This is a genomic window from Achromobacter sp. Marseille-Q4954, from assembly GCF_943737025.1.
GTDB classification, from domain to species: Bacteria; Pseudomonadota; Gammaproteobacteria; order Burkholderiales; family Burkholderiaceae_B; genus Achromobacter; species Achromobacter bronchisepticus_A.
Genome location: NZ_CALSFQ010000002.1, coordinates 789,247 through 901,675, shown reverse-complemented (window position 1 = coordinate 901,675; position 112,429 = coordinate 789,247). Strand labels below are relative to the sequence as shown.

Genomic DNA, 112,429 nt, shown 5'->3' with positions numbered 1-112,429 from the left:
CTGGGCAGCGCGCATGACCTGGTGCAGGTGCAAGTCAGCGATACAGGCGAGGGCATACCGCAGGCATTGCGCGCGGGGCTTTTCACGCGGGCCAGCGCCTTGAATCGCGGCCCTGGCGACGGCGGCGGCCTGGGGCTGGTGATCGTGCAGCGCATCCTGCAGCTGCATCACAGCGAGATCAGGCTGGTGGACCGCGCCGGATCGGGCGCGGTGTTCCAGTTCGATCTGGCCGCGGCGCGCTAGCAGGCTTCTACGGGCCGGATGGACCCGGGCTGGAAGCGGATGCCAGCCGCCGCACCGTGCCGCGCGACGCGTCCACGTCCAGCATGTCGCCGGTGGCGACGTGCCGCATGATGCCCTGCACATTGACGATTGCCGGTATGCCGAACTCGCGCGCCACGATGGCGCCATGCGACAGGTAGCCGCCTGCCTCCATGACCAGGGCGCCCGCGCGCAGGAACAGCGGCGTCCAGGCCGGGTCGGTGGACGCCGCCACCAGGACGCCGCCTGCGGGCATGGCCAGGCCCTCGGATGGCGTGCGGGCCACGAACGCGCTTGCCTGCGCGCGGCCTCCGGCCGCGGGCGTGCCGCGCCAGGTACCGGTGGCGCCGGTATTGTCAGACGCGAGCGGCGATAGCGTTGTGGAAGCGCCCTTGCCGTATTCGGCGATGACGTCCTGATCCGGCGTAGCCGCCCAGGATTCCAGCTGCGTCCGGCGCAGGGCGGCGCGGCGGCCTGCCGCGGCGGGCGCGAGCCTGGCTTCGGCCAAGGCGACGAGTTCGGCGGCGGTCAGATGGAAGATGTCGTCCGCGGCGGCCAGGCCGTCGGGACGGACGTAGCGCCGGCCCAGCGCCAGCGCGTTCCTGCGAGCGGCCGCAAGATAGGCTACCAGGACGCTGCGCGCGGCCTCGCGTTGCCTGCCCTCGATGCGTGCCGCGGCCAGCAGCCGGGCGACCAGCGGCCGCTGCCAGAAAGGCAATGCCGCGCGCAGGCGCTGCCGGGCCTGGCTTGCCGCGCTGTCCTGCCGGGCGCGTAGCGTGGCAGGGTCGGCGTCGGTCAGCTGCAGCACGCTGTCCAGCAGATAGGCGGGATCTTCGCGCCAGCGCGGGTTGCGCAGATAGGTTTCATAAACGGCGCGGTGGCCATACTGGCGCAGGAAATCCGCGAAGGCCGGCTTGAAGGGAGCCCCATCCGGCAAGGCGTGCTGCCAGCCGGCGCTGTCGCGCCGGGGATCGCGCAGCCAGTCCATCACCCGTGCATCGCCAGCGGCCAGCTTGGCCAGCGCCATCAGGGCATAGCTTTGCGCGGCGGTCACGCTGGGTTCGCCGCCAGCCATCAACGCGGCCGTGAGCGCATGGCCTTCGCCCGGGCAGGCCTTTTCCACCAGTTCCAGCAGCTTGTGCAGCGCGCCGCCGCCCGATCCTTGCAGGAAGAACAGTTGGTCCGCCGCCAGCACGGTGAGGAACTGGTCCCACAAGCGGGCGCCCAACGCGGCGTTGGATGCGGGCGCGGGCTCGTCCAGCCAGGCCTGGGCGCGGGCGAACAGGCGCGGCAGGTCCAGTTCCGCCTGCTTGCGCAAGGGCGCTGCGCGGCGCAGGTAGCGCAGGATGCGCGCGCCGTGCCGCAAGCGTTGGCCCAGCGTCAGAGGCGCTACCTCGATCTCGGGCTGGGGGCCGCCCAAGAGGGCGTTCATGGCTTTAGGCTGCACGCCCAGCGCGTCATAACCCACCCACTGGATAAGCGAGGCGTCCAGATAGACCCGGCCCTGGAATAGCGCCGCCAGCCGCAAGCCCGGCAGGGGGGTATAGCCGCTCAATTCAAAGCCCGTGATCAGCATGCGTTGCGCCATGACGCGCCCCGTATCCCATTCCAGCGCCGACATGGCCAGCGGCAGCACTTCGCGGGTGTTGCCGCGCGACCAATAGGCGGGCTGTGCGCGCAGCGCCGGATAGGTGTGGCGCGCCGCCACGGTGACGGGACGGGCCTGCACGATCCAGAAGCGCCGCCCGTCCCAGACCCATTCGATGTCGTAGCCGCCGCCGGCATAGTCCAGCGCGCGCGCCGCGTCGCGCACGATGTCGCCCAGGGCTACGGCCTGCGCGTCGCTCAGCACGGCCTGGGCCGCGAGCGCGGCGGGCGTGGAAGCAAGCAAGGTGCCGGAGCCTTCCGCGGCCTGGCTGGCGTGGCGTTTGGCGCCGATGCGCCGGTCGGCCAGCGGCCAAGCCTGGCGCAGATAGTCTTCGCGCAGGCGGTATTCGTCGCCTTGCGCCGCGCCGTCGACCAGCGACTCGCCCAAGCCCCAGTTGGCGTGGATGACCATCTCGTCGTGCCGCCCCGACACGGGATCGATGGTGAAGGCGATGCCCGAGGCGACCGCGTCGATCAGCGGCATGACGACCACGGCCATGCCGGCAGGGTCCAGCCCCAGCTTCTGCCGGTAGGCGCGCGCCTGCGGCGTCCATTGCGAATCCCAAACCTGCCGGACCGCGTCGCTCGCCGCATCCGCACCGCGCACGTTCAGGCAGGAAAGATGGATCCCCGCGAATGAGGCGCCCGCGGAATCTTCCTGTGGTGCAGACGAGCGCAAGGCCAGCGGCCGCTCGAGCCAGCCGCGCGCGGCCAGTTCATCGCGCAGCGCCTGGGTGACGGCGGGCGGCAGCGCCTGGCCCGGTTCGTGGTCAAGGCTCAGCGCGGCCGGCAGCACGAAGCCGTCGGGCACCGGCACACCCAGTTGCGCCATGCGGCCCAGCTGCCAGCCCTTGCCGCCGACGGCGTGCGGGCCGGCCAGGGCGGCGGCAGCCCAGTCCAGCGCGGCGGCAGTCATGCTCCGGCCTCGGGGTGTACGCCGCGCACGAAGAGACTGATGGCGGCATCGAATTCTGCCTTCAGGCTGCTGCGAGGTTGATCCAACCAGCGCAGCATCGCGCCCAGATACAGGAATTGCAGCTGATGGGCCAGTTGCCCGGCGGCAAGATCGGTACGCGCCTGGCCGGCGGCCTGCGCTTCTTCGATCAGCGCGGTGTACAGCGCCTGCATGCCGCTGCGCGGGTAGCGGCCGTCGTCGTGCGCGCCGGGCTGCAGCGTGGACAGCCGGTAGCGCAGGTACGGCCCCAGATAGGCGCGATGCGATTCGGACCAATGGGCCGACGCATGCAGTAGCCGCGTCAGGCGCTGCGCGAGGGTGGGCAGGGCGCGCAGCGCGGGCTGGAGGCCGCGGACGCTGGCCGCCAGCTCGCCATGGAAGCGGTGCGCGAGCAGGGCTTCCTTGACGGGGAAATGGTTGTACAGCGTGCCCTTGGATACGTCCGCCTGCGCGGCGATCTGTTCCATGGTGACCGCGTCATAGCCCAGGGTTTCGAACAGGCGCCAGGCGGTCTGCGCCAGGTGGTCCAGGGTCTGCAGGCGCTTGCGTTCGCGACGCCCGGCTTCGGGCGCGGCGGATTCGGATGAAGGGAGGGCAGAGGAATCCATGACGCGAAAATAATTGAACGACGAATAATATTGTACGTCGTTCAATTATTTTTGGAAATCCCGACCAAGACGGTCTTGCGCGACTCAGGCCGCGGCGGGCATCTCGCCGTGCAGCAGATAGTCCATCAATTCACGCACTGAACGTACGGCGTTGCCGAAGGGCAGCTTGGACGCGCCGCGGAAGAACAGGCCGCGGCTGACTTCGCCGCGCATCGCGGCCGCCAGCTTCAGGTCGATGCAGAATTGCCCGAAGCGCGCCAGGCCGTCGCGCAATCCGCATTGCGTCAGGCAGTCCATGCGCTGGCTGCAGCGGCGCGCATCGCAGCGGGTGTTGGCCTGCAGCGTCTTTTCCTGGCGCAGGTAGCGCGTCAGCCAGGGCGTTTCCACGGCGCGGGCAGGCAGGCCCGCGACGCTGGTGAATTCGGCCAGCTTGTCCGGATCGGCGTCGATCAGCACGCGCTTGAAGTTCTCGTGCGCGTCGCCTTCGCTGGTGACGGCAAACGCCGTGCCGACCTGCACGCCGTCCGCGCCATTGGCCAGCCAATGGCGCACTTGCTCATGGCTGCCCACGCCGCCCGCCACGATCAAGCGGGGGGCGTCGGAACCCAGCGCCAGTTCCTGGAACAGCTTATGGCAATCGGCCAGCACATGCTGGAAGTCGAAGCGCTCGCTGTGCACGTCATCCAGCCGGGCCGCGCCCAGATGGCCGCCGGCGTACCCAGGGTGTTCGATCACCACGGCGTCGGCCATGCGGCCCTTTTTCATCCATTTCTTCAGCACCACGGCCACGCCGCGCGCCTCGGACAGGATGGGCACCAGCGCTACCTTGGGGTAGTCGGCCGTCATCTCGGGCAGGTCCAGCGGCAGGCCGGCGCCCATCACGATGGCGTGGGCGCCGCTTTCGCAGGCCTGGCGCACCAGGGCGGGGTGGTCGCGCACCGCCTTCATGACGTTCACCGCCACCAGGCCGCGGCCCTGAGCGGTGTCCAGCGCGGCGCGCACCTCGCGGTCGAGCGCTTCCTGGTTGGCGCTGTCGATGATGTCGCGGTCATGGCAACGCTCGGTTTTCTCCAGCAGATCGGGGTGGTGGTGGCGCAAATCCACACTGGCGATGGTGCCCATGGCGTTCTGGCTGGCGACCGCGCCGGCCAGGCGATGGGCGGATACGCCGACGCCCATGCCGCCCTGGACGATGGGCAGCAATTCGCGTCCGGCGAGGGTGAGTGATTTGAACCACGTCATGATGAGTCTTTCCTCTTTTCAAGTGGACAGAGGCTAGAGCAAGGGGAGTTGGGTCGCCTTGCGCAGAATCAAGTGCGGCAGCACCTGGCTCAGCGATAGGCGAACTCCTCGAACCATTGCATCAGCAGCGCCAGGGCCGGGGCGCTTAGCGCGCGCACCGGGGGCGCGTCGGGCGAGCGGCGCACGCCCTGCACCGCGAAGCGGCGCACTCCGCGGCGCGCCAGCTCGCGCGCCAGGGTCAGCAGCCGCGTCTCGTCCAGCCAATCCGGATGCCAGGTGATGCGGCACTCGAAATCGATGCCGGCAGCCAGCAGTTGCGTCAGGCAGGCCAGCGCGGGGCGCTGCGAATCGCGGCGGCCGGTGACGTCGTCATAGCCCTGGGCGTCGGCCTTGATGTCCAGGCCGACCCAATCCAGATGGCGCAGCACGTCGGCCAGGCGCAGGGGATAGATGCCGGCGGTATGCAGGCCGACGCGGTAGCCCATGCGCCGGACGTCGCGGATCATCTGCGGCAGGCGCGGTTCGCTCAAGGGCTCGCCGCCGGAGAACACGATGGCGTCCAGCAGGCCTTTGCGCGTTTCCAGGAAGGCGCGGATCTCGCGCCAGTCGTAGCGGGCGGCGCGGGTCTGGAGTTCGACGTTGTGGCAGTAGTGGCAGCGCCAGGGGCAGCCCGCGATGAATACGACCGCCGCCAGTTGTCCGGGCCAGTCCACGGTGGAAAATGGCACCAGCCCGCCGACGGCGTGTGAATGCCGCGGCAAGGGCTGGGCCACCGGTTGCGGCGCAGCCGGGTAGGCCGGGCGCGCCGTCAGCCGCCGCGTGCCCGGGCCGCAGCCCGGGGTCGACGCGGCGGCTCGCGTGGCGCCCTCAGGCGCGGCGTTCGACGAAGAAGCGGCGTTCATTGAATTCGCCCTGTTTGCCGGTGTTGAAGGAAGTGACAGGGCGGTGGTAGCCCATGACGCGGGTCCAGATCTCGCAGCGCACGCGCTGGCTGTCGTCCAATTGCGCGGCGGGAGCGGTGGCGACTTCGGGAGCGATCAAGGTTTGCATGGCGGTTCCTTATGGAGTGGATGCCGGGCGGGCTGCCCGGCGGTCCGGCCTGGGGGCTGGCCTTTACAGCCCTAGGCCGGGGTGCAGCATGCCGCTTGCTTGGCCAGCAGTTCGGCATCGCATTTCGGGCAGAACTCGTGGTGCCCCGCCAGATAGCCATGGTTGGGGCAGATGGAGAAGGTCGGCGTGACCGTGATGTAGGGCAGCCGGAAATTCGACAGCGCGCGGCGCACCAGCTGCTTGCATGCGGCGGAAGAAGAAACGGCTTCGTTCATGTACAGATGCAGCACGGTGCCGCCGGTGTACTTGCCCTGCAGCGTTTCCTGCAGCTCCAGCGCATGGAAAGGATCGTCGGTGTGGCCCACCGGCAGCTGGCTGGAGTTGGTGTAGTAGGGCTGCGTCTCGCTGCCCGCTTGCAGGATGGCGGGATAGCGCTTCCTGTCTTCGCGCGCGAAGCGGTAGGTGGTGCCTTCGGCGGGCGTGGCTTCCAGGTTGTACAGGTGGCCGGTCTGTTCCTGGAACTCGGTCATGCGGTCGCGCACGCGGTCCAGGAGGCGCACGGCCAGGGCGTGGCCCGCGGCCGTGGTGATGTCCTCGGCGTCGGCCGTGAAGTTGCGGACCATCTCGTTGATGCCGTTCACGCCCAGCGTGCTGAAGTGATTGCGCAGGGTGCCCAGATAGCGGCGGGTATAGGGGTAGAGGCCCTGATCGATGTAGCGCTGCACCACCTTGCGCTTGGTTTCCAGCACGTCGCGGCCCAGTTCCAGCAGGTGGTCCAGTTGCTGCATCAGCCGCGCTTCGTCGCCGCGGCAGGTGTAGCCCAGGCGCGCGCAGTTGACCGTCACCACGCCGACCGACCCCGTTTGCTCGGCCGAGCCGAACAGGCCGTTGCCGCGCTTGAGCAGTTCGCGCAGGTCCAGCTGCAGGCGGCAGCACATGGAGCGCACCATGTGCGGCTCCAGGTCCGAATTCAGGAAGTTCTGGAAATAGGGCAGGCCATAGCGCGCCGTCATTTCAAACAGGCGCTCGGTGTTGGGGTGGTCCCAGTCGAAGTCGGGGGTGATGTTGTAGGTGGGGATGGGGAAGGTGAACACGCGGCCCTTGGCGTCGCCAGCCATCATGACTTCGATGTAGGCGCGGTTGATCATGTCCATCTCGGTCTGCAGGTCGCCGTAGGAAAAAGGCATTTCCTCGCCGCCGATGTACGGGATCTGGTCCTTCAGGTCCGGCGGGCAGGTCCAGTCGAACGTGAGGTTGGTGAAGGGCGTCTGCGTGCCCCAGCGGCTGGGTACGTTCAGGTTGTAGATGAGTTCCTGCATGGACTGCTTCACGTCGGCGTACGTCATGGCGTCGCGGCGGATGAAGGGCGCCATGTAGGTATCGAAGGAGCTGAACGCCTGCGCGCCGGCCCACTCATTCTGCAGCGTGCCCAGGAAGTTGACGATCTGGCCGATGGCCGCGGACATGTGGCGCGGCGGCGTGGCTTCGACCTTGCCGGGGATGCCGTTGAAGCCTTCGGTCAGTAGCTGGCGCAGCGACCAGCCGGCGCAATAGCCGCTCAGCATGTCCAGGTCGTGGATGTGGATGTCGCCTTCGCGGTGGGCGCGGCCCGCCTCGGGCGCGAACACGTTGGACAGCCAGTAATTGGCGGTGACTTTGCCCGCCACGTTCAGGATCAGGCCGCCCAGGCTGTAGCCCTGGTTGGCGTTGGCGTTGACGCGCCAGTCGCGCTGGTCCAGGTATTCCTCCATCGCGCTTTCCACGTCCACCAGCGTGTGGCGCAGCGCGCGCAGCCGGGCGTGCTGTTCGCGGTGCACGATGTAGGCCCGCGCGGTGCGCCAATGGCCTGCCTGGACCAGGGCTTCCTCGACGCGGTTCTGGATGGTCTCGACGCCAGGGCAGGGGTTGCCTTCCAGCGCGGCGATGACGGTGTCGGTCAGGACTTGCGCGCCCGCCAGATCCAGTTCTCCCGTGCTGCTGCCGGCGGCCGCCATGGCTTGGGCGATCTTGTCGCGGTCGAACGCCGCGACCCGGCCGTCGCGCTTGAGGATGTGCTGGATATGCATGACTGACACCATATGTAGTAGGGTGTGGAAACTCTACCACCACATATGGTGCAGGAATTGCCCCGCACCGCCGGGATATCAGGCTTGCTTGATGCGCGTCAAACCTGCGCTTCAGAAGCCGATGCCGACCCCGGCCAGGGATATTGCCACCGCCAGCGCCGCGGTACGGGCCGCCGGACGCGGCGCCCATGACAGCATGCCGACCCAGAGCAGCGCGCCCGCCGACAGCCAGCCCAGCCATGCCACCACGCCCACGGTATTGCCCCACAGGCCCACGCAGGGCAGCAGGGCCAACGCCAGCAGCAGCACGCCGGCGCCGCGCAGCACGCGGGTATGGCCGGCGGAGGGATCGCGTCCCCAGACCTGGTCGTAGTGGCGCGGCATGGCCAGGCTCAGGCAGGCCATGCCCGAATAGGTCAGCAGCAGCGCCATGGAAATTGCGTACAGGTCGTTGGTGTTCATGCGGCCGCCTCTGCGTCACTGCGGGGATTGCGCCGGACGGGCGCGGATGCGGGCCGTCGCCACAACAGCAGGGCCGCCCAGCCCGATAGTACGCCGAATGCGACGGACGTCAGTTCGACGCCGGCGCTCTCCCAATCGCCGCGCGCGATCTGCGCTGCCGGATGGTCGCCCAATGTGATGAACGACAGCGCCGGCAGCAGCAGGCACAGCGCCGACAGCAGCACCAATTGCGAGATCCAGGCGCGGCGCGGGCTGCACAGCCAGGCATGCGCCAGGGTCAGCGCCCACGCCAGGAAGAAGCAGCGCAGTTCCCAAAGCGCGCGGTTCTCCAGCGCCACGGGCAGCAGGCGGTTGGCCCAGAGGTAGCTGATGCAGGCGATCGCCAATCCGGCCAGCGCGGCCACGTTCAATCCTTCTATCAGCCGGTACATGCGCGCCGTGGCGCTGCCGAACTCGCCGCCATGCTTGGCGCGGCGCTTGACCATGAACAGCAAGGCGCCCGTGCCCATCATGGCCGCGCCCGCCAGGCCGCAGATGAAGTACAGCCAGCTGACGCCCAGCCCGCCGAACTTGGACATGTGCAGGTCGCTCATCACCTGGAACGTCAGCGCCGGCGCGCCGCCGTGCACGCCGCCCGCGGGCCGCAGGCGCAGCAGCTCGCCGCTGGCGGAGAACTCCGCCATGCCCGTGGTGGCGCTCAGATTGCGGAAGGTGTCGGCGTCTTCGTTCCAGCCATAGACGCCGATGCGCATGGAGCTGTCTTCGGGATTGTTGATGACGATGGCGCGCGCGGTCTGCCCGATCAGTCGTTCGCCGCGGGCCACGATGGGCTCGAGCGCCGGCATGGCCAGCGCCACGCCGCTGCGGGCGGGCCGTTCTTCGCCCGTCAGCTCGGCCAGGTACAGGCGGCTGGCCTGCGGGCCGGCGCCATAGGTCACCGTGACCGGGGCCGGCATGAGCTGGGCGCTGGAAATCACGATTCCTGTGTAGGCAATCATGAACTGGAAGGGCAGGGTCAGCACCGCCACCGCGTTGTGCGCGTCCAGCCAGGACCGTTGGCCCTTCTTGGCGCGGAAGGTGAAGAAGTCCTTGAAGATGCGCTTGTGCGTGACCACGCCGGAAATCAGCGCGACCAGCATGGCCATGCTGGCGAAGGCGACGATCCACAGCCCCAGGCCGGCGTCGTGCAGCGTGTAGTGGAAGTCCACGAAATGCGCGCCGCCCATCGTCGCGCGGCCTTCGGCATCGTGGTGGTCATCCAGTTCGGCGCCTGTCTCGGGGTCGAGCTCGGCATCCGCATATAGGCCGTTCTGGTCGAACCAATAGGCCGTCAGGCCGTTTTCGTGAAAGCGGTCCACCGGCCAGATTTCCCACATGCCGGCGCCGGCATGGTTGCGCGCCATGTAGTCCACCGCCAGTTCCAGCCGGCGGGCGCGGTCCACCGGCACGCTTTCCTTTTGCGCGGCCAGGGCTTCCGCCTCGCGGTGCTCGGGCGTCATCCAGTGGGTAATGGGCTCGGAGAAGACGGCCAGCGATCCCGTCAGGAAGACGGCGAACAGCAGCCAGGAAAACCACAGGCCGACCCAGGTATGGAGCCAGGCCATGGATAGGCGGAAACCGGATTTCAGGACGAGCCTCTTTCTTGTTGGCGCCGCCGCGAGCCTGGCGGTCTGATTTTATTGAGAATGGTTCCAATTCTAGTCTAAATGGGGACGAGGTTGTCCTTGCCCACAGTCTTGTATTTTTTGCCGCGGAGGCGGCATCCGCTCCGAGCTGCCGCAGGGCAATTGCCATCGCGCGGACCGGGCATGGCGATTGCTGGGTAGGCGCTCCATCCGCATATCCGCCGCAGGCATGCGCGGATGCCCATCCAGAAGAGGAGCGCCCAATGAAACGCAAAGCCGGAAATGTCTCGCAAATCGAGGAACTGCTGTACCAGGCCCTGGAAACCGAAATTGGTGGCCTGGCCGTGTACGAAACCGCCGTGTCCTGCGCGGTGAACGAAGATCTGAAAAAGGAATGGCTCGGCTATCTGGAAGAAACCCGCACGCATCGCCGGGTGCTGTTGACGGTGTTCGAGCAGCTGGGCCTGGACCCGCAGGCGCAACCGCCGGGCCGCCAGGTCGTGCGCCACATCGGCGAGGCGCTGGTGAAGGCCATGAAGATGGCGATCAGCGCTGGCGATCCGGACGCCGCCCAATTGGTCGCCACCGAATGCGTGGTGCTGGCCGAAACCAAGGATCACGCGAACTGGTCCCTGATCGGCGTGATTGCCGAACAGCACAGCGGCGACGAGGCCAAGGTGTTGAAGCAGGCTCACGACGCCGTGGCAACGGACGAGGACCATCATCTCTATCACACGCAGGGCTGGTCGCGCGAGCTGTGGATCGAATCGCTCGGATTCCCCGCCGTGCTGCCGCCTCCCGAAGAGGTCAAGCAGGTCGAGACCGCCATCGGCGCCTCGCGGGCCGAGCAGGCGCGCGGCAAGATGCTGAGCCACTAGGAGATTGCGATGCCAGCCAAGAAAGCAGCAGGCAAGGGCGGCGCGGGCGCGGCCGTGGACACTGCCTATCTGAACACGGACAGCGGCCCGGCGTCCGGACCCGCGGGCAAGCCCAGCCACCCGGCGCTCAAGCGCGCCGCGGCCGTGGGCGAAACGGCCGCCGCGATTCCCCACAATGCCGGCAAGGCGGCGGAGTACGGCGAAGAAGGGGCGCGCTGCCCCTATGCCGGCGCGCACGTCGCGGCAGCGGATCCTTCCGCGACGGCCAGTTCGCTGTCCGAAACCGAGACCTCGGCCAAGACCGGGGGCGCGGCCGCGGCCGGCGTCAATGCGGCCGACGGACGGCTGGAGCGCGTGCGCGCCGATGCTGGCGGGCAGATGCTGACCACCAACCAGGGCGTGCGCGTCAGCGATAACCAGCACTCGCTCAAGGCGGGCCTGCGCGGGCCGGCTTTGCTCAAGGACTTCATCCTGCGCGAGAAGATCACGCATTTCGACCACGAGCGGATTCCCGAACGCATCGTGCATGCGCGCGGTTCGGCGGCGCACGGCTACTTCGAATGCTACAAGCCGCTGACCGGCCTGACCGCCGCGTCCCTGTTCGCCGAAGCCGGCAAGCTCACGCCGGTGTTCGTGCGCTTTTCGACGGTGGCGGGCGAACGCGGCTCCAAGGACACTGCGCGGGACGTCCGCGGTTTCGCCGTGAAGTTTTATACCGACGAAGGCAACTGGGATCTGGTCGGGAACAACATGCCGGTCTTCTTCATCCAGGACGCGATGAAATTCCCGGACCTGGTGCACGCCGTCAAGCCCGAGCCGCATCATGGCATGCCCCAGGCCGCGTCCGCGCACGATACCTTCTGGGACTTCGTGTCGCTGATGCCGGAATCCACTCACATGCTGATGTGGCTGATGTCGGACCGCGCCATTCCGCGCAGCTACCGGATGATGCAGGGCTTTGGCGTGCATACGTTCCGCTTCGTCAACGCCGCGGGCGAGTCGCGGCTGGTGAAGTTCCATTGGAATCCCATTCTCGGCACGCATTCGCAGGTGTGGAATGAAGCCGTCAAGGTGTCTGGCGCGGATCCCGACTTCCACCGCCGCGATCTTTGGGAGGCGATCGACGCCGGCAATGGCCCGCAGTGGGAGCTGGGCGTGCAGGTGTTCACCGAGGAGCAGGCCGAAGGCTTCAGCTTCGACGTGCTGGACGCGACCAAGATCGTGCCCGAGGAGCTGGTGCCCGTGGTGCCGGTGGGGCGGATGGTGCTGGACCGCAACCCCGACAACTTCTACGCCGAGACGGAGCAGGTCGCCTTTTGCGCCGCCCACATCGTGCCGGGCCTGGACTTCACCAATGACCCGCTATTGGCAGGGCGCATCCACTCCTACGTGGACACGCAGATTTCGCGGCTGGGCGGCCCCAACTTCCATGAAATCCCGATCAATGCGCCGCTTGCGCCCGTGCACAACAACCAGCGCGACGGCATGCATCGCCAGGCCATCCACCGCGGCCGCGTGGCCTACGAGCCCAACTCGCTTGCAGGCGGCTGTCCCTTCCAGGCCGGCATGGAAGGCTTCGTGTCGTTTCCGGAGCCGGAGACGGGCGACGAACTGCGAGGGCATCCTGAAAAATTCGCCGAGCATTACAACCAGGCGACGCTGTTCTATGAAAGCCAGGCGGACTGGGAAAAGCGCCACATCGTCGACGCCTATGCCTTTGAGTTGAGCAAGGTCACGGTGCCGGCGGTGCGCCAGCGCATGGTCGCGTCGCTGCGCAATGTGTCCGAAGAACTGGCGCGGGGCGTAGCCGACCAACTGGGCATGGGCTTGCCTGCGCCCTTGCCGCGGGCGATCGAGCTTCCGCCCAAGCCGGAGGTCGAGGTGTCGCCGGCATTGTCGTTGGCCGCGCGCCCTGGCGACGGCGGCATAGCCACGCGCAAGGTCGCAATCCTGGTGGCGGAGGGCGCGGATGGCAAGAGCGTGTCAGCCGTGGCCCAGGGCCTGATCGCGGCGGGCGCCATTGTGCGGCTGGTCGGGCAGCGCATCGGACCCGTCCCGGCGGCCGGGGGCGGCACGCTGGATGCCGACGCCTCCCTGGACAACCATCCTTCGGCGCTGTTCGATGGCGTGGTGGCGGCGGGCGGCGAGGCCGCCGTGGCCCGCCTGGAATCGGACGGACGCGCGCTGGAATTCCTGCGCGACGCCTACCGCCATGGCAAGACCTTGATGGGCATGGGCGAGGGCGTGCAGTTGCTTGCCGCGGCGGGCCTGTCCGCCGATCCGGCGGATGGCGGACTGCTGACGATGGACGCGACGGCCCCCGCCAAGAGCGTGTCGTTCTTCATCGAAGCCCTGGGCCGGCATCGCCACCCGCAACGGGAGACTTCGCCGCCCAGGTTTTGACGTGGCCTCGGTGGCCGGGTGCGCATGCATCTTGACAAGGCATCGGCGCCTGCCAATACTCATTCAGCAAGTCGGGGCGAGCGCGTCGGCGCTTGCCGTCCTTTTCCTTTCGAGATCAGGGGGCTGTATGCGTCGCGCATCCGTTTTGCCTATGAGTATCCGCGGCTGGCTTTGGGCCAGCCTTTTTTTGTGGGTTGCCTGTTTCTTCCTCGCGCCGCAGGCCAGGGCGGAGTCCGCGGCAGAGCTCAGCCGGGAAGCGCAGGGTGCGCTGGATCGCCTCTACCAGCAGGAACCCAAGACGCGTTTACTGGGCGACAAGGCGGTGGGCGTACTGGTGTTCCCCCGCATCCTGAAGGGGGGGCTGCTGGTCGGCGCGGAAACCGGCGACGGCGCGCTCATGCGCGGCGGCAAGGTCCAGGCCTACTACAACATATCGGCCGTATCGTTCGGTCTTCAGGCCGGCGCGCAGGAGTTCAGCTATGCGCTGTTCTTCATGAATGAGCCGGCGCTGCGGTACCTGGACCAGAGCGACGGCTGGTCGCTCGGCGCCGGCCCCAGCCTGGTCGTGGTGGACGACAGCTATGCCTCCAGCATTACCACCACCACCCTTAGCCAGGACGTATATGCCGTGCCATTCGGCGGACAGGGACTGATGGCGGGCATGGGCCTGGAAGGGTCCAAGATCACCCGCACCCAACCGGACTGAGGCCAGGCGTCAGCCCGCCGCGGCTAGTCCAGGGTGATGCCGGCGCGGGCCGCCACTTCAGAAAAGGTGCGCAGTTCCTTCGTGATCTGCGCCTTGAAGGCCGGGGCGGGCAGATACACGGGATCGAGCGCCAGGTCGGCCACCGATTTGCGCACCTGCGGGTCTTCCATGATTTCCGCCACGGCGCGGCTCAGGGTGTCCACCACGGGGGCCGGCGTGCGCGCCGGCGCCACCAGCGCGTACCAGCCCACGAAGGAAACATCCGCCATGCCGGCCTCCGCGAAAGTCGGCACATCGGGCAGTTGCGGCATGCGGCGTTCGCCCGTCACGGCCAGCGCGCGGACCTTGCCGGCGCGGACCTGCGGCGCGGCGGAGGACACGGTGTCCACGCCCAGGTCGACCTCGCCGCCTATCATGGCCGTGACCAACTGCGCGCTGCCCTTGTAGGGCACCGGCAACATCTTGGCGCCCGCGGCCTCGGCGTACATCTCGCCGGCCAGGTGCGGCGCGGACCCGGGACCGAAGGTGCCGTACATCAGGCCGCCCTTGGCGCTTTGCTGCCGGGCCAGCGCCGCCGCTTCCTGCACGGTGCCGGCCGCCAGGCCGTTCTTGGCCAGCAGCACCACGGGCGCCATGGCGACGATGGCGATGTGTTCGTAGCTCTTTTGCGGATCGTAGGGCAGGCCGGGCTTGAGCGCCGGCAGCACGGTATAGGTGGTGCTGCCCGACAGCATCAGGGTGTAGCCGTCAGGCTGCGCGCGCGCAGCCGCTTCCGCGCCGATCACGGTGGATGCGCCCGGGCGGTTCTCCACGATGACCGGCTGGCCGAACTTGCCGGACAGCTTGTTGGCCAGCAGCCGCGCCACGGCGTCGGTCGCGCCGCCCGGCGTGAAGGGCACGACGATCTTGATCGCCTGTTCGGGATAGGCGGCATGGGCGCCGCCCGCATGCGCGGCGGCGGCAAGGCTTGCGGCCACGAGGGCGGCGCGGAGTTTGACGTTCATGTCGGAGATCCCGGTCACTTGGTGTTGGAAGACGGAGTTGCGGCCGCCAGGCGCAGGGCGCTGCCCTGGTCGCCCAGGTCCCAGAACAGGCCGGCCATGATGGCCAACCCCTCGCGGGCGACGCTGCCCAGCAGGTGTTCGCTGGGTGCGTGCTGGGCGCAGGCGGGATAGGAATGCGGCACCCACAAGGTGGGCAGGCCCAGCTGGTCGGCGAAGATGTCGTTGGGCAGGGAACCGCCCAGGTTCGGCAACAGCGCCGGCCGCTTGCCGGTGCTGCGTTCCAGCGAGGCCGCGGCCCAACGCACCCAGGGATTGTCGGGCGACAGACGGGTGGCGCCGGCCTGCATGCCGATGCGCACTTGCACGTCCTCGAAGCCCGCCGCGCGCAGATGCTCCTTTACATGCGTTTCCAGCGCCCGCCAGTCCGTGCCCACCACGAATCGCAGCTGGCACCAGGCCACGGCTTCGGGCGGGATGGCGTTGACCGGCTTGGCCGGATCGCCGGCGCCAAAGGTCAGGACGTCCAGGCTGTTCCAGCCGAACACTTTTTCGGGGGCGCTCAGCCCGGGTTCGCCCCACCAGGCGTTGATGTCGGGGTCGTCCTCGCCGCCGCCGACTTCCAGGTCGGCCAGCGCCTCGGCCACCGCGTCCGGGATGGGGGGCGGACGCAGGCCGGGCACCGTGATGCGGCCGCGCGCGTCCACCAGCGTGGCGATGGCATGCGCCAGCACGATGGCGGGGTTGGCCAGCAGGCCGCCCCAGTTGCCCGAGTGATAGCCGCGTTCGCGCGCATGCAGCTTCAATTCGAAGTTCACCGCGCCGCGCGAGCCCATGAACAGGGTGGGACGCCGGGCGCTCAGGCGCGGGCCGTCGCTGGCGATGAACACGTCCGCCGCCAGGGCCTCGCGCTGCGCCTCGCAGAAGGCGGCCAGTCCGGGCGAACCCGCTTCCTCGCCGGTTTCGATCAGCCAGATCGCGTTGAAGCCCAGCGCGCCGCCGCGCGCGGCGATGACCTGGCGCAAGGCTTCCAGGTTGATGCTGTGCTGGCCCTTGTTGTCGGCGGTGCCGCGCCCGTACCAGCGGTCACCCTCGACCTGCAGGCGCCAGGGATCGCGGCCGGCTTCCCAACGGGCGGCATTGCCGCGCACCACGTCGCCATGGCCGTACATCAGCACCGTGGGCAGGCCGGCCTGCTCGATGCGCCGCGCCACCAGGATGGGCAGGTCGGCGCCCGAGGGATTGGGATGCACCTCGCAGGCGAAGCCCAGCTCCTTGAGCAAGGGCAGCAGTTCTTCATTGAGGTAGGCATGCTGGGCCGGCGCCTGGTCGGGCACTTCGCTTTCCGTCGCGTAGGCGACGCGACGGGCCAGCGCGGCATGCAGGTCGCCATTGTCGTAGGCTTGAACGGCTTGGAGCAGGGCTTGTTCGCGTGTCACTTGGGCGGCTGGGATGCTGAGGGAGGCACAAAGTTATTACGCTTCATAACATGCCACAATTAGATAATTAGCATTATTTGGTTGCCATAAAGGCATGGGTAAGAGGGGCCGTCATGATTTCGCTGGGCTTGAGGTACTTCCTGGAGGTCGCGCGCTGCGGCTCCATCGCGGGCGCCGCGGCGGCGCAGCACGTGGCGGCCTCGGCCGTCAGCCGGCAGATCGCCAAGCTGGAGGACGGGCTGGGCATCGCGCTGTTCGAGCGGCAGGCGCGCGGCATGGAACTGAGCGAGGCCGGCCGCCAACTGGCGGCGTACGCCAATGCCGCCGCGCTGGAAGCCGAGCGCGTCACCACCGAGATCCGCCAGCGCAGCCACCTGGGCGACGTGACCATACGCCTGGCCTGCACCGAGGGTTTCGCCCACCGATTCCTGCCCATGTGCATGGCCGAGTTCAAGCGGGTGCGGCCCGAGGCCCGCTTCCATCTGCATGTGGAGCGCCCCGAGGAGGTCAGCCGCCAGATCCTGGAAGGCCTGTCGCAGCTGGCGCTGCGCTACACCACCGCGCAGGACGACCGGCTCAAGACCGAATTGCTGGTGCGCGCGCCGGTCTATGCGGTCATGTGCCGCAACCATCCGCTGGCCAGCCGCCGCAGCCTGAGCGTGCGCGACCTGACCAAGGTGCCGCTGTCGCTGGGCGACCATGGCACCACCGTGCGGCAGCTGTTCGACGCGGCCTGCGCCAATGCCGGGCTGCATATCGAGCCGGCCTATGTGTCCAATCATTCCGCGGCCTTCCTGCCCATGCTGCCGGGCAGCGACATCGTGGCGCTGTCGGGCTACCTGACGATGCTGGGACAGCGCGACGGCGAGGGCTTGGCGGCGGTGCCGTTCAGCAATCCGGAAATGCGGCAGCGGAGCATCCAGGTCCTGACCTTGCAGGGCCGGACCTTGCCGGCGCTGGCGCGCGAATTCCTGGAGTTCATGGCGCAGCGGCTGACGGCCACGCCCAAGGCGCCGGAAGGGTAGCGGGGCCGCCGCGGGCAGCCCCGGGGCCGTGCCTCAGTCCAGCGAGATATTGGCCTCTTTGACCACGGCCGCAAAGCGCGCCGAATCGGCGTCGCGGGCCTGGGCCAGCGCGGCGGCGTCCTGCGGCCAGGCGTCGAAGCCATAGGTTTCGAAGCGTTTGCGCACGGCGGGCGTGACCACGGCCTGGGCGATGGCGGCGTTGATGCGCTTGACCACGGCATCCGGCGTGCCCTTGGGCGCGAAGGCCGCGACCCAGGTCTTCAACTCGAAGTCCTTGGGGCCGCCGGCCTCGCTGACCGTGGGCACGTCCGCGTAGGAACCCAGGCGGGACGGCGCCGCCAGCGCCAGCAGTTTGACGCGCTTGGCCTGGTACAGGTTCTGCACCGTGGCCGCCGTGCCGAAAGCCCAATCGACTTCGCCATTGGCCACCGCCGTGTAGAGCTGGGCCAGGTCCTTGAAGGGCACGTGCGTCATGCTGGTCTGCGTGGCGGTCTGGAACATGGAGGTGCCCACGTGCGCCACGCTGCCCATGCCCCAGGTGCCGTAGGTCAGCTTGCCGGGCTGGGCCTTGGCCGCCGCGATCAGGTCGGTGACGTTGTTCCAGGGGGACGAGGCCGACACCACCATGAAGAAATGCGTGGTGTAGATCGGCGCCACCGGGACGAAATCCTTGACCGGATCGAAGGGCAGGCTGCGGTAGAGCTGTGGTTGCAGCGTCATGTGGGTGTTGTCCACCACCGCCAGCGAGTAGCCGTCGGGCGTGGCGCGCTTGACCTCGCCGATCGCCAGCCAGCCGTTGGCGCCAGGCTTGTTCTCGACGATGAGCGGCTGCTTCCAGGCCGCCGTGAGCTGTTCGCCCAGCATGCGGGCGACGGCGTCGGGGCCGCTGCCCACCGAATAGGGCAGCACGATGCGCACCGGCCGTTCGGGGTACTTGTCGGATTGGGCCTGTGCCGAGGCGCAGGCCAGGGCGCCAGTCAGCGCCAGGCACCAAAGAGTATTTTTCATGTCTCCTCCACTTTCCATGGATGGTTTTTGCGGCGCTTCCCCGCGCCGCTTATCGTTGAGGCCGCAAGCGCGGGTGCGCCGCGGCCGGGTACTCACAACAAAACAGTGCGCAGCTCAGGACACGGCCGCCGCCTCCGGGTGCAGCGCCTCGTAGGCCGCGGCGAAGCCCGGATCGCGCTGGCGCAGGTCGTCGTGGCTGACCTGGCCCGTGCGGCGCATGTAGTCGTAGGCGAAGGACACCGGGTCCAGGTGCATCTTGTCGGCCACGTTCTCGTACCAGTCCAGGCTGCGCGCGGCGGCGCTCTGGAAGTTGGACGAAGCCGGGCGGCGCTGCGTCTCGAAGTGCGCGAACGCGGCCTGCGTGTCGTCGGGATGCTGCGTGAGGCCTTGATGCAGCGCGATCGCGTCCTGCATCGCCATGCGGGTGCCGGAGCCGAGCGAGAAATGCACGGTGCGCAACGCGTCGCCAAGCAGGACGATGTTGCGGTGCGACCAGCGCTCATTGCGCACGATGTTGGCCTCGAACCAGAGCGAACGGTTGCCCAGCAGTTCGTTGGCGCCCAGGTCGGCGCGGAATACTTCTGCGCAATAGCGGCGGCTTGCGTCCTCGCTGGCCGCGTCCAGGCCGGCGCGTTGCCAGGTGTCCGGGTCCACTTCCACCAGGAAGGTGCTGAGGTCCTTGCTGTACTGGTAGCTGTGCGCGATGAAGATGCCGTGGTCCGTTTCGCGGAAGATCAGCGACACCGGATGAAAGCGCTGGCGCGTGCCGTACCAGGCGAACTTGTTGCGGCGGCGTTCGAAGCTCGGCCGGAAGTGTTCGGCGTACTGCTTGCGCACGGCGCTGTTGCTGCCGTCGGCGGCCACCACCATGTCCACTTCCGCGGCCAGCCGCTCCACGTCGTCGATCCGCTGTTCATGCAGGATCTTGACGCCCGCGTCCAGGCAGGCGCGCTCCAGGACTTCCAGCATGTCGATGCGGGCCGTGCGCGAGAAATGGTTGCCCTGGACCTGCACGCGGGCGCCCTGATGGATGATTTCCATGTAGTCGCAGCGTTCGTGGTGCGCGACAAAGGCCTTGAAGAATTCCGGGTCGGCTTCGCGCAGGAAGGACAGGCCGATGTCCGAGAACACCACGCCCCAGCCGTAGGTGGCGCCGCGCGGGTTCCGTTCGTACACGGTGATTTCATGCTGCGGCGCATGCTTCTTGGCGAGCAGCGAAAAGTACAGGCCGGCGGGGCCGGCTCCGATGACGGCGATCTTCATTTGGCTTCACTCCTGTTTGCTTCGGCCTGCGCGCAGGCTTGCTGATATGACTGCAGCGCGCCGCGCAGCGCGGCGGGCACTTCGATGGCGCGCCGTTCGCCGCGCGCCACGCAGATCGGGGTCAGCCTGGCGTCGAACGCCGGCTGGCCGCGCACGCTGCCGGCCACGTGCAGGGTGTAGGTGCGGGTGCGGATTTCCTCGACCCTGACGCACATGTCGAATTCCTCGTCGGGCCACAGCGAGGCCTGGAAGTCGAAGGACAGCGCGCGCGTCGGCGTGCCGAAGCCGTGCTCATCCTTGATGCGCTGCGGCGTGCCGTTGAACAGGTGGCCGTAGAACAGTTCGGCCGCTGACAGCACGTATTCGCCAAAAGTGACGGTGTAGACCACGCCGGCGGGATCGCAGTCGCCCCATTTGACGCGGCGGCGCACGATGAAAGGCGTTTCGCTCAAGACGTATTCAGTGCTGGTCATTGCCGTTCTCCCGGGCCTTTGCGGCTTCCTGATTGAGCATTTCCGCGACGCTATGGCGCAGGGCGGCCTTGTCGAGCTTGCCGACCTTGGTGACGGGGAAGGCTTCGATCTGCTCGATGCGTTCGGGGCATTTGTATTTGGCGAGCCCCTGGCCCGTGAGGAAGTCCGCCAGTTCCGTCAGGCCGGGCGCCGCGTGGCCAGGCCGGACGATGATGAAGATGCAGCCTTTCTCGCCGTAGAAGGGGTCGGGCATGGCCACCAGGCGCGCTTCGGAAATCGCGGGATGCGCGCCGACCAGCGCCTCGACTTCCTCGCAGCCGATCTTCTCGCCGCCGCGGTTGATGTTGTCGCGTAGGCGGCCTTCGAAGGCGTAGCAGGTTGCGCCATCGACCAGGCGCGCCGTCATCATGTCGCCGGTGCGGTAATAGCCGTCCGAGGTATAGGCCGAGGCGTTCGCCGCCGGGGCATCGAAGAATCCGGGCAGCGTGGCGGGGCCGCGGAAGCAGAGTTCGCCCATCTGGCCTTCGGCCACCGGTTCCTCGGTGCCGGGCGCCAGCAGGCGGATGTCGTCCTCGGGGCAGCCCGAGCGGCCTTGCGTATGGTGCCGCTCGTACTCGGACGCGTCGGCGGGCGAGCCCAGCAGCAATCCTTCCGTGATGCCGAAGAGGTTGGAGCAGGGCACGTTCAGATGCGCTTCGAGGCGGTCCGCGGCGCTCATGGTGATGAACAGGCGCAAGGAGGACAGGTCGTAGTTCGCCAGGTCGGGAAAGGCCATGATCTGCGGCGCTATCGGCCCGATGGACATGGCGCGGGTGACGCGGTGGCGTTCGATCAGCTCCAGCATGCGCGGCACGTCGACCCGCGGCATCAGCACCGCGGACACGCCCATGGCGATGACGGGGATCAGCACATAGACCTGGGCCGCGTTGTGCAGCAGGGGCAGCGCCCAGATGATGCGGTCGTCGTCCTGCATCTTGTAGCGCCGGGCGCAGGCCAGCGAATGGCCCAGATACTCGGCGTGGAAGCGCGGGATGATCTTGGGCATGCCGGTCGTGCCGCCCGACAGCTGGAAGCTCAGCACGTCCTCGCAGCCGGGTCCCTGGTCCGCCAGGATGAGGCGGGCCTCGGCCAGCGGCATCGCATCGAGCAGCGCATGCAGGGACTCGCCATGCGGCGAGTCGCCGCGCGCCACGACCAGGTGTTCCAGCGTGTCGCTGGCGGCCAGCATGCCGGCGGCAAAGGCCGGCAGATCGAACTTGCCGAAGTCGGCCTGCACGAAATAGCCGCGGGCGCGGGTCTGGCGCGAGAGCTGGCCGATCTCCAGTTCGCGGTGCTGCGGCAACGAACAGACCGGGACGATCCCTGCCTTGTAGCAGGCCAGCAAGGCCAGCGCGGTTTCCAGCGTGGTGCCCATCTGGAAGATGGCGCGGTCCGCGGGCGCCAGGCCCAGCTTCAGCAAGGCGGCGGCCAGCCGGTCGGTCTGTTCGTCCAGTTCGCGAAAGCTCAGGCTGCCTTCGTCGATGATCAGCGCGGTGCGTTCGGGGCAGCGCCGGGCCGTGGCGTGCAGCGCCGCGCCCACGGTCGAATGCTCCCAGGCGCCGCTGGCGAAATACTGGCGGGCGCGCTCGGGGTGGTGGTAGATCACGCCCTCTATGGGGCGGCGTATATCTCGCATGATGGTCTCCTCCTGGCCCGTGTCTCAGTGGCGCGCGGCCGAGATCCGGACGCGGTCCCGATCCAATACGTCGATCGTGCCGCTGACGCCGCCGGTGAACAAGCCATACCAGACGGCGGGCTTGAGCCCCAGGGCCTTGCGCTGGAACTCCACCGGGCCGTCGGAAACGATGCAGTCGAAATGCTCGCCCGGTACCACGGTGCAGTTTTCGCGTCCCGAGGCGTCCTCGACCAAGGACGAAAACTCCTCGACGCGCGGCACGAAGATCCGCACGGGCGGCTCGGCGCCGCCATCGGCCAGCTCCAGCCTGTCTTGCAGCAGCGCCGCCTTGCGCGCCCAGACGTCGTCGATGTGCTGGATGCGTCCGCCAGCCGATTCCGCATCGGCTTCGGCCTGCATGGCCGCCTGCAGCGTCAAGGCGGCGTCGATCGCGTCGACTTCGCCCAGGGGCCGCAGCTTGCGTGTGAATTCGATGAAATAGCCGTTGGGATCGCGTACGTAGATGGATTCGATCACTTCATGGCGGGTTTCGACCGAGACTTCCAGCCCGGCATCCTGCAGCTTCTGCTTCCAGGCCTTGAGCTCGTCCTCGCTTTCCACCAGCCAGGCGGTATGCGTGGCGTCGAACACATGGTCTTCGGGCAGCGGCCGCATGCGGCTGCGTCCGCGCAGCGCTTCGGGTTCGTCCGAGCCCAGGTAATAGAAGAACGCGATGGTGCTGCCCTGGCCGCTGTCGAAGAAGAAATGCAGGAAGTCCGGGTGCGTGGCGGGACCCCAGCCGCGCGCCGAGATCACATGCACCAGCGGCAGGCCGAGGATGTCGCGGTAGAAGGCGACCGTTTGGCGCAGGCGCCAGGTGGGCCGCGCCGTATGGTCCACCCCGTGCAGGCGCAGGGGGGCGGGGGTCTTGGGAGTTGCAGTCATGACTTGCTCCGTCGGCATTCGGATTACAGGAAACGTTGGCGCAGCCAGGCGGCCAGTTCGCGGCCGGCCGCGTAGCGCCCGGGTTCTTCGCCTTCGACCAGCGCGCGGCCGTGGTGGTCGCCGCGGATGCGCAGGTGGGTCTTGTCCGGCGCGGGGATGGCGTCGTGGATGGCGCGCACGTCGGAAGGGAAACAGGCCTGGTCGCCGGTGTATTCGACGATCAGGGTGGGCTGATTGATGCCGCCGGCGGTGCGCGCCATGCTGGCGTTGGAAGACAGGCCGGACCAGGTCGACAGCCAGCTCTCGGGCGTGCAGAAGCGGGCGAAGCCGACGGCGCCATAGTTCGACGCGTAGGGATCCTTGCCCCACAGCGAGCCCGGGTGGCGGTCGGAAGGATCCAGGCTGAGGTCCAGGCAGCGCAGGTCGGCGTCGGTGCGCCAGACCACCAGCACCGGCGTGTGCGCGGCCTGGCGGCGGCGTGCGGCGGATGTGTCGGCGCCGCTCTTGAGGTCGGCGCGGGCCGCCAGGCGGTCGGCGATCATCTGCCGCGCCTGCGCGTCCAGGCGCGCCACGCGGTCGCGCTGCGCCTGGCGGTAGCGGGCGACGAACTCCGGCGAATAGCGCGCCTGGCCCTTGGGCCGGTAGCCGTTCTCGGGCGCCAGCGGATCCAGGTCCGGCGCTGCCGATAGCGCGTCGTTCTCGTCGGCGACAGAGGGGTCGATGCAATTCAGCAGCAGCGAACCCTGGCCCGGATGCGGACCCACCAGCACCAGGCCATGCACCTCGGGCATGTCCAGTTCATCCAGCCCGCTGGGCTTGCCGCCCGGGGTGCGGGCGACGCGCTCGCCGGCGGGCAGGCCGGCCTGCTGCGCATAGAACGCGTACAGGCCGGCGCCGCCGGAATTGCCCAGTAGCACGATCTTCTTGAAACCCTGCTCGCGCAGGAAGCGCAGGCCGGCGGCCACGTCCTGCAGCGCCTGTTCGTGTTCCAGCCTGAGATCGTTGCCGACCGAGCGCGCGCCTTGCGACCACGCCGCAAGACCGGCGCCGACGATGTCGGGGATCAGGTAGTGGCAGGCCATGAACTCGCGCGGATGCATCACGCAGACCACGGTGTCGGGACGGGGGCCGGCCGGCTGGTACAGCGATCCGGAGGTGGCGGCGCCGTCCGCGGTGCGCAGCACGACGTTGCGGGTCGAGGCGCCGGCGGGCAGGTCGCGCGGATTCCAATCGGTGTTGAGAAAGCCGGCGGTGATCTGGCTGGAGGGGGCGGCGGTAGTCACATTCGTCTCCTGTGGCGATGGTCCTGAGACCTCGGTTTGACGTATTAGACGAATATTTGACTTTAGTGTCAATTAAATTTAAAAAACTGACAGTAGCGTCAAAAATTAGGGACTCAGCCGCGGGAGAACGCCGGCGGGCGCGGGTTGGGGACGTAAACGCGCATGCCATAATTTCGGGACGGGGCCGTCCCGGACGGTCCATTCGAGGAACATCGCAACGTGAACGACGCAAGCACCAAGGGAGCGCTGAAGGGCGAAGCGCTGCGCACCGCCATACTCGACGCCGCCGCCACGCTATTCATCAAGCGCGGCAGCGGCGGCACCAGCATCCAGGACATCGCCGAATCCCTGGGCCTGAGCCGCACCGCGGTCTACTACTACTTCAAGAGCAAGGACGAGATCCTGCGCTCGTTGACCGAGGACGTGCTGAGCGCGGCCAAGAAAATGGCCGGCGAGACCGCCACCCGCGAGGACCTGGATCCAGTCGAGGCGCTGCGCGCGCTGGTCACGCGGCATGCCGACCTGATCCTGTCGCGCACCGCCGAGTTCCGCGTGGCCGACCGGACCGAGGCCGACATGACGCCCAAGCAGCGCGCCGCGGTGCAGGCGTCGCGCCGCAACGTGCTGGAGAACTTCAGCCGCGTCATCGAAAACGGCATCCGCGACGGCCAATTCCGCATGGTCGATCCGCACGTCGCCGCCTTCAGCCTCATCGGCATGTGCAACTGGTCGGCGTGGTGGTACAAGCCCGACGGCCGCCTGAGCCGCGCCGAAGTCGCGGCCATCATGGCCGACATGGCGGTGCAGTCATTGCTGCGCGACGCCTCCCGGCGTCCCAGGTCGCCGGACGTAAGCGAGTCCTTGCGGCTGGTGCGCGAGGATCTGGATTATCTGGAGAAGCTGGTGCTGCCGGGCGGGCAGCTGCCCTGATTGCCGTGGGCGGCTTGCGTCAGAGAAAGACCCTGCGCTTGCCCTCATGGATCAAGGGCAGTCCGTGCGCGGCCTGGGCCTGGGAGAGTCGCGCGGTGACTTCATCGAAGTCCATTTCCCGATGCTGCAGCAAGGCCCGGATGCAGGTCTCGTCCGAGGTCCAGGACTGGATCAGTCCCAAGGCCGCCATTGCGTTCACATGGCTTCCTTCTTCGTCCAGGATCTGCCAGAGTCCGTCGGTGCGCAACGTTTTCAGGCAGGCGTCCAGATGGGCGTCGACCACGAAGCGCATCGCATGGTTGAAGTAGAAGTGTTCGGCCAGGCGCGCGACCGCGCCCGGCCGCAGCAGCGGTTCGTCGCGCAAGCCGGCGTGCATGCGCAGATAGGAGCCCAGGATTTCCCGCCGGTCGTGGTCGCCGAGGACGATGCGGATCGCCTGCGTGAGCGTTTCCTGTTGCGTGGCGGAAACGCGGTCCCCGAAGAGCGCGAACAGGGCGCCCTTGTCGTCCACGCACACCAGCGCGATCTCGTACTCGTCGGGCAGGTAGTAGAGCGCCAGCGAGGCCGGGTTGCGGCCGTCGGGTTTGCGCTTGGGCCGGGCGGTTGCGGAGAAGACGGGAGCGCCGTTCGCATAGACCGTGCATCTGCCGTCGGCGCCTGTTTCGCATTCCACCTGATCTACCCGCAAGCACACGATGGCGCGGTGCAACAGGTGCGCCCAGATCCTGAGCAGGCGCTGCAGGTCAGCCGGATCCACCTTGTCGATACCCGTTGTCGCCCGGTCCAGCGCCGCGCCGAACTCGCGGATCGCATGTAGTTTTTCCGCCCGCGTCATGCCTTTGAGGTCGGGCCCCTTCAGATCCTTCAAGCCGGGTGCGATGGCGCGCAAACGCTGGTAAAGGCGCCAGTTGACGTCCTCGACCAACTGATCGTCCAGGTAGATGCAGCGGCCGTGGCCCTCCAGGTCGGAGTACTTCTCCAGCGCTTCCTCCATTTCCGCGACGCGCTGCTCCAGATCCGGCGCCGACAACAGCTTGAGGCGCTCGTTCAGATGGCTGGCAAGGCCGTCGAAGGCTTGCGTGCCGTGCAGCGCCTGCGCGCCGGCGTCGAGCAGCTTGTCCACGAATCCCGCGTCGTCGAAGACCAGATTGCGCAGGTACAGCAGAAACAGGTCGGCGTCGGCCAGGCGGGGGGAGGCCTTGCGCGCTTGCATCCACAGGTTCTTCACGCTGAGATAGCCCAGCAGATAGCCGCCGTTGCGGCTGCTCATGGCCTGCACCAGCAATCCGCTCTTGCTGCGCAGGGCTTGGTCGGACAGGCGGTATTCGATCAGCCGGTGGCGCAGCGCGTCGATGACGTCCGCCGCCGTCTCGTCATCTTCAGGGGGAAACAGACGTCCCAGCATGGCCAGCGTGCCGGACAGGACCGGAGAGGGTCCGGGATAGACGTCGAACTGCGCGAACATGGCCATGCCTTCCAGCAGCGGCTCCAGCAGCGCGCGCGCGAACTCCACCGTGTCCCACTGCGCCAGCACGATGTCATCGGCATAGAGCGGAAACAGAGGGGAGGCCGCCAGATGTTCTTGCGACTCCAGGCTGAGTTCGGCCAGCGCGCGGCCGACGCAACCAGACAGGCACCAATGGTGCGTCAGTTCATGCAGGACCGTGGGCAGGAGCGCGCGCGGCAGCTTGCCATGCATGGCCCATTTCACGTACTCGCGCACCGGGCTGTCGCAGACGAACACCGTGTTGGTGTCCGGGTCCATCTGGCCGGCGGCCGGCCGCATTCATTGCTCCTTGGCGGGCGTAGACACGTTGGAAAATGCGGCCTGGAGTTCCTTGAGGACCTCTGCCTTGATTTCGTCCTCGGATCGGCCGGTCAGTTCCAACTTGCGTACCAGGCGGTTGCCTTCGGCAGTCTCGATCACAAGGTGGTCGCGCAGCGTCACCTTCCTTCCGCCCTTGGCCAGCCAGATGGCCAGCACAACGCCGGCGGCGTTGATGGTGGCCAGCGAAATGCTGACGATGGCGGTGAGCGTATCGAGTTCGCCCAGGCGTCCATCCGCCGGCCGCGTCTCCACGAAACGCACGGCATCGGCCCCCATCAATTTGGCAAGTTCACGCCGGTCCAGCTCCGTCAAGTGGTCGATCCGCAGTTGCAGGGCTTCGGGTGCCATGGAGGGACTCCGGCCGTGGAGGGAAATGCATTGTTTATCCGCCGGTTCGGGCTTGTCCATCGTGCGGAAGGACCGGTTTTTTTACACTGCCCGGCGGTATTCGCGGCCTTCGCGTCCGCTAGCCCACTTTTCCGGTCAGGCGCCGCGCCGCCTCCTGCACCGCTGCCAGATGGGCGGCGACATAACGATGGACGGGGGCGGTCAGCGTCACCGCCGCTGCGATCTCGCCATTGAGCAGAAAGACGGGAGCGGAAATGCCCGCCACTTCCGCCAGGCGGTCGCCCATGGCCGCGAAATAGCCGTCGGCGCGGATGCGCGCATGCAGTTCCTGATCCGGTCCCGGCGCCCGCCCCAACACGGGGTCGTAGGCCGTCAGGACGCGCCCGCCGCTGCCGCGGTCCAGCGGCAGCAAATCGCCCGCACGGATGTGGTCGCGCACCGGATGCGGCGAATCCACGCGGTAAAGGCACAGGCGCGCATCGCCCTGGCGCACGTGATAGGCCGCGCTTTCGCCGGTCGCGGCGACCAGGTCGCGCAACACCGGCATGACCACCTCTTCCAACGAAAACGAGGCGGCGTAGAGACCGTGCAGACGGGCGATTTCTCCACCCAGGGCATAGCGGCCGTCGTCCAGGCGCTGGATCCATCCGGCGTGCTCCAGCGACGCCAGCAGTCGCAGGACCGTGCTCTTGTACAGGCGCGTGCGCTCGGCCAGTTCTCCCAGTGACAGGGCCTTGTCGCCCGGCGCGTAAACCGACATCAGGCTGAGCGCGCGGTCCACCGCGGCCACGCCGCCCTGGGCGGCATCGCTATCGGCCAGGGATTCCGTGGCGGCTTTACGGGGCATGCGCGGCTCCGCAGGGTTGATTCCAGGGCTGGGCCATATTCCATCCTTTAGAACGAGTGACGGCATTGTAGGCGCTGCCTGGCGCGTGGCTCGTGGTTTTCCCGGGCGAGCCGGCGCTTGACAGTTGCGGCGGGTGAATTCCATAATTCTATCGAAAGAAACAGCGTTCTATAAGATAGAATTTTTGGAGACATCAAGCCATGGCCCATCCCAGCGACCGGAACCCCGACGTCTTGATCAGCGAAGTGGGCCCGCGCGATGGCTTGCAGTCGGTCAAGGCGACCATGCCCACCGCCGACAAGCTGCGCTGGATCGATGCGCTGGTCGCGGCCGGCGTGCGTGAAATCGAAGTGGCTTCCTTCGTGCCGGCGCGCCTGCTGCCGCAGATGGCGGACGCTGCCGAGGTGGTGCGGCATGCGGCGCGCCATCCGGCGCTTACCGTCATGGCGCTGGTGCCCAACCTGCGTGGCGCAGAGGCGGCGCTGAAGGCAGGCGTCCACAAGCTGACGATGCCGGTCTCCGCCAGCCGCGAGCATTCGCTGGCCAATGTGCGCAAGACGCCAGAAGAAATGGTGGAGGAGGTTGGGGCGATCGCGAGGCTGCGCGACGAGCTGGCTCCCGCGGTCAAGCTGGAGGCCGGCATTTCAACGGCCTTCGGCTGCACCTTGCAAGGCGCGGTGCCCGAAGACGAGGTCATCCGCCTGGCGGCGCTGTGCGTGGCTGCGGGCGCTGACGAATCGGGGCTGTCGGACACCGTGGGCTATGCCAATCCCGCGCAAGTGCGCCGGCTGTTCCGCCGCCTGCGCGCAGAAATCGGCGATAAGGCGGGCGCCGCCCACATGCACAACACGCGCGGCCTGGGCCTGGCCAACTGCCTGGCTGCCTGGGAGGAAGGCGTGCGCACCTTCGACAGTTCGCTGGGCGGCCTGGGCGGCTGCCCCTATGCGCCGGGCGCGTCCGGCAACGTCGTGACCGAAGACCTGGTCTTCATGTTCGAGGCCATGGGCGTGCGCACCGGCATCGACCTGGAAGGCATCGTTGCCGCGCGCGCGCCGCTTGCCGCCGGACTTCCGGGCGAGCCCCTCTACGGCATGACGCCGGACGCAGGATTGCCCAAGGGATTCGGCCAGGCTTGAGCGCCGGGGATCCCGACATCAGAAACATGCGGCCGCGCCGGTCCTGAGGCAGCCGCCCACACTTGCAGAAGATCCACGCACATGTCCAGTCCGCGCCTTCCTTACGAGCACATCCGCGTCGTCGAATTCACCCACATGGTCATGGGCCCCACCTGCGGCATGCTGCTGGCCGACCTGGGCGCCGAGGTCATCAAGGTTGAACCGGTAGGCGGCGACAGCACGCGCCGCTTGCTGGGCTCGGGGGCGGGCTTCTTCCCGATGTTCAACCGCAACAAGAAGAGCATCGCCCTGGACCTGAAGCAGCCCGAGGGCATAGAGGCCGCGTTGCGCCTGATCGACTCGGCCGACATCGTGAGCGAGAACTTCAAGGCCGGCGTCATGCAGAAGCTGGGCCTGGACTACGCCACCCTCAAGCAACGCAATCCCCGCCTCATCTATGTCAGCCACAAGGGCTTCCTGCCCGGACCCTACGAACACCGCACCGCGCTGGACGAAGTCGTGCAGATGATGGGCGGCCTGGCCTACATGACCGGGCGTCCTGGCGATCCCCTGCGCGCGGGCGCCAGCGTCAATGACATCATGGGCGGCATGTTCGGCGCCATTGGCGCCATGGCGGCCCTGGCGCAGCGCGAGCAGACGGGAGAGGGCACGGAAGTGCAGGCCTCGCTGTTCGAGAACAACGTCTTCCTGGTCGGCCAGCACATGATGCAGTACGCCGTCACCGGGCGCGCGGCCGCGCCCATGCCCAGCCGCATCTCGGCCTGGGCCATCTACGACGTGTTCACCGTCAAGGGCGGCGAACAGATCTTCCTGGCCGTGGTCAGCGACAAGCAATGGGGCATCTTCTGCCGCGCCTTCGGCCTGGCGGAGCTGCTGGCCGATCCGCGCCTGGCCAGCAACAACGACCGCGTGCAGGCGCGCGACTGGCTGATGCCGCAGCTGCGTTCGCACCTGGCGGACCGCAGCGCGGCCGAGTTGGCGGCGGTATTCGAGCGCGAAGGTTTGCCCTTCGCGCCGATCACGCGGCCTGAGCAACTGTTCGACGATCCGCATTTGGCGGCTACCGGCGGCCTCGCGCCCATCACCCTGGAGGACGGGCGCGAGTCCCTGGCGCCGCTGGCGCCCTTCACGCTGGGCGGCGCCCAGCCCGGAATACGCCTGCAGCCGCCTGCGGTGGGCGAACACACCGACGCGCTGCTGCGCGGCGTCGGCTATCGCGACGACGAAATCGCGGCCTTGAAAGCAAGGCAAATCACACAAGGAGACTAACCATGATCACGCTATCCCGCCGCGCTTTCCTGGGCGCCGCGATGTGCGCCGCGGCCTTGCCGCTGCGCGCCCAGACTGCGGCCGCCTACCCGAACGGGCGGCCGGTGCGCCTCATCGTTCCCTATACGCCGGGCGGAGGCACGGACTCCGTGGCGCGCGCCATCGCGGCCAAGGTCACTGCCATGGCAGGCTGGTCGGTGGTGGTGGAAAACCGTCCCGGCGCGGGCGGCAACATCGGCATGGACTTCGTCGCCAAGGCCAAGCCGGATGGCTACATGCTGGGCCTGGGCCAGACCGCCAACCTGGCCATCAATCCCGCCCTGATGCCGCAGATTCCCTTCGACGCGGAAAAAGACTTCGCGGCGGTCTCCCTGATCGCGTCGCTGCCGGTGGTGCTGGTGGTCAAGGCCAACGCGCGCTGGCAGACCTTGGCCGACCTGATCAAGGATGCGCGGGCCGAGCCTGGCGCCATCAAGCAGGCCCTGGCGGGTTCCGGCACGGTAGGCCATCTGGCGGGCGAACTGCTCGCCTATCAGGGCAAGTTCCAGGTGCTGAACGTGCCATATCGCGGCGCGGCGCCGGCGCTCAACGATTTGCTGGGCGGCAGTACGGACTACATGTTCGCCACGCCGCAGGCCGCCCAGGAAATGCTCAAGGGCAAGGTGCTGCGGTCCTTGGCCGTCAGCTCGCGCGCGCGGCTGGCGATCCTGCCCGATGTGCCCACCGTGGCCGAGTCCGGCTACGAGGGTTTCGAGGCGCTGGACTGGAAGGCCCTGGTGGCGCCGGCGGGCACGCCGCCCGAGGTCGTGCGGGCCGTCAATGCGGTGGTGGAAAAGGTGCTGGCGGATCCGGCCACCGTGGCCATGTTCACCGCCGAGGGCAGCACGGCCATGGGCGGATCTCCAGAGGTGGCGCAGCGCTACATCCAGGAAGAACAGAAGAAGTGGGCGCGCCTGATACGCGAAGCCGGCATCCAGACGGCGGCGTGACGCATTCTCGTTCGCTGCGCGCAACCGCGGGCGGACGGGAGCGGCCGATCATGGCGGCGGATAGCTTGCGCGGCCGCGCTTGGCAGCCTTCCACTTCAACCGCAACCGTTCCAGCGCCAGATACACGATGGGCGTGGTGTACAGCGTCAAAAACTGGCTGATCATCAGCCCGCCGACGATGGCGATGCCCAGCGGCCGGCGCAGCTCCGAGCCTTCGCCCATGCCCAGCACCAAGGGCAGGGCGCCCAGCAGCCCCGCGAGGTTGGTCATGACGATGGGCCGCAGCCGCAGCATGGCGGCGCGGTGGATGGCCTGCTCGGGCGTCAGCCCTTCGCGCCGTTCCAGGCTGAGGGCGAAGTCGATCATCAGGATGGCGTTCTTCATGACGATGCCCACCAGCAGGAACAGCCCCAGCAACGCGATCAGCGTGAATTCGATGCCGGCCAGGCGCAGCGCCAGCAGCGCACCCACGCCGGCGGACGGCAAGGTCGACAGGATGGTGAGCGGATGCAGGGGGCTTTCGTACAGGATGCCCAGCACCAGGTAGATCGCCACCAGCACCGCCAGGATCAGCCAGGGCTGGTCCTGCAGGCTTTGCTGGAAGTTGCGCGCGTCGCCGCCCAGGCGGGTCTGGATGGATGAGGGCACCATCAGCTCGGCCATGGTTCTGTCGATGGCGGCCAGGGCCTGTTGCAACGACACGCCTTCGGCCAACGAAAAGCCCACCCCCACGGCGGCGAACAGGCCGTCATGGAACACGCGGTCGTTCACCAGCCCGTAGTCGTAGGTGGCGAAGGCCGTCAGCGGCACGCGGGTGCCGTCCGCCGCGACCACTTGCACCTGTTCCAGCACCTCGGGGTCCTCGGTGTAGCGCGGGTCCAGTTCCAGCACCACGCGGTACTGGTTCATGGCGTCGTAGAGCGTCGCGACCTGACGCTGGCTGAAGGAGTTGCTGAGCACGCTGCTGATGGTGCCCATGTCCACGCCCAGGCGTTGCGCGGCGGCGCGGTCTATGTCGATCACGACTTGCTGGGTGGCGCCGTCGCCTTCCGCATCGACGTCGCGCAGCTCGGGGATCTCCTGCATGGCCTTGGAGATCTTGCGCGACCATTGCCGCAGCGCCGGCACGTCGCTGGCCATGATGGCCAGTTCATGGTCGCCGGAGTTGCCAAAGCCGCCGGGCATGCGCAGGTCCTGGTCCACGTTCAGGAAGAACATGCCGCCCGGCACGGCCGGGGCGTTGGTGCGCAGCCAGTTGATGACCTCGGTCGACGATTCCTTGCGTTCGGCGGCGGGCTTCAGGCGGATCAGGAACAGGGAGTTGCTGATGCCCAGGCTGCCGCCGTTGTAGCCGATGACGTCCTGCACCGCCGGATGCTTGAGCACCAGTTGGCGGTATTGGTCGATCTTGGGTTGCATGACCTGGAACGAGAAGCCATCGTCGCCGCGCACGAAGCCCACCAGTTGGCCGGTATCCTGCACCGGCAGGAAGCCTTTGGGCGCCTGCACGTACAGGTAGACGTTCAGCCCCACCACGGCGGCCAGCAGCAACAGCGTCAGGCGGGCATGGCCCAGCACCCGCCACAGGGTGCTGCCGTACCAGGCATGGAGGCGCTCGAAGATCGCGCGCATGCGCGATGGACGCGCGTTCGCCGTAGGCGCGGCCGGGCCGGCGGGCTTGAGCCAGCGGGCGCACAGGCTGGGGATGATGGCCACCGAGACCACCAGCGAAATGACGGTGGCGGCGACCAGGGTGATGGAGAACTCGCGAAACAGCCGCTCGACCAGGCCGCCCATGAACAGGATGGACACGAAGACCACGCTCAGCGCCACGGTCATGGCCACCAGCGTGAAGCCCACTTCGCGTACGCCTCGCAGCGCGGCCTTGCGCGGCGAGAGGCCGCGCTCGATATGGCGCGAGATGTTCTCCAGCACCACGATGGCGTCGTCGACCACCAGGCCGGCCGCGACGATCAGCGCCATCAGCGAAAGATTGTTCAGCGAGAAGCCCCACAGGTACATGACGGCGAAGGTGGCGATCAGGCACACCGGAATCGCCACGCTGGGAATGGCCGCCGCCCGCGCATTGCCCAGGAACGCCCACACCACCAGGATCACCAGCGCGGTGGCCAGCCCCAGCGTGATGTGCGCTTCGCGCAAGGTGGCGTTGATGCCCGGCGAGCGGTCCAGCGCCACGGTCAGGTCCACGTCGGCCGGCATCAGCGCGCGCAGGCCGGGCAGGGCCTGGTTGATGGCGCCTATGGTTTCGATGATGTTCGAACCCGGCTGGCGGCTGATGGTCAGGACCACCGCCGGGTTGCGGTTGTGAAAGCCGCTGCTGTAGCGGTTTTCCACCGAGTCGCTCACGCGCGCGATCTGCGACAGCCGGATCACCGCGCCGTCCTGGTGGCGCACGATCAGGCTTTCGTAGTCGCGCGCGGCGCGGGGCTGCTCGGGCGTGCCGACTTCCCAGCGCTGGCTGGCGGAATCCAGCTGGCCTTGCGGGCGCATGGGCGCGGCGTCGGCGATGGCCTGGCGCACTTCGTCCAGCGCCACGCCGTAGTGGGCCAAGGCGTTGGAATTGACTTGCACGCGCACCGCGGGCAGGGAGCTGCCGCCCATGGTCACTTCGCCCACGCCGTTGATCTGCGAGATCTTCTGCGCCAGCACGGTCGAACCCAGGTCGTAGAGTTCGCCCGCGGGGCGCGTGGGCGAACTGAGCGCCAGCGCCATGATGGGGGCCTGGGACGGGTTGACCTTGCGATAGCTGGGATTGCCCGGCATGCCGGCGGGCAGCTCGGCGCGGGCCGCGTTGATGGCTGCCTGCACGTCGCGCGCGGCCTCGTTGATGTCGCGGTCCAGGTCGAACTGCAGTTGCACTCGGGTCGCGCCCTGGTTGCTGGACGAAGTCATGGCGCTGACGCCGGCGATGCTGCCCAACGCACGCTCCAGCGGCGCGGCCACCGTGCTGGCCATGCTTTCGGGACTGGCGCCCGGCAGCTCGGCGCGCACCTCGATGGTGGGAAAGTCGACCTGGGGCAGCGGCGCCACGGGCAGCAGCCGCCATGCGACCGCGCCCAGCAAGGTCAGCGCGATCGCCAGGAAGATGCAGGCGGTCGGGCGGTGCAGCAAGGCGCGGATCATGGCGCCGGGCCTTCCATCCCGGGTTTGGCGGCCGCGGCGCCGCGGCGCTGGCCCAGGCGGTGGAAGAACAGGTACACGGCAGGCGTGGTGAACAGGGTCAGCACCTGGCTGACCAGCAGCCCGCCCACCATGACCCAGCCCAGCGGCTGGCGCAGTTCCGCGCCCGAGCCCGTGGCCAGCATCAGCGGCAGCGCGCCGAACAGCGCGGCCAGCGTGGTCATCAGAATCGGACGCAGGCGCAGCAGCGCGGCTTCGCGGATGGCGGCCTGCGGCGTCAGGCCGCGAGAGCGTTCGGCCTCCAGCGCAAAGTCCACCATCATGATGCCGTTCTTCTTCACCAGCCCGATCAACAGGATGATGCCGATGACGGCGATCAGGTCCAGCGGACGCCCGGTGAGCAGCAGCGCCAGAAAGGCGCCCACCGCGGCCGAGGGCAGGGTGGACAGGATGGTCACCGGATGGATGGCGCTTTCATACAGCATGCCCAGCACCAGGTACATGGTGACCACGGCGGCCAGCATCAGCCACAGCGTGTTCGACAGCGAGGCCTGGAAGGCCGCCGCCGCGCCCTGCAAGCGCAGCTCCACGCTGACCGGCATGCCGATCTCCTGCCGCGCCGACTCGATGGCCGCGATGGCCGCGCCCAGCGAGCCGCCCGCGGGCAGGTTGAAGGACAGGTTCACCGCGGGGAATTGCGACAGGTGGTTCACGGCCAGCGGCGCCGCGCGCTCGCTGACGGTGGCCAGCGCCGACAGCGGAATCGCCTGCCCGTCTTCGGATTGCAGATGGATGCGTTCCAGCGCGTCCGGGTTCAGCGCCAGCTTGCGGTCCACTTCCAGCACCACCCGGTACTGGTTGGACTGCGTGAACAGGGTGGCCACCTGGCGCTGGCCGAAGGCGTTGTAGAGGGTCTGCGCCACGTCGTCCATCGTCACCCCCAGGCGGGCCGCGGCGTCGCGCGAGACCTGCAGGTAAGCCTGGCGGCCGTCGCCTTGCAGGTCGGTGGAAACGTCGGCCAGCTCGGGCGCCTGCGCCAGGCGTTCAGCCAGCGCGCGGGTCCAGCGCGCCAGCAGCGCGCTGTCCGGCGAGGTCAGCGTGAACTGGTACTGGCCGCGGCTCACGCGGTCCTCGATATTGAGTTCCTGCACCGGCTGCAGGTAGAGCGAAATGCCCTGGACCTCGCGGGCGCGGCCATCCAGCCGCGCCATGATGTCCGCCAGCGGCGCGCTGCGCTCTGACCAGGGCTTCAGGTTGATCAGCAGCCGGCCGGTGTTCAAGGTGGCGTTCATGCCGTCGATGCCGATGAAGGACGACAGGCTGGCGACGTCCGGGTCTGCCAGCAAGGCCTCGGCCACCGCTTGCTGGCGCCGCGACATGGCATCGAACGAGGTGCTCTGGGACGATTGCGTCACCCCTTGCAGCGTGCCGCCGTCCTGGGTCGGGAAGAAGCCCTTGGGCACGGCCAGGTACAGCAGTCCGGTCAGCGCCACCGTCGCCAGCATTACCGTCAGCGTCAGCCGTTGATGGTGCAAGGTCAGGTCCAGCCAGCCGGCGTAGCGCGCCTGGATGCGGTCCAGCAGCCCGGGGCGCGTCGCTTCGTGCGCAGGCAGAAGGCGCGCGCACATCATGGGTGTCAGGGTCAGCGACACCGCCAGCGATATCAGGATGGCGACGGCCAGCGTCACCGCGAACTCGCGGAACAACCGGCCCACCACGTCCTCCATGAACAGCAGCGGGATCAATACCGCGATCAGCGACAGCGTCAGGGACACCAGCGTGAAGCCGATCTGCCCGGCGCCCTTGAGCGCGGCCGACATGGGGCTGTGGCCCTGCTCGCGGTAGCGGGCGATGTTCTCCAGCATCACGATGGCATCGTCCACCACGAAGCCCGCGCCGATGGTCAACGCCATCAGCGTGAGGTTGTTGGTGGAGAAGCCCGCCAGGTGCATGAAGCCGAAGGTGCCGATCAGGGACAGCGGCACGGCCAGGCTGGGGATCAGCGTGGCGGGCAGGTTGCGCAGGAACAGGAACGTCACCAGCACCACCAGGCCCACGGCGAAGGCCAGCTCCCATTGCACGCCGCGCACCGATGCGCGGATGCTCTCGGTGCGGTCGGTCAGCACGCGGACCTGCGCGGCGGCGGGCAAGCTGGACGTCAGTTGCGGCAGCAGCGCCTTGACCTGGTCGGCCACGGCGATGACGTTGGCGCCCGGCTGGCGCTGGATGTTGACCAGCACGGCGGGCTGCTGATCGACCCAGGCGGCCAGATAGCGGTCTTCGGCGCCGTCCTCTACCGTGGCGACCTGACCCAGCCGCACTGGCGCGCCGTTGCGCCAGGCGACGATCAGTTCGCGGTACTCCTCGGCGCTTTGCAACTGGTCGTTGGCGTCCATGATGACCGAACGCACCGGCCCGTCGAAGCTGCCCTTGGGCTGGTTCGAATTGGCCTTGCCGATGGCTTCCTGCACGTCGGCCAGCTGCAGGCCGCGCGCGGCCAGCGCCATGGGATTGACCTGCACCCGCACCGCCGGCCGCTGGCCGCCCGCCAGGCTGACCATGCCCACGCCGGACAACTGCGACAGGCGTTGCGTCATGCGGGTGTCGACCAGGTCGTAGACCTGCGGCAGCGGCAGGGAATCGGACGTGACCGCCAGTGTCAGGATAGGCACGTCGGCGGGATTGACCTTGCGGTACACGGGCGGCGTCGGCAGGTCGTTGGGCAGCAGCGCGCCGCTGGCGCTGATGGCCGCCTGGACTTCCTGCTCGGCCACCCCCAGCGATACGTCCAGCGAGAATTGCAGCGTGATCACCGAGATGCCGCTGCCGCTGGTGGACGACATCTGTTTCAGGCCCGGTATCTGCCCGAAGCGCCGCTCCAGCGGCGCGGTGACGGTGCGGGCCGTCACGTTCGGACTGGCGCCGGGATACTGCGTGGTCACCTGGATGATGGGGTAGTCCACCTGCGGCAGCGCCGCCACGGGCAGCATGCGCCACGCCAGGATGCCCGACAGCAGCAGGGCGATCATCAGGAAGGACGTGGCGACGGGGCGCAGGATGAAGGGGCGCGACAGGCTCATGATCTCGGCGGTTCGACAATCTGTACGTCACGGCCGTCGTGCAGGCGGTCCACGCCTTCGACCACGACGCGTTCGCCTGCGGCCAGGCCGGCCTGCACCACGATGCGGCCGGCGTTGGCGGGGCCCAGCTCCAGCACGCGGCGGGTGGCGCGCGTGTCCTCGCCGATCACGAACACGAAGGCGCCTTCGGCGCCGTACTGCACCGCGGCCGTGGGTATGGAAATGACGTTGTCCTGCTGCACCACCGCCAGCCGGATGTTGACGAACTGATTCGGGAACAGCGATTCGTCGGCATTGGCAAAGCGCGCACGCAGGCGGACGGTGCCGCTGGCGGCCTGGATGCGGTTGTCCAGCGCCTCCAAAGTGCCTTCGGCCAGCAGGCGGCGGTCGTCCGCGTCCCAGGCCTGGACCCGCAGCGCGGCGTCGCGCGCCTGGGCCTGGCGCAAGATGTCCAGGCGCGTTTCGGAAATGCTGAAGAGCGCCGAGATCGGCCGGGTCTGCACCAGGGTGGTCAGGCCGTCGGCGTCGGCGGCGCGCACGTGGTTGCCGGCGTCGATGCGGCGCAGCCCGATACGGCCGTCATGGGGCGCGACGATGCGCGTGTGGTCCAGCAGGCGCCGGGCATCGGCCACCTGGGCCTGGTTGCGCAGCCGCAGGGCCGCATAGGCGCGCACCTGGGCTTCGGCGGTATCCAGTTGCTGGCCCGACACCGCTTCCTGGCGCGCCAGCTTGCGGTAGCGCTGCAGATCGGCCTCGGCGTTCTCCAGCAGCGCCTGGGTGCGCGCCAGTTCGCCTTCGGCCGCGGCCAGCGCCGCAAGATAGGGGCGCGCATCGATCTCGGCCAGCAGCTGGCCGCGCGCGACGGCCTGGCCTTCGGTGAAATGCAGCTTCAGCAGTTCCCCATCGACCTGGCTGCGCAGGGTGACCTGCGCCAGCGGCGTAATGGTGCCGAGCGCATGCAGGTCGCGCTGCAGCGGACCGGCGCTGGCGGCTGCAACCGCGACGGCTACCGGAATCTGCCCATATTCGGGCGGGCGCGCGGCGGGGGACCCCTTGGATCCGGCATACCAGAACGCCAAAGCGATCAAGGCCGCCAAGGCCAGCGCGGCGGTCAGGATCAGGCGTTTGCGTGGGAAATCAGGGCCCGTGGAAGGGGGCAGGGACATCGGGACTGCCAGGCTAGGGGGTTGCGGACAGTCCGGATTCTATATGAATAATAACTATTCGCGTCTTTGCGTCAGTGAAATGTCAGCTTCGCGCGGATTCGAGATCACGGTCCGCAGCAGTTCCCCGCGTAATCGGCCCGCGGCGCGCCGGCATAGGCGGCAAACACCAGCGGATTCCGTTGTGCCACCGCAGTATGGGACAGCACCAGATTCTCCAGCTTGGACCAGGGAAAATTGGTTCCGGGGTCCGACCGGCGATTCGGGTCCAGCTTGGCATGCGAAATGACATGCTTCAGGTTCGGATACTTGCTCCAGGCATAGGTAATGATCTGTGCCGTCGCTTCAACTTGCCAATCCGAATAGGGGTCCTTGTAATTCTGGACATCCTGGGTGTTGACGATCTCGATTCCCAGGCTGCGGTTATTGACGTTCGGACCCTGGCCCAGATGCGGCGCGTAGTTGACGTCCCCGACATGGAATGCCGCCTTGGCTTCAGCGACCACGGACCAGACGAAGTGGCCGTGCTGGGGCTCGTCTTCATCCGGGACGATCCAGTGGGCGCTTGCCTTTCTATCCTTCCATGTGTCAATCGCGTGCTGGGTGGCATAACCCGCCGTGGCGTGAATCACGATCGTATCGATCACCGCGAAGACGTCGGCGCCGCGCGACCGTGCGCGATTCGCGGTCAGCCAACCGAAGTCGGGGTGTACCTCCTCGTTCAGCGGGCTGAACGAAGGGCGCTTGTCCGCTGGAAGGAGGAAATGAAAACTCTTGGGGTCCATGGCGACATCTCCTGATTCCTCGTGCTCATAAGTACTTGGGGGAGGGCGCCTGCGGCAACATGATCGACAACACGGTGGCCCGGGAACCGCTGCCAGCGACTTTTGCAGTTCTGGCGTGGCGGGGCAATACTCCAAATCGAGTATCCGCGATCGTCGGATTTGGACTAGGGCATGGCAGCAAGAGGCGCGCCTGACGCCTCATTGGACGGCCTGCGCCCGGGTTCAAGGACGGCTGGAGGGCGTCCGCGCAGCCGGTTCGCAGGAATCGCGATAGGCAACCGCATACATCGCCGCCACCACAAACACGAGCGGGACGCAAAGCAGGGCGCTCATCGCAGCCCGCGCCAACCCAACATCCGGGTAGCCGTACGCGAGCATGCCCAGGATGTAGCCAGCGTGGCCGGCCGCCGCGATCAACATGAGCAACGCCAGCATCAGCGGCCAGGGCTTGTACGGCATGGCGGTGCGCGCGGCTTGGAAACCGTACTTGCCGGTTACCGCAACGCGCGGCAGGCTCAGGCCGTACATCGCCAGCGCGTACAGCGTTGGCACCCAGATCAGCGCCAGCGCGGCGCACAAGGCGCTCCAGAACACAGCGTCATTCGATCCGGCCAGCACCATGTAGATCACATAGGGCAGGTCTCCGGTGGCTCGAGCCATCGCAGTGGCTGTGATGACGAGCGCGCCAAGCAACGCCAGGTGGCGGGCCTGCGCCGCGTTGCCGCGGTGGGCGCCGACGCCCGTCAGGTCGCCCGGCTTGACGACGCGATGCCAGGCGCAGGTCATGCGCGCCAACGCGATCAGGTTGATCAGCGCCAGCGCCATGAACAGCCCATTCCCGTACGGAAACAGGTTGCTGATCAGCAAGGCGAAAGGCAGCGACAGGATGAACAGCGCCAGGGACCAGGGCGCCGCGGCCAGCATGGCCCGGCCCCGCTGGCGTATGGCGTCAGCCGTCGCGGCGACGAAATGGCGGGCTCCGAGTTTGTTCGACAAGATGGGGCGCCGCCTTAATTGCTGCGGTAGTTGTTGGCTTCGCGTTCGCCGGCCCACTTGCGCAGCGCGGCGATGAATTCAGGGCATACGTTGCCGTCCACCTGGCTGTCGATAATGACGCTGTTCTGCATGCGCATCACCACGGTGCATTCGTAAACCCTGGTGCGGTTGTTGTAATAGCCATGGTTGGTGTTCTGGAACACGGGGGTCGCGGCGCTGGTGGAGGTAGCCGGAATCATGCCCACGACCTGCTGCGAGGTGCCGGTCGAGACCCATTCGGTATAGGGGGCGGTCTGGTAGTCGGACCAGATGAGCTCCATCGTGTTGCCCACGCCGCGCTTCTTCGACGGTTCGCCCAGCGCCGTGATGGCGTCGGAAACCGGACGGCCCTTCATGTTCTTGGCCACGTTCACGCTGGGCGAGAGCGATAGCCCGGACGAGAAGATATTGGTCAGCGACGGCAGCGTGGAACTGCCGCCCGTGGGCATCGGCGCGCAGCCGGCCAAGGCGGCCAGGGCCAAGGCCGCCGGCAGGGCGCGGCCCAGCAACCAGGTCGAACGGAGTCGCGATTTATTCATGCTGGGCCCTAGCTCCCTCAAAGATCCGGCGTGCCGCAACATAATTCAGCAACCGCAAGATTTTGTCTTGTTTTGGTTTCGTTTCGTGACGAGTCGTATCGCGACGCCGAAGCGTCCGCAGGGCGGCGGATACCCGCAAGCGGCCGCTCGGCGCTGCGCCATGAGGGCAGAATGTTAACGAAAAAATAGTGGCGCATCAGCTTTCAGCCGTCGCAAAATTGGTTACGTAATGCCTGGAAACGTGGAAAAGCAGGGCATGGAAGACAAACTGTAACGTGTTACGATCCGCGCGTTCTGCGCCCCGGGGCGCCCTGGCGATGACAGATCGCAGGGGTGCGCGGCGCCACAACCACTGGATATTGCACACCCATGATGCTCGCGCGATTGCTCGTTCAGTTCCGTTCCACCGTGGCCGCATTGGCCGGCGCAGGCGCGCTGGCGCTGGGCCTGGCCGCTGCGCCCGCGGCGCATGCCGACACGCTGTACGGCGCCGTGGCCACCGACGAAGCGCACGCCAAGCTGTATTGGGTCATGCCCGAAACTTCCACCAAGGAAGCGCAGGACGCCGCGCTGGCCAAGTGCAACAAGGCCGGCGGCAAGGGCTGCAAGAGCGTGACCTCATTCTCCGACAGCTGCGTGGCGTTCTCGCGCAATTCGCGCGACGACCTGTTCTGGGGTGCCAGCGTGTCTTCCGAGGTCGCCGCGAAGAAGGCTATCCGCACCTGCACCAACGACAGCGCCGACGGCAAGTGCAAGCTTGCCGTCATGCCCCTGTGCGTTGGCCCCGGCTACAGCGAAGCCGACCTGAAGGCGCCCGACAGCGCCACGCCAGCCCAGCTCGAAGCCCTGTCGGCCAAGCTGGATTCGCGCGGCTACTGGGGCTCCGTGGCCGAGAAGGACTCGGGCCAGCTGACCTATGCCGACGGCTACCCGAGCGAGAAGGAAGCGGTCGACGCCTTGCTCAAGTGGGAAGACTGCGTGGGCTGCCGCACGGTGCTCACCTATACCGACACCTGCGTCGGCATGGCCTGGGGCAAGGGCAGCAAGGGCCGCGGCACCAGCTTTACCGCGAAGAATCCAGATCCGGTGGCCGCGCGCAACGAGGCGCGCGCCACCTGCGACGCCAAGAGCGGCGGCCTGACCTGCGTGGCCTTCGTGCGCTGCTCGGGGCGCGCCTATATCAGCGGTTACAAGGGCGAGGACGAAAAGGCGAATTGATCGCGGCTCTCAGGCCACGATCCGCACAGCGGTGTCGGATGGTGTCAGCGCACGGGTCAGCTTGACCCAATCCGCGCGAGTCAGATGCGGCCGCACCGCGTCGAGCACGGCGGCGTAGACAGGCGCGGGCGCGGCAGCCCGTACGCCTGCCAGCAGTTCGGCGCGCTCGGCGGGCGTCATGGCCGGAACCATCCAGCGCATGATGCAAAGGTTCTCGGCCGGCGGCAGCGATGCCACGATGGCGCCTTCCAGCGCGCGCAGCTCCTCGTCGCTGTAGCAAGACCACAATACCTGGTTGTGCTGCGTTTCCTCCACGTGCATATGGGCGAAGTTCTCGCCGACGAACAGCGCCAGTTGCCGGTACAGCAGCAGCGCGGCTTCTGCTTGCGTTGCGCCACAGCCGGCTGCAAGCAGGGCGGAGGCCGCGGCGCGCAAGCGGGCAATCGCCGCAAGGTGTTCGACATGCTCCGCGGCGATGCGCCCGCTGGATCCGGGGCGGCGCGCTTCCATCGCCGCATGCAAAAAATCGTTTTCATGTCCCAGGTGGCTGGCGCAGATGTCGGCCAGCGCCTGCACGCGTTCGCATACCGCGCGCGTTTCGGCCGGGTCGGCCGCGTCGACGCGGCCCACGGCCTGCAGCGTGTCCAGCATCATGGCGCGCAAGGCCTTGTGGATGCCGACATAGATGTCCATGCGCGGGGGCATGCCGGCGCTGGATGTAGGGAAATACTGGGCTTCGGTATTGCAGTTCATGGTGCTGGCCTTGAAAAGAGGACGGGCGAGGCGGTTGCCGGTTGCCCGGAAATGGCCGGATTCGGTCCGGAAACCGGGCAAGGAAAGTGTAGGAACGCCGCGCTGCTCGCGTTGCTAAGAGTTTGTTAAGCAAGCGCTAAAAAAACGCTAATTGCCATGCGATCCGGGCAGGGGCCTTGGGCTATGATTTCTGGCACCGTCGAGCTTCAACAGCCCAGGGGTTTCCCGCCGTGCCCATACTGCCCGCCGAATGGATCCTGTGCCTGCCCATGCTGCCTTCGCTGCGGCTGGGCAGTTGCGATCGAGACGGCAATCCCCATGTCTGCAGAGCCCTGGCCGCCGATACGCTGCCGGACGGCCGCATGCTGGTGCTGGTGGCGGAAAATGCCGCGCCCCGGGTCGTGGCCGCCATCCGCGAAACCGCGCAGGTCGCCATGCTGGCCACCTCGCCCCGCACGAACCGCACGCTGCATCTCAAAGGCCGCGACGCCCGCGTCGAAGCCGCCTTGCCCGCGCATGCCGAATTGCTGGCATTGCGGCGCAACACGCTGACCCGGGAGCTCGCCGAAGTCGACGGTTTCGCGGGGGCGCCTTTCCTGGACCACTGGTACGGCGTAGCCGTGCACGAATTGGTGGCGTTGCGCTTTACCGTGGCGGGAGCCTGGAACCAGACGCCGGGTCCGCATGCCGGGCAGGCAGTGGAACTGGAGCCTGGCCCATGAGCGCATTGACCCTGCTGGCGGTCCGACGTGTCCTGGATGGCGGCATTCCGCCCACCTTGTGCAGCGTCTCGGCCGATGGCATCCCCCATGTCAATCTGCTGTCGCACGTGGAGTACGTGGATGGCTGCCACGTGGCCTTGACCTTCCAGTTCTTCAACCGCAGCCGCGAGAACATTCTCGCCACCGGGCGTGCCAGCCTGATGGTGGAGGACCCTTGCACCGGGGCCAGCCTGGCTTTGCAATTGCGTTATCTGCGCACCGAAACCGAAGGCCCGGTGTTCGAGCGCCTGCGCGCCAAGCTGGCCGGCATTGCCGCGCATACCGGCATGGAACACGTGTTCCGGCTGCGCGGCGCCGACATCTACGAGGTGCTGGACATCCAGCCCATGCACGCCGGCGCGTCGCTGCCGACGCTGCAGCCGCGCTGCGATCTGGCCGCCGGCGCGCGGGCCGTGTCGGCACGGCTTGCCGAGTGCGACGAGCTTAGCCTGTTGCCCCAGGTCGCCATGGATGGCTTGCGCCGCGACCTGGCGGTGAGCCATGCCATCCTCTGGTTGCTGGATGAGCGGCGCCAGACCCTGTATGCCTTGGCCAGCATGGGTTATGCGCAGCAGGGCGTGGGCGCCGAAGTGCCGCTGGCCGAAGCCGGCCTGGCGGGCGTAGCCGCGCGCGAAGGCGTGGCGCTGCGCATCGGCCATATGGCGCGCATGTACCGGTACGGCCGCACCCTGCACGAGATGGCCAGCGGCTTGGGCCCGATCGAAGGCCTGCCCATCGCGCTGCCCGGCCTGGCCACCCCTTGCAGCCAGTTGGCCGTCCCGCTGCGCGCGCGGGGGCGCACAGTGGGCGCGCTGCTGGTCGAAAGCGAGAGCGACCAGTTCTTCGGGTATGACGACGAGGATGCCTTGGCGGTATTGTGCGCGCAGCTGGCGCAAGCCCTGGTAACGCTGCAAGGCGCCGAGCTGGATGCAGGCGCTCCGCTGCCGCAGGAGACGCCGATCGGGCTGGCGGCGCACCCGGGCGCGCCTCTCAGCCTGCGCTACTTTCCGCGCGACGGCACGGTCTTCATCGACGGGCAATACCTGATCAAGGGCGTGGCGGGAGCGATTCTGTGGAAGCTGGCCTGCGATGCGCAGCGCCACGGCCGCTGGGGCTTTTCCACGCGCGAACTGCGGCTGGCCGGAAGCGCCCTGGGACTGCCCGATGTGCAGGACAACCTGGGCGTGCGCCTGTTGCTATTGCAGCGCCGCCTGGCGGATTGGGGCGGACCCTTGCAGATCCGCAAGTTGCGCCGCGGCTGCTATGAATTGGTGCCGGGCAGGGCGCTGTCGCTGGAATCCGCGGGCGGGGTTCCGGCCTGATTTCCGCAGGAAGTAACGGTGCCTGGCAGGCGATCGCGGCCAGCCATGCGGCGCTAAACTGAAACGTCCAGGGTCCCTCACCATCAATGGAGTTTTTCATGAAAAAGTCCATACGCCCCTGTACCGCGACGCTGCTTTCCCTGTTCTGCCTGTGCGCCGGCGCACAGACGGTAACGCCGCTCAAAGGGCAGTCGCCCCAAACCACCCAGCAGGACATCAGCGCATGCCAGGCTTTGTCAGGCAGCGGCGCCAGCGCCAGCACGAACGATCCTAAATCCGGCGGACGGGTCCGTGGCGCCGCCGCGGGCGCGGCAGCAGGTGCGGCAGTAGCCGGCGTGCGCGGCAATCAGCACGAGGAGGTCTACGACCGGATGAGCGACGACGCCAAGCAGCAGTACCGGCAGAACCAGGCGAAAGACGCGGCGGCGGCAGGGATGGTCGTGGGTGGTTCGCGGCAACGCCAGGACCGCCGCCAGGATCGCGCCGAAGCGTCGCAGCAGAATGCGGCAGCGGCCTCCGCGTACAGCAATTGCATGCAGCAGCGCGGGTATCAAGTGGCGCCGTGAGTCGCGAGGCTTGCAGGGATGGGTGAACGGCACGGGGCCGGGCTGCATTGCGATTGAGAATAAATCTCAGTACAATCCGCCCACTTTCAAATGACTCGCGCCGCATGAGCCGCAACCCTTTGCTGGCGTCCGACACGACACCCGCATCCGCCGACGACAAGAACGGAGATTCCAGCGCGATCGCCAAAGCCTACGCGCGCTGGCGCTTGCCGCTCATGCGCGGCCTGGCGCGGTTCAAGGGCAGCATAGGCAGCGCCGAAGACGCGTTGCACGATGGCGTCGTCAAATGGGTGGCGGCGAATCCCGCGCTGGACTCTTCCGATGAACAGGGCGCCTACCTGCGCAGGACGGTGTTGAACGGCGTGGCGGACGAATTCCGCGAACGCAAGGCAGGCCGGCGCTTGCAGACGGTGTCGCTCGATGAAGCGGAAGAGGGCGTGCAGGCCATGGCGGCGGGCGATGCGGCGTGTCCCATGCGCGCGGCCGCGCATCAGCAACGGCTTGCGCGCCTGGGCGAAGCCTTGCAGGAACTCCCCGAACGCCAGCGTGAAGCCTTTGTGCTGTGCCGTTTCGATGGATTGACTCAGGACGAAGTCGCTGCCCGCATGCAGATATCGCGGCGCATGGTCGTCAAGCATCTGGCGCGGGCCATCGCGTACTGCGAGGTCCGCGTGCACTATGCTACGGTTGCGCAGATGCAGCAATTGCATCGGCCTGCTGGCGGCGATGCCGGCCTGGACAATAACAACAACAGCGACGCTGCCTCGTCATGACCGACCCGTCTTCCTCTGCCTCGCCGGACACGCTTGCCCTGCACGAAGCGGCGGCCGAGTGGCTGGTGCGCCGCCAGGATGCCAGCTGGTCGGACGCCGATGAAGAGGAGCTGCATGCCTGGCTGGCCGCGCGGCCCGCGCATCGGCAGGCCTATTCGCGGGTATCGCGAACCTGGGAGGACCTGTCGCAGGCGCCGCGGCCCGCCTTGGCCTCCGACGCGCAGGCCGCCAGCCGTTCATCCCCGCGCTTGCCGCGCCGCGCTTCGCGGAAGGCCTCCGTCCGGCCGGGCTTCTGGGGCGCGCTGTTGGGGCAACCGGGTTTCTCCAAGACCTTCGCCGCCGCCTGTGCGGCGCTGGTGGTGGGCGGCGGCTACGGTTGGTATCGCTGGGACAACACGCCCGGCTATGTACTGAGCGTGAGCACCGCCGCGGGAGAGGTGCGCCAGCTGGACCTGCCCGACGGCTCGCATGTCGCGTTGAATTTCGGCAGCACGCTGGAGGTCCGCTACTACCCGCGGCGCCGCGAGCTGGTGTTGAACCAGGGCGAAGGGTTTTTTGACGTGGCGCCGGACGCCGGCCGGCCATTTACCGTCGATGCCCGCCGCAGCAGGATCACCGTGGTGGGCACGGCCTTCAATGTGCGCAACACGCCAGAGGAAGTCATCGTCAAGGTGTCGCACGGCCGCGTGCGCGTGCAACCCGACCGCGACCAGGCCAGGCCGGAGCTGTCGCTGGGCGCGGAACAAGGCGTGACCGTGGATGCGCGCAACGCCACCCATCAGGCGGTGACGGCGGTGCCGGACGGGGTGGGCGGATGGCGCACTGGCCGTCTGGCGTACCGGCGCACGCCGCTGGGCGAAGTGGCCCAGGAAGTCGCGCAGTACTTGGGCAAGCCGGTGGCGCTGGACAACCCGGGCCTGAAGTCCCTGCCGGTCTCGGGCTTTGCCGCGACCAATGCGCCCGCCGCATTCCTGGAAGCCCTGCCGGATCTGCTGCCGGTGCAGGTCAAGCGCGCGCCCGACGGCGGCTACCTGATCCTGGATCGCTGAGCGTGCAGGCGCCTGCCTGAAAATTATTTTTGTTTGCAGGCGGTATGCGGGTTCCCAATCCCGTGCCGCAATCCGTTTACTCCCGCAAGGCCGGTAGCGGCCAACAACGATGGAGCGGGAATGGGACGGGGATTGTTGAAGGACGCGCTGGCTGGCGGCGCGTTGACGGCGGGCATGCAACTCAGGGCCATGCCGGTGATGGTGGCGTGCGCGCTGGCCGCCCTGGCGTCGCCCGCTGCGGTGCACGCGCAGCAGCAGGCGCAGGTGGATTTCAGCATTCCGGCTCAACCGCTGGAACATGCCTTGAGGCTGTTTTCGGAACAGTCCCGGCATCAGGTGCTGTTCGATGAGGCCGTGGTGGCGGGCAAGCGCGCGCCAGCGGTCAATGGCCGCCTTACGCCGCGGGAGGCGCTGGATCAGTTGCTGGCCGGCGCCAACGTGCGCGTGAACAGCGCCAGACCGAACGTGTACACCTTGACGGCCATCGGGCAATCGTCGGGCGATGCGGTGACGCTGCAGTCGGTGACGGTGAGCGGCAGCGGCGTGGGCAATCCGACCACCGAAGGAACCGGCTCGTACACGAGCGACGCCATCACGATCAGCAAGATGACGCAGTCGGTCAGGGAAACGCCGCAGTCGGTCAGCGTGCTCACGCGCCAGTTGCTGGACGACAAGAACCTGACCACCCTGGACGAAGCGCTGGCGCAGACCACCGGCGTGACGAAGACGGCAAGAAACTTCGGCAACCACAAGTTCTCGATACGCGGCTTCACCGTCGACGACAACAACTATCTGGTCGATGGCGTGGCCGGGGTGGTCTATGCCCCGGTAGGCTGGCTGCCCATCGACACCGCGGTATTCGACCGGGTCGAAGTGCTGCGCGGCGCGGCCGGCTTGATGCTGGGCTCGGCGGACCCCAGCGGCGCGATCAACATGGTGCGCAAGCGCCCGCGCGGCGAAGGCCATTTCGAGGGCTCCACCACGGTCGGATCCTGGAACAACTACCGCATGGAACTTGATGGCGGCGGCCCGCTCAACGAGTCCGGCACGGTGCGCGGCCGCCTGGTGACCGCTTATCAGGACCGCCATTACTTCTACGATGGCACGAAGTCGAAGTCGCCCCTGGTCTACGGCGTGATCGACGCCGATCTCGGGCGCGACACCACGTTGACGTTCGGGGCGCGCCACCAGGCCACCGACACGGACGGCTATTGGCTGTTCGGCCTGCCGCGCTATACCGATGGCGGCGCGTTGGACGTTTCACGCTCGACCTCGCTGATCCAGGACTGGAACCGGCAGAAGGGCCAGGTGAACGAAGTGTTCGCCGAAGCCGAGCACCGGTTCGACAAGGACTGGAAGCTGCGCCTGTCTCTCAACCACACCGAGGTGGACCTGGACCAGCGCGTGGCTATTCCGATCGGCGGCGTGGATCGGGCGACTGGCGTCGGTTCGAGCTTCTACACCATCTACTTCAACAATGCGCGGGTGAAGAGCGATGGCGTCGATCTGAACACGACGGGCAGTTTCCAGGCGCTGGGCGGCACGCACCAGATTCTGCTTGGCACCAGCTGGTCGCGCCAGCGCGTCAATCAGAAGTCGGCGAATCTGGACAGCGACTCGCCCATCAATGTGTACCACCCGGACCATTCCTCCATCCCTGAGCCGGCGCGTCCAGCGTGGGACAGCAAGGAGACCTCGCAGTTGGAGCAGACCAGCCTGTACGGCAGCATGCGCCTGCAACTGGCGGAGCCACTGCATTTGCTGCTGGGCGGCAAGTTCAGCTGGCTGAAGTACCGGTCCGACGACGGGCTGACGGGCGCGAGAACCCGGGACTATGAGCAGAAGCATGAATTCACGCCCTATGCCGGACTGGTCTACGACCTGGACCAGCAATGGTCGGTCTACACCAGCTACGCCGACACCTACCAGCCGCAGAGCACCTACGTAACGTCTTCGGGCAAGCCGCTGGACCCGTCCATCGGCGCCAATTACGAGGCGGGGGTGAAGGGCGAACTCTACGACGGACGCCTGAACGTATCCGCCGCGGTATTCGCGGTGAAGAAGTCCGGCATCGCCGTGGAGGACATGTCTGCCCTTGGCAACTGCCCGGGTTCGCTGGCCTCGCCCAATTGCTATCGCAACGGCGGCACCCTGCGCAGCAAGGGCTTTGAACTGGAAGCCAGCGGGGAATTGTCGCCGGGCTGGCAGGTGATGGCCGGCTACACCTACGTCACCAGCCGCGACGACGAAGGCGAAACGATCAGCGCGGAAACGCCGCGCCATCTGTTCCGCCTGTCCACCACCTACCAGTTGCCGGGCCGTTGGAATGCCTTCAGCGTCGGCGGCGGCGTGTCGGCGCAAAGCGGCTACTCGTACAAGGCCTACGACGACATGTCGGTGCGGATGGGCGCGCCCGGCCGCGCGGTGTGGGATTTGCGCGCGGGCTATCGCATCAACAAGCACTGGTCCGCCAGCCTGAACGTGGCGAACGTGTTCGACAAGGACTACTACGGCATGGTCAGCCAGATCCGGCGCGGCAACCATTACGGCGAGCCCCGCAACGTGATGCTGACCTTGCGGGGCACGTTGTGACCGGCCGGTTGTCGGTCGGTGATCGCCGCGGCCTGCGGACCCGATTGTGAAAGGGGGATTCCGTCAAAGCATGTCCTGGCTGCACACCTGGTGCGGCCTGACTTGCGGCTGGCTGCTGTGCGCGATCTTCCTGACCGGCACGCTCAGCGTGTTCCGGGAACCCATCACGCGCTGGATGGAAGCGGGGCCGCCGGCCAGCTCCGCCTCTGATGCTGCTGCGGATGCCAAGCAGTGGCTGCCGCGGGCAACGCAGGAGTTGTCGTCCCGCGCCGCGGCGGCCTCCGCCTGGGATATCGCCCTGCCGGCCAGACCCGGCTGGCCCGTGCAGCTGTCCTGGCGCACGGACGATGGCGCGCGCCACGAGGTCTGGCTGGACTCCCGGACTGGCGCGGTGCAGCCGCCGCCCCAGATACGCGAGACCGAGGGCGGCCGGCATTTCATGTCCTTTCACTACACCTTGCACGGCGGCTTGCCGGGTTACTGGCTGGTGGGTTGGATATCCATGTGCATGCTGGTCGCGCTGGTCTCGGGCGTGGTGGTGCACAAGCGCATCTTCAAGGATTTCTTCACTTTTCGCCCGGGCAAGGGGCTGCGCAGCTGGCTGGATGCCCATAACGCCACGGCGGTGCTGACGCTGCCGTTCCTGTTCATGATCGGGTACACGGGACTGGCGTTCTTCTACACCAGCTACATGCCGTGGCCGCTGCATGCGGTGTATGGCGGGGACGCCGGCGCCTATCGCCGTTACCAGGCCGAACTTGCGCCTGCGCTGCCTGCGCCTGGCCTCGCAGGGCCGGGTTTGGGCGGGGTGCCGGATCTGTATCCCTTGCTATCGCGCGCGCGCGAGCTGACCGGGCAGGATGCTGCGCGCATCACGATAGACCGTCCGGGCGACGCCCGCAGCATGGTCCTGGTGTCCGGCCGCAAGCCCTTGGCCAGCGCGGCCCCGCAGCTGCTCACCGATGCCAGCCGCGTCGCGTTCGATGCGGCAAGCGCAGCGGTATTGCAGGTCGTGCCCGCTCAGCACGACGGGTTTGAAGCCAGGCAGGTCCACGAGACGATCGAAGCCCTGCACAAGGCGGATTTCGGCGGATGGACCATCAAGTGGCTGTACTTCTTCAGCGGTCTGATGGGCACCGCCATGATCGCCATCGGTACGCTGTTGTTCTCCATCAAGCGGCGCAGGAAGAGCGAGCATGAGTTCGGCGGGGCCACGGCAGGGGTCTATCGTTGCGTCGAAGCCCTGAACGTGGCGGCGCTGGCGGGCATTGCGCTCGCAAGCATTGCCTTCTTTTATGGCAACAGGCTGATTCCCGCTTCCTGGCCTGAACGCAGCGTGTGGGAGATTCGATTCTTCTTTGCCGTGTGGGCTGCCTCATTGGCCCACGCCTTGTGGCGCCCGCCGCGGTGCGCCTGGATCGAGCAATTGGCCGCAGCGGCATTGCTGTGCCTGGGCTTGCCGCTCTTGAATGGAGCGACGACGCATAGGCATGTATGGACGTATATGGAGAGCGGGGAAGGGTTGCTCGCGGCGGTGGAGCTCATGGTGTTCGCATTCGGCTTGGTGCTGGCATACGCGGCCTGCGCGCTGCGGCAGCATTGGGGAGAGGTCATGCCTACAGCCATGGCGCAGCGGCCAAGGAAGATGAAGGCCGATTGCTCCGATGCCGTAGTCGACCGATGGCGAATGGGGAGCCGCGTGGTTGCGGCGGCTATGGGTGGGTATCTGGTGTCCGCACTGGTAATGTCGGCATTGGCTTCGACGGTGTCAGCTGTGGCAGACACATCGCGGGCGGTGGGAGTGATGGTCGGAACGCTTCTGAGTTTTCTCTTGTACACCGGGACCGTGGTGAGTGTGTTTGGCGCGCGTAGCTCGCGACGGGCATGGGGGGGCATCGCCGCGGCTTGCGTGGCATCTGCCGCGGTGTTGCTATGGTTGGGAATGTAAGGGGGGACGCCATACTACGATTGCCGTGGCAAAATGCCGGCGTGTGTATCACCGCTAGCGTCAGCCACCGAGATTGGGCGAGGAGTTCTTGTGGCGGCTATATGTACTATCTCATTTGGGACACTGCATGAGCATCGAGGAAGTCATCCGGCGTGAACAAAATCGGTATGTGAGTTTTTTTGCTGGCGCAAGGGCGGCACTTCAGAAAGAGAATCCCAACATTCAAAGTGAAGTGCTTATCACCCTGAAGAACGAAGAGGCGCCTTATCCATATCGCTATATGCGGCCTGATGCCATGTCGAGAAACGACGAAGGGAAAATGGCTTTCAGCATGCTGCATCAGGGGGCCGATCCGGACTTCGAGACGAGCCGCTATGACTGCGGAACGTTTCGGTTGGATATTCACCCATTCGCGTGGTCTGACGTTCAGCTTATTTTCGATAAGCCGTTGACAGACCTGAGAGAGCTCGACGACTGGATCACACGCTGGCTTGACGTCAATGACTCCGGTGCTCATGAGCACAACGGCTTAAGCGGCGCCGTGCATGGTTTTTCCCCCGTCGAACAACAAGGTCCGTTATGGATTTTGATGGGTGATATGGGGACTGCGCCCGCAGAAGCGTTGATCGAACTCCTGTCGCTGCTCGGAAAGCACGGCATGTCGCACGTTGTGCTTGCTGGAGATTGAACTGCGTGCTTACGATGATGCCGTACGCGCGCAGATCGCGCGGTGCTCGTACCGGTGTTTCGGCCTGCATTCTTCCCAATTGGCATGTACATAGGCTCGCCATGCGCCGCGAAGCTGGCCGCGTTGGGCGCCGCTGCAAAAGAGCATGCGCTCGATTTGTTCTCCTTGGAGCAGGCGATCGGGACGGCGGCTATTCTCCAGGTCGCGCAACGCGTCAACCTCTGCGCAAAACGCTTCAAAGTTCTCGGGCTGGTTGTCGGGCGTCGCGCTTTTCCCTTGGATTCGTACGATGTGTTCGCGCGTCAATAGATTGATGGATTTTCCGGTCCATGTGTCCATAATGTACCGATCAACGCCATACAGCCCGTCCGGGGCATAGAAATGAATAAGCTTGGTGAAGTATGACGGGCCAAGTTGGGCAATGGGATTGATGTTCGAAAACAATTCGAATGCTTCGGCGCGGGTCAGTTTGCCGTCACGCAACATGCATAGATTCTTGACGATGTGGGCTTGTCCATCGCGCCACGCGACGACGGCTTTGCTTTTCGTCTTTCCCACGCCTTGCATGCCCCATGCCATTACCGTGAGATAGCCATCGAGGACGTCGTCGCTGGTTCGGCACACAGCCCTGACTTGCTGTCGATCGAGCGGCATCGCTTTCAGGCTCGGGCGCTCCAGGCCTAGCGTGGATCGAGCCCACTGCGCGGGAGATTGTGGATTGAACGGCGCCTGCGGGACATAGGGCGTGCGTTGAAACTCCGCAAGATGGCGCTCATCGAATCGATTGGTGGCCGGGATCATTTTCTATGGCTCCTGCAGAGTGGAAGGCCGCAGAGTCTAACTTGTCATCCCCCAAACAAGGCAAGAGGTATTTTCATATCTGTGTGATTGCTGCTTTGCTTGCTTCCTCCAGCCTAGCTTGCATCAACTCCAGCAGCGCCCGCACCCGCGCAGTCACCGAATGGCGATGGCTGTATGCCCCCAGCAGTTGCAGCGGCGCCGGCCGCAAATCCAGCGGCACCTCCACCAGGCGGCCCGCGGCAAGGTCTTCCTGGCAGCCAAAGGCCGTCAGTATCGCGAAGCCTATGCCTTGGCGCGCGCCCGCGCCCGCCAGTTCGCCGCTGTTGACGCGGTAGCGGCTGCGGACCGGCACCTTGACGATCTCGCCGGCGGCGTCGACGAATTGCCAGGGCTGGCCTTTCAGCGCGCTCAGGGTGGTGATGCAGGGCAGGGACTTGAGTTCCCGCACGTGGCGAGGCGTTCCGGTCTGCGCAAGCAGGCTGGGCGCCGCGACCACGATGCTGGGCAGGGTGGCCAGTTCACGCGTGATGAAGGCGCTGTCGTCCTGCCGGCCGCGATGGAAGACGATGGCCAGGTCCACGTCTTCGTCCCGCAGTGACTCCAGCCCGCTCATGCGCGTATCGCATTCGAGTTCCACGCCGGGGTGCAGGCTGCAGAACTCGGCAAGGATGGGGGCCAACAATCTGGGCGCTTCGCCCGGCATGCACATTTTCAGGGACCCGCGCAGCTCGCGTTGCACCGCGCCCAGCTCTTCTTCGGTGGCGAGCAAGGCGTCGAGCAGGGGCTTGGCGCGTTCGTACAACAGCCTGCCGGCTTCCGTCATGCGCAGATGGCGGGTGCTGCGCTCCAGCAGGCGCACGCCCAGCCGGCGTTCCAGCGACGCGACGTGACGGCTGACATTGGATGACGGCAGCGCCAGCAGGCGGGCCGCGCCGGCGAAGCTCTGTTCGTCGACGACCGCCGCATAGACGCGGACGGTGTTCAGGTCGAGGGCGTCGCGCATGATTATCCCGGTTGAGGTAATGAATAGGCCCATTTTGGCATGCTAGTTATCGGAAATGGCGGACTCTAAGATGCCCCCATCGCCCGATGTAGCGCCGCCGGCGGCGCGTCGAGGCGGGCATTGAAGGAGAGCAAAAGCGTGGAAATCGGAATACTGGGCGGCGGCATTGCGGGCTTGAGCGTGGCGTTGGCGTTGCGCCAGCAGGGGCACAGGCCGCGCGTGTACGAACGCAGGTCGCAGCCCGCGACCATGGGGGCTGGCGTGACGTTGTGGCCCAATGCGGGCTTTGTGCTCAAGGAGTTGGGGCTGTTGCAGGACATCGCAGCGGTAAGCGGCCGGCCGGCCGCGATGCGCCGGCTGGACGCGGCAGGCAATCCGCTGGGAGGCCTGGATATCGCGCTGCTGGACCGTTTGATGGGACACCCGACCCATACGGTATTGCGCAGGGATCTGCAGACGGTGCTGCTGGACGCTGCCGCGGCGGCCGGCATCCCGGTGGCGTACGGGCATCGGGCGGTGACGATCGAGCCGGACGGAGACGGCCGGGCGGTGGCGCGGTTCGAAAACGGGCTGAGTATCCGCCCGGACCTGCTCATCGGCGCCGACGGTCGCATGGATTCGGTGGCGCGTCGCTATGTCGCGGGCGATAACGCGCCGGTCTACCAGGGCTTCGTGAACTGGATAGGCGTGGCGCAGGCGGATGACGCGCTGGTCGATGAAATCGCCATCCGGGACTATTGGGGCGCGGGTGAGCGCTTTGGCGCCGTGGCGGTGCGGCCAGGGCTGGTCTATTGGGCGGGGGCGCAGGCGCGGCCCTTGCGCGCGACGGCGCCTGCCACGGACCCGCGCCAGGAGGTAGAGACCTTGTTCGGCGGGTGGCCTGAGCCTGTCGCCCGCATCATCCGCGCAACGCCGGCGCATGCGGTCCATCTGATCTTCGTGCATGATCATGAACCCTTGAAAATCTGGAGCCGGGACAACGTGCTGCTGGTGGGCGATGCCGCGCACGCGCCCTTGCCTACCTCGGGGCAGGGCGCGTGCCAGGCCCTGGAGGACGCCTGGCACCTGGCCCGATGCCTGGACGGCGGACACGATGCGCTGGAGGCGGCCTTGCTGCGCTTTGCGCAGCTACGCGCTCCCAAGACCGCGCAGCTGATCGAGCAGGCCAGGGTACACGCGCGCGGCCTGTTCGCCGCCGATCCCGAAACCTGCCGCATGCGCGATGAACGCGCCAAGGCCTCCGACCCCGTACGCGACGCGCAGGCCTTGGCGGCAGGGTGGGCACAGGGCTTGCCGATGACGGGCGGGGCACCGGACGCCTTGGGGCGCGATGCGGGCTTCGGCAGCCGGTATCGGGACTGAACCAGCCCCGGGCACGCGGCTTGCTGAGCGGACTGTCCGCTAGGACTGGACGCAACACCATGCCGAGCACCAGTATTCCCCGACGTCAGCAAGCCCGGGAGGGCGCGCGCCTGAGCCGGCCACTCCTTAGCCGGCCGCACCGCGCGGCACGCACCGGCCGAGCCTCAGGCGGTGGCGCCTCAGCCGGCCGCGCCAACCCCATCTCCCGGTTCTTCGACCATTTCGCCGCGCACGTGACCAGATGGGTGGGTTCGCCAATCGCCTTCGGGCTGGCGCTGATCGCCGTGATCATCTGGGCCGCGACCGGCCCGGCCTTCAGGTATTCCGAAATCTGGCAGTTGGTGATCAATACCGGGACGACCATCGTGACGTTCCTGATGGTGTTCCTGATCCAGCAGAGCCAGAACAAGGACAGCGAGGCGCTGCACCTGAAACTGGACGAATTGCTGATCGCGCTCAAGGGCGCGGACGAAGGGCTGGTCGACGCCGAGCGCCTGGACGAAGACAAGTTGCTGGCGCTGGCCGCGGCCTGTACCGCGCGCGCCCGGCAAGAGCGGCGCCGCAAACGCGCCAGGAGAGAACCATGACCGAAATCGGACCGTCGGTGCGCAAGGGACAGTATGGCGGCCCCCTTGCGCGGGAAGAATTCCGCCTGCGCTTCATGCGGCGCTTCTACGATCCAGCCTTCCAGACCGAGCGCGCCGCCCTCGAGCGCCTGGAGGCGATCGCATGGGATGCCTACGAAAACGGCCGCAAGGCGCCCCTCACGGCCAAGGCCGGCCCGGATTACGCGGACCCTGATTACGACCTGTCCGTGGAGTGGCAGGAAACCCGTGACCGGCTGGCGCGCGCCGCAGCAGTGCAGCGCGATCCGGCCACGCCGTCTCGTGTCCTGGTGATCGTCGGGGCCGCGCGCAATGACGGCACCTGTCCGGGGGAGGCTTCCAAGAGCTGGAGGCTGGCGCGCATTGTCCTGGATGAACTGCAAACAGCGGGACTGCAGACGGATCTGCTGGATCTCAGCCGCCTGGTTTCCGAGTACGAGTACCGCATCCATCCCTGCAAGGGCTGCGTGTCGACCGCGATGCCCTTGTGCCATTGGCCATGCAGCTGCTACCCGAATCACTCGCTGGGACAGTCCAATGACGCCATGGCCGGCATCTACGAGCAATGGGTCGCGGCTCATGGCGTGATCCTGCTGGCGCCCACGTATTGGTACCAATCGCCCAGCCCTTTGAAGCTGATGATAGACAGGCTGGTGTGCGCCGACGGCGGCAATCCCGATCCCACGCTGACACGCGGCAAGGATCCGCTCAAGGCCAAGCAGGTAGAGCTTGCCGGTTGGCCATACCCCAAGCATCTGGCCGGCCGCGCCTACGGCCTGGTGGTGCATGGAGACGTGGCCGGCATCGAGGCGCAGCGGCGCGGCCTCGGCGATTGGCTGGACTGGATGGGGCTGATGGATGCCGGCGCGGCCTCGCGGCTGGACCGCTACATCAGCTATTACCGCCCGTATGCCACCAGCCACGACGACCTGGACCGGGACCTGGCGGTGCAGCAGGAAGTGCGCAATGTGGCGCGCGCCATGGCCAATTTCCTGCCGCGCCTGCGGCGCGGCGAATTCGAGGGACTAGACCAGGGCATCCGCGACCCTCGTCCCAAGTAAACCGCAGTAGCATGAAAGCAGGATTCGACAGGAGGCCCTATGGAACACGCCAGATGGGATTTCGAGCTCGAGCGTCCGGTTGAGCAACAGGGCAGCTGGAGCATTGCTTACGTACTGGTTCCGCCGGCGGCGGGCGCGCCGCAAGAGCGTATTGCCGTCGAAGAGCGCTTCGCGTCGGCCCAGGTTGCGATCGACGAAGCGACGCGGCTGGCCCAGATCCACGTCGCGGACCTGAACGGCGATACGGCGTCTTTCGAGAAACCGACGGACACGGAAGTGCCGTTCGGCAAGAATCCGCGCTTCTGATGCCTCTTGCGCTGGCTTGGTGGCATGGCGCTTGCTGATACCGGGCTGCGGCGGATTTCGCCGCATTTCCTGATAGGTGCCGCGATGCCCCAGATCCAATTCGAGTTGGCCTTGCATCCGATAACGATGGCGTCCGTGCCGCCGCCCGGGACTGCCGTCCACCGGCCGCCGCCGGTGAACCCGGACGACGCCAGTGACAGCGCTCAGGGCGACGAGGTGCCCGACGAGGACATCGAACCCGCCGACACGACGGCCAAGGACAACGCCGCCGAGGGTTCGGCCGACAGGTAACCTAAAATGGCGCTCCGATCATTTCAAGGCGCTCCAGGCGCCGCCTGCCCAGGTTCTCTCCATGCAAGAAAACACGTCCGCCGCGCTGCCGGCATCCGGAACGCCGCAGCGCCAGCGATTCGAGTCGCTCGCGCGCACGCTAGAAGAGCAGCGCGCCCGCCTGCGGGGGTGGCAGGCCGTGCTGCCCGAATACCAGAAGAAATACGAGGACGTGCTGGCGCCGCTGGAGACGGTCGAGGTCGAACTGAAGGCCAAGCTGGTGGCCTGCTTCGACCACGCCTGCAAGCAGAAGGAGCTGACCAAGGCGGAACGCGCCCTGGCATCCGAAATTGCCGCGCAGCTGGCGCAGGAGACGCTGGACGCCATCGTGCTGGACGGCACGCCGGCCGAGTGCGACACGGACAGGCTGAAGGCCTTGTATCTCAAGCATGCCGGCTCGGATTACGACGCCAGCGCGGAAGACGTACAGGACGAGGGCGGGGTCGAAGTCGAAGCGCCGCCGGCCCAGGCGGCGGCCGGCCGGGCTGCGCCGGCGCCCGAGACGCTGGCGGAAATCGACGCCTTGGCCGCTGCCGGTCCGGATGGGCTGGCTGGCGTCGATGAGGAACGCTACGCGCAGTACAACCAGGCGCTGGACGCGCAGCTCGCCGTGTTGGCCGGCGACATCGCGGCCGCGGAAGACGGCTTCAAGGCCAAATACCATTTCGATCCCGCGCAGTCCATAGATCCTGCCGACCTGATGGAAGACCTGGACGCGGAGATCGCCGATGCCGAGGAATACATAGGCGAACTCGAGTTCGAGTTGTCCCAGTTCGTGGACATGCAGCAGGTCAAGGCCTGGCTCAAGGCCATGAAGCAGCAGCTCGCGGCCACGCGCCGGCGCGAAGGGCGCGGCTGAGGCTCAGGCGGCCGGACGCCGCCCGACCGCCACCACCTTCATCACTGGCGCTGCGGTCTTGCCCGCATCGGCCCGCGGCCGGATCATCATGGGGAAGAAGCGCCACAGGTACAGCGCGAAGGCCAGCGCCCAGGCGGTGGCCGAGGCGTGCAGGAAGCCGATGGCGGCGGCGGTCGGGAGCAGGGCGGCCAGGCGCAGCAGGGCCGCCAGGATCATCAGCGCATAGCTCAGCACCATGCTGCGGTCAGTCTGCAACGGCCGGCCCAGGTGGCCGAGCGCGGTGCGCGTGACCATGCCCAGGATCAGCACCGAGAATCCGGCCACGCCGATCACGTGGGCGGGCCAGGCGGGCCGCAGCACGTAGCCGGCCAGTTGCGCCGCGCCCACCAGAAGGCCGACGCCCAGGCCGCCGTACCCCGCGTACAGAATCCATAGCAGCGGCACCTTGCGTACCGCCCAGGGCTTCCACGATACCCATTGCGCCAGGGCGATCAGCCCGGTCGCGGCCAATGCCAGCGCGGCGACCTGCGGCTGGCCGGCAAGCAGGCAGGCGATGGCGACGATGCCCGTGCCCAGCTGCCAGTGGCCGCTGCGGGTGTGCGGCGGGATGTCCAGCCCCGCAACGGCGCGTTTGGCGAAGAAGGGGATGACGCGGCGCGCGATCAGCAGCGTCAGCACCGCCATGCACAGCAGGCCGGCGTTGAAGTAGCGCATCAGTGCGAAGTAGTCGCCCTGGACCGAGGCCCAGAGGTAGAGCGCGTTGGTGGCGGCCAGGCCCAGCAGCAGGAAGGGAATGCCGTAATTGCGCTGATTGCGCGTGACGGCGACGGCTCGGCCCAGCGCGCCCGCGGCCCACAGGAAGAACAGCAGATCCGCCGACGCGGCCACCACGAAGGCCGGGCGTCCTGGCACGAGATAGCCCGCGCGCGCCACGATCCACACCGCGCACAGGACCGCCAGAGGCGTGCCGCGCAAGGGGTTCTTGCCGGTCCAGTTGGCTCCTGCCGTCAGCAGGAAGCCGACCGCGATGGTGGCGACGAAGCCCCACAGCATTTCGTGCGCATGCCAGAACATGCCGTTCAACACGCCCGTCAAGCGGGCAGGGGCATGCACCCACAGCAGCACGGACGCCAGCGCCCAGAAGCAGCCGGCCAGGTATAGCGGCCGGAAGCCCATTTCCGTGAAGGCGCTCCATTGGGGCTTTGCGCGGCGGGGGGCCGCCGCCGGCTCTTCGATGCTAAGCAGCGTGCTCATGTGGGTAGTCGCGGCGCCGTTTCGGCTTCGCTTTTAAAGGTGTATTTGAAATGCATATTAATGCGTCCGGCGCTTTGCCGCCAGCGCGGCCGCTTGATCCAGCGCAAGCCGGGCCGGCAAGAAAGGGGTGACTAGTCACATCGGCACGGGGCTTCTGGTCGGCTGGCGAATGGTCCGCAAGGCCCGCCATGCCTAGGCTAGCCACATGTCTTCGTGAGTAAAGCGAGAGTAACCATGGCAGCAAGTCAACCTTCCGCCGGCGCGCCGATGCGGGTCCTGATTTCAAGCACATTCGCCTTCACCATCTGTTTCGCGGTGTGGATGATCTTTGCGGTGCTGGGCATTCCCATCAAGCAGCAACTGGGCCTGTCTGAAACCGAGTTCGGCCTGCTGGCCGCCATGCCGGTGCTGACCGGTTCGCTGGTGCGGGTGCCGCTGGGCATCTGGACCGACCGCTACGGCGGGCGGCCGGTGTTCTTCATCCTGATGCTGCTGGCGGTGGTGCCGATCTGGCTGCTGTCCTACGCCACCGAATACTGGCAGTTCCTGGTGCTGGCGCTGTTTGTCGGCCTGACGGGCGGCTCGTTCTCGGTGGGTACGCCCTACGTGGCGCGCTGGTTCCCGCGCAACAAGCAGGGCCTGGCGATGGGCGTGTTCGGCGCCGGCAACTCGGGCTCGGCCATCACCAAGTTCGTGGCCCCCGCGCTGATCGCGGCGGCGGGCGGGGCCTGGGTCATCGTGCCCCAGGTCTATGCCGTGGCGTTGCTGGTCACCGCCATCCTGTTCTGGCTGTTCTCTTCTTCCGACCCCTCGCACCGCGTCAAGAGCGGCGCCAGCCTGTCGGCGCAGATGGCCATGCTGAAGGACCCGCGCGTCTGGCGCTATTGCCAGTACTACTCGGTGGTGTTCGGCGGCTACGTGGCGCTGGCGCTGTGGATGACCAAGTACTACATCGGCGAATACGGCTTCGACATGAAGCTGGCGGCGTTGCTGGCGGCCTGCTTCTCCCTGCCCGGCGGCGTGCTGCGCGCAGTGGGCGGCTGGATCTCCGATCGCTACGGCGCCTACAAGACCACCTGGTGGGTGATGTGGGTGTGCTGGGTCGCGTTCTTCCTGCTGAGCTATCCGCAAACGGAATTCACCATCGCAACGGCCAACGGCCCGCGCAGCTTTGGCATTGCGCTGGGACCGGTCACCTTCACCGTGCTGCTGTTCGTGGTCGGCATCGCCATGGCCATCGGCAAGGCCTCGGTCTTCAAGTTCATCTCGGACGAGTTCGGCGAAAACATCGGCGCCGTGTCCGGCATCGTCGGCCTGGCCGGCGGCCTGGGCGGCTTCGTGCTGCCGATCATGTTCGGGGTTCTGCTCGACCTGACGGGCGTCCGCTCCAGCGCCTTCATGCTGCTGTACGGCACCGTCTGCGTCTCCCTCATCTTCATGCATTTCAGTTTCCGGCCGGAAAGCGCGGCCATCGCCCGGCAACACGCCGTCTCTCCTTCCACCACCTCCTGAGAGTATCCCTATGTCTTCCACTCAAGTCCTTGCGCGCTGGGAGCCGGATAATCCCGGCTTCTGGAAGCAGACCGGCGCCCGCGTCGCCAACCGCAATCTCTGGATCTCCATTCCGGCGCTGATGCTGGCGTTCAGCATCTGGATGCTGTGGAGCGTGGTGGTGGTCAACCTGGACCGCGCTGGCTTCATGCTGTCCAAGAACCAGATGTTCTGGCTGACGGCGTTGCCCGCGCTGTCGGGCGCGACCCTGCGCATCTTCTATTCCTTTCTGGTGCCGGTGTTCGGCGGGCGCAAGTGGACGGCCATCTCCACGGCCTCGCTGCTGATCCCGGCGCTCGGCATGGGCTTCGCCCTGCGCGACCCGACCACCTCGTTCCCGACCCTGCTGATCCTGGCGCTGCTGTGCGGCCTGGGGGGCGGCAACTTCAGCTCCAGCATGGCCAACATCAGCTTCTTCTTCCCCAAGGAGAAGAAGGGCCTGGCCACCGGGCTGAATGCCGGCATCGGCAACCTGGGCGTGTCCCTGGTGCAGTTCGTGGTGCCGGTGGTGATTTCCATCGGCGTGTTCGGCGTGGCGGGCGGCGAGCCCCAGGTCATCAACGCCAATGGCGCGCAGCAGAATCTGTGGCTGCAGAACGCCGGCTTCATCTGGGTGATCCCGATTGCGCTGGCCTCGATCGCGGCGTGGTTCGGCATGAACGACATCGCCGACGCCCGCGCCTCGTTCGCGGACCAGGCCGTCATTTTCAAGCGCAAGCACAACTGGCTGATGTGCTGGCTGTACGTGGGCACCTTCGGCTCCTTCATCGGCTTCTCGGCGGGCTTCGCCATGCTGACCAAGACGCTGTTCCCGCAGGTCGACCCCATGGCCTATGCCTTCCTGGGCCCGCTGGTGGGATCGCTGACGCGGCCGTTTGGCGGCTGGGTGTCGGACAAGCTGGGCGGCGCGCGCGTCACGCTGTTCACCTTCGCGGCCATGATCGCGGCGGTGCTGGGCGTGGTGACGTTCCTGCCGGTCGCCGGGCAGGCCGGAAATTTCAACGGCTTCCTGGCCATGTTCATCGTGCTGTTCGCGCTGACCGGCGTGGGCAACGGCTCGACCTTCCGCATGATTCCCGTGATCTTCCTGCGCGAACGCACGCAGGCGGCCGAAGGCAAGGGTGCCGCCGCTCAGAAGCAGGCCCAGGCGGACGCCGCCAAGGAATCGGCCGCGGTGCTGGGCTTCTCGGGCGCGATCGGCGCATACGGCGGCTTCTTCATCCCGCGCAGCTTCGGCACCTCGCTCGAGATGACCGGCAGCGTGCAGGCCGCCCTGTATTGCTTCATCGGGTTCTACGCCACTTGCATGGTCATCACCTGGTGGTACTACGCCCGCCGCAATGCGCCGGTGCCTTGCTAGCGCGTAGCGGACGCGGCCGGAGTGACTAGTCATTCTGCCGCGCCCGGCCTGTGCCACCGGCGAATGGTCCGGCAGGCGGGCCGCGCCCACAATGGATTCAACAGCATCGATCGCAGTACGCGCCGGCGGGGCCGGCGCTCTTGGAGAATAGAGAATGAGCCATTTTCTGGACCGCTTGAAGTTCATGTCGCGGGTGAAATCCACCTTCGCGGACGGTCACGGCGAAACGGTCAACGAGGACCGCAAGTGGGAGAACGCCTACCGCGCCCGCTGGCAGCATGACAAGGTGGTGCGTTCGACGCACGGCGTGAACTGCACCGGCTCCTGCTCCTGGAAGGTCTACGTCAAGAACGGCCTGATCACCTGGGAAACCCAGCAGACCGACTACCCGCGCACGCGGCCGGACCTGCCCAACCATGAACCCCGCGGCTGTCCGCGAGGCGCCTCCTACAGCTGGTACGTCTACTCGGCGCAGCGCGTGAAGTATCCGATGATCCGCGGCCGCCTCATGGAAATGTGGCGCGAGGCGCGCAAGACCATGGACCCGATCGCGGCCTGGGAATGGATCAGCCAAGATCCCAAGCGCGCCAAGCGCTACAAGGCCGTGCGCGGACTGGGCGGCTTCGTGCGTGCGGACTGGGACACGGCGATGGAGATCGTGGCCGCCGCCAACGCGCTCACGATCAAGAAGTTCGGCCCTGACCGCGTGATCGGCTTTTCGCCGATCCCGGCCATGTCCATGGTCAGCTATGCGGCAGGCGCGCGCTATCTCAGCCTGCTGGGCGGCGCCTGCCTGAGCTTTTACGACTGGTACTGCGACCTGCCGCCCGCCAGCCCGCAGATCTGGGGCGAACAGACCGACGTGCCGGAATCGGCCGACTGGTACAACTCGACCTACCTGATGGTGTGGGGCTCCAACGTGCCCCAGACCCGCACGCCCGACGCGCACTTCTACACCGAGGTCCGCTACAAGGGCACCAAGACGGTGGCCGTGTCCAGCGACTTCGGCGAAATGGTCAAGTTCGGCGACATCTGGCTGGCGCCCAAGCAGGGCACGGATGCCGCGCTCGCCATGGCCATGGGCCATGTGATCCTGAAGGAATTCCATCTGTCCGGCGCGTCGGAATACTTCCGCGACTACGTGCGCCGCTACACCGACATGCCCATGCTGGTGCTGCTGAAGGAGCGCGACGGCTTCCACGCGCCGGACCACTTCCTGCGCGCCTCGCATCTGGACGGCGCCCTGGGCGAACAGAACAACCCCGACTGGAAGACGCTGGTGCTGGACGCCAAGACCGGCGACCTGGTCGCGCCCAATGGCAGCATCGGTTTTCGCTGGGGCGAGGGCGCGGTCAACGGCGGCGAGAAGGTCGGCCGTTGGAACCTGGAGTCCAAGGACGGCGGCAGCGGCCGCGAGATCGAACCCGCGCTGAGCCTGTTGGATCAGTCCGACGCCGTGGTCGGCGTGGGTTTCCCGTACTTCGGCAGCGAGCATGGCGAGCTGCAGGTGCGCAATGTGCCTGCGCGCCGCATCCGCCTGGCCGACGGCAGCGAGGCCCTGGTGGCCACGGTGTACGACCTGCAGATGGCCAACTACGGCCTGGACCGCGGCCTGGGCGGCGGCAACGTCGCCAGCTCCTATGACGATGACGTGCCTTACACGCCCGCCTGGCAGGAAAAGCACACCGGCGTGCCGCGCGCGCAGGTCATCCAGGTGGCGCGCGAGTTCGCGCAGAACGCCCACGATACCGAAGGCAAGTCCATGGTGATCGTCGGCGCCGGCCTGAACCACTGGTACCACATGGACATGATCTACCGCGGCATCATCAACATGCTGATGATGTGCGGCTGCGTCGGCAAGAGCGGCGGCGGCTGGGCGCACTACGTGGGCCAGGAAAAACTGCGCCCGCAGTTCGGCTGGGCGCCGCTGGCCTTCGCCGCCGACTGGGTCCGCCCGCCGCGCCAGATGAACGGCACGTCGTTCTTCTATGCGCACACCAGCCAGTGGCGCCATGAAAAGCTGAACGTCCAGGAGATCCTGGGCCCGACGGCGGACCGTGGCCGCTATGGCGACCTCAGCATGATCGACCTGAACGCCCGCGCCGAGCGCATGGGCTGGCTGCCGTCGGCGCCGCAATTGCGCACCAATCCGCTGGACGTGGTGGCGCAGGCCGAAAGCCAGGGCAAGGACCCGGTGGCTTACGTGGCCGAACAGCTGAAGTCGGGCGAACTGCGCATGTCCTGCGAGAACCCCGACGACCCGGCCAACTTCCCGCGCAACATGTTCGTGTGGCGCTCCAACATCCTGGGCTCCAGCGGCAAGGGCCACGAGTACTTCCTGAAATACCTGCTGGGCACGCAGAACGCGGTGTTCGGCGACGAAGCCGAAGCGATCAAGCCCGCCGAGGTGACCTACCAGGAAGACGCCGCCGAAGGCAAGCTGGACCTGCTGACGGTGCTGGACTTCCGCATGAGCACCACCTGCCTGTATGGCGACATCGTGCTGCCCACGGCCACCTGGTATGAAAAGGACGACCTCAATACGTCGGACATGCACCCCTTCATCCACCCGCTGAGCGAAGCCGTGCAGCCGCTGTGGGAAAGCAAGACCGACTGGGAGATCTACAAGCTGCTGGCCAAGAAGTTCAGCGAGATCGGCGGCCCCTACCTGGGCAAGCGCCGTGACGTGGTGCTGACCCCGCTGATGCACGACACCCCGGGAGAACTGGGCCAGGCTTTCGAACCCAAGGACTGGAAGCTGGGCGAATGCGACCTGGTTCCCGGCAAGACCGCGCCCAACATGACGGTGGTCGAACGCGACTACAACGACATCTACCGCAAGTTCACCTCGGTGGGGCCGCTGTTGGACAAGCTGGGCAACGGCGGCAAGGGCATCAACTGGAACACCGAGCACGAGGTGCATGAGCTGGCCGGCATCAACGAGGCCGTGACCGAGCCGGGCGTGAGCCAGGGCCGGCCCAAGCTCGACACCGCCATCGATGCGGCCGAGATGATCCTGACTTTCGCGCCCGAGACCAATGGCCACGTGTCGGTCAAGGCCTGGGAAGCGTTGGGCAAGATCACCGGACGCGACCACGCGCACCTGGCCATCGGCCGCGAGCACGACAAGATCCGCTTCCGCGACATCCAGGCGCAGCCGCGCAAGATCATCTCCGCACCCACCTGGTCGGGTCTGGAAAGCGAAGAGGTCAGCTACAACGCCGGCTACACCAACGTGCACGAGCTGATTCCATGGCGCACGCTGACCGGCCGCCAGCAGTTCTACCAGGACCACCGCTGGATGCTGGACTTCGGCGAAGGCTCCTGCGTGTACAAGCCGGCCATCGACACCAAGACGGTTGCGCCCATGCTGGGCCGCTACCCGAACGGCGAGAAGGAACTGGTCCTGAACTGGCTGACTCCGCACCAGAAATGGGGCATCCACAGCACGTACTCGGACAACCTGCGCATGCTGACGCTGAGCCGCGGCGGTCCCCACGTGTGGATCTCGGAAGCCGAGGCCAAGCAGGCCGGGCTGGTCGACAACGACTGGGTCGAAGTCTTCAACGTGAACGGCACCCTGACGGCGCGGGTGGTGGTCAGCCAGCGCGTGCCGGTGGGCATGTGCCTGATGTACCACGCGCAGGAAAAGATCGTGAACGTGCCTGGGGCGGAAACCAGCGGCAAGCGCGGCGGCATCCATAACTCGGTCACGCGCACGGTGCTCAAGCCCACGCACATGATCGGCGGCTACGCCCAGCAGGCCTACGGCTTCAACTACTACGGCACGGTGGGCGCCAACCGCGATGAATTCGTGGTGCTGCGCAAGATGAAGAAGGTGGACTGGCTCGAAGGTCCGCTGGTTGAAGCAACGCAACAAGAAGAGAAGCAATCATGAGGATACGCGCCCAAATCGGCATGGTGCTGAACCTGGACAAGTGCATCGGCTGCCACACTTGCTCGGTCACCTGCAAGAACGTCTGGACCAGCCGCGACGGCGTCGAGTACGCCTGGTTCAACAACGTGGAAACCAAGCCCGGCATCGGCTATCCCAAGGAATGGGAGAATCAGGACAAGTGGAAGGGCGGCTGGAAGCGTACCGCCGCCGGCAAGCTGGAACCGCGCCAGGGCGGCAAGCTGCGCATCCTGGCCAACCTCTTCGCCAACCCGAACCTGCCGCAGATCGACGACTACTACGAGCCGTTCACCTTCGACTACGAGCACCTGCAAAAGGCGCCGCTGTCGCAGACGCCGCCCACCGCGCGTCCGGTGTCGGTGCTGACCGGCAAGAAAATGGACAAGATCCATTGGGGCCCGAACTGGGAAGACGACCTGGGCGGCGAATTCAGCGCGCGCAGCCGCGACGCCTTGTTCGAGGGCGTGCAGAAGGAGATGTACTCGACCTTCGAGAACACCTTCATGATGTACCTGCCGCGCCTGTGCGAACACTGCCTGAACCCGGCCTGTGTCGCCAGCTGCCCGTCCGGTTCCATCTACAAGCGTGAAGACGACGGCATCGTGCTGGTCGACCAGGACAAGTGCCGCGGCTGGCGCATGTGCATCTCGGGCTGCCCGTACAAGAAGATCTACTACAACTGGAGTAGCGGCAAGGCCGAGAAGTGCACCTTCTGCTATCCGCGCATCGAGGCCGGCCAGCCGACCGTGTGTTCGGAAACCTGCGTGGGCCGCATCCGCTACCTGGGCGTGATGCTGTATGACGCCGACCAGATCGAGCACGCTGCGTCCACCGCCAGCGAACAGGACCTGTACCAGTCGCAGCTCGACCTGTTCCTGGACCCGCATTCGCCCGAGGTGATTGCCGCGGCGCGCGAGCAGGGCATCCCGGAATCGTGGCTGGAGGCCGCGCGTAAATCGCCGGTCTACAAGATGGCGGTGGAGTGGCGCGTCGCCTTCCCGCTGCATCCCGAATACCGCACCTTGCCCATGGTCTGGTACATCCCGCCGCTGTCGCCCATCCAGACGGCCGCCGAGTCCGGCCAGATGCCGCGCCGCACGGTGGGCAAGAGCGGCATGATTCCCGACGTCTCCAGCCTGCGCATCCCGGTACGCTACCTGGCCAACCTGCTCACGGCCGGCAAGGAAGCGCCGGTGGTGCAGGCGCTGGAACGCATGCTGGCCATGCGCGCCTACAAGCGCTCCGAGACCGTGCATGGCGAACGCGACACGGCCTTGCTGGACCAGGTGGGGCTGACGGAGGCCACGGTGCAGGACATGTACAAGATCATGGCCATCGCCGACTACGAGGACCGCTTCGTGGTACCCAGCAGCCACAAGGAAGTCGTCGAGGACAGCTTCAACGAGAAGGGCAGCTGCGGCTTCACCTTCGGCAACGGCTGCTCCGGCGGGGTGTCGGAAGGCACCTTGTTCGGACGCAAGCCCCAGGGCAGCGAGATCTTCATCGAGATGCCGAAATCCCGCAAGAAGGCCGCTTCGGCCTAGGAAAGGAGAAAACCATGAGTCTTTACCGCCTGCTTTCCGCCTTGCTGTGCTACCCGGAACCCGAGCTGCTGGACGCGCTGGGTGAAGTCGAAACCGCCTTGGCCGACTATCCCGACGCAGAGGAAACCCTGCAGCCGCTGGTCGGCTACCTGGCCACCAACGACCTGATCGCGCTGCAGGAGAACTACGTCGCCACCTTTGACCGCAACCGCTCGCATTCGCTGCACTTGTTCGAACACGTGCACGGCGAAAGCCGCGACCGCGGCCAGGCCATGGTGGACCTGCTGGACACCTACCGCGAGCACGGATTCGAGCCGGTGGTGTCCGAGCTGCCTGACCATGTGCCGCTGTTCCTGGAGTTCCTGGGCGTCATCGACCCGGCCCAGGCGCAGGACCTGCTGGACGACGCCATCCACGTGCTGGCCGCCATCGGCGCGCGCCTGGCCAAGGGCGAAAGCCCCTACGCCTGCATCTTCGCGGTGCTGCGCGCCCAGTCCCGCGTGATTCCGCGCGAACAGACCGAGGCGCCCGTGCGCGACATGGACGAGGCGATGGAAACGTTCGGCATAGGCGCGGACGGCGTGGAACCGCTGCTGCGGCCGTTCTCGGGCGATGGCGCGCAGACCGTGCGCTTCTATCCCCGCGCGCCCGCGGCTCATTAATCTTCAGGACGACGCATCATGAACTCCCTGAATCAGTTCTTCTTCGGCATCTATCCCTACATCGCGCTGACGATCTTCCTGTTGGGCAGCCTCGTGCGCTTCGAGCGCGAGCAATACACCTGGAAGACGGACAGCTCGCAGCTGCTGCACCGCGGGCAATTGCGGCTGGGCAACATCCTGTTCCACGTCGGCATCCTGGGCCTGTTCTTCGGGCATCTGGCCGGATTGCTGACGCCGGTGGTGGTGTGGGACACGCTGGGCGTGTCGCACAGCCTGAAGCAGACCGTGGCCATGGTGGCCGGCGGCGTCATGGGCGGGCTGTGCCTGATCGGCCTCCTGATCCTGATCCATCGCCGCCTGAGCGACCCGCGCATCCGCGCCACCACGCGGCCCGGCGACAAGCTGCTGCTGTTGTGGATCCTGGTCACGCTGTTGCTGGGCCTGTCCACCATCGCGCTGTCGGCCGGCCACATGGACGGTGAAATGATGGTGCGCCTGATGACCTGGGCGCAGCACATCGTCACCTTCCAGGGCGACGCGGCCAGCCATATTGCCGACGTGCCGCTGTTGTTCAAGGCGCACCTCTTCATGGGCCTCACGCTGTTCGTGATCTTTCCGTTCACGCGCCTGGTCCACGTCTGGAGCGGCTTCGCCTCGGTGGGCTATCTGGGCCGCGCCTGGCAGCTGGTCCGTCCGCGCTGATTCCCTGTCCCAGGAGCCGACCATGCCTGTCATCGTCAATGGCGTCGAACTGAACGACGCGGATCTGGAACGCGAACTGCCGCTGCATGCGGAGGCCGGCAATCCCATGCGCGAGGCGATCACCGCCCTGGTGCTGCGCCGCGTGCTGCTGGACGAGGCCAGCCGGCTGGGCCTGGACCCCGCGGACGAGGAGGGCGCCATCGGCGCCTTGCTGGCCCGCGAGGCGCCGGCGCCCGAGGCCGACGAGGCCGCCTGCCGCCGCTTCTACCAGATGCACCCGCAACGCTTCATGGCGGGCGAGCTGATCGAGGCGGACCACATCCTGTTCCAGGTCACGCCGGGCGTGAACCTGGACATGCTGCGGGCCCATGGCAACGCCGTGCTGGCGGAGTTGATGGAAGATCCGTCGCGCTTCGCCGAGGTGGCGCGCGAACAATCGAACTGCCCGTCCGCCGCGGTGGGCGGCAGCCTGGGCCAACTGGGCCGCGGCGACACGGTACCGGAATTCGAGCGGGCGGTGTTCGCGCTGCCCGCGGGAGGCCTGTTGCCGCAGTTGCTGGAAACCCGCCACGGCCTGCATATCGTGCGCGTCACGCGGCGTATCGAAGGCCGCATGCAACCCTACGAGCATGTGGCCGGACAGATCGCCGCCGCGCTGTCGTCCATGAGCCGCGATACGGCCTGGCGCCAGTACGCCAAGCTGCTGGTCGAACGCGCCGACATCCAGGGCATAGACCTGCAGGGCGAAGAGCCCGAGCGCGTCTACAGCGGGAGCGCCGCATGATGGACGAGCCGGCTGCGGGACCTCTGGTGGACGGCCATGGCCGCCGCATCGACTATCTGAGGGTGTCGGTCACGGACCGCTGCGACCTGCGTTGCAGCTATTGCCTGCCCAAGGATTTCAAAGGATTCGAAACCCCCGCGAATTGGCTGCGCCACGACGAGATGGCGCGGCTGGTGGGGTTGTTCGCCGGGTTGGGCGTGAGCAAGGTCCGGCTGACCGGCGGCGAGCCGCTGCTGCGCCGCGGCGTTGCAGGTCTGGCTGGCGTCATCGCCGCCATGCCCGGCTTGAAGGATCTGTCCGTGTCCACCAACGGCACGCAGCTCGCGCGCCACGCGCACGACCTGCGCGCCGCGGGCGTGGACCGGCTGAACATCAGCCTGGACACGCTGGATGCCGCCGCCTTCAGCCAGATCACCGGCCGGGATTGCCTGGAGTCGGTGCTGGCCGGGCTGGCGGCGGCCAAACAGGCGGGCTTTGCGCCCATCAAGCTCAACAGCGTGGTGCATGCGGCCACGCCCGAGGCCGAAGTGCGCAGGCTGCTGGATTACGCGGTGGCGCAGGGCTTCGTGCTGCGCCTGATCGAGCCCATGCCCATGGGCAGCTGCGGCCAGGGCTACGCCCACACCGACTTGAATGCCCTGGGAGCCCGGCTGGCCGCCGAAACCGGCCTGGTTCCCGCCCTGGGCGGGGCGGGCGCGGGACCGGCGCGCTACTGGACCACGGGCCATGGGACGCCTGTGCTGGGCGTGATCACCCCCATGTCGCGCCATTTCTGCGCGAGCTGCAACCGCGTCCGGCTGGGCGTGGACGGCACCCTGTACTTGTGCCTGGGGCAGGAAGACCAGGTGCCGCTGGGCCGCCTGCTGCGCGCGGGCGCCAGCGACGCCGAATTGATCCAGGCGATCCGGGCCGGCATCGCCGCCAAGCCGGAACGCCACGATTTTGTGGCCCGTCCGGAACGCATCGTGCGCTTCATGGCGCAGACGGGAGGCTGACATGCGCGACATCGAACGGCTGGTCGACGGCTTCCAGCGCTTTCAGCAGCAGTACTACGAGGACGCGCCATCGCTATACCGCAATCTCTGCGAAGGCCAGCACCCCAGCACCTTGCTGGTGGGCTGCTGCGATTCGCGGGTGGATCCGGCCATGCTGCTGGGCTGCGACCCCGGCGACATCTTCACGGTGCGCAATGTCGCCAATCTGGTGCCGCCGGCCAGCACCGACCGCGGCCTGCAGGGCGTGCTGGCCGCGATACAGTTCGCGGTGGAGCAGTTGCAGGTCAGCCGCATCATCGTGCTGGGCCACGCCCACTGCGGCGGCATACGGGCGCTGATGGACCGGCGCACCCGGGGCGACGGCGAGACCGACTACCTGGAGCGCTGGATGGACATCGCGGAACCGGCCCGCAGGCAGGTGCTGCAGCAGATGCCGCAGGCGACCGCGGCCGAACGCCGTCGCGCCTGCGAGCAGGCCTCGATCCTGATTTCGCTGCGCAATCTGGAAGACCTGCCCTTTGTGCGGCGCGCGGTGGAGGCGGGCAGCCTGACCCTGCATGGCTGGTACTTCGACCTGGTGGCGGGCGCTTTGCTGGCATACTCGGCGCGGGCGGATGGATTCCTGCCCATCGTATGCCCATTGTTCACGGAGCTTGCATGACCCCAGTTTTCGGCATCGCCGGCCGTTCCGGCAGCGGCAAGACCACCCTGATCGAGGCCATGTTGCCGCTGTTGGCCGCGCGCGGCCTGCGGGTCAGCGTCATCAAGCATAGCCACCACGATTTCCAGATGGAGCCGCCCGGCAAGGATAGCGCGCGCTTCCGCCAGGCGGGCGCCCTGGAGGTGATGGTGGCCTCGCCGTTCCGCTACGCCATCGTCCACGAGCTGCGCGACGCGCCGGAACCCACGCTGGACGAGCAGCTGGCGCGCCTGTCGCCGGCCGACCTGGTGCTGGTCGAAGGCTTCAAGCAGGCCGCGATCCCGCGCATCGAAGTGTACCGGCCGGCCCTGGGCAAGCCGCCCCTGCATGCGCAAGACAGCAGCTTCCTGGCGGTGGCCACCGACGCGCCGCTGGATACCGATTTGCCCTGCCTGCCGGTCAACGAGCCGGCGCAAGTCGCGGATTTCATTTGCCGCACCCTGGGGCTGGCTTGAGGGCGTGGCTCCGGAACAAGAGGCGCTGCGGCTACACTGGAAGCCGCAGCATTCCTCCAGCAAGACCGCGTTGAAAGCCATGAAGCCCACCGATACCGCCGCCCCAGCCGACGGCCTGCCTTCGCCCTGGCATCGCCTGTCCACGCGCATCGTCATCAGCTCCCTGGTGGCGCTGGTGGTGGTGCTGTCCATGGTCAGCTGGACGCTATGGCTGTCCTGGCAGCTGGAAGGCGCGGGCGCGGCCATCAACGACACGGGCAGCCTGCGCATGCGGGCCAACCGCGTGGCGGTGGAACTGATGCGGCCGCAGGCCGGACGCGAGTTCCGCACCAACGAGCAGGTCCTGCTCATGGACGACACCATCGCGCGGCTGGCGCGCGGCAACCCCGCGCGCCCGCTGTTCATTCCCAACGACGAGGCCATCCGCAAGCAATGGCATGACGTGGCCGCCTACTGGTACGACATCATGAAGCCGGCCGCCGCGCGCGCCCTGGCCCAGCCGGATGCCGCCACCTATCTGGAGACCCTGCCGGAATTCGTGGCCCGGGCCGACACGCTGGTGCGCATGATCGAACAGGACAACGCCGGCAAGACCACCTCGCTGCGGTTGTCGCAGGGCGTGCTGGCGGCTATCGCCAGCGCCGGCACGCTGGCAATGATCTACCTGCTTTACCTCTGGATCATTTCGCCGGTACTGCGCCTGCGCGATGGCCTGCAACGCATGGCGGCCAGGGAATTCAGCACCCGGCTGCCGGTGGAAAGCCAGGACGAGTTCGGCGTGCTGGCGCGCGGCTACAACCGCATGGCCGATGAATTGCAGGATTTGTACACCGGCCTGGAGCGGCGGGTGGAAGAAAAGACCGCGCAACTGGCCGCGCAGAACCGCGACATCGGCGCGCTCTACGACATGGCCGCCTTCCTGAACCAGCCCAACGAGATCGAGGCGCTGTGCGACGGCTTCTTGCGGCGCGTGATGCTGCAGTTCGACGCCGAGGGCGGCAGCATCCGGGCGCTGGATCCCAACAACGAGAAGCTCAACCTGATGGTGTCGGTGGGGCTGTCGGACGAACTGGTCGAGTCCGAGCATTGCATGCGTGTGAACGACTGCTATTGCGGCGTCGCCACGCGGCAGGCTGGGGTCATCGTCATCCAGGATTTCCGCGAGTCGCCGCCGGCCATGGAACTGAATTGCCAGCGCGACGGCTTTGCCAGCGTGGCCGTGTTCCGCATCGTCACGCGCGACGAGGTGCTGGGTTCATATTCCCTGCATTTCCGCCAGCAGCGCCGCTTGTCACCGGCCGAATCGCAGTTGCTGGAAACACTGGGCCAGCATCTGGGCGTGGCCCTGGACAACCGCCGCCTCAGCGCGCAGGCGCGCCAACTGGCGGTGGTGCGCGAACGCGGGCTGGTGGCGCAGGGACTGCACGACAGTTTGGCCCAGGGCCTGAACTTCCTGAACCTGCAATTGCAGATGCTGGACGCCGCCGTCAAGCGCGGCGACCAGGCGGAGATCGACGAGATCCTGCCGCTGTTGCGCACCGGCGTGGACGAAAGCTACCAGGACGTGCGCGAACTGCTGACCAACTTCCGCACCAAGCTGTCGCAGGGCGACCTGCAGGCCGGTATCGAAGACACCGTGGCGCGGTTCCGGCGGCAGACCGGGATCGAAACCGAGCTGCGCTTCGGCCCTGGCGTGGGCGCACCGCTGGCACCCGACGAGCAGTTGCAGGTGCTCTTCATCCTGCAGGAAGCGCTGTCCAACGTGCGCAAGCATTCCGAAGCCAGCCACGTGCGCATTGACGTCGCCAACGACCGCGACTTCAGCCTGGTCATTGCCGACGACGGCCAAGGGTACGACCCCGCCGAGGTGGCCGAACGCGGCGAATCGCACGTGGGCCTGCACATCATGCGCGAACGCGCCGCGCGCATGCGCGCCGTGATAAAACTTGAATCGCAGCCCGGCGCCGGCACGCGCGTCGCGCTGACCTTGCCCGGCAGCGAACGCCAGGCCGCTTGAATATTCCGACCATGCCCATCCGTATACTCCTCGTCGACGACCACACCCTGTTCCGCTCGGGCGTGCGCCTGCTGCTGCAACGCCAGCCCGACTTCGAGGTCGTGGCCGAGGCCGGCGACGGCGTCGAAGGCCTGAAACGCGCCAAGGAACTCAAGCCGGACGTGGTGCTGCTGGACCTCAACCTGCCGGGCCTGTCGGGGCTGGAAACGCTGCAACTGCTGACGCAGGAATTGCCATCGTGCGCGGTCATCATCCTGACGGTGTCGGAAGAGGCCGACGAACTGGGGCAGGCGCTGCGCGACGGCGCCCGCGGCTATCTGGTCAAGAACATCGACGCCGAGGCGCTGACCGCCGCGATCCGCCGCGCGGCGGGCGGCGAGCCGGTCATCGCCGAAAGCATGACGGCCAAGCTGGTCGAGCAATTCCGCGGCCAGGCCAGCCTGGCCGCGCAAGCGCCGCAGCTAGGGGGCAGCGCCGAGCGCCATCGCCTCACCGCGCGCGAAACCCAAATCGTGCAATGGCTGGCGCGCGGCGCCAGCAACAAGGTGATTGCGCGCGAACTGGACGTCAGCGAAAGCACGGTCAAGATCCACGTGCAGAACGTGTTGAAGAAACTGAACCTCACCAGCCGGGTGCAGGTCGCGGTGTACGCGGTCGAACACGGCCTGTACACGGAAGAATAGGGCGGCATGCGGCATTCGGCACGGGCCGTTTGATCTGCGACAAGGCCAGGGGCGTGGCGGCCCCATAGACTGGCCGGCATGGAAACTCGAACCTCTCCCATGGAGCTCGTGGCCCCCGCCGGCAGCCTGGCCGCGCTGAAGGCCGCAATCGATGCCGGCGCCGACACCGTCTACCTCGGGCTCAAGAACGCCACCAATGCCCGCAACTTCGCCGGGCTCAATTTCACCGAAAGCGATATCCGCGCCGGCGTCGAGCTGGCCCACAGCCGCGGACGGCAAGTGCTGTTCGCCATCAACACGTTTGTGCAGGCCGGCCGGGCGCCCGAATGGCGCGCCGCCGTCGACGCTGCCTATGGATTGGGCGCCGATGCGGTCATCATGGCCGACGCCGGGCTGCTGGCCTACGCCAGCGACCGCTATCCGGACCTGCGCCTGCACCTGTCGGTGCAGGGTTCCGCCACGCATGCTGACGCCATCGAGCTGATGAAGGAACAGTTCGGCATACGCCGCGTGGTGCTGCCGCGCGTGCTGACGCTGGCGGAGATCGCGCGCATCTGCGCCAATGTCAGCGTCGAGGTCGAAGTGTTCGGCTTCGGCAGCCTGTGCGTCATGGCCGAAGGCCGCTGTCTGTTGTCGTCCTACGCCACCGGCGATTCTCCCAACAACAAGGGCGTCTGTTCGCCCGCGCATGCCGTGCGCTGGTCGGAAGAGAACGGCCGCATGGATGCGCGCTTGAACGGCATCCTGATCGACCGCTACGAACCGGGCGAACCCGCCGCCTATCCCACCCTGTGCAAGGGCCGCTTCGATGTGGACGGCCAGGCGGATCACGCGCTGGAGGAACCCACCAGCCTGAACGCCATCGGCCTGTTGCCGCGGTTGGCGGAGATGGGCGTGTCCGCCGTCAAGATCGAAGGGCGGCAGCGCAGCCCGGCCTATGTCACCCAGGTGGTGTCGACCTTGCGCGCCGCGTTGGACAGCGCGCATGCGGACGCTTCCCGCTTTTCGCCCCGTCCCGAATGGAACGCCATGCTGGCGCGCCATTCCGAGGGTTCCCAAGTCACGCAAGGCGCATTCGAACGTCCATGGAAATGAAACCTAGCGCGTACCGGATATCGGTCGCACCGTTGCAGTACTACTGGCCGCGCCAGCACACGCTGGATTTCTACGCGTCGCTGGCCGATAGCCCCGCCGACATCATCTACGTGGGCGAAACCGTCTGTAGCCGCAGGCACGAGCTGCGCGCCGAGGACTGGATGGAGCTGGCGCGCGACCTGCGCGCCGCGGGCAAGACGGTGGTGCTGTCGGGCCGCACGCTGATCGAGACCGGCGCCGAGGCCAGCGCGTTGAAGAAGCTCTGCGGGCAGGACGACTTCATGGTTGAAGCCGGCGAGCTGGGCGCGGTGCGGCACCTGAACGGCCGCGCCTTCGTGGCGGGGCCCCATGTCAATGCCTATCACGGCGGCACCCTCGAATGGCTGGCCGCGCGCGGCGCCGCGCGCTTCGTCGCGCCGCTGGAAATGGACGGCCGGACGCTGGCTCTTCTCATGGCGGAAAGGCCTGCCGGCCTGGAGGCGGAAGTCATGGTCTGGGGCCGCATGGCGTTGGCGTTCTCGGCGCGCTGCTTCACCGCACGGCATTTCCGTTTGAAGAAGGACGACTGCGGCTTTCGCTGCATCGAGCATCCGGACGGCCTGGACATGCGCACGCGGGAATCGAGGGATTTCCTGGCGATCAACGGTATCCAGGTGCAGTCCGGAGCCTGCCTGGACCTGCTGTCGCAGGCGCCGGCGCTGGCCGCCATGGGCGTGGAGGTGCTGCGGGTGAGTCCGCAATCGGCCGGCACGCTGGACGCGATCGCCGCGTTGGATGCGATGCGGCGCGGCCTGGCGCCGATGGAGGCGCAACCGCCCGCGGGCATGGTCCGCTGCAACGGCTACTTCCATGGCCAGCCGGGCATCGATCTGTTGGAGGCCGTGGCATGAGCGCGGCGATTCAAGTGCCGGGCGTGCTCGCCAGGCTGGGCCGGCGTCTACCCGCGCCGTTCGTCTCGCTGCACTTCACCGCCGGACTGGAACTGGCGCGGCGGCTGAAATGGCTCACACCGCCGTCCGAACTGGAAGGCCGCAGCTTCGCCATCACGGTCGAGGACCTGGGCCTGCGCAGCAGCTTCGCGGTGCGCCAGGGCGCCTTCCGGCCGGTATGGAACGGCGCTCCCGCCGAACTGGAGCTGGGCGCGAAGTTGGCCGATCTGCTGGCCTTGATGCGTTCGGAAACGGACGCCGATACCTTGTTTTTCCAGCGCCGGCTGCGGATCTCGGGCGATACCGAGCTGGGGCTGATCGTCAAGAACTGGCTGGACGCGGCGCCGCGGCCGGCATGGCTGCAGGGCGCGGTCCGCTAGCCGCGCAATGCCCGCCAGCGCTTGCGGGCATTGCGGGAATCCGGCGCTGATCGTGCTATACCCGGCGTCATTGCCGCGGGCAGCATTGCCGTTTGCCCAGGCGCGATCGAACGGAGGCAGCAATGCGGGTCATGGTAGTAGGCGCCAGCAAGGGACTGGGCAGGGCATTCGTGGAGGGATTGGGCCAGGATGCCTCGTTGATCGTGGGCGTGGCTCGGCGCGCGCCGGCGGACATTACTGTGCCGCCCGGTTGCGAACTGCGCTGGATAGCAGCCGACCTGTCACGCCCCGAGGCCGCCGTCGAGCAGATTGCCGCGCAGGCCCCGGATGGACTGGATGCCATCCTCTACAACCTGGGCGTCTGGGAAGAGCACGCCTTCAGCGAGGATTACGATTTCCTGGCTGACTCGCCGGCGGAGATCGCGCGCATGGTGAACATCAACGTCACCGCGACCATCCTCTTGCTTCAGCGCTTGATTCCGCGCGTCCTGGGCGCACGCAAGCCGCAAGTCATCCTGACCGGCTCGACTTCCGCGCTGGCCGGCAGCGGCCGTCCCGAAGTCACGTTCGGCGCGTCCAAGCACGCGTTGCGCGGCATCGCCGACGCCTTGCGCGAGAGCTTCAGGGCGCGGCGGCTGGCGGTGACCTGCCTGCAATTGGGCTACCTGAACACGGAAGACGGCCTGGACGTGCCGCGCGACGCCGCCAGCCTGCGGGGAGAGGGCAGTTTGATACCGGTGCACGACGTGGTGGCGATGACACGCGCGCTGCTGAATCTGTCGGACGCGTCGTTCGTGCGGGAAATCGTCATGCCGGCGCTGATGGACGAGCGTTTCTGAAGCGGGTCCTCCGCGCCCACGGCGTCATGCTGGCCTCAAGCGCGACCGGTCTTGCCTTCCATGGCGCGGGCCGCGCGCGACAGGGCCAGGCTGGCCGCAAAGTACAAGGCGGCCACGGCCAGGTAGACCTCGACGTGATAGGGCCGCCAATCGGTGCCGGCCACCACCGCCTTTGCCGCACCGAGCACATCGAACACGCCGATGATGCTGACCAGCGATGTGTCCTTGACCGCACCCACGAATACGCCCAGGGCGGCAGGCGCGGCAATGCGGCGGGCCTGCGGCCAGATCACCGAACCATAGGCCATGGCCGCAGGCATGCCCAAGGCGCGCGCCGCCATCATCTGGCCGGGCGGTATGGCTTGCAGCGCGCCGCGCAGCACCTCCGCCAGCAGGCAGGCGGTGTGCAGCGTCAGCGCGGCCAGCGCCATGGCGAACTTGGACACGCCGCCGCCCAGCAACATGGGCAGCACGAAGGATGCGAACAGCAACTGCGTCACCAGCGGCACGCCGCGCACGGCCTCGATCAGCCCGGCGGCGGCCAGCGAGGCGGCGCGGTTGTGGCTACGGCGCAATAGCGCGAGCGCGAAAGCCAGCGGCACGGCGGCGAGCAAGGCGGAGATGGCCAGGATCAATGTGACGAGCAATCCGCCCCAGCGTTGCGGCCCGATGGCGGCGCCGCCCCAAGGCCAACCGGACAGCGCGCTGATGGCCGCGCCCAACAGGACGGCGAGCAATGCCGCGCGCACCGCTGCACGCATGCGCGGGGCAGTCAGCGCCAGCGCAACCCCGGCAAGCAGGGCTGCGCTGGCGGCCAGCGCCGGCGCGCGGTCGGCCTGGGCCATGGCGCCGAAGAACAGCAGGGGCAGGTTCTCGCCCACGGCGGCCCAGCATGCGCCGGCCGCGCCCGCGCATGCTGCGGGGTCGCCGCGCCACACCGCACCGAGCAACGCCCATTCCAGCAGGCGCCATAGGATCAAGCCCACGGCGGCGGCCAATGCGGCCGAAACCAGCCAGCCGCGCCAACCACGACGTTCGCCGGCAGGGTTCCAGGTGGGCCGCTCGCCCAGGCGCGCGCTGTGCGTGTCGCCGGGACCGTGGCGGGTATTACGCGCGTTCCAGGCCGACAATCCGCCGCCCAGCGCCAGCGCCAGACCGAGATACACCGCGACGGCCAGCGTGATGCCTTCGAGCGCCAGGCCGGTCTGCGTGATGGCGGTGTTGATCACCGCCATCAATTCCTGATAGCCGATGGCAATGGCCAGGGTGCTGTTCTTCACCAGCGCCAGGCACTGGTTGGCATAGGGCGGCAGCGCCACGCGGGCGGCATAGGGCGCGATCACCAGCCGCAGCACGCTGCGGGGCTTCAGGCCCAGCGCCTGGCCGGCCTCCACCAGTCCGACCGGCACGGCGCGCACGGCCGCGCGGGCGATGTCGGCGATGTAGGCTGCATGGAACACCACCAGGCCTATCGTCAGCGCCGCGAATTCGATGCTGGGCTGCCAGCCTCCCTGCAGACCCAGGCCGCGCCTGACCGGCATGTCGATGCGCATGGGCGGCAACAGCATCCATGCCAGCAGCGCGCCGGCCAGCACGGCATACGGCGCGGGATTGCCCCAGCGGCGGCGCGCGAATCCGCCCAGCGCCAGCGCGATGGCCGCCGCGGCCGCGTAAGGCAGCCAGCCGTGCACGGCTGGCAAGGCCAATCCGCGATTGGACAGCAGCAGGTGCGGCAGCGGCGACCAAGCCTGGCGCAGGTCGGGCAGGCGCAGCAGCAGCCCGTACCAGACGAAGAGTTGCAGCAGGACTGGCGTGTTGCGCAAGGGCGCGATGATGGCGGCGGCGCAGCGTGCAGCCCAGGGGTTGCGCGACATGCGCAACAGGCCCAGTCCCAATCCCAGCAGCGTCGCCAGCGGGATCGCCACGGCGGCCACGGTCAAGGTGTTGACCAGGCCGGCGGCTATCGACATCCAATAGGGATCTTCCGGCGTGATGTCCAGCAGGCTTTCCGAAATGCGGAAACCTGCGGGCTGGAACAGGAAGCCGAAGCCGCCCTGGATGCCGCGCGCGGTCTGCACCGATTCGATGTGCGAGAGCAGGACGGCAGCCATGCCGCCGAGCGCGAGCGTCCACGCCAACGCAGGCAGCCAGCGCCGCCACCGGCCGGTGGAGGGATAAGGAAGAGTGGTCGCAACCATGATGGAAAAGGAGGGGGCAAATGCAAGAAAGGCGGGCTCAAGGCCCGCCCGTGGCGCTCAAACGGCCAGAATCATTGGAACGGCGGCGAGTACAGCAGCCCGCCCTGGTTCCATTGCGCGTTCAGCCCGCGCTCCAGCTTCAGCGGCGTCGCGGCGCCCAGATTGCGGTTCCAGACTTCGCCATAGTTGCCCACGGCCTTGATGGCATTGCGGGCCCAGCCTTCGTCCAGGCCGAAGCTCTTGCCTATGCCGGGGTCCACGCCCAGCAGGCGGCGCACCTGGGCGTCGTTGCTTTGCGCCTGGCTGTCGGCGTTCTGGGCGGTGATGCCGAGTTCCTCGGCCGCCACCAGCGCATTGATGGTCCAGCGCACGATGGCCGCCCAGTTGGCATCGTCCTGCCGCACGAAGGGGCCCAGCGGCGACTTGTTGATGCGTTCGGGCAGGATGACGAAGTCGTCGGGCTGGCTGGCGCGGGCCGCGCGGCTGGCGGCCAGGGTGGACGCATCCGACAGGTAGACGTCGCAGCGCCCGGCGTAGAAGGCTTGCTCGAGTTCGACCAGATTCTCGATGACGACCGGACGATAGCTCAGCTTGTGCTTCTTGAAGTAGTCGACCAGGTTTTGCTCGTTGACCGTGCCAGGCTGCACGCAGACCTGCGCGCCTTCGAGTTCCGTCGCGCTCTTGACGCCCAGCTTGCGCGGCACCAGAAAGCCCTGGCCGTCATAGAAAACGATGCCGGCGGAGGCGATGCCCAGGCCGGCGTCGCGGCTGGAGGTAATGGTGGTGTTGCGGTTCAGCACGTCGATCTCGCCCGATTGCAGCGCGGGAAAACGCTGCTGCGAACTCAGCGGTACGAAGCGCGTCTTCTCTGGATCGCCGAGCACGGCCGCGGCCAGCGCGCGGCAGAGGTCCGCGTCCAGGCCGGTCCAACGGCCTTGCTTGTCGGCAATGGACAAGCCTGCGGACCCCTGGCTCACGCCGCAGACCAGCTCGCCGCGTTTCTTGATGGTATCGACTGTGCCTGCTTGAGCCGCACCGGCCAGCGCCAGCATGGCGGCCATGCCCGCGATTTTCAATTGTTGAGTCAAACGCATGCCATTCCTTTATTCGATGCCGTCCGGAAAGGCAGGAATTCTATGGGCGCGATGGCTAGACGCGAGCGACTATATGGTCATATGGATATAAAAACTAAGCCTTACTCAAATGCGCGTCATATACCTAGAATCCCTGCATACCAAGTTGAAATGACGGAGCGGCGGCGCATGAGCTGGCAGGACGAATTCAGGCAGTTGTTTCCCATCACGCAAGACCAGGCCTACGCCAATATTGCCTATACCAGCCCGCTGGCGCCCAGGGTGGCCGAGGCGGTCGCCGCCTTCTTCGAAGGCATCACCTATGCGCGCAGCGACAAGCCTCGGTGGCTGCGGGACGCGGATGCGTTGCGCTTGCGGCTGGCGCGCCTGATCGGCGGCGACGCCAAGCGTCTGGCCTACACCAAGAACACGACCGAAGGGCTGAACATCGTTGCGCAAGGGCTGGCCTGGCAGGAAGGCGACAACCTGGTGGTGGACGATCAGGAGCATCCCACCAATGCCTTGCCCTGGCTGAATCTGCGGCGCCGCGGCGTGCAGGTGCGGGTGGCGCAGGCGAATTCGCATCGCTATACGGTGGACGACCTTTGGCAGCATGTAGATGCGCGCACGCGGCTGATCGCGGTGTCCTGGGTGCAATACGGCACCGGCCTGCGCACCGATATTGCCGAGTTGGGCCGGCGTTGCGCCGAACGCGGCATCTGGCTGGTCGTCGACGGGATTCAGGGCGCGGGGCTGTTGCGCGCCGACGTGGATGAATGGGGCGTGGATGCCTTTGCCTGCGGCGCGCACAAAGGCATGCTCGGACCGCTGGGCGTGGGCCTGCTGCATGTGTCGCCCAGGCTGCTGGATGCCCTGGATCCGTTGTACATCGGGCCTTCCGGCGTCAATACGCTGGACAAGTCCGGACTGCAATGGCAGGTGGGCATCGCCGATGGCGCCGACGCCCGCAGGCTCGAATCGGGCAACCTGAACTATCCGGGCATCGCGGGCTGGGCTGCCGCGCTGGACCTGATCGAAGGCGCGCGGCCCGAGCGTATCGAGCCCTGGGTGCTGGAACTTTCGGAAGCGTTGAGCACCGGCCTGCGCGGACTGGGCCTGCGGGTGGTGTCGCCGGCCGGTCCCGAATTCCGCAGCACGACGACGGCGCTGCGCGTGCCGGATCCCGCCGCCGCGCTGGCGCATCTGACACAATCCGGGATCGTGGCCAGCATAGTGGAGTATGGTTACGTGCGCTTGTCCGTCGGCGCCTATAACAATCATGCGGACGTGGAACGCATCCTGCGCGCGGCGCGGACGCTTCCCGTCTGAGAAGAATCATTGATAAGCAACCCTTCAGGAGATACTGATGACCGAAGCGAAGAAGCCCCAGTGGCGGCTTGAAACGGTGGCCGTGCATGGCGGTTACCGCCCCGATCCGACCACGCGCGCCGTGGCCGTGCCCATCTACCAGACCGTGGCCTACGCGTTCGACGACACGCAGCATGGCGCCGACCTGTTCGACCTCAAGGTGCCGGGCAACATCTACACCCGCATCATGAACCCGACCACCGACGTGCTGGAGCAGCGCGTGGCGGCCCTGGAGGGCGGCATCGCCGCGCTGGCGCTGGCCTCGGGCCAGGCCGCGGTGACCTACGCCATCCTGACCATCGCCGAAGCGGGCGACAACATCGTCTCGTCCAGCACGCTGTACGGCGGCACCTACAACCTGTTCGCGCATACGCTGCCGCAGTACGGCATCACCACGCGTTTCGCCAATCCTTCCGACCTGGCCGCCTTCGAGGCCCAGATCGATGACCGCACCAAGGCCATCTTCGCGGAATCCGTGGGCAATCCGCTGGGCAACATTACGGACATCGCTGCGCTGGCCGAGCTGGCGCATCGCCATGGCCTGCCGCTGATCGTCGACAACACCGTGCCGTCGCCGTACCTGCTGCGTCCCATCGAGCACGGCGCCGACATCGTGGTGCAGTCCCTGACCAAGTACCTGGGCGGCCATGGCACCAGCCTGGGCGGCGCCATCATCGATTCCGGCAAGTTCCCGTGGGCGGAACACAAAGAGCGTTTCAAGCGCTTGAATACGCCTGACGTCAGCTACCACGGCGTGGTCTACACCGAAGCCTTCGGTCCGGCCGCCTACATCGGCCGCGCCCGCGTGGTGCCGCTGCGCAATACCGGCGCGGCGATCTCGCCCTTCAACTCGTTCCAGATCCTGCAAGGCATCGAGACCCTGGCGCTGCGCGTGGACCGCATCGTCGAGAACACCGTCAAGATCGCCAACTACCTGCGCGAACATCCGAAGGTCGAGTGGGTCAACTACGCAGGCCTGCCGGACCATCCCGACCACGCGCTGGCGCAGAAGTACCTGGGCGGCAAGGCGCCTGGGCTCTTCACCTTCGGCGTGAAGGGCGGCCGCGAGGCCGGCGCGCGCTTCCAGGACGCGCTGCAGCTGTTCACCCGCCTGGTCAATATCGGCGACTCCAAGTCGCTGGCCACGCACCCCGCGTCGACCACGCACCGCCAGCTCAATCCCGAAGAGCTGCAGAAGGCCGGCGTGCGCGAGGAAACCGTGCGCCTGTCGATCGGCATCGAGCACATCGACGACCTGCTGGCGGATCTGGACCAGGCGCTGGCACAGGTTTAAGCCATGACGATGCTTCCCCGCAGAACCTTGTTGAAGCTGGCCGCGGGCCTGCCCGCGCTGGCAGCTGCGGGAGCGGCCGGGGCGGCAGCTCCGGCTGCCCCGACCGCAAAGGCCCGCAACTACGTCCTGGCCCACGGCTCCTGGCATGGCGGCTGGTGCTGGCGCCCGGTGGCGGACCGTCTGTTGGCCGCAGGCCACCGCGTGTACGCGCCCAGCTACACGGGCATGGGCGACCGCGCCCACCTGTTGAGCAAGAGCATCACCATCGACACCTTCGTCGAGGATCTGGTCCAGGTCATCGAGACGCAGGAACTGAAGGATGTGATCCTGGTGGGCCACAGCTTCGGCGGCATTCCCATCACGGGCGTGGCCGACCGGATACCGCAGCGGCTTGCGCATCTGGTGTACTTCGACGCCATCGTGCTGCAAAGCGGCCAGAATGCGTTCTCCGTGTATCCGAAGGCGGATGCCGACGCGCGCATTGCGGCCGCCTCGAAGGCCACCGATGGATTGGCTGTGCCGATTCCCGATCCGCTGCCTGCAGCCTGGGGATTCACGCCGGGCAGCGCCGACCATGACTGGGTCAAGCGCCGCCTGACCGCGCATCCGCTGGCCAGCTACACCACGCCGCTGAACCTGAAGCACCCCATCGGCAACGGCGTGGCCCGTACCTACATCCATTGCACCCAGCCCGAACTGCCGGTGCTGGACGATTCGCGCAAGCTGGTGAAGTCCCAAGCGGGTTGGAACTGGGTCGACATTGCCGCGCCGCACGAAGCCCACATCACGCATCCGGCCTTGCTGGCCGATTTGCTGCTGGGCCTGGCCTGATCCAGCCAGGCCAGGACGGGCGGCTGATACGGTCGTCCGGGCGTCGCAGTTTGAGGGCATCATGCGAGATTGCGCCGGGCCGCCCGCGCTGGCGCATCCCATGACGACCCGCTGGAGACTCCCATGGCCCTTACGCCCGTCCACGCCGCGCTGCCGGCAGACCTGAAAGCCTGGCTGCGGCAACACGCCGATGCCTTGGACGACGGCAGCCTGGACGCGGCGGAGTTGTTGCCGCGGCTGGCCGCCGCCGACGTGTTGCGCCATGGCGTGCCCGTGGCGCAAGGCGGCTTGCCGGGCACGGATATCGGCGATGCCATCGAAACCATTGCGCAGTTGGCGGAACTGTCCGTCGCCGGCGCCTTCGTGGCCTGGAGCCAGCGCGTTTTCATCGAGTACCTGTTGCGCAGTCCGAACGCCGGTCTGGCGGATGCCTGGCTGGGGCCATTGCTCCAGGGCGGGCAGGCCGGCGCGACCGCGCTGTCGAACGCCATGAAGTTCCTCAGCGGCATCGAATCGCTGCAGATCGCCGCGCGCGAGGCGGGCGACGCGTGGGCGCTGGACGGACAGATGCCTTGGGTCACGAACCTGCGGCCGCAAGGCTTCCTGGTGGCGGCCGCGGTCGCCGCGCCTGATGGCACGCCGGCGGTGGTGGCGCTGCCGCACGACATTGCGGGGCTGGAGCGCAGCGCGGACCTGCCTTTACTGGCGTTGCAGTCGACCAATACCGCCGCGCTGGCGCTGCGCGATGTGCGCATCGGCCCCGAATGGCTGATCCATCCCGACGCGCGCCAATACCTGCCCCAGGCCCGGCCGGCCTTCGCCGGCATGCAGTGCGGCCTGTCCATCGGCTTGGCGCGGGGCGCCTTGCGCGCCGCGCTGGAGGCCGGGCAGGGCCAGGCCTCGCGCGGCATCCTGGGCCAGCCGCTGCAAGCGCTGGGCGCGCAACTGGATGCATTGACCGCGGGCTTGATCGAAGGCGTGCGTAGCGGAAGCTTCGTGGCGCAGCCCTGGCGGCTGTTCGAAATCCGCATCGCCTTGGCCGAAGCGGCCCAGCAGGCGGTGCAGCTGGAATTGCAGGCCAGCGGCGGCGGGGCCTATCTGCGGCAGGCCGGCTCAGGCTTTGCCCGGCGTTGGCGGGAAGCGGCCTTCCTGCCCATCGTTACGCCCAGCCTGGTGCAGTTAAAGACCGAACTGGCCAAACGCCAGGCGCGGCTGGCGGCCGAAGCGGCGGGATAGGCGCGCGGCGCGGCAGCGACGGCCGGCTGCTGCTACTTGCGCGGCCCCTTGCCGTTGGCCGGGCAGACGATCTCGCGCAGCTTGCGCTGCACAGGGTCTTGCGTGATGGGCGCATTGCGGATGCCGGGCGGGGGCAGGGATTCGACGACGGGGCCGGTGGCGTTCTCGCCCGCATGGTGCACGACCTGGCTGACGGTATAAGTGCCGGCGGTGCAATTCATGGTGACCGGTTGGGTCACGGAGCGGTAGGGCTGCCCGTTGGCGGCGGAAATCTTGGGCTGGGCATAGAACCAGGCCACGTTCACTGCCCTGACGGCGGGGCGCTCCGATACGACCTTGACCGACGCGCTGTCGTAGAACACGCCTGGCATGGCTTGCGGGTCGAGCGGCAGCCAGTCCGGTTCGGCGGACACCATGCCGCCGGGTCCAGGGTCACGCGGCACGATGTTCACGGCGCAGGCGTCGGCGGGGACTGGGTCGCCTTCGCGTACCGTGACGGTTTCGCAGGCGCCGGGCGGGGCGGCCTGCGCGGGGTGGGTCCAGGCGGTCACGGCCAGGGCGATCAGGAATGCGTGCCTTGCGGTCATTGGTGTTTTCCGGTGGTGGCGCGGGGCGCCGGCGCCAGGCTTGTGGCCACGGCGTGTCCCCGATCATACCGGGCAGGGCGCGCATGCGCGGGGCGAATACGTCCGAGGGGCGGCGGGGCCTACGCCGTCAGCACATATTCCGGATAGCGCTTGCAGATCTCGGCCACTTGGCTGAGGGTGCCCGAAAGGTGTTCCCGCAGCACCTGCTGGGCGCGCTGCGGGTCCTGCGCGACGATGGCGTCCAGCAGGCGCTGGTGGTCCTCCAGGATGCGTTCGGCCTTGCCGGCCTCGGGCAGGTGCAAGCGGCGCAAGCGGTCCAGGTGGCCGCTGTAGCGTTGCGCGAGTTCCCACAGCCGGGTCACGCCGGCGGCTTCGTGCATGTCGCGGTGGAAGGCCTGGTCGGCGTCGATGAAACGCTGGAACTGGCTGCTGGCGTGGCTGGCGCGCTGCAGGTCGATGCTGGCCTGCAGGCGCTGGAAGAGCTGAGGATCCGGGCGCTGCGCCAGCATCTGCACGATTTCGAGCTCCAGCGAGCGGCGCAGGAAATGCGCTTCGCGCGCGGCGTCCACATCGATGCGGCTGACCACCGTGGTGTGCTGCGGATAGATCTCGACCAGCGCTTCTTCGGCCAGCCGCATCAGCGCGTCGCGGATCGGGGTCTGGCTCAGGCCGTAGGTTTCCGCCAGCGTGATGCGCGACAGGGGAGTACCCGGGGCCAGTTCCAGGGACACGATCTGTTCGCGTAGATGTTCAAAGACCTGGGGCGCGGCGTGGCGCGAACGGTCCAGTCTGAGCTTGGTGCTTTGCATCGGGTCGCGTGCGGAGTTGGGCCTGAAGAGTAACGGAGTTTAGCGGGTTTTTACCAGGCTGACGCACTAATGTATTAGTGTTTAAATGGCCCGGTCGCCACTATGAAACTCCGCCTCGCCCCTATGAAACGCTCCTACGAAAGCCTGCGCAGCGCCGCCTGGATGGCCAAGGACGACCTGCGTTCCTTCGGCCACCGCTCCCGCATGATGCAGATGGGCTATGGCCCCGACGACTGGGCGGGCCGCCCCGTCATCGCCATCATCAACACCTGGTCGGACCTGAATCCCTGCCACAGCCACTTCAAGCAGCGCGTCGAGGACGTCAAGCGCGGCGTGTTCCAGGCGGGCGGCTTTCCGGTGGAACTGCCCGCGATCTCGGTGTCGGAGTCCTTCGTCAAGCCGACCACCATGCTGTACCGCAATTTCCTGGCCATGGAGACCGAGGAGCTGCTGCGCAGCCATCCGGTCGACGGCGCCGTGCTCATGGGCGGCTGCGACAAGACCACGCCGGGTCTCATCATGGGCGCGGTCAGCGCCGGGCTGCCCTGTGTCTATGTGCCCGCCGGCCCCATGTTGCGCGGCAACTGGAAGGGCAAGATCCTGGGATCCGGGTCGGATGCCTGGAAGCTCTGGGACGAGCGCCGCGCCGGCAAGATCACGCAGGAGCAATGGACCGAAGTCGAGGGCGGCATCGCCCGCAGCTACGGCACCTGCATGACCATGGGCACCGCCAGCACCATGACCGCCATCGCCGAAGCCATAGGCATGACGCTGCCGGGCGCATCCTCGATCCCGGCGGCGGACGTCAACCACATGCGCATGTCGGCCGAATGCGGCCGGCGCGTGGTGGAGATGGTCTGGGAAGACCTGACGCCGCAGCGCATCCTGAGCCTGGCGTCCTTCAAGAACGCCATCAACGTGGCCATGGCCATGGGCTGCTCAACCAACGCCATCGTGCACCTGGTCGCCATGTCGCGCCGCGCCGGCTGCGCCGTGGGACTGGACGATTTCGACGCCGCCAGCCGCAAGGTGCCGGTGATCGCCAACATCCGGCCCAGCGGCGACACCTATCTGATGGAAGACTTCTTCTACGCCGGCGGGCTGCCGGCGCTGATGTCGCGGCTGCAAGACCATCTGGATCCGTCCGCCATGACCGTCACCGGCAAGACGCTGGGCGAGAACATCGCCGGCGCCGAGGTCTACAACGACGATGTGATCCGCCCGCTGGACCAGGCCATCTACGACGAAGGCGCGCTGGCCGTGCTGCGCGGCAATATCGCGCCGGACGGCTGCGTCATCAAGCCCAGCGCATGCGCGCCGCAGTACCTGCGGCATACCGGCCCGGCCCTGGTGTTCGACGATTACCCCAGCATGAAGGCCGCGGTGGACGACGAGAACCTGGACGTCACCGCCGACCACATCATGATCCTGCGCAATGCCGGACCGCAGGGCGGCCCCGGCATGCCGGAGTGGGGCATGCTGCCCATCCCGACCAAGCTGGTGAAGCAGGGCGTGCGCGACATGCTGCGCCTGTCCGACGCGCGCATGAGCGGCACCAGCTACGGCGCCTGCATCCTGCACGTGGCGCCGGAAAGCTATATCGGCGGCCCGCTGGCCCTGGTGAAGACGGGCGACCTGATCACCGTGGACGTGCCCGCGCGCAGCATCCACCTGAACGTCAGCGACGACGAGCTGGCCGCGCGCCGCGCCGCCTGGACGCCGCCGCCCAGACGCTACGAGCGCGGCTACGGCTGGATGTACTCGAAGCACATCCTCCAAGCCAACGACGGCTGCGATTTCGATTTCCTGGAAACCGCTTTCGGCGCACCCGTACCCGAACCCGAGATCTTCTAGCGCGCCATCCGCGCCCACCCCATTGCCTTCAGCCCCCCCGGAGCCATCGTGTCCCAAATGAATCCTGAAACCCGCGCCCGCCTGGCCGGCGTCAGCACCGCCACCCTGTGCACGGCCTTGTTCAAGCGCGGCCTGCGCAACCAGTTCATCCAGGACGTGCGTCCGCTGAACGCCACGCTGCCCAATATGGTCGGCCCGGCGTTTACGCTGCGCTACATCCCCGCGCGCGAGGACCTGAATACCATCAAGGTGTTCGAGGACCGCGCCCATCCGCAGCGCGTTGCGGTCGAGACCTGCCCGGAAGGCGCGGTGCTGGTCATGGACAGCCGCAAGGACGCGCGCGCGGCTTCCGCCGGCTCCATCCTGGTGACGCGGCTGATGAAGCGCGGCGTGGCTGGGGTGGTCACGGACGGCGGCTTCCGCGATTCGCCCGAGATTGCAGAGTTGGGCTTTGCCGCCTATCACCAGCGGCCTTCGGCGCCCACCAACCTGACCCTGCACCAGGCCTTGGACATCAATGCGCCCATCGGCTGCGGCGATGTGGCGGTGTGGCCGGGCGATATCGTCGTGGGCGACCGCGAGGGCGTGGTGGTGATACCCGCCAGCCTGGCCGACGAGATCGCCGTCGAAGCCGTGGAGATGACGGCCTTCGAGGACTTCGTGACCAGCGAGGTGCAGCAGGGCGCGTCCATCCTGGGGCTGTATCCGCCCACGGACCCCGGCACCAAGGACAAGTTCGCCGCATGGCGCAAGCAACAGGGCCGCTGAGCCTTGCCGCCGGCGCAGCCGGCAACCCCATAAGCCAAACAAGAGGCAGGAGACAACCATGAACACGCAACGACGCGGCGCGCTGGCCGCGCTGCTGGCCGCCGCCATGCTGGGTACGCTGGCGGCGCCCGCGCAGGCCGCCGACTGGCCCGCGCAGAAGCCGATTTCCTATGTGGTGCCATTCACCGTGGGCGGTTCGACCGACGTGGTGGGCCGGGTGCTGGCGCAGAAGCTGGGCGACCGCCTGCACCAGAACGTCATCGTCGAGAACAAGCCCGGCGCCGCGGGCGGCATCGGCGCGACCTATGTGGCCAAGGCCCCGCCCGACGGCTACACCCTGTTCGGCGGCACCATCAGCACGCACGCCATCAACGCCAGCCTGTACAAGAACCTGAAGTACGACCCGGTCAAGGACTTCGAGCCGGTTTCGCTGATTGCCTACCTGCCTAATGTGCTGCTGGTGGACCCCAACCTGGGCGTGAATTCGGTGGCCGACCTGATCGCGCTGTTGAAGCGCGACCCGTCCAAGCGCACCTTCGCGTCCTCGGGCGCGGGCACCTCCACGCATCTGGCCGGCGAACTGTTTTCCAGCATGATAGGCGTGCCGCTCACGCACGTGCCGTACAAGGGCACGCCGCCCGCCATGGTGGACGTGTCCTCCGGCGCGGTGACCTTCATGTTCGACCAGATGACGGCGGCCTTGCCCCTGCTGCAGACCGGCAAGCTCAAGCTCCTGGCCGTGACCACCAAGGACCGCATCGCGCTGGCGCCCGAGGTGCCGACCATGCAGGAGGCCGGCGTGCCGGGCTTCCAGATGGCGTCCTGGCAGGCGGTATACGCGCCCAAGGGCACACCCAAACCCATTCTCGACAAGCTGGCCCAGGAAATCGCAGCGATCCTGAAAGAGCCGGACGTGCAGGAGAAGCTGGGCAAGACCATGGGGATGGAACTGGTCGGCAGCACGCCCGAGCAACTGCGGGACCTGATGGCGACGGAAATCCCGCGTTGGGCGGAAGTGGTGAAGAAGTCGGGCGCGACGGTCGAATAGGCGGATCGGGCGAGCGGGCGTGGCGCGCCCGCCGCCGTTCAGGGCTACGCGTTCAGGGCTTCAGATTGAGCTTGGGCACCAAGGCCTTGAACGCCTCTTCCTGGCGCGCCACGTCGGCCGTGAATTGCGGCAGGTCGGCGTAGGAGGGCGTCAGGTTCTGCTTGCGCATCAAGGCCTGGAAGTCCTGCGATTGCGCCACCTGGCGGGCCGCGGCCCGCCATTTCTCGACCGCGTCGGCGGGCGTGGCCTTGGGCAGGCCGATGCCGCGCCAGACGCTGAACTGCAGGTCCGCGCCTTTCTCCTTCATGGTCGGGACAGAGGGCAGGTTGTCCAGGCGCTTGGGCGCCATGACGGCCAGGGTGCGCAGCTTGCCGGTCTCGACGTGCTGCTGCAGTTCGGCGTAGGCGACCGTGGTGGCTTGCACATCGCCCGCCAGGAGGCCCATGATGGCCGGGGCCGAACCCTGGTAAGGCACGTGCACGAACTTCACGCCGGCCTGTTCGCCCAGCGCCGCCGCCGCCATGTGCGGCACCGTGCCGATGCCGGCATTGGACACGGCGACGCGTTCGGGATTCTTCCTGGCGTCCGCCAGGAATTCCTCCACCGTCTTCCAGGGCGCGTCGGCGCGCACCGTGACCGATGAGGGATCGTCGGTGAAGCGGGCGATGGGCTGGAAGTCGCCCACCGTGGTCTTGCCTATGCCCATCAGGGGCACCACCAGCATTTCGGGCGTCATCAACACCAGCTTGTAGCCGTCGGGCTGCGCGTTGGCCACGTAGGCCCAGCCGATGGAGCCGCTGGCGCCCGGCTTGTTGATCACCACCGTGGGCTGCGCCAGCAGGGGCGGGCGCACCGCCTCGGCGATGGCGCGCGCGGTGTTGTCGCTGCCGCCGCCGGGCTGGTAGGCGACCACCAGTTCCATCGAGCGGGCGGGGTAGTCCGCGGCATGCGCGGCGGACAGGACGGAAACTGCGGACAGGGCGCTGAGGGCCAGCGCGGACAGGCGGTAGGGGCGCATGGTGGCGGCTCCGGTATCAGTAGCCCAGGGCGGAAAGATCCGCGAGCGTCTGTTTGGTGATGGCGATGGTGCGTTCGCGTTCGGCCCCGGCCAGGTCCAGGCGCGGCGGCTTGACGGTTTCGGCGCTGCCGGTGATCAGGTGTTCGGCCAGCTTGATGTGCTGCACCAGCTTGACCACGGTGTCCAGGTGGAACAGCGGCGTCAACGCGGCATAGAGCTTGCGGGCCCGCACGAAATCGCCTTCGACGGCCAGCTTCAGCAGGTCCACCGAAGCCTTGGGCACGGCGTTGGCCATGCCCGATACCCAGGCCGTCACGCCCAGCGCGGCGCTTTCCAGGATCAGGTCGTCCACGCCGCAGACCACGGCAAGGCGGTCGCCGAAGCGCGTGATCAGGTCGGTGACGCGGGTGGTGTCGTAGGACTCCTCCTTGATGGCGACGATGGTCGGCTCTTCCAGCAGCTCGGCCACCAGGTCCGGCGTCAGGTCCACGCCGTAGCCGCGCGGGTTGTTGTAGAGCAGGATGGGCAGGGCGCTGGCGCGCGCCACTTCGCGATAGAAGGCCACGGTCTCGCGGCCGTCGGACTTGTAGGTCAGCCCGGGGAACACCATCAGGCCGTTCACGCCAATGCGCGCGGCTTCCTGCGCGAAGGCGGCGGCGCGGGCGGTGCCGGTTTCCGCCACGCCAGAAATCACCGGCACCCGGCCGCGCACGGTGTCCACGGCGGTGCGCAGCACCTGCAGCTTCTCTTCGGGCGAGAGCTGGGCGTTTTCGCCCACCATGCCCATCATCACGACGCCGCCCACGCCGTTCTCGATCAGGCGTTCCAGTCCCAGGCGGATGGCCTCCAGGTCCAGCGAAAAATCGGGTTTCAGCTTGGTGGTGACGGCGGGGAATACGCCTTGCCATTGAATGCTCATGCTGCGGCTCCTGATGCGTGGTCCAGCCGAAGCAATCCGGCTGGATGATGGTTATTGGATATTGGATCCAAAAATATGGGGCTTAAAAAAACGAGGCTCGGGCCTCGGTCCGTCGCCCTGGCGGGCGGCGGTTTGAACTGGATCATGGATCCAATATACTCACATTAAAAGGGCTGTGGCTACCGGCTGTCTCTCGGGGTTTTCCTGGGCATGGCGGCGCGGGTTCCGCGTAGTCCCTCCCGTGCCGCTCCCGCCGCACGGTGCAACCAGGCAGGTTTCATGTCACAGAATTCGCCGCTTTCCGCTTCCAACCCGTCCCGTTCCCAGGCCGCCAGCCCCGGCCGTTTGGTGCGCAAGACCGCCGTCGAACTGGTGGTCGACGAATTGCGCGACCGCATCCTGTCCGGCGCGCTTCCTCCCGGCTCGGCGCTGCGCCAGGAATTGTTCGCCGAGGAACTGGGGGTGAGCCGGCTGCCTGTGCGCGAGGCTATCCGCCAGCTCAGCGCCGAAGGGCTGATCGACATGATTCCGCATCGCGGCGCCTACGTCTCCATGCTGTCGCGCGCCGAGGTGCAGGAGTTCTTCGACATCCGGCTGCGGCTGGAGCCATGGCTGTTGCGCCTGGCCGTGCAGCAGCGCGAGCCCCAGGACCTGGAGCTGGCGAGCCAGGTGGTGGCGCAGATGGACACGGCCGAGCCCGAGCAATGGGGGCGCCTGAACTGGCAACTGCACGAACTGCTGTACCGTTCGGCGCAACGGCCCGCCGCGCTGGCCATGGTGCGCGCGCTGCACGAAAAATCCGAACGCTATTTCCGCTTCCAGATCGTCAACGCGCCGATCCGCCAGCAGGCCCACGACGAGCACAGTGAACTGATCGCGCTCGCCCGGCAGGGCCGGGCCGAAGACGCCGAAGCCGCGCTGGAGCGGCATATCGGCGAAGCCGCCGAGCAGATACTCGCCATCGTCGATCATCTGCTGGATGCGTCGGCCTTGCAGGAACCCGCCTAGACGTCCAGCTCCAGCGTGCCGCAGCCGCGCTGGCCTCAATTGATCTTGATGTTGCGTTCCTTCACCAGCGTCTTCCATTGCGCGGTCTCGCGCGCCAGGTGGTCGCGCAGTTCATCCGGCGTGCCGCCGATGGGCTCGGCGCCGATGGAGTCCAGCGTGGCGCGCACCTTGGCGTCGTTCAGCGATGCGCGCATCGCGGCGTTCAGTTTCGCGACCACCTCGGGCGGCGTGCCGGCGGGGGCGAAGGCCGCGAACCAGGGCATCAATTCGTAGCCGGGCAGGCCGCTTTCCGCGACGGTGGGTACGTCGGGCAGGGCGGCCGAACGCTTGCTGGTGGTCACTGCCAGCGCCCGCAGCTTGCCGGCTTCGATGTGCGGCTTGGCGGAGGTGATGCTGTCGAACATGTAGTCCACCTGTCCGCCCAGCAGGTCGGCGACGGCGGGGCCGCTGCCTTTGTAGGGCACGTGCAGCATATCCACCTGGGCCATGGACAGGAACAGCTCGCCCGCCAGATGGATGGAGGTGCCCACGCCGGCCGAGGCGTAGGTGTAGTGGTTGGGCTGCGCCTTTGCCTTGGCAATGACGTCCTGCACGCTGGTGGCGCCGGTGCGCGCGGGATTGGTGACCAGCACGTTCGGCACCACGGCCAGCAGCGAGATCGGGGCGAAATCCTTGATCGGGTCGTAGTTCAGGTCCTTGTACAGGGCCGGGTTGACGGCCATGCCGTTGGCGACGATCAGGATGGTGTAGCCGTCGGGCTTGGCGCGGGCCACGCTGGCCGCGCCGATATTGCCGCCCGCGCCCGCGCGGTTCTCCACGATGAAGGTGGTGTTGAGCTGCTTGCCCATGGATTCGCCCAGGGTGCGGGCGATGCTGTCCATCGCGCCGCCGGGCGGGAAGGGAACGATCCATTTGACCGGGTGGTCCGGGTACGTCTGGGCCAGCGTTGCGGACGCGCCGCCCAGCAGCGCCAGGCCGGCACAGGCCAGGGCGATTCGTTTGAATACAGGGCGCAAGCGCATGATGGTCTCCGTAATGCTGGAATTATTGTGGTGTCGCGCGCCTTTGGCCCAAGGATCCCGGGCAGGTAACTTCCGGGATTCATACTTTCAAAGTGCAGGGTTGCGCGACGGTTCAGTATGGCTTGCGTTTTCCCTGCGAGTCCAAGACTATATGGGTTCCGATTGATACCTTTATGGTATGTATGGAGCCATGCCATGCAACTGAGGCAACTGCGTTATTTCCAGGCTGTGGCGGAGGAAGGCAGCTTCACCCGCGCGGCCGCCCGGCTGCACATGGCCCAACCGCCCCTCAGCCGCCAGATCCGCCTGTTCGAGGAAGAACTCGGTGTGCAGCTGTTCGAACGCACCACGCGGGCGCTGCGTCTGACGGAAGCGGGCCGCTTCCTGCTGGAGCAATCGCGCCTGTTGACCGCGCGCCTGGAAGAGGTGCTGGAAGGCACGCGCCGGCTGGGACAGACCCAGCGGCGCTGGTTCGGCATAGGCTTTGTGCCGTCATCCCTGTACGGCTTCGTGCCCGAGCTGATCCGGCAGCTGCGCAACGCCGACCCGCAGGTCGAGGTGGGTCTCACGGAAATGACCACCTTGCCGCAGCTGGAAGCGCTCAAGGCCGGCCGCATCGACCTGGGCATAGGCCGCATCCTGTTCGACGATCCCGCCATCGAGCGGCGGGTGCTGATGACCGAAGCGCTGATGGCCGCGGTGCCGCTGGGCCATCCGATCGCGCGGCTGCGGCGCGTGTCCGTCGAACGCCTGGCGCGCGAACCTTTCGTGCTGTATCCGGCGCGCCCGCGGCCGAACTTCTCCGACCATGTGTTGGGCCTGTTCCGTGCAGCGGGACATGCGCCGCAGGTGGTGCAGGAAGCCAACGAACTTCAGACCGCCATCGGCCTGGTGGCGGCGGGGCTGGGCGTGACGGTGGTGCCGGCGTCGGTGCAGCGCTTGCAGCGGCAGGATGTGGCGCACGTGGCGATTGATGCCGATACCTTCGTGTCGCCGGTGATCGTCAGCTACCGCAAGGATGACACGTCGGCGTTCCTGGCGCGGGCGTTGGGGCTGGCGCAGGCGCTGGCCGGTTAGCAGCAAGGAGACATGACCATGCCGGATCAGGCCGCGAAATCCCTCTCCCTCAGGCAACTGGAACTGCTGCTGGCGCTGGCCTCCGCCGACAGCATCGCGGGCGCGGGCGCGCGGCTGGGGATGACGCCCTCGGCCACCAGCCACGCCCTGCGCACGCTGGAGGCCACGCTGGGAGCGCCCTTGCTCGACCGCAACGCATCGGGCGTGCATCTTACCTATGCCGGGCAGCAGATCCTGCCGCATGTCAGGGACGTGTTCGCCTCCCTGCAGATCGTGCGGGCGACGGCGAACGCCAGCGCGGGCTTGCGTTCGGGTCTGCTGAATCTGGGTTCGCTGGGGGCGAGTTCCTCACTGAACATCCTGCCGCAGCTGCTGGAGATGTTCAAAGCCCGATATCCGGGCGTCGATGTGTTCGTTACCGAGAAGCCGGACCCGGAACTGGAGCGCGCGCTGGTCGAACGGCGCATCGAGATCGGCGTGGTGGCCTTGCCCAAACCGGATTTCGACACGCTGCCGCTCGTTACCGACGAGCTGATGGTGGTGCTTCCTGCCGGCCACCCGCTGGCCGGGCGCAAGACGATCGCGGTGAAGGAGCTGATCGCCTATCCCCTGATCATGACGCGCGCCGGTTCGCAGCCTGTCATTACGCGCATGTTCGAGCGTGCCGGCGCCAAGCCGCATATCGCGCACGATCTTTCGCAGATCATGTCCATCCTGGAATTCGTCCGGCGCGGGCAGGGCATCTCCGTGCTGGCGTCGCTGGTGCTGCCGCAGGCCTACGACGGGCTGGTCTACCGGAAGATCAGCCCCGCTTCCAAGCGCAGGATCGGGTTGGCCTGCCTCAATGAACGCAAGCTGTCGCCTGCCGCGCATGCCTTCTGGGCCATGGTCAGGGACGCCGCGCCCAAGCTGAAATTTCCGGTCAAGTAGCGCCGCGCGTCGCCCGTCCGGACCGGGCGGCAAGCCGTCCTTCATATTGAAAAAAAACTCAATTGAAGGTGAGGATTGCGAATTTTAGACTGCATCGATCGACTCTGATGGAGAAGGCGTATGCAGTCAGTGGAAGCTTCCGCGCTCAAGGGCGTGCGTGTCCTGGACCTCTCGCGCATCCTGGCGGGTCCCAGCGCGACGCAGCTGTTGGGCGACCTGGGCGCGGACGTGGTCAAGGTGGAAAAACCGGACGAGGGCGATGACACCCGCAAATGGGGGCCGCCTTACATCAACGACCAGGACGGCCGCGCGACCGCGGAAAGCGCCTACTACCTGAGCGCCAACCGCAACAAGCGGTCCATCGCGATCGACATCGCCACGGCGGCGGGCCGGGAAACGCTGCATCAACTGCTGGACCACGCCGACGTGCTGGTCGAGAACTACAAGGTCGGCGGCCTGGCCAAGCACGGGCTGGACTATGAACAGCTCAAGCACCGGTATCCGCGCCTGGTCTATTGCTCCATCACCGGCTTCGGGCAGACGGGGCCATACGCCAAGCGCGCGGGCTACGACTTCCTGATCCAGGGCATGGGCGGGATCATGAGCCTTACCGGCGAGCCGCAAGGCGCGCCCATGAAGGTGGGCGTGGGCATCGCCGACGTCATGACCGGGATGTATGCCGCCGTCGGCATCCTGGCGGCGCTGCGCCACCGCGACCTGACCGGCCAGGGCCAGCACATCGACATCTCGCTGCTGGACAGCCAGATTGCCTGGCTGGTGAACGCCGGGACGAACTATCTCGCCAGGCAGGAGCCGCCCGTCCGCCTGGGCAACGGCCACCCCAACATCGTGCCCTACCAGGTATTCGACGCGGCGGACGGTCCCATGATTCTTGCCGTGGGCAACGATGCGCAGTTCCGGCGCTTCTGCGAGGTTGCCGGCGTGGCCGGGCTGGCGGACGACGAGCGCTATGCCTCCAATGCGGCCCGCGTCGCCCACCGCGTCGAACTCTGCCAGCGGGTACAGGAAGCGCTGGCCCGGCGCCCCAGGCAGGTTTGGCTGGAACAGCTGGAAGCCGTGGGCGTGCCTTGCGGTCCGGTCAACGACCTGCGCGACGTATTCAACGACCCGCACGTACAGGCTCGCGGCGCGCAGTTGCGCATGCCCTGCGCATGGGCGCAAGGCGGCGAACTGAACCTGTTGGCAAATCCGCTGAAGCTGTCCGCCACGCCGGTCTCCTATCGCAATCCGCCGCCCCGCCTGAACGAGCATGCGCGGCAGATCCTGGACGATTGGACGGCGGGCGGTCCGCCGGACTGACGTCACACATCTTAGACAACACCGCTTCGACGAAGGCGGACACAAGAGGAGAGAGGCATGGATAGGAGACAGTTGCTGGCGCTGGCCGCATTGACGCCATTGAGCCGCGCATTTGCGCAAGGCAAGTATCCGTCGCAGAGCATCAGGCTGGTCGCGCCCTATGCGCCGGGTGGAACCGTGGACATCCTGTCGCGGCAGTTGGCCGAGCCGATGCGCGCCAGCCTGGCCCAGTCGGTGATCGTGGAAAACCGCGGCGGCGCCGGTGGCACGCTGGGCGCCGACGCCGTGGCCAAGGCCCGTCCCGACGGCTACGCGATCCTGTTCGGGGCGGTGCATCACGCGATCGCCCAGTCGGTGTATCCGAAGCTGGGATACGACATCCGCGAGATGACGGCGGTGGGTTTTCTGGGACGCGTCAACCATGCGCTGATCGTCAACAAGGATCTGCCCGCGCAGAATGTGCAGGAGCTGGTAGCGCTGCTGAAGGCCAATCCGGACAAGTACAGCTATGCCACGCCGGGCGCGGGCACCATGCAGCACCTGATGGCCGAATACTTCAAGAACGTCACCGGCACCCAGATGATGCACGTGCCTTACCGCGGCTCGGCGCCGGCGATCGTGGACATCATTGCCGGGAACGTGCACATGATGTTCGAGACCATGCCTTCGGCCATCCAGCACATCAGGGCCGGCAGCGTGCGCGCGATCGCGGTGACGTCCAAGGTGCGTTCGCCCAGCCTGCCCGACGTGCCCACGGCGGCGGAGAGCGGCGCGGCCAATTACGACGCGACCAGCTGGTATGGCATCTATGCGCCGCCGTCCACGCCCGCGGACGTGGTGCGCGTGCTCAATGCGGCGGTCAACGAGGCGTTCGCCGATCCGGCTTTCGTTCAGCGCTGGATTGCGTTGGGCGCCGACGCGGGCGGCGGCACGCCGCAGGAGCTCGCCGCCCTGACGCGCAGCGAAGTCGAGCGCTGGGCCGAGGTGGCGCGGCGCGCGGATATCAAGGTGGGTTGATGCCGGCGGGCCTGGCGGCCCGGCCGGAGTTTTGCACGTAGCAAGGATGAACCATGACTGAGCTTTCTCAAGAACAATCGGCGCTGCAGCAGCGCGCGCGCGAACTGGCGCAGACCGTATTCAAACCGACGGCCGCGGCCACCGACCAATCCGAACAGTATCCCTGGGACAATGTCCGCCTGCTGCGCGAAAGCGGCTTCATGGGCATGACGATTCCGCGCGAGTACGGCGGACAGGGGCTGAGCTATCTCGATACCGTCCTGGTCGTGGAGGAAATGGCCAAGGCTTGCGCCACCATGGGACGCATCACGGTGGAAGCCAATATGGGCGCAATCGGCGCCATCATGCAATACGGCAGCCATGAGCAGAAGACGCTGGCCGCCGGGTGCGTGCTGGCGGGCGACAAGCCCGCCATCTGCATCTCGGAGCCCCAGGCCGGCAGCGCCGCCAGCGAAATGGGCACACGCGCCGTGCGTGTGGGCGACGACTACCTCATCAACGGCGAGAAATACTGGATCACCGGAGGCGGGGTGTCGCGCCTGCACCTGATCTTCGCGCGCGTGTTCGACGAGGGCGTGGATCTGGGCATAGGCGCCTTCATCCACGTGCGCGCGCCCGACGCCGCGGACGATGGCCTGGAGATCGCCAAGCGTTCCTACGCCATGGGCGTGCGGGGCATACCCGAGACGTACATCAAGTTCCGCGACCTCAAGGTGCACAAGTCCATGCTGGTGGCGCCACCCGAGGGCCTGAAACGCGGCTTTGCCGGGCTGATGCAGGCCTACAACGCCCAGCGCGTGGGCGCGGGCACCGTGGCGCTGGGCATTGCGCAGGGCGCCTTTGAAGAAGCCGTGGAATACGTCAAGCAGCGCCAGCAGTTCGGCCGGCCGATAGCGGAGTTCCAGGGCTTGCAGTGGATGGTTGCCGACATGGCCATCCAGTTGAACGCCGCGCGCCACATGCTTCATGCGGCCGCGCGCAGCGGCACGCCGCGGACTTTCGGCTTTCCGGACTTGTCGCTGGCCGCGCAGGCAAAGATATACGCGGCGGAAACGGCGCAGCGCGTGACCAACGACGCCTTGCAGCTGCACGGTTCGTCAGGCTATGGGCGCGACCTGCCGATGGAGCGCCACGTGCGCGACGCACGCATGTTCACGATCGCCGGTGGCACGGCGCAGATCCTGCGGACTCAGGTCGCCTCCGCCGTGCTGGGGATGAAGCTGCCGCAGACGCGGGACGGGTATTTGCGAGGACGGTGACTTGCCGTCCTGAAGCAACGCCCTGGCGTAAAACCAGGGCGTTTTCGTATTTTTAGCTTGTATATATTGGATATGGCCTGCTGATTATCCAATACGGATTTGGGAGTGCGTCGCACGGTGCGACGTGGCGCGACAAAATCAGTCAACGCCTGCAAACAAAAAAGCCAACGAACAGCATTCCAATTAAGGTTCCTCCCAGAGCCAGCGCTGCGAGCTCTCCGCGTTGCGACTCGTGGAAATACAAAATACACGAGAAGGCAGCGGTAAGCACGATCAACAGGACCAAAACAAAAGCGCGCCATTTTTTCAGAAACGCACAGCGCACATCGTGCAAGGCGAATTCAGGTTTGCGCATGAGTTTTCGCGTAGAAAAGCGGCCGGTATTAAATTCTGCCAAATATCCCGCTGATGGGATAGTGATGTCCAGCGCATAATCTGTTCGTATAAACCCTGATTCCTTGTTGGTGCGCATCCTTTGCATTAGTTCGTTGATGGGAATCGTATTCGATCGCGTTAATGCCAATACCGTTTCATTAATCGTGACATGGCAAAGATGATTCGGCCCGCCGAATATCGCAAACTGCGGTTTGGATTCACTGGATTAACTAGTGGCAGGACACCAGTTCAGGGGTAACGCCGGCGGGCAAAGGTCCGTGCGTTCCCAGAATAGGCCGGTCGCAAGGCCCGGGCAGTGGGCCTTTGAGATAGATCGCAAGCGGCGCAACGTCGGGGTCCGTGGTCCATTCCAAACTACCACGATGGCGGTCTATTCCGCCGTCAGCGCCGGGCTCGGCATCGCCTATTCGCCACGGTGGCAGATCAGGCACCTGCTGGATGCGGGGCAGGTAGACTAAGAATCCCCCAATCCCGATGCGCAGCAATCATGTCTTTCCAAACGCAGGTCCGAATCGCCCAGAGCGTAGACATCGATTCGATTGTTGAACTGGATCCGATCGCCAGGCAGGAACCGGGCAGGAGGACATTTATCGCCCAGGCGGTGGCTGCTGGCCAATGCTGGGCCGCGACGGCAACGGAGGATGCTTCGGCGCTGGTCGGTTATGGGGTGCTTGACCGCTCGTTCTTCGGACATGATTTCATTCCGCTGATCGTCGTCAAGCGTTCGGCTCGACGCCGTGGCGTCGCGACAGCCATTATGCGGACCCTGGAACTGCAATGCCAGGGAGGAAAACTGTTCACGTCGACAAACAGGTCAAACATCGCGATGCGCCAATTGCTTGGCCGGCTTGGCTTTATCAGAAGCGGCCAAATCGAGAATCTGGACGACGGCGACCCCGAGCTCGTATTCGTGAAGCTCCGATCGTCCCTCTGAGGGGCGTCATAGGTCTGAGGTTGTCCAACCCCACCCCATCACGGCGGACAAGGCCGCGATGCCACATGGCGCGGAAGGCGAAGGACTTTCTCTATTGCTTCAGCGCACCGGCAGCAGATATTTCAGGGCCTGCATAAAGCCGCGCGGCGCCACGGTGAGATGGTCCTCGTCATTCAGTACCACCGACTTCAGTTTCAAGCCTGGATACTGCCGGCTTTGCAGCGCCGCCTCCAGCGCACGGTTGTCGGCGACCATGTCCACCGTCTGGTTGTAGCGACGGTCGCCTTTGCGCAGGGCTTCGTAGGCGCCGACATAAAGATAGACATTCGCCGTCAGGTCCCGATGCTGCTGGGCATAGCGCGCTTCGAGCTTCAAGGCATGCCGTTTGTCGTACCAGAGGGACGGGCTGCCGAGGACATAGCCGTTGAACATGCCGGGCTCGGTGAACAGGATCTGTGTCCCCAGCAGCGCCCCATAGGAGTGGCCAAGAAAGAGGGCTCTGGCCGGGTCGGTCCGGTAGCGGGCGGTGATGTAAGGCTTCACCTGATCGCGCAGATACGCTTGATAGGCGCGCGCCTGGCCATGGACCGCGTTGGCCGGTGCCGTGCTTGGGCCGTTCGGTGTCGGCGTGTAGTCGCGCTGGCGGCTGACTCCGCCATCTTCCCCCTTGCCATATGACAGGCCGACAAGAATGAACTCCTCGATTTGCGGTCCCTCCACGTTCAGGCGGCGCGCCAACTGCCGGATGATCGGGAAGGCGTAGTCGGCGTCGGTCACATAAAGCACCGGGTAGCGCCGTTGCGGCTGTTTCGCATAGGACGGCGGCAACGCGACATAAACCTGATAGCCGCGGCCCGACACGGGATCGGGCACGTCCCATACTTCGCTATCGGCAATTTCATATGGGCGGCCCTCGCCAGATTGCGCTTTTGGCGTCGACTGGGCCAGCGCTTGCGTCGAACCGCCGGGCACGCCGACGCTCACCAGGAGGGTAACCAACAGGGCAATCAAAAGGCGTCGTTGCATGTGGGGAAACGGCGTCAGCCTGCAATCTTGAGTGCATGAAGTGGGCGGAATTGTAGACTGGCAACATAATCCCGATCCGTCGCCGCCAGCAGGCGTGATGAGTGCCGTACGCTTGCCTGCAGGAAGATCGCCCTGCAAGTGCGCCGCGGCGACGGCGTTCGTACCGCAAGGAGCAAGATCATGGCCACAAGCCTGCGCGCAATCCGTTCAGATATCACGAAGCTGCACGTGGACGCCATCGTTAACGCCGCAAACTCCTCATTGCTGGGCGGAGGGGGCGTCGATGGCGCCATCCACCGCGCCGCGGGTCCGGATCTTGTGCATGAATGCAGATTGCTGGGCGGCTGCAAGACGGGGGATGCGAAGGTGACCAAGGCCTATCGCCTGTCCGCGCAGTACATCATCCATACCGTGGGGCCGGTGTGGCGGGGCGGAGAGAGCGGGGAGCCGGCGCTGCTGGCCAGTTGCTACCGCCGATGCATCGAGCTGGCGGAAGAAAGGGCGGTCACGTCGATTGCGTTGCCCAGCATCAGCACGGGGATATATGGGTATCCCATAGTGTTGGCGGCGGAGGTCGCTGCCAAAAGCGTCCGCGAAAGTCTGGCCGGGGACTCATCCATACTGGAGGTGATCTTCTGCTGCTTTTCGGCGGAAGACCTTCTTCAATATGAGCGCATCTTGAATCGGCCGCGTGCATGACACTGTGCAGGGCTGCCGCGAGTGGTTTGTTGGACTGCCATTGAACGGAACGCTCCATGACTGAACCTCGCCTGACATTCCTGGCCCAGAGCGAATGGGAAGATTGGTTGACGCACAACGGCGAGACGTCGGCGGGGGTATGGCTGCGCATTGCCAAGAAAGGCGCCGGGCAGCGGACCTTGACGTACGCGCAGGCGGTGGAGAGCGCGCTTTGCCATGGCTGGATCGATGGCCAAAAACAGGCTGAAAGCGAAGAAATCTGGCTGCAGCGTTTTACCCGGCGTTCTCCGAAGAGTATTTGGGCCAAACTCAACACGGATCGGGCCGAAGCGCTCATCGCTGCAGGCAGAATGCTCCCTGCCGGCATGCGGGAAATCGAAAAGGCCAAACAGGACGGACGCTGGGCCGCCGCCTATGCCTCTCCCAGCAATTCGGTCGTGCCGGACGACCTGCAAGCCGCGCTGGACGCCAATCCCCAGGCCAGCGCGTTCTTTGCGACGCTGAACAGCCGGAACCGCTACGCCATTCTGTTCCGGATCCAGCATGCCAAAAGGCCCGCAACGCGGGCGCGCAAGATCCAAGAGTTCATCGGCATGCTTGATCGCGGTGAAACGATTCATCCCTGAAGCGGGACGTTCGACAACCGATGAAAGCCGCAGGACAATGCCAAGTTCGACCCGGGAGAATCCGCATGCCAGCATTTCAAATCAAGCACCTGGACCATGTCGTGCTCAGGGTTCAAGACCTGGCGCGCAGTGTGGATTTCTACACGAAGGTATTAGGCTGCTCCGTCAAGAAGAAGAACGACAAGCTCGCCATGATCCACCTGAGCGCCGGCGGGTCCATGATCGATCTGATCGATGTGCAAGGACCCTTGGGCGCCGCTGGCGGGGCCGCGCCTGAAAAAGAGCGGCGCAACGTCGACCACTTTTGCCTGCGGGTCGATCCGTTCGATGAAGCGGCCATCGTGCAACATCTACAAGCGTTTGGCATTGCGGCGGACAAGGCCGTGTTGCGGTATGGCGCGGAAGGCGAAGGGCTTTCGATCTATTGCTTCGATCCCGATGGCAATCAAATCGAGCTGAAGGGGCCCGCGGTCTAGGGCAAGCACAATACGAAACCGGCCCGCGGGCGTGGGCCTCAGCGCGTGGCGCCTTCGATCGCCGCCATCAGGTCATCCGGGTGCGCCATCAGTTCGCGCGCCTGGCATAGCGTCGGGTATTGCTGTAGCACGCCGGCCCATTGGGCCGATTGCAGCAGCTGTTGCCAGACCGGTTCCAAGGTCTCGGGGGCCGCGTCCAGACCCTGCGCCAGAAGACCGGCATATTCCAGGCTGGGCGGCGCGGACAGCAGCTGCATGCGGCTGGCGGCGCTGAGCAGGCGCGGGATCGCATCGGCCGGGCCGTCGCAGACATAGAGCACGGTGGTATCGAGCTGCGGGCCTTCGGCGGGCAACGCCCGCAGCGCCGCGCCACGCAGGGGGTACCGGCCCTGGCGCGTACTGAAGGCGTAGTCGGTCCGTGGATCGGCTTGCGTCAGCAGGCGCAGCCCGCGCAGCAGGCGCGGAAAGTCGGTGGCGGCCGCGTCGGCCGAGGCCTTGGCTTCGAGCAGCAGGCACAGGTCCCAGGCCGGCGGCGCGCCATCGCCCGCAGCCCGGCGCAGCAGCGCGGCATCCCATTCTGTCTTGGCGCGGTCGGTGTTGGCCGGCATCGAAGGCGGTACGCGCATGGAGGACACGGCCTGGTAGGCCTGGCTGCCATCGGCGTCGTTGAGACGGCGCGCCAGGGCCTGGAGCGCTTGCAGCGCCTGCGCCTCGACGGCGTCGCCGCGCAACCGCGAGGCGTTGCCTTCGGCCAGGGCGGTGGCGCTGCCCGGGCGCGGGCCTTGCTGTTCCCACAAGGCGCGGTAGCGGCGCACGTCGCTGTCGGCGGTCAGGGCGTCCAGGCGTTGCAGATGATCCAGCGCGGGGCTGGCGAGCAGGCGGTCGAGCGCGGCGGAGGCCGGTTGGGCTTCGGAGGATAAACCGAGAAGCCGGCGCGCGGCTTCGGGCAGCGCCGCCCAGGACTCGGACGCCGCCGCCGCTTGCAAGGCGGCCATGGCGTCGCGCGCGGGGCCTGCCGGCATGCGTTCAATCTTGGCGGGGTGGGCGATGGCGTTGGCGGCGGCAATGATCTCGCGGCGGTCCTGGGCGGCGCGCGCGGCCAGGGAGGCATACTCGCGCACGAGCGGCAGGCGGTGCCGCAGCAGCATGGCCTGGAATGCGGGATCGCCGTCGGACTCGCGCATGGCGTCGCGTATCAGGCGCGCCATGGCGTCGAGAAAGGCCTGCTTGACCGTGGCCGGCGGCGCGCCGCCATCTTCGAGCGACTGGCGGGCCTGTTCGATGGCGACGGCGAGCGCGGTTGCGGGCGCGGCGTCTTCGGCGGGGATGCGGGAAATGGCGGGTACGCGATAGCGCCGGGCGGTGCGGCGCAGGATGGCGTCGAGCAGGGAGAGGGAGGGCGGCTGGGGCATGGCGCCCCAAGCCTACCGCGATGCCGCTGGCGCGGCAAACGCGCCGCGTCCCGGCCGGCAGCGGCTTACTTGAACAGTTCGGCGTTCTCTTGCAGGGCGGTGTCCGCGCATTGCGCGTCCAGGTTGCCGCCGGGGGCGCCCGCCACGCCGATGGCGCCGATCACGGCCGAGCCGGCCTTGACGGGCACGCCGCCGCCCAGCACCAGGAAGCCCGGAATGTCGGTCAAGGTGGCCGCGGCGGGATTCTTCTGCACGTTTTCCAGCATCGTCAGCGTCGGTGTCTTGGCCGAGACGGCGGTGTAGGCCTTGGCGCGGCTGGCCTCGATGGTGTGCGGGCCGGCATTGTCGGCGCGGGCGAAGGCCTTGAGCAGGCCGGCGCGGTCCACCACCGAGGCGCTCACGTTGTAGCCCTTGGCCTGGCAGGCGGCGACGGTGGCCGTGGCCAGCTTCTGCGCGTCGGCCATGGACAGGTTGCTCTCGTTGAGCACGGCGGCGTTGGCGGCGCCGGCGCAGGCGAACAGGGCGGCGAAAGCGATGAGTTTGGGCGACATGTCTGTGTCCTTAGTGGGTCGGTGACAGGAACAGACAGAGTAAAGATGGCGGCCGATCGGCGGTATTCGGTCGGCTACGCTGGGGCCTCCGTAGGGCTACGGAGGGGGGCCGTGCAAGGTTGCTGGCCGCCTGGACCGGCCTTAGCCCAGCAGCCCCGCGTACTCGCGGATCAGCCCGGCCAGGTTGTCCGCTTCCAGCTTGGCGAAGACGTTGGCGCGGTAGGTCTCCACCGTGCGCGGCGACAGGTCGAATTCGCGCGCGATCTCCTTGTTGCTCAGGCCCTGCACGACGCGTTCCAGCACGTCGCGCTCGCGCCCGGACAACTTGTCCAGCCGTTCCTGCGCGGCCTGGGTCACGGCGAGTTTTTCGCGGCTGGCGATGTGGGTGCGCACTGCGGCCTGCACCGCGTCCAGGAAGACGTCGTCGTCCACGGGCTTTTGCAGGAATTCCATGGCGCCGCCCTTGAAGGCGCGGCGGCACAGGTCCACGTTGGCATGGCCGGTCAGCATGACCACGGGCAGGTCCGATTGCTCGGCCAGCCGGCTCAGCACGTCCAGGCCGCTGATGCCGGGCATGCGGATGTCCAGGACCACGCAGCCAATGGACTGCGGGTGCAACTGGGCCAGGAAGGCCAGCGGGTCGCCGTAGCCCTCGCTGCGCAGGCCCACGCTGCGCAGCAGCAGCGCCAGGCCGTCGCGCACGGCGTCGTCGTCATCGACCAGGTAGACCAGCGGGGATTGTTCGAACATGGGAGATTCCTGCGGCGTCAGACGGCGGTGGCGCGCGGCAGGCTGACCGTGAAGCAGGCGCCTGCCGGGCTGAGATTGCGCGCGGCGATGCGGCCGTCCATGGAGCCGGCCAGCGTGTCGCACAGCGCCAGCCCCAGGCCCATGCCTTGCGGCCGCGTGGTGTAGAAAGGAGCGAACAAGCGCGGCAACGCGTCGGCGGCGATGCCGGGGCCGGTGTCGCTGACGCTGAACAGATAGGTGTCGCCATCGGCGCGGCCCTCCAGCGAGATCTGGCGCGGCCCGGCAACGTCGGCCAGCGCATCGGCGGCGTTCTGCACCAGGTTGTGCAGGATCTGCTCCAGGGCCACGCGGTCGCCCAGCGGACGCATGCCCGGGTTGGCGTTGTGCCAGCTCAGCCGTATGCCCAGCCGGGCCAATTCCGTTTCGCGCAGAAAGCGCAGCGACGCCACCAATGCGTCGGGGTCCAGCGCTTCGCGCCGGGCGGGCGAGCTGGGCTGCACCAGGGCGCGCATGCGGCTGATGATGTCGGCGGCGCGCTTGGCCTGTTCGGCGCTGGCCAAGAGCGCGTGGCGCACGGCGGGGCGTTCCTCTTCGTCGTCCAGCAGCCGCTCGGCGGCGCGGGTCTGGGCCAGGATGGCGGTCAGCGGCTGGTTCAGTTCGTGGGCGATGCCGGCGGCCATTTCGCCTAGCGTGCTCAGGCGCGCCATGGCGCCCAGGCGCAGTTGCTCCTGGTGGCGGCGGGCCTGGGCGCGGGAACGCTGCCAGGCCGCGGCGCCGGCCACCAGCAGCGCGCTGGCCAAGCCCCAGGCGAGCCAGGTGGCCCAGGGCCAGACGCCGGGTGTCAGCGTGCGCGTGCTGCGCATCTGGAAGGGCTGGCTGGCCGCGCCCAGCGGCTTTTGCAGGGCCAGCGGCCAGCCGGGACCGCTGGCGTTTGGCTGCTTGTCCAGCAGCCGCAGCGGGGTCTGGTCCACCGTCAGGGTCAAGTTGGCCAGGCCGGGAGGAAAGTCGGCCGCGGGTATCAGCTGGCTGGCGTCCAGCAGCAGGCTCCAGCTGGAGGGCGCCACCAGCCAATAGCGTGCGGTGTCCACCGGCAGCGTCACGGGCCGGCCCAGGCCGCGCGCGCGTTCGACGGCGGCCGCCAGGCCCGGGGGTTCGGCCACGCTGCCGCTCCAGGCGCCGCCGGACAGGTAGCCCAGCCCCAGCAGTTGGGGCATGGCCGGCCGCAGGCTGGGATAGAGGCGTTCCGGAGCAGGGGGGTGGGAGAGGGCGGCCAGGGTCGCCAGCACGGCTTCATGCTGCACCGTCTTCTGGCTCAGCATGCGCTGCGCCACGCTGGTGCTCTGGGTGAAGCGTTCGTACTGGTCCACATAGTCCTGCCGCCCGATCCAGAGGGCGCCGAAGGTGAACAGGACCAGCCAGCAGAAGAAGGCGCGAGCGCGCGATAGGGGATTCACGCCTGAAATTATGCCTTGCGGCCAACGCGGGCAGGAATCCGTAGGGCTACGGAGGGTCGGCGCTCAGGCCGCCAGCCGCTGGGCGTCCGGGTCCGGCGCCTGCGAGCTGGCCGCGAGCGCGATCTGGTACAGCGCCGCCACCAGGTCCGATTGCGTCACCAGTCCGACCAGGTTGCGCGCTTCATCCAGCACCGGCACGCAATGCAGGCTGTCCGACATGGGGCGGGCCAGTTCGATGACGGGCAGGCCCGGGGTGGCGAAGGGCACTTCGCTGCGCATGCAGTCGGCCACCAGCAGGCCGGGCGCGGCATCCGCGTCGACGGCGACGGCAGCCAGCCGGGTTTGGCGCGCCAGCACGTCGCCCTGGCTGACCATGCCGGCGTAGCGGCCGGCCGAATCCAGCACCGGCAGCGCCTGCAGGCGATGCTTGTCGAACAGACGCACGGCGTAGTCCAGCGGGTCCTGGGCCTGCACCGTGACCACGTCACGCGACATGATGTCGGCGCAATGCACGTCGCCAAAGCGCCGTACGCTGGCGCGCATTTCCGCGGCCAGGACGATTTCTTCCAGGTCTTCCTTGCTGATGTCCAGCAGCTCGCCGCGTTGCGTGAGCGCGTCGTCCAGGTCGGCCAGGCTGAAGCCCAGGCGGGCGCTGGGCGCTAGGTCGCGGGTGTTGTGGCCGGCGGCCGGGTCGGCGTGGCGGCGCGGATAGTTGCGCTTGAGCGCGCCATTGAAGACCACGGCGATGCAAAGCAGGATGGCGGAGTTCAGGGCCACAGGCCAGAGCGCGAAGCCGTAGCCCAGGCTGGCGACGGCGGGGCCGCCCAGCACGGCGGTCAGCGCCACCGCGCCGCTGGGCGGATGCAGGCAGCGCAAGGAGAACATGGCGCCGATGGCCAGCGCCACCGCCACGGCGGCGGCCACGCCAGGCACGGGGATGAACTGGGCGCAGAAGACGCCGATCAGGGCCGATACCAGATTGCCGGCCATGATGGACCAGGGCTGGGCGAGCGGACTGGCGGGGGCGGCGAACAGCAGCACGGCGGACGCGCCCATGGGGGCGATGAACCAGGGGCTGGCGTCGCCCAGCGCGTGGCGGCCCACCCATTCCGTGCAGAACAGGCCGAGCAGCGCGCCCAGCGCGCCGTACAGTTTCTCGCGTCCGTTGACGCCCACCGGCGCTGGCGCGAACGAGCCCAGCCAGCGCTTGATTGCTACACCCAAAACGATCTCCTCGCGCATCAATATGTCGCGGGGCGACAATTTATCACGCGAGGCAAGGCTGTGCTGCATAAGCTTATGCAGCAGGACGTGGATCAGGCGTTGCCGGAGTCGTCGCCGATGCGGGTCAGCAGGCGCGTCAGCAGCGGGCGCATGGCGCGCAATTCTTCCAGGTGCGAGGCCGAGAGGTCTTCGAGCATGCGCTCGGCCTTTGCGGTCAGCACGACCTCGACGCGGCGGCCGTCTTCGGGGTCCGCCTCGCGGCTGACCAGGTCCAGGCGCGCCAGCCGGCCCACCAGTTCGGCGGCGGTGTGCGGGCGGATCAGGAGGCGTTCGGCGATTTCGCCGACATACAGGCCACGGCGGCCGGGGGCGTTCTTGCGGGTGCCCTTGATGGCGAGCAGGGCCTGGTGCTGCTGCGGCATCAGGTCCAGCCCGGCGGCGGCGTTTTCGCTGAAGGCGGCAAAGCGGCGCAGCGCATAGCGGAAGTCGGCCAGGAGCTCGTAGTCCGTGGCGGTCAGCTGGGGTGGGGGCGGGGGCGGTTTCACCTGGCCGATTCTAATATATGTCGTGATACGATATATATGACATTTCGCAAATCCCTGCGCAATTCTTCCCGTCTTCGAACATGCCTCCCACTTCTTCCTCCGCCCGGGCCGCGCTGCGCCTGGGCGACTTCACCACGGACAAGCGCGTGGTCCTGCTCATGGGGCTGGCCATCCCGGTCGGCCTGGCCAGCGTGGCCGCGGCCTGGGCCTTGCTGCGGCTGATCGCGCTGTGCACCAATCTGGCCTACCACCACCAGTTCTCCTTCAAGGACCAGCCCATCACGACCGGCCACCTGGGCCTGGCTTCCGTCGCCATTCCGGTCGTGGGCTGTCTCATCATCGGCCTGATGGCGCGCTACGGTTCGGAGAAGATCCGCGGCCACGGGATTCCGGAAGCGATGGAAGCCATCCTGATCGGCAAGAGCCGCATCCAGCCCAAGGTGGCGGTGTTGAAGCCGGTGTCGTCCGCCATCTCCATCGGCACGGGCGGCCCGTTCGGCGCCGAAGGCCCGATCATCATGACGGGCGGCGCCATCGGTTCGCTGTTGGCACAGACCATCCACCTGGACGACGGCGAGCGCAAGACCCTGCTGGTGGCCGGCGCGGCCGCGGGCATGACGGCGATCTTCGCCACGCCCTTGGCGGCGGTGCTGCTGGCGGTCGAGCTGCTGCTGTTCGAATGGAAGCCGCGCAGCTTCCTGCCGGTGGCGATGGCGGCGCTGGTGGCCGCGGCCACGCGCGCATTCGTGCTCG

The 112,429-nt window shown here is 67.1% G+C and carries 102 protein-coding genes and 1 pseudogene (2 of these 103 running past the window's edge); 59 read left to right on the top strand and 44 right to left on the bottom strand.

The window, feature by feature from the left end:
* On the top strand, positions 1-243 hold the final stretch of the coding sequence (locus NGK62_RS22165; RefSeq protein ID WP_251880403.1) for a sensor histidine kinase. Its footprint begins 1,230 nt before the window's first position; the window shows 243 of its 1,473 coding nt (coding positions 1,231-1,473); the start codon falls outside the window, past its left edge; the stop codon is at positions 241-243.
* Positions 244-250: 7 nt separating this feature from the next.
* Here NGK62_RS22165 and NGK62_RS22160 read toward each other — a convergent pair whose 3' ends face one another.
* From NGK62_RS22160 to NGK62_RS22125, 8 genes are all read right to left on the bottom strand, one after another.
* Positions 251-2,824, bottom strand: a complete 2,574-nt coding sequence (locus NGK62_RS22160; RefSeq protein ID WP_251880401.1) for a PEP/pyruvate-binding domain-containing protein — start codon at positions 2,822-2,824, stop codon at positions 251-253.
* Positions 2,821-3,471, bottom strand: coding sequence for a TetR/AcrR family transcriptional regulator (locus NGK62_RS22155; protein WP_118935133.1), 651 nt, complete (start codon positions 3,469-3,471; stop codon positions 2,821-2,823). The genes NGK62_RS22160 and NGK62_RS22155 overlap by 4 nt, the downstream gene beginning before the upstream one ends.
* A gap of 84 nt (positions 3,472-3,555) precedes the next feature.
* Positions 3,556-4,713, bottom strand: coding sequence for an NAD(P)H-dependent flavin oxidoreductase (locus tag NGK62_RS22150; protein WP_059379633.1), 1,158 nt, complete (start codon positions 4,711-4,713; stop codon positions 3,556-3,558).
* 89 nt (positions 4,714-4,802) lie between these two features.
* Complete coding sequence (locus tag NGK62_RS22145) at positions 4,803-5,615, bottom strand: anaerobic ribonucleoside-triphosphate reductase activating protein (RefSeq protein WP_187774043.1); 813 nt, start codon at positions 5,613-5,615, stop codon at positions 4,803-4,805.
* Positions 5,581-5,763 (bottom strand): anaerobic ribonucleoside-triphosphate reductase, encoded by a 183-nt coding sequence (gene nrdD, locus NGK62_RS22140; protein WP_059379637.1) that lies wholly within the window; start codon positions 5,761-5,763, stop codon positions 5,581-5,583. Before nrdD ends, NGK62_RS22145 begins: the two co-directional genes overlap by 35 nt.
* A 71-nt stretch (positions 5,764-5,834) precedes the next feature.
* Positions 5,835-7,829: a ribonucleoside triphosphate reductase gene (locus NGK62_RS22135; RefSeq protein ID WP_059379788.1), complete on the bottom strand. Its 1,995-nt coding sequence runs from the start codon at positions 7,827-7,829 to the stop codon at positions 5,835-5,837.
* 111 nt (positions 7,830-7,940) lie between these two features.
* Positions 7,941-8,291: a DUF3325 domain-containing protein gene (locus NGK62_RS22130; RefSeq protein WP_042793406.1), complete on the bottom strand. Its 351-nt coding sequence runs from the start codon at positions 8,289-8,291 to the stop codon at positions 7,941-7,943.
* Positions 8,288-9,895 carry a PepSY-associated TM helix domain-containing protein gene (locus NGK62_RS22125; protein ID WP_251880399.1) on the bottom strand — a complete coding sequence of 536 codons (1,608 nt, stop codon included), beginning with the start codon at positions 9,893-9,895 and terminating at the stop codon, positions 8,288-8,290. The genes NGK62_RS22130 and NGK62_RS22125 overlap by 4 nt, the downstream gene beginning before the upstream one ends.
* Before the next feature lie 284 nt (positions 9,896-10,179).
* Between NGK62_RS22125 and NGK62_RS22120 the strand changes: the two genes are divergently transcribed.
* The 3 genes from NGK62_RS22120 (at position 10,180) to NGK62_RS22110 (ending at position 13,903) form a co-directional block, all read left to right on the top strand.
* Complete coding sequence (locus NGK62_RS22120; RefSeq protein ID WP_251880397.1) at positions 10,180-10,794, top strand: ferritin-like domain-containing protein; 615 nt, start codon at positions 10,180-10,182, stop codon at positions 10,792-10,794.
* A gap of 9 nt (positions 10,795-10,803) precedes the next feature.
* A complete protein-coding gene (locus NGK62_RS22115) occupies positions 10,804-13,197 on the top strand; it encodes a catalase (RefSeq protein WP_251880395.1) in 2,394 nt (797 codons plus the stop codon).
* A 151-nt stretch (positions 13,198-13,348) separates the two neighbouring features.
* On the top strand, positions 13,349-13,903 hold the full coding sequence (locus tag NGK62_RS22110; RefSeq protein ID WP_251880393.1) for a lipid-binding SYLF domain-containing protein: 555 nt from the start codon (positions 13,349-13,351) through the stop codon (positions 13,901-13,903).
* A 23-nt stretch (positions 13,904-13,926) separates the two neighbouring features.
* On the opposite strand, the gene NGK62_RS22105 is transcribed toward NGK62_RS22110, so the two are convergent.
* Positions 13,927-14,907: a Bug family tripartite tricarboxylate transporter substrate binding protein gene (locus NGK62_RS22105; RefSeq protein ID WP_251880391.1), complete on the bottom strand. Its 981-nt coding sequence runs from the start codon at positions 14,905-14,907 to the stop codon at positions 13,927-13,929.
* Between the two features lie 14 nt (positions 14,908-14,921).
* Positions 14,922-16,343, bottom strand: coding sequence for a M20 family metallopeptidase (locus tag NGK62_RS22100; protein ID WP_251880388.1), 1,422 nt, complete (start codon positions 16,341-16,343; stop codon positions 14,922-14,924).
* Positions 16,344-16,456: 113 nt separating this feature from the next.
* Here NGK62_RS22100 and NGK62_RS22095 point away from each other — a divergent pair, with 113 nt between their 5' ends.
* On the top strand, positions 16,457-17,368 hold the full coding sequence (locus NGK62_RS22095; RefSeq protein WP_059379643.1) for a LysR family transcriptional regulator: 912 nt from the start codon (positions 16,457-16,459) through the stop codon (positions 17,366-17,368).
* Positions 17,369-17,401: 33 nt separating this feature from the next.
* On the opposite strand, the gene NGK62_RS22090 is transcribed toward NGK62_RS22095, so the two are convergent.
* The 6 genes from NGK62_RS22090 to NGK62_RS22065 all read right to left on the bottom strand — a co-directional run bounded on the left by NGK62_RS22090 (position 17,402) and on the right by NGK62_RS22065 (position 23,994).
* Entirely contained in the window at positions 17,402-18,376 is a 975-nt protein-coding gene (locus NGK62_RS22090; protein ID WP_059379644.1) for a Bug family tripartite tricarboxylate transporter substrate binding protein, read from the bottom strand.
* A 114-nt stretch (positions 18,377-18,490) separates the two neighbouring features.
* Positions 18,491-19,639: an FAD-dependent monooxygenase gene (locus NGK62_RS22085; protein ID WP_251880386.1), complete on the bottom strand. Its 1,149-nt coding sequence runs from the start codon at positions 19,637-19,639 to the stop codon at positions 18,491-18,493.
* Positions 19,636-20,112 (bottom strand): acyl-CoA thioesterase, encoded by a 477-nt coding sequence (locus NGK62_RS22080; protein ID WP_059379646.1) that lies wholly within the window; start codon positions 20,110-20,112, stop codon positions 19,636-19,638. Before NGK62_RS22080 ends, NGK62_RS22085 begins: the two co-directional genes overlap by 4 nt.
* On the bottom strand, positions 20,099-21,787 hold the full coding sequence (locus tag NGK62_RS22075) for an AMP-binding protein (protein WP_251880384.1): 1,689 nt from the start codon (positions 21,785-21,787) through the stop codon (positions 20,099-20,101). Before NGK62_RS22075 ends, NGK62_RS22080 begins: the two co-directional genes overlap by 14 nt.
* A 24-nt stretch (positions 21,788-21,811) precedes the next feature.
* A complete protein-coding gene (locus NGK62_RS22070; protein ID WP_251880382.1) occupies positions 21,812-22,711 on the bottom strand; it encodes a VOC family protein in 900 nt (299 codons plus the stop codon).
* A 23-nt stretch (positions 22,712-22,734) separates the two neighbouring features.
* Entirely contained in the window at positions 22,735-23,994 is a 1,260-nt protein-coding gene (locus tag NGK62_RS22065) for an alpha/beta fold hydrolase (protein ID WP_251880380.1), read from the bottom strand.
* Positions 23,995-24,213: 219 nt separating this feature from the next.
* Here NGK62_RS22065 and NGK62_RS22060 point away from each other — a divergent pair, with 219 nt between their 5' ends.
* Positions 24,214-24,924 (top strand): TetR/AcrR family transcriptional regulator, encoded by a 711-nt coding sequence (locus tag NGK62_RS22060; RefSeq protein ID WP_059379650.1) that lies wholly within the window; start codon positions 24,214-24,216, stop codon positions 24,922-24,924.
* A gap of 19 nt (positions 24,925-24,943) precedes the next feature.
* Here NGK62_RS22060 and NGK62_RS22055 read toward each other — a convergent pair whose 3' ends face one another.
* From NGK62_RS22055 to NGK62_RS22045, 3 genes are all read right to left on the bottom strand, one after another.
* A complete protein-coding gene (locus NGK62_RS22055; RefSeq protein ID WP_251880379.1) occupies positions 24,944-26,710 on the bottom strand; it encodes a hypothetical protein in 1,767 nt (588 codons plus the stop codon).
* Positions 26,711-27,100 (bottom strand): hypothetical protein, encoded by a 390-nt coding sequence (locus NGK62_RS22050; protein ID WP_059379652.1) that lies wholly within the window; start codon positions 27,098-27,100, stop codon positions 26,711-26,713.
* Positions 27,101-27,218: 118 nt separating this feature from the next.
* A complete protein-coding gene (locus tag NGK62_RS22045; RefSeq protein ID WP_059379653.1) occupies positions 27,219-27,947 on the bottom strand; it encodes an IclR family transcriptional regulator in 729 nt (242 codons plus the stop codon).
* Between the two features lie 200 nt (positions 27,948-28,147).
* On the opposite strand from NGK62_RS22045, the gene NGK62_RS22040 reads away from it, so the two are divergent.
* The 3 genes from NGK62_RS22040 (at position 28,148) to NGK62_RS22030 (ending at position 31,341) form a co-directional block, all read left to right on the top strand.
* Positions 28,148-29,083: a hydroxymethylglutaryl-CoA lyase gene (locus tag NGK62_RS22040; RefSeq protein WP_251880377.1), complete on the top strand. Its 936-nt coding sequence runs from the start codon at positions 28,148-28,150 to the stop codon at positions 29,081-29,083.
* 81 nt (positions 29,084-29,164) lie between these two features.
* Positions 29,165-30,352: a CaiB/BaiF CoA transferase family protein gene (locus tag NGK62_RS22035; protein ID WP_118931920.1), complete on the top strand. Its 1,188-nt coding sequence runs from the start codon at positions 29,165-29,167 to the stop codon at positions 30,350-30,352.
* A gap of 2 nt (positions 30,353-30,354) precedes the next feature.
* Complete coding sequence (locus NGK62_RS22030) at positions 30,355-31,341, top strand: Bug family tripartite tricarboxylate transporter substrate binding protein (RefSeq protein WP_251880375.1); 987 nt, start codon at positions 30,355-30,357, stop codon at positions 31,339-31,341.
* Positions 31,342-31,389: 48 nt separating this feature from the next.
* Here the strand turns inward: NGK62_RS22030 and NGK62_RS22025 are convergent, their stop codons facing one another.
* The 6 genes from NGK62_RS22025 to NGK62_RS22000 all read right to left on the bottom strand — a co-directional run bounded on the left by NGK62_RS22025 (position 31,390) and on the right by NGK62_RS22000 (position 41,084).
* On the bottom strand, positions 31,390-34,485 hold the full coding sequence (locus tag NGK62_RS22025; protein ID WP_251880372.1) for an efflux RND transporter permease subunit: 3,096 nt from the start codon (positions 34,483-34,485) through the stop codon (positions 31,390-31,392).
* Positions 34,482-37,562, bottom strand: a complete 3,081-nt coding sequence (locus NGK62_RS22020) for a multidrug efflux RND transporter permease subunit (protein ID WP_251880370.1) — start codon at positions 37,560-37,562, stop codon at positions 34,482-34,484. Before NGK62_RS22020 ends, NGK62_RS22025 begins: the two co-directional genes overlap by 4 nt.
* Positions 37,559-38,728 carry an efflux RND transporter periplasmic adaptor subunit gene (locus tag NGK62_RS22015; RefSeq protein ID WP_251880368.1) on the bottom strand — a complete coding sequence of 390 codons (1,170 nt, stop codon included), beginning with the start codon at positions 38,726-38,728 and terminating at the stop codon, positions 37,559-37,561. Before NGK62_RS22015 ends, NGK62_RS22020 begins: the two co-directional genes overlap by 4 nt.
* Before the next feature lie 104 nt (positions 38,729-38,832).
* On the bottom strand, positions 38,833-39,510 hold the full coding sequence (locus NGK62_RS22010) for an N-acetylmuramoyl-L-alanine amidase (RefSeq protein WP_251880367.1): 678 nt from the start codon (positions 39,508-39,510) through the stop codon (positions 38,833-38,835).
* A gap of 222 nt (positions 39,511-39,732) precedes the next feature.
* Entirely contained in the window at positions 39,733-40,506 is a 774-nt protein-coding gene (locus NGK62_RS22005; RefSeq protein ID WP_251880364.1) for a hypothetical protein, read from the bottom strand.
* Between the two features lie 14 nt (positions 40,507-40,520).
* Complete coding sequence (locus tag NGK62_RS22000) at positions 40,521-41,084, bottom strand: hypothetical protein (RefSeq protein WP_059379661.1); 564 nt, start codon at positions 41,082-41,084, stop codon at positions 40,521-40,523.
* Between the two features lie 369 nt (positions 41,085-41,453).
* Between NGK62_RS22000 and NGK62_RS21995 the strand changes: the two genes are divergently transcribed.
* A complete protein-coding gene (locus tag NGK62_RS21995) occupies positions 41,454-42,302 on the top strand; it encodes a DUF4189 domain-containing protein (protein ID WP_059379662.1) in 849 nt (282 codons plus the stop codon).
* Between the two features lie 9 nt (positions 42,303-42,311).
* On the opposite strand, the gene NGK62_RS21990 is transcribed toward NGK62_RS21995, so the two are convergent.
* On the bottom strand, positions 42,312-43,055 hold the full coding sequence (locus tag NGK62_RS21990) for a hemerythrin domain-containing protein (protein WP_251880362.1): 744 nt from the start codon (positions 43,053-43,055) through the stop codon (positions 42,312-42,314).
* 230 nt (positions 43,056-43,285) lie between these two features.
* Between NGK62_RS21990 and NGK62_RS21985 the strand changes: the two genes are divergently transcribed.
* The 8 genes from NGK62_RS21985 to NGK62_RS21950 all read left to right on the top strand — a co-directional run bounded on the left by NGK62_RS21985 (position 43,286) and on the right by NGK62_RS21950 (position 52,754).
* Positions 43,286-43,777 (top strand): pyridoxamine 5'-phosphate oxidase family protein, encoded by a 492-nt coding sequence (locus NGK62_RS21985; protein WP_118931929.1) that lies wholly within the window; start codon positions 43,286-43,288, stop codon positions 43,775-43,777.
* A complete protein-coding gene (locus NGK62_RS21980; protein WP_251880360.1) occupies positions 43,774-45,138 on the top strand; it encodes a GAF domain-containing protein in 1,365 nt (454 codons plus the stop codon). Before NGK62_RS21985 ends, NGK62_RS21980 begins: the two co-directional genes overlap by 4 nt.
* 98 nt (positions 45,139-45,236) lie before the next feature.
* Positions 45,237-45,704 carry a YMGG-like glycine zipper-containing protein gene (locus NGK62_RS21975; protein WP_118932017.1) on the top strand — a complete coding sequence of 156 codons (468 nt, stop codon included), beginning with the start codon at positions 45,237-45,239 and terminating at the stop codon, positions 45,702-45,704.
* A gap of 104 nt (positions 45,705-45,808) precedes the next feature.
* Positions 45,809-46,477 (top strand): RNA polymerase sigma factor, encoded by a 669-nt coding sequence (locus tag NGK62_RS21970; RefSeq protein WP_059379665.1) that lies wholly within the window; start codon positions 45,809-45,811, stop codon positions 46,475-46,477.
* Positions 46,474-47,526: a FecR family protein gene (locus NGK62_RS21965; protein ID WP_251880358.1), complete on the top strand. Its 1,053-nt coding sequence runs from the start codon at positions 46,474-46,476 to the stop codon at positions 47,524-47,526. Before NGK62_RS21970 ends, NGK62_RS21965 begins: the two co-directional genes overlap by 4 nt.
* A gap of 120 nt (positions 47,527-47,646) precedes the next feature.
* The gene (locus tag NGK62_RS21960) at positions 47,647-50,118 is read left to right on the top strand and encodes a TonB-dependent siderophore receptor (protein WP_251880348.1); all 2,472 of its coding nucleotides are present in this window, start codon (positions 47,647-47,649) and stop codon (positions 50,116-50,118) included.
* A 70-nt stretch (positions 50,119-50,188) separates the two neighbouring features.
* Positions 50,189-52,066, top strand: coding sequence for a PepSY-associated TM helix domain-containing protein (locus NGK62_RS21955; RefSeq protein ID WP_251880346.1), 1,878 nt, complete (start codon positions 50,189-50,191; stop codon positions 52,064-52,066).
* A gap of 127 nt (positions 52,067-52,193) precedes the next feature.
* Positions 52,194-52,754, top strand: a complete 561-nt coding sequence (locus NGK62_RS21950; protein WP_251880344.1) for a hypothetical protein — start codon at positions 52,194-52,196, stop codon at positions 52,752-52,754.
* A gap of 9 nt (positions 52,755-52,763) precedes the next feature.
* Here NGK62_RS21950 and NGK62_RS21945 read toward each other — a convergent pair whose 3' ends face one another.
* The gene (locus NGK62_RS21945) at positions 52,764-53,555 is read right to left on the bottom strand and encodes an 8-oxoguanine DNA glycosylase OGG fold protein (RefSeq protein WP_251880342.1); all 792 of its coding nucleotides are present in this window, start codon (positions 53,553-53,555) and stop codon (positions 52,764-52,766) included.
* Positions 53,556-53,628: 73 nt separating this feature from the next.
* Positions 53,629-54,558: a LysR family transcriptional regulator gene (locus NGK62_RS21940; protein ID WP_251880341.1), complete on the bottom strand. Its 930-nt coding sequence runs from the start codon at positions 54,556-54,558 to the stop codon at positions 53,629-53,631.
* A gap of 138 nt (positions 54,559-54,696) precedes the next feature.
* Here NGK62_RS21940 and NGK62_RS21935 point away from each other — a divergent pair, with 138 nt between their 5' ends.
* From NGK62_RS21935 to NGK62_RS21910, 6 genes are all read left to right on the top strand, one after another.
* The gene (locus NGK62_RS21935; RefSeq protein WP_251880339.1) at positions 54,697-55,920 is read left to right on the top strand and encodes an FAD-dependent monooxygenase; all 1,224 of its coding nucleotides are present in this window, start codon (positions 54,697-54,699) and stop codon (positions 55,918-55,920) included.
* A 245-nt stretch (positions 55,921-56,165) separates the two neighbouring features.
* Positions 56,166-56,507 (top strand): low affinity iron permease family protein, encoded by a 342-nt coding sequence (locus NGK62_RS21930; protein ID WP_373428966.1) that lies wholly within the window; start codon positions 56,166-56,168, stop codon positions 56,505-56,507.
* A complete protein-coding gene (locus NGK62_RS21925; RefSeq protein WP_251880337.1) occupies positions 56,504-57,586 on the top strand; it encodes a flavodoxin family protein in 1,083 nt (360 codons plus the stop codon). The genes NGK62_RS21930 and NGK62_RS21925 overlap by 4 nt, the downstream gene beginning before the upstream one ends.
* Before the next feature lie 39 nt (positions 57,587-57,625).
* Positions 57,626-57,892: a hypothetical protein gene (locus tag NGK62_RS21920; protein ID WP_118931940.1), complete on the top strand. Its 267-nt coding sequence runs from the start codon at positions 57,626-57,628 to the stop codon at positions 57,890-57,892.
* 84 nt (positions 57,893-57,976) lie between these two features.
* Positions 57,977-58,183: a hypothetical protein gene (locus NGK62_RS21915; protein ID WP_251880335.1), complete on the top strand. Its 207-nt coding sequence runs from the start codon at positions 57,977-57,979 to the stop codon at positions 58,181-58,183.
* A 61-nt stretch (positions 58,184-58,244) separates the two neighbouring features.
* Positions 58,245-59,081: a hypothetical protein gene (locus tag NGK62_RS21910; RefSeq protein WP_251880332.1), complete on the top strand. Its 837-nt coding sequence runs from the start codon at positions 58,245-58,247 to the stop codon at positions 59,079-59,081.
* Between the two features lie 3 nt (positions 59,082-59,084).
* Here the strand turns inward: NGK62_RS21910 and NGK62_RS21905 are convergent, their stop codons facing one another.
* Positions 59,085-60,335: an NnrS family protein gene (locus tag NGK62_RS21905; protein WP_251880330.1), complete on the bottom strand. Its 1,251-nt coding sequence runs from the start codon at positions 60,333-60,335 to the stop codon at positions 59,085-59,087.
* A gap of 234 nt (positions 60,336-60,569) precedes the next feature.
* Between NGK62_RS21905 and NGK62_RS21900 the strand changes: the two genes are divergently transcribed.
* The 16 genes from NGK62_RS21900 (at position 60,570) to NGK62_RS21825 (ending at position 78,947) form a co-directional block, all read left to right on the top strand.
* Positions 60,570-61,847 carry an MFS transporter gene (locus NGK62_RS21900; RefSeq protein WP_059379680.1) on the top strand — a complete coding sequence of 426 codons (1,278 nt, stop codon included), beginning with the start codon at positions 60,570-60,572 and terminating at the stop codon, positions 61,845-61,847.
* A gap of 10 nt (positions 61,848-61,857) precedes the next feature.
* Entirely contained in the window at positions 61,858-63,246 is a 1,389-nt protein-coding gene (locus NGK62_RS21895) for a NarK family nitrate/nitrite MFS transporter (RefSeq protein WP_059379681.1), read from the top strand.
* A gap of 154 nt (positions 63,247-63,400) precedes the next feature.
* Positions 63,401-67,144, top strand: a complete 3,744-nt coding sequence (locus NGK62_RS21890; RefSeq protein ID WP_251880328.1) for a nitrate reductase subunit alpha — start codon at positions 63,401-63,403, stop codon at positions 67,142-67,144.
* The gene (narH, locus tag NGK62_RS21885; protein ID WP_251880326.1) at positions 67,141-68,706 is read left to right on the top strand and encodes a nitrate reductase subunit beta; all 1,566 of its coding nucleotides are present in this window, start codon (positions 67,141-67,143) and stop codon (positions 68,704-68,706) included. The genes NGK62_RS21890 and narH overlap by 4 nt, the downstream gene beginning before the upstream one ends.
* Positions 68,707-68,720: 14 nt before the next feature.
* Positions 68,721-69,368 carry a nitrate reductase molybdenum cofactor assembly chaperone gene (narJ, locus tag NGK62_RS21880; protein ID WP_054454743.1) on the top strand — a complete coding sequence of 216 codons (648 nt, stop codon included), beginning with the start codon at positions 68,721-68,723 and terminating at the stop codon, positions 69,366-69,368.
* A gap of 18 nt (positions 69,369-69,386) precedes the next feature.
* Positions 69,387-70,070 (top strand): respiratory nitrate reductase subunit gamma, encoded by a 684-nt coding sequence (gene narI, locus NGK62_RS21875; RefSeq protein ID WP_059379684.1) that lies wholly within the window; start codon positions 69,387-69,389, stop codon positions 70,068-70,070.
* 22 nt (positions 70,071-70,092) lie between these two features.
* Positions 70,093-70,854: a peptidylprolyl isomerase gene (locus NGK62_RS21870; RefSeq protein WP_118931947.1), complete on the top strand. Its 762-nt coding sequence runs from the start codon at positions 70,093-70,095 to the stop codon at positions 70,852-70,854.
* Positions 70,851-71,849, top strand: a complete 999-nt coding sequence (moaA, locus tag NGK62_RS21865; protein WP_118931948.1) for a GTP 3',8-cyclase MoaA — start codon at positions 70,851-70,853, stop codon at positions 71,847-71,849. Before NGK62_RS21870 ends, moaA begins: the two co-directional genes overlap by 4 nt.
* A 1-nt stretch (position 71,850) precedes the next feature.
* Positions 71,851-72,510: a carbonic anhydrase gene (locus NGK62_RS21860; RefSeq protein ID WP_059379687.1), complete on the top strand. Its 660-nt coding sequence runs from the start codon at positions 71,851-71,853 to the stop codon at positions 72,508-72,510.
* Positions 72,507-73,004 (top strand): molybdopterin-guanine dinucleotide biosynthesis protein B, encoded by a 498-nt coding sequence (gene mobB, locus NGK62_RS21855; RefSeq protein WP_251880324.1) that lies wholly within the window; start codon positions 72,507-72,509, stop codon positions 73,002-73,004. Before NGK62_RS21860 ends, mobB begins: the two co-directional genes overlap by 4 nt.
* Positions 73,005-73,083: 79 nt before the next feature.
* Positions 73,084-75,021 (top strand): type IV pili methyl-accepting chemotaxis transducer N-terminal domain-containing protein, encoded by a 1,938-nt coding sequence (locus NGK62_RS21850; protein ID WP_251880930.1) that lies wholly within the window; start codon positions 73,084-73,086, stop codon positions 75,019-75,021.
* Positions 75,022-75,032: 11 nt separating this feature from the next.
* Positions 75,033-75,704, top strand: coding sequence for a response regulator (locus NGK62_RS21845; protein ID WP_251880322.1), 672 nt, complete (start codon positions 75,033-75,035; stop codon positions 75,702-75,704).
* Between the two features lie 78 nt (positions 75,705-75,782).
* On the top strand, positions 75,783-76,799 hold the full coding sequence (gene ubiU / locus NGK62_RS21840) for a ubiquinone anaerobic biosynthesis protein UbiU (protein WP_251880320.1): 1,017 nt from the start codon (positions 75,783-75,785) through the stop codon (positions 76,797-76,799).
* Entirely contained in the window at positions 76,790-77,689 is a 900-nt protein-coding gene (locus NGK62_RS21835) for a U32 family peptidase (protein WP_373428965.1), read from the top strand. The genes ubiU and NGK62_RS21835 overlap by 10 nt, the downstream gene beginning before the upstream one ends.
* Positions 77,686-78,108, top strand: a complete 423-nt coding sequence (gene ubiT, locus NGK62_RS21830) for a ubiquinone anaerobic biosynthesis accessory factor UbiT (RefSeq protein ID WP_059379692.1) — start codon at positions 77,686-77,688, stop codon at positions 78,106-78,108. The genes NGK62_RS21835 and ubiT overlap by 4 nt, the downstream gene beginning before the upstream one ends.
* A 122-nt stretch (positions 78,109-78,230) precedes the next feature.
* Positions 78,231-78,947 (top strand): SDR family NAD(P)-dependent oxidoreductase, encoded by a 717-nt coding sequence (locus NGK62_RS21825; protein WP_251880318.1) that lies wholly within the window; start codon positions 78,231-78,233, stop codon positions 78,945-78,947.
* Between the two features lie 35 nt (positions 78,948-78,982).
* On the opposite strand, the gene NGK62_RS21820 is transcribed toward NGK62_RS21825, so the two are convergent.
* Positions 78,983-81,058 (bottom strand): ABC transporter permease subunit, encoded by a 2,076-nt coding sequence (locus NGK62_RS21820; RefSeq protein ID WP_251880316.1) that lies wholly within the window; start codon positions 81,056-81,058, stop codon positions 78,983-78,985.
* A gap of 158 nt (positions 81,059-81,216) precedes the next feature.
* Positions 81,217-82,239 (bottom strand): amino acid ABC transporter substrate-binding protein, encoded by a 1,023-nt coding sequence (locus tag NGK62_RS21815; protein WP_251880314.1) that lies wholly within the window; start codon positions 82,237-82,239, stop codon positions 81,217-81,219.
* Positions 82,240-82,407: 168 nt separating this feature from the next.
* Between NGK62_RS21815 and NGK62_RS21810 the strand changes: the two genes are divergently transcribed.
* From NGK62_RS21810 to NGK62_RS21795, 4 genes are all read left to right on the top strand, one after another.
* A complete protein-coding gene (locus NGK62_RS21810; protein ID WP_251880312.1) occupies positions 82,408-83,547 on the top strand; it encodes an aminotransferase class V-fold PLP-dependent enzyme in 1,140 nt (379 codons plus the stop codon).
* A gap of 37 nt (positions 83,548-83,584) precedes the next feature.
* A complete protein-coding gene (locus tag NGK62_RS21805) occupies positions 83,585-84,880 on the top strand; it encodes an O-acetylhomoserine aminocarboxypropyltransferase/cysteine synthase family protein (RefSeq protein WP_118931955.1) in 1,296 nt (431 codons plus the stop codon).
* 3 nt (positions 84,881-84,883) lie between these two features.
* The gene (locus tag NGK62_RS21800) at positions 84,884-85,711 is read left to right on the top strand and encodes an alpha/beta fold hydrolase (protein ID WP_223283321.1); all 828 of its coding nucleotides are present in this window, start codon (positions 84,884-84,886) and stop codon (positions 85,709-85,711) included.
* 123 nt (positions 85,712-85,834) lie between these two features.
* Positions 85,835-86,947, top strand: a complete 1,113-nt coding sequence (locus tag NGK62_RS21795) for an acyl-CoA dehydrogenase family protein (protein WP_059379695.1) — start codon at positions 85,835-85,837, stop codon at positions 86,945-86,947.
* Between the two features lie 32 nt (positions 86,948-86,979).
* Here the strand turns inward: NGK62_RS21795 and NGK62_RS21790 are convergent, their stop codons facing one another.
* Both NGK62_RS21790 and NGK62_RS21785 read right to left on the bottom strand, forming a co-directional pair.
* Positions 86,980-87,534: a surface-adhesin E family protein gene (locus NGK62_RS21790; RefSeq protein WP_059379696.1), complete on the bottom strand. Its 555-nt coding sequence runs from the start codon at positions 87,532-87,534 to the stop codon at positions 86,980-86,982.
* A gap of 119 nt (positions 87,535-87,653) precedes the next feature.
* On the bottom strand, positions 87,654-88,343 hold the full coding sequence (locus tag NGK62_RS21785) for a GntR family transcriptional regulator (protein WP_251880310.1): 690 nt from the start codon (positions 88,341-88,343) through the stop codon (positions 87,654-87,656).
* Between the two features lie 123 nt (positions 88,344-88,466).
* Between NGK62_RS21785 and araD the strand changes: the two genes are divergently transcribed.
* Genes araD through NGK62_RS21770 form a run of 3 tightly spaced genes read left to right on the top strand, consistent with a single transcriptional unit; the run spans position 88,467 to position 92,013 of the window.
* Entirely contained in the window at positions 88,467-90,197 is a 1,731-nt protein-coding gene (gene araD / locus NGK62_RS21780) for an L-arabinonate dehydratase (protein WP_251880308.1), read from the top strand.
* Positions 90,198-90,254: 57 nt separating this feature from the next.
* Positions 90,255-90,965, top strand: a complete 711-nt coding sequence (locus NGK62_RS21775) for a ribonuclease activity regulator RraA (protein WP_059379699.1) — start codon at positions 90,255-90,257, stop codon at positions 90,963-90,965.
* 58 nt (positions 90,966-91,023) lie between these two features.
* Positions 91,024-92,013, top strand: a complete 990-nt coding sequence (locus tag NGK62_RS21770) for a Bug family tripartite tricarboxylate transporter substrate binding protein (protein WP_059379700.1) — start codon at positions 91,024-91,026, stop codon at positions 92,011-92,013.
* Between the two features lie 52 nt (positions 92,014-92,065).
* Here NGK62_RS21770 and NGK62_RS21765 read toward each other — a convergent pair whose 3' ends face one another.
* Positions 92,066-93,031, bottom strand: a complete 966-nt coding sequence (locus NGK62_RS21765) for a tripartite tricarboxylate transporter substrate binding protein (protein ID WP_059379701.1) — start codon at positions 93,029-93,031, stop codon at positions 92,066-92,068.
* A gap of 16 nt (positions 93,032-93,047) precedes the next feature.
* On the bottom strand, positions 93,048-93,950 hold the full coding sequence (locus NGK62_RS21760; protein ID WP_059379702.1) for a dihydrodipicolinate synthase family protein: 903 nt from the start codon (positions 93,948-93,950) through the stop codon (positions 93,048-93,050).
* 279 nt (positions 93,951-94,229) lie between these two features.
* Between NGK62_RS21760 and NGK62_RS21755 the strand changes: the two genes are divergently transcribed.
* Entirely contained in the window at positions 94,230-94,958 is a 729-nt protein-coding gene (locus NGK62_RS21755) for a GntR family transcriptional regulator (protein WP_251880306.1), read from the top strand.
* A 35-nt stretch (positions 94,959-94,993) separates the two neighbouring features.
* Here NGK62_RS21755 and NGK62_RS21750 read toward each other — a convergent pair whose 3' ends face one another.
* Positions 94,994-95,980 (bottom strand): tripartite tricarboxylate transporter substrate binding protein, encoded by a 987-nt coding sequence (locus tag NGK62_RS21750; protein ID WP_059379703.1) that lies wholly within the window; start codon positions 95,978-95,980, stop codon positions 94,994-94,996.
* Positions 95,981-96,175: 195 nt separating this feature from the next.
* On the opposite strand from NGK62_RS21750, the gene NGK62_RS21745 reads away from it, so the two are divergent.
* From NGK62_RS21745 to acdA, 5 genes are all read left to right on the top strand, one after another.
* Complete coding sequence (locus tag NGK62_RS21745) at positions 96,176-97,057, top strand: LysR family transcriptional regulator (RefSeq protein WP_059379704.1); 882 nt, start codon at positions 96,176-96,178, stop codon at positions 97,055-97,057.
* An 18-nt stretch (positions 97,058-97,075) separates the two neighbouring features.
* Complete coding sequence (locus tag NGK62_RS21740) at positions 97,076-97,987, top strand: LysR family transcriptional regulator (RefSeq protein WP_251880927.1); 912 nt, start codon at positions 97,076-97,078, stop codon at positions 97,985-97,987.
* Positions 97,988-98,107: 120 nt separating this feature from the next.
* Complete coding sequence (locus tag NGK62_RS21735; protein WP_251880303.1) at positions 98,108-99,307, top strand: CaiB/BaiF CoA transferase family protein; 1,200 nt, start codon at positions 98,108-98,110, stop codon at positions 99,305-99,307.
* Positions 99,308-99,364: 57 nt separating this feature from the next.
* The gene (locus NGK62_RS21730) at positions 99,365-100,324 is read left to right on the top strand and encodes a Bug family tripartite tricarboxylate transporter substrate binding protein (protein WP_118931959.1); all 960 of its coding nucleotides are present in this window, start codon (positions 99,365-99,367) and stop codon (positions 100,322-100,324) included.
* A gap of 53 nt (positions 100,325-100,377) precedes the next feature.
* Entirely contained in the window at positions 100,378-101,583 is a 1,206-nt protein-coding gene (gene acdA, locus NGK62_RS21725) for a 3-sulfinopropanoyl-CoA desulfinase (RefSeq protein ID WP_118931960.1), read from the top strand.
* 142 nt (positions 101,584-101,725) lie between these two features.
* On the opposite strand, the gene NGK62_RS21720 is transcribed toward acdA, so the two are convergent.
* Positions 101,726-102,055 carry a hypothetical protein gene (locus NGK62_RS21720; protein WP_124260346.1) on the bottom strand — a complete coding sequence of 110 codons (330 nt, stop codon included), beginning with the start codon at positions 102,053-102,055 and terminating at the stop codon, positions 101,726-101,728.
* Between the two features lie 211 nt (positions 102,056-102,266).
* Between NGK62_RS21720 and NGK62_RS21715 the strand changes: the two are divergent.
* Together NGK62_RS21715 and NGK62_RS21710 are read left to right on the top strand one after the other, a co-directional pair.
* A pseudogene (locus NGK62_RS21715) lies at positions 102,267-102,434 on the top strand (LysR family transcriptional regulator); the annotation flags it as partial.
* A gap of 32 nt (positions 102,435-102,466) precedes the next feature.
* A complete protein-coding gene (locus NGK62_RS21710) occupies positions 102,467-102,913 on the top strand; it encodes a GNAT family N-acetyltransferase (protein WP_251880301.1) in 447 nt (148 codons plus the stop codon).
* Positions 102,914-103,012: 99 nt separating this feature from the next.
* Here the strand turns inward: NGK62_RS21710 and NGK62_RS21705 are convergent, their stop codons facing one another.
* The gene (locus NGK62_RS21705; RefSeq protein ID WP_251880298.1) at positions 103,013-103,939 is read right to left on the bottom strand and encodes an alpha/beta hydrolase; all 927 of its coding nucleotides are present in this window, start codon (positions 103,937-103,939) and stop codon (positions 103,013-103,015) included.
* Positions 103,940-104,119: 180 nt separating this feature from the next.
* Here NGK62_RS21705 and NGK62_RS21700 point away from each other — a divergent pair, with 180 nt between their 5' ends.
* From NGK62_RS21700 to NGK62_RS21690, 3 genes are all read left to right on the top strand, one after another.
* On the top strand, positions 104,120-104,638 hold the full coding sequence (locus NGK62_RS21700; RefSeq protein ID WP_251880296.1) for an O-acetyl-ADP-ribose deacetylase: 519 nt from the start codon (positions 104,120-104,122) through the stop codon (positions 104,636-104,638).
* Positions 104,639-104,694: 56 nt separating this feature from the next.
* Positions 104,695-105,264 carry a YdeI/OmpD-associated family protein gene (locus NGK62_RS21695; protein ID WP_251880294.1) on the top strand — a complete coding sequence of 190 codons (570 nt, stop codon included), beginning with the start codon at positions 104,695-104,697 and terminating at the stop codon, positions 105,262-105,264.
* Between the two features lie 65 nt (positions 105,265-105,329).
* Positions 105,330-105,740 (top strand): VOC family protein, encoded by a 411-nt coding sequence (locus tag NGK62_RS21690; protein WP_059379712.1) that lies wholly within the window; start codon positions 105,330-105,332, stop codon positions 105,738-105,740.
* A gap of 38 nt (positions 105,741-105,778) precedes the next feature.
* Here the strand turns inward: NGK62_RS21690 and NGK62_RS21685 are convergent, their stop codons facing one another.
* From NGK62_RS21685 to NGK62_RS21660, 6 genes are all read right to left on the bottom strand, one after another.
* Positions 105,779-107,152: a 3-deoxy-D-arabino-heptulosonate 7-phosphate synthase gene (locus NGK62_RS21685; protein ID WP_251880285.1), complete on the bottom strand. Its 1,374-nt coding sequence runs from the start codon at positions 107,150-107,152 to the stop codon at positions 105,779-105,781.
* Positions 107,153-107,217: 65 nt separating this feature from the next.
* On the bottom strand, positions 107,218-107,703 hold the full coding sequence (locus NGK62_RS21680) for a GlcG/HbpS family heme-binding protein (RefSeq protein ID WP_059379714.1): 486 nt from the start codon (positions 107,701-107,703) through the stop codon (positions 107,218-107,220).
* Between the two features lie 141 nt (positions 107,704-107,844).
* Positions 107,845-108,453: a response regulator transcription factor gene (locus tag NGK62_RS21675; protein ID WP_059379715.1), complete on the bottom strand. Its 609-nt coding sequence runs from the start codon at positions 108,451-108,453 to the stop codon at positions 107,845-107,847.
* 17 nt (positions 108,454-108,470) lie between these two features.
* A complete protein-coding gene (locus tag NGK62_RS21670) occupies positions 108,471-109,907 on the bottom strand; it encodes a sensor histidine kinase (RefSeq protein WP_251880284.1) in 1,437 nt (478 codons plus the stop codon).
* A 63-nt stretch (positions 109,908-109,970) separates the two neighbouring features.
* Positions 109,971-111,131, bottom strand: a complete 1,161-nt coding sequence (locus tag NGK62_RS21665; protein WP_373428964.1) for an HPP family protein — start codon at positions 111,129-111,131, stop codon at positions 109,971-109,973.
* Positions 111,132-111,223: 92 nt separating this feature from the next.
* Positions 111,224-111,676, bottom strand: coding sequence for a MarR family winged helix-turn-helix transcriptional regulator (locus NGK62_RS21660; protein ID WP_059379717.1), 453 nt, complete (start codon positions 111,674-111,676; stop codon positions 111,224-111,226).
* A gap of 80 nt (positions 111,677-111,756) precedes the next feature.
* Between NGK62_RS21660 and NGK62_RS21655 the strand changes: the two genes are divergently transcribed.
* On the top strand, positions 111,757-112,429 hold the start of the coding sequence (locus tag NGK62_RS21655; RefSeq protein WP_251880283.1) for a chloride channel protein. Its footprint extends 1,115 nt past the window's final position; only the first 673 of its 1,788 coding nucleotides appear in the window; its start codon is at positions 111,757-111,759; its stop codon lies beyond the right edge, outside the window.

Coding starts and splice junctions, on each gene's coding strand:
- NGK62_RS22160 (WP_251880401.1), bottom strand. CDS start 2,824: ATGACTGCCGCCGCGCTGGACTGGGCTGCCGCCGCCCTGGCCGGCCCG.
- NGK62_RS22155 (WP_118935133.1), bottom strand. CDS start 3,471: ATGGATTCCTCTGCCCTCCCTTCATCCGAATCCGCCGCGCCCGAAGCC.
- NGK62_RS22150 (WP_059379633.1), bottom strand. CDS start 4,713: ATGACGTGGTTCAAATCACTCACCCTCGCCGGACGCGAATTGCTGCCC.
- NGK62_RS22145 (WP_187774043.1), bottom strand. CDS start 5,615: ATGAACGCCGCTTCTTCGTCGAACGCCGCGCCTGAGGGCGCCACGCGA.
- nrdD (WP_059379637.1), bottom strand. CDS start 5,763: ATGCAAACCTTGATCGCTCCCGAAGTCGCCACCGCTCCCGCCGCGCAA.
- NGK62_RS22135 (WP_059379788.1), bottom strand. CDS start 7,829: ATGCATATCCAGCACATCCTCAAGCGCGACGGCCGGGTCGCGGCGTTC.
- NGK62_RS22130 (WP_042793406.1), bottom strand. CDS start 8,291: ATGAACACCAACGACCTGTACGCAATTTCCATGGCGCTGCTGCTGACC.
- NGK62_RS22125 (WP_251880399.1), bottom strand. CDS start 9,895: ATGGCCTGGCTCCATACCTGGGTCGGCCTGTGGTTTTCCTGGCTGCTG.
- NGK62_RS22120 (WP_251880397.1), top strand. CDS start 10,180: ATGAAACGCAAAGCCGGAAATGTCTCGCAAATCGAGGAACTGCTGTAC.
- NGK62_RS22115 (WP_251880395.1), top strand. CDS start 10,804: ATGCCAGCCAAGAAAGCAGCAGGCAAGGGCGGCGCGGGCGCGGCCGTG.
- NGK62_RS22110 (WP_251880393.1), top strand. CDS start 13,349: ATGAGTATCCGCGGCTGGCTTTGGGCCAGCCTTTTTTTGTGGGTTGCC.
- NGK62_RS22105 (WP_251880391.1), bottom strand. CDS start 14,907: ATGAACGTCAAACTCCGCGCCGCCCTCGTGGCCGCAAGCCTTGCCGCC.
- NGK62_RS22095 (WP_059379643.1), top strand. CDS start 16,457: ATGATTTCGCTGGGCTTGAGGTACTTCCTGGAGGTCGCGCGCTGCGGC.
- NGK62_RS22090 (WP_059379644.1), bottom strand. CDS start 18,376: ATGAAAAATACTCTTTGGTGCCTGGCGCTGACTGGCGCCCTGGCCTGC.
- NGK62_RS22085 (WP_251880386.1), bottom strand. CDS start 19,639: ATGAAGATCGCCGTCATCGGAGCCGGCCCCGCCGGCCTGTACTTTTCG.
- NGK62_RS22080 (WP_059379646.1), bottom strand. CDS start 20,112: ATGACCAGCACTGAATACGTCTTGAGCGAAACGCCTTTCATCGTGCGC.
- NGK62_RS22075 (WP_251880384.1), bottom strand. CDS start 21,787: ATGCGAGATATACGCCGCCCCATAGAGGGCGTGATCTACCACCACCCC.
- NGK62_RS22070 (WP_251880382.1), bottom strand. CDS start 22,711: ATGACTGCAACTCCCAAGACCCCCGCCCCCCTGCGCCTGCACGGGGTG.
- NGK62_RS22055 (WP_251880379.1), bottom strand. CDS start 26,710: ATGCGGCCGGCCGCCGGCCAGATGGACCCGGACACCAACACGGTGTTC.
- NGK62_RS22050 (WP_059379652.1), bottom strand. CDS start 27,100: ATGGCACCCGAAGCCCTGCAACTGCGGATCGACCACTTGACGGAGCTG.
- NGK62_RS22045 (WP_059379653.1), bottom strand. CDS start 27,947: ATGCCCCGTAAAGCCGCCACGGAATCCCTGGCCGATAGCGATGCCGCC.
- NGK62_RS22040 (WP_251880377.1), top strand. CDS start 28,148: ATGGCCCATCCCAGCGACCGGAACCCCGACGTCTTGATCAGCGAAGTG.
- NGK62_RS22035 (WP_118931920.1), top strand. CDS start 29,165: ATGTCCAGTCCGCGCCTTCCTTACGAGCACATCCGCGTCGTCGAATTC.
- NGK62_RS22030 (WP_251880375.1), top strand. CDS start 30,355: ATGATCACGCTATCCCGCCGCGCTTTCCTGGGCGCCGCGATGTGCGCC.
- NGK62_RS22025 (WP_251880372.1), bottom strand. CDS start 34,485: ATGATCCGCGCCTTGCTGCACCGCCCGACCGCCTGCATCTTCCTGGCG.
- NGK62_RS22020 (WP_251880370.1), bottom strand. CDS start 37,562: ATGAGCCTGTCGCGCCCCTTCATCCTGCGCCCCGTCGCCACGTCCTTC.
- NGK62_RS22015 (WP_251880368.1), bottom strand. CDS start 38,728: ATGTCCCTGCCCCCTTCCACGGGCCCTGATTTCCCACGCAAACGCCTG.
- NGK62_RS22010 (WP_251880367.1), bottom strand. CDS start 39,510: ATGGACCCCAAGAGTTTTCATTTCCTCCTTCCAGCGGACAAGCGCCCT.
- NGK62_RS22000 (WP_059379661.1), bottom strand. CDS start 41,084: ATGAATAAATCGCGACTCCGTTCGACCTGGTTGCTGGGCCGCGCCCTG.
- NGK62_RS21995 (WP_059379662.1), top strand. CDS start 41,454: ATGATGCTCGCGCGATTGCTCGTTCAGTTCCGTTCCACCGTGGCCGCA.
- NGK62_RS21990 (WP_251880362.1), bottom strand. CDS start 43,055: ATGAACTGCAATACCGAAGCCCAGTATTTCCCTACATCCAGCGCCGGC.
- NGK62_RS21980 (WP_251880360.1), top strand. CDS start 43,774: ATGAGCGCATTGACCCTGCTGGCGGTCCGACGTGTCCTGGATGGCGGC.
- NGK62_RS21975 (WP_118932017.1), top strand. CDS start 45,237: ATGAAAAAGTCCATACGCCCCTGTACCGCGACGCTGCTTTCCCTGTTC.
- NGK62_RS21970 (WP_059379665.1), top strand. CDS start 45,809: ATGAGCCGCAACCCTTTGCTGGCGTCCGACACGACACCCGCATCCGCC.
- NGK62_RS21965 (WP_251880358.1), top strand. CDS start 46,474: ATGACCGACCCGTCTTCCTCTGCCTCGCCGGACACGCTTGCCCTGCAC.
- NGK62_RS21960 (WP_251880348.1), top strand. CDS start 47,647: ATGGGACGGGGATTGTTGAAGGACGCGCTGGCTGGCGGCGCGTTGACG.
- NGK62_RS21955 (WP_251880346.1), top strand. CDS start 50,189: ATGTCCTGGCTGCACACCTGGTGCGGCCTGACTTGCGGCTGGCTGCTG.
- NGK62_RS21950 (WP_251880344.1), top strand. CDS start 52,194: ATGAGCATCGAGGAAGTCATCCGGCGTGAACAAAATCGGTATGTGAGT.
- NGK62_RS21945 (WP_251880342.1), bottom strand. CDS start 53,555: ATGATCCCGGCCACCAATCGATTCGATGAGCGCCATCTTGCGGAGTTT.
- NGK62_RS21940 (WP_251880341.1), bottom strand. CDS start 54,558: ATGCGCGACGCCCTCGACCTGAACACCGTCCGCGTCTATGCGGCGGTC.
- NGK62_RS21925 (WP_251880337.1), top strand. CDS start 56,504: ATGACCGAAATCGGACCGTCGGTGCGCAAGGGACAGTATGGCGGCCCC.
- NGK62_RS21920 (WP_118931940.1), top strand. CDS start 57,626: ATGGAACACGCCAGATGGGATTTCGAGCTCGAGCGTCCGGTTGAGCAA.
- NGK62_RS21915 (WP_251880335.1), top strand. CDS start 57,977: ATGCCCCAGATCCAATTCGAGTTGGCCTTGCATCCGATAACGATGGCG.
- NGK62_RS21910 (WP_251880332.1), top strand. CDS start 58,245: ATGCAAGAAAACACGTCCGCCGCGCTGCCGGCATCCGGAACGCCGCAG.
- NGK62_RS21905 (WP_251880330.1), bottom strand. CDS start 60,335: ATGAGCACGCTGCTTAGCATCGAAGAGCCGGCGGCGGCCCCCCGCCGC.
- NGK62_RS21900 (WP_059379680.1), top strand. CDS start 60,570: ATGGCAGCAAGTCAACCTTCCGCCGGCGCGCCGATGCGGGTCCTGATT.
- NGK62_RS21895 (WP_059379681.1), top strand. CDS start 61,858: ATGTCTTCCACTCAAGTCCTTGCGCGCTGGGAGCCGGATAATCCCGGC.
- NGK62_RS21890 (WP_251880328.1), top strand. CDS start 63,401: ATGAGCCATTTTCTGGACCGCTTGAAGTTCATGTCGCGGGTGAAATCC.
- narH (WP_251880326.1), top strand. CDS start 67,141: ATGAGGATACGCGCCCAAATCGGCATGGTGCTGAACCTGGACAAGTGC.
- narJ (WP_054454743.1), top strand. CDS start 68,721: ATGAGTCTTTACCGCCTGCTTTCCGCCTTGCTGTGCTACCCGGAACCC.
- narI (WP_059379684.1), top strand. CDS start 69,387: ATGAACTCCCTGAATCAGTTCTTCTTCGGCATCTATCCCTACATCGCG.
- NGK62_RS21870 (WP_118931947.1), top strand. CDS start 70,093: ATGCCTGTCATCGTCAATGGCGTCGAACTGAACGACGCGGATCTGGAA.
- moaA (WP_118931948.1), top strand. CDS start 70,851: ATGATGGACGAGCCGGCTGCGGGACCTCTGGTGGACGGCCATGGCCGC.
- NGK62_RS21860 (WP_059379687.1), top strand. CDS start 71,851: ATGCGCGACATCGAACGGCTGGTCGACGGCTTCCAGCGCTTTCAGCAG.
- mobB (WP_251880324.1), top strand. CDS start 72,507: ATGACCCCAGTTTTCGGCATCGCCGGCCGTTCCGGCAGCGGCAAGACC.
- NGK62_RS21850 (WP_251880930.1), top strand. CDS start 73,084: ATGAAGCCCACCGATACCGCCGCCCCAGCCGACGGCCTGCCTTCGCCC.
- NGK62_RS21845 (WP_251880322.1), top strand. CDS start 75,033: ATGCCCATCCGTATACTCCTCGTCGACGACCACACCCTGTTCCGCTCG.
- ubiU (WP_251880320.1), top strand. CDS start 75,783: ATGGAAACTCGAACCTCTCCCATGGAGCTCGTGGCCCCCGCCGGCAGC.
- NGK62_RS21835 (WP_373428965.1), top strand. CDS start 76,790: ATGGAAATGAAACCTAGCGCGTACCGGATATCGGTCGCACCGTTGCAG.
- ubiT (WP_059379692.1), top strand. CDS start 77,686: ATGAGCGCGGCGATTCAAGTGCCGGGCGTGCTCGCCAGGCTGGGCCGG.
- NGK62_RS21825 (WP_251880318.1), top strand. CDS start 78,231: ATGCGGGTCATGGTAGTAGGCGCCAGCAAGGGACTGGGCAGGGCATTC.
- NGK62_RS21820 (WP_251880316.1), bottom strand. CDS start 81,058: ATGGCTGCCGTCCTGCTCTCGCACATCGAATCGGTGCAGACCGCGCGC.
- NGK62_RS21815 (WP_251880314.1), bottom strand. CDS start 82,239: ATGCGTTTGACTCAACAATTGAAAATCGCGGGCATGGCCGCCATGCTG.
- NGK62_RS21810 (WP_251880312.1), top strand. CDS start 82,408: ATGAGCTGGCAGGACGAATTCAGGCAGTTGTTTCCCATCACGCAAGAC.
- NGK62_RS21805 (WP_118931955.1), top strand. CDS start 83,585: ATGACCGAAGCGAAGAAGCCCCAGTGGCGGCTTGAAACGGTGGCCGTG.
- NGK62_RS21800 (WP_223283321.1), top strand. CDS start 84,884: ATGACGATGCTTCCCCGCAGAACCTTGTTGAAGCTGGCCGCGGGCCTG.
- NGK62_RS21795 (WP_059379695.1), top strand. CDS start 85,835: ATGGCCCTTACGCCCGTCCACGCCGCGCTGCCGGCAGACCTGAAAGCC.
- NGK62_RS21790 (WP_059379696.1), bottom strand. CDS start 87,534: ATGACCGCAAGGCACGCATTCCTGATCGCCCTGGCCGTGACCGCCTGG.
- NGK62_RS21785 (WP_251880310.1), bottom strand. CDS start 88,343: ATGCAAAGCACCAAGCTCAGACTGGACCGTTCGCGCCACGCCGCGCCC.
- araD (WP_251880308.1), top strand. CDS start 88,467: ATGAAACGCTCCTACGAAAGCCTGCGCAGCGCCGCCTGGATGGCCAAG.
- NGK62_RS21775 (WP_059379699.1), top strand. CDS start 90,255: ATGAATCCTGAAACCCGCGCCCGCCTGGCCGGCGTCAGCACCGCCACC.
- NGK62_RS21770 (WP_059379700.1), top strand. CDS start 91,024: ATGAACACGCAACGACGCGGCGCGCTGGCCGCGCTGCTGGCCGCCGCC.
- NGK62_RS21765 (WP_059379701.1), bottom strand. CDS start 93,031: ATGCGCCCCTACCGCCTGTCCGCGCTGGCCCTCAGCGCCCTGTCCGCA.
- NGK62_RS21760 (WP_059379702.1), bottom strand. CDS start 93,950: ATGAGCATTCAATGGCAAGGCGTATTCCCCGCCGTCACCACCAAGCTG.
- NGK62_RS21755 (WP_251880306.1), top strand. CDS start 94,230: ATGTCACAGAATTCGCCGCTTTCCGCTTCCAACCCGTCCCGTTCCCAG.
- NGK62_RS21750 (WP_059379703.1), bottom strand. CDS start 95,980: ATGCGCTTGCGCCCTGTATTCAAACGAATCGCCCTGGCCTGTGCCGGC.
- NGK62_RS21745 (WP_059379704.1), top strand. CDS start 96,176: ATGCAACTGAGGCAACTGCGTTATTTCCAGGCTGTGGCGGAGGAAGGC.
- NGK62_RS21740 (WP_251880927.1), top strand. CDS start 97,076: ATGCCGGATCAGGCCGCGAAATCCCTCTCCCTCAGGCAACTGGAACTG.
- NGK62_RS21735 (WP_251880303.1), top strand. CDS start 98,108: ATGCAGTCAGTGGAAGCTTCCGCGCTCAAGGGCGTGCGTGTCCTGGAC.
- NGK62_RS21730 (WP_118931959.1), top strand. CDS start 99,365: ATGGATAGGAGACAGTTGCTGGCGCTGGCCGCATTGACGCCATTGAGC.
- acdA (WP_118931960.1), top strand. CDS start 100,378: ATGACTGAGCTTTCTCAAGAACAATCGGCGCTGCAGCAGCGCGCGCGC.
- NGK62_RS21720 (WP_124260346.1), bottom strand. CDS start 102,055: ATGCGCACCAACAAGGAATCAGGGTTTATACGAACAGATTATGCGCTG.
- NGK62_RS21710 (WP_251880301.1), top strand. CDS start 102,467: ATGTCTTTCCAAACGCAGGTCCGAATCGCCCAGAGCGTAGACATCGAT.
- NGK62_RS21705 (WP_251880298.1), bottom strand. CDS start 103,939: ATGCAACGACGCCTTTTGATTGCCCTGTTGGTTACCCTCCTGGTGAGC.
- NGK62_RS21700 (WP_251880296.1), top strand. CDS start 104,120: ATGGCCACAAGCCTGCGCGCAATCCGTTCAGATATCACGAAGCTGCAC.
- NGK62_RS21695 (WP_251880294.1), top strand. CDS start 104,695: ATGACTGAACCTCGCCTGACATTCCTGGCCCAGAGCGAATGGGAAGAT.
- NGK62_RS21690 (WP_059379712.1), top strand. CDS start 105,330: ATGCCAGCATTTCAAATCAAGCACCTGGACCATGTCGTGCTCAGGGTT.
- NGK62_RS21685 (WP_251880285.1), bottom strand. CDS start 107,152: ATGCCCCAGCCGCCCTCCCTCTCCCTGCTCGACGCCATCCTGCGCCGC.
- NGK62_RS21680 (WP_059379714.1), bottom strand. CDS start 107,703: ATGTCGCCCAAACTCATCGCTTTCGCCGCCCTGTTCGCCTGCGCCGGC.
- NGK62_RS21675 (WP_059379715.1), bottom strand. CDS start 108,453: ATGTTCGAACAATCCCCGCTGGTCTACCTGGTCGATGACGACGACGCC.